General features: G+C 50.4%; 119 protein-coding genes, 2 tRNA genes and 13 pseudogenes (1 of these 134 only partly in view). 74 read left to right on the forward strand and 60 right to left on the reverse strand.

The window, feature by feature from the left end:
• Positions 1-126: 126 nt before the first annotated feature.
• The 7 genes and pseudogenes from MKQ70_RS13870 (at position 127) to MKQ70_RS13900 (ending at position 8,257) form a co-directional block, all read left to right on the forward strand.
• A complete protein-coding gene (locus MKQ70_RS13870; RefSeq protein WP_248072054.1) occupies positions 127-3,336 on the forward strand; it encodes a TonB-dependent receptor in 3,210 nt (1,069 codons plus the stop codon).
• 91 nt (positions 3,337-3,427) lie between these two features.
• Positions 3,428-3,688, forward strand: a complete 261-nt coding sequence (locus MKQ70_RS13875) for a hypothetical protein (RefSeq protein ID WP_248072055.1) — start codon at positions 3,428-3,430, stop codon at positions 3,686-3,688.
• A 30-nt stretch (positions 3,689-3,718) separates the two neighbouring features.
• Complete coding sequence (locus tag MKQ70_RS13880; RefSeq protein WP_248072056.1) at positions 3,719-4,108, forward strand: RagB/SusD family nutrient uptake outer membrane protein; 390 nt, start codon at positions 3,719-3,721, stop codon at positions 4,106-4,108.
• A gap of 189 nt (positions 4,109-4,297) precedes the next feature.
• Positions 4,298-5,218, forward strand: a pseudogene (locus MKQ70_RS13885) (RagB/SusD family nutrient uptake outer membrane protein).
• Between the two features lie 180 nt (positions 5,219-5,398).
• Entirely contained in the window at positions 5,399-6,265 is an 867-nt protein-coding gene (locus MKQ70_RS13890) for an ABC transporter permease (RefSeq protein WP_248072057.1), read from the forward strand.
• Positions 6,256-7,683: an FtsX-like permease family protein gene (locus tag MKQ70_RS13895; RefSeq protein ID WP_248072059.1), complete on the forward strand. Its 1,428-nt coding sequence runs from the start codon at positions 6,256-6,258 to the stop codon at positions 7,681-7,683. Before MKQ70_RS13890 ends, MKQ70_RS13895 begins: the two co-directional genes overlap by 10 nt.
• 187 nt (positions 7,684-7,870) lie before the next feature.
• A complete protein-coding gene (locus MKQ70_RS13900) occupies positions 7,871-8,257 on the forward strand; it encodes a hypothetical protein (RefSeq protein WP_248072061.1) in 387 nt (128 codons plus the stop codon).
• A 38-nt stretch (positions 8,258-8,295) separates the two neighbouring features.
• Here MKQ70_RS13900 and MKQ70_RS13905 read toward each other — a convergent pair whose 3' ends face one another.
• Positions 8,296-8,673 (reverse strand): VOC family protein, encoded by a 378-nt coding sequence (locus MKQ70_RS13905; protein WP_248072063.1) that lies wholly within the window; start codon positions 8,671-8,673, stop codon positions 8,296-8,298.
• A 233-nt stretch (positions 8,674-8,906) separates the two neighbouring features.
• Here MKQ70_RS13905 and MKQ70_RS13910 point away from each other — a divergent pair, with 233 nt between their 5' ends.
• The 3 genes and pseudogenes from MKQ70_RS13910 to MKQ70_RS13920 all read left to right on the forward strand — a co-directional run bounded on the left by MKQ70_RS13910 (position 8,907) and on the right by MKQ70_RS13920 (position 10,553).
• Complete coding sequence (locus MKQ70_RS13910) at positions 8,907-9,113, forward strand: hypothetical protein (protein ID WP_248072065.1); 207 nt, start codon at positions 8,907-8,909, stop codon at positions 9,111-9,113.
• 44 nt (positions 9,114-9,157) lie between these two features.
• Positions 9,158-10,150, forward strand: a pseudogene (locus MKQ70_RS13915) (carboxylesterase/lipase family protein); the annotation flags it as partial.
• Positions 10,151-10,154: 4 nt separating this feature from the next.
• Positions 10,155-10,553 carry a carboxylesterase family protein gene (locus tag MKQ70_RS13920; protein WP_248072067.1) on the forward strand — a complete coding sequence of 133 codons (399 nt, stop codon included), beginning with the start codon at positions 10,155-10,157 and terminating at the stop codon, positions 10,551-10,553.
• An 80-nt stretch (positions 10,554-10,633) separates the two neighbouring features.
• Here MKQ70_RS13920 and MKQ70_RS13925 read toward each other — a convergent pair whose 3' ends face one another.
• Together MKQ70_RS13925 and MKQ70_RS13930 are read right to left on the reverse strand one after the other, a co-directional pair.
• The gene (locus MKQ70_RS13925; protein WP_248072069.1) at positions 10,634-11,860 is read right to left on the reverse strand and encodes an alkaline phosphatase family protein; all 1,227 of its coding nucleotides are present in this window, start codon (positions 11,858-11,860) and stop codon (positions 10,634-10,636) included.
• A gap of 87 nt (positions 11,861-11,947) precedes the next feature.
• Positions 11,948-12,379 (reverse strand): OsmC family peroxiredoxin, encoded by a 432-nt coding sequence (locus tag MKQ70_RS13930; RefSeq protein WP_248072071.1) that lies wholly within the window; start codon positions 12,377-12,379, stop codon positions 11,948-11,950.
• Between the two features lie 153 nt (positions 12,380-12,532).
• Here MKQ70_RS13930 and MKQ70_RS13935 point away from each other — a divergent pair, with 153 nt between their 5' ends.
• A complete protein-coding gene (locus tag MKQ70_RS13935) occupies positions 12,533-13,744 on the forward strand; it encodes an NAD(P)/FAD-dependent oxidoreductase (RefSeq protein ID WP_248072073.1) in 1,212 nt (403 codons plus the stop codon).
• Positions 13,657-13,914, forward strand: a complete 258-nt coding sequence (locus tag MKQ70_RS42220) for a hypothetical protein (RefSeq protein WP_372489974.1) — start codon at positions 13,657-13,659, stop codon at positions 13,912-13,914. The genes MKQ70_RS13935 and MKQ70_RS42220 overlap by 88 nt, the downstream gene beginning before the upstream one ends.
• Here the strand turns inward: MKQ70_RS42220 and MKQ70_RS13940 are convergent.
• Complete coding sequence (locus MKQ70_RS13940; protein WP_248072075.1) at positions 13,830-14,162, reverse strand: hypothetical protein; 333 nt, start codon at positions 14,160-14,162, stop codon at positions 13,830-13,832. The genes MKQ70_RS42220 and MKQ70_RS13940 overlap by 85 nt on opposite strands.
• A 766-nt stretch (positions 14,163-14,928) precedes the next feature.
• Between MKQ70_RS13940 and MKQ70_RS13945 the strand changes: the two genes are divergently transcribed.
• From MKQ70_RS13945 to MKQ70_RS13955, 3 genes are read left to right on the forward strand one after another with little or no spacing between them, the layout of a single operon-like run.
• The gene (locus MKQ70_RS13945) at positions 14,929-15,657 is read left to right on the forward strand and encodes a dioxygenase family protein (protein WP_248072077.1); all 729 of its coding nucleotides are present in this window, start codon (positions 14,929-14,931) and stop codon (positions 15,655-15,657) included.
• Position 15,658: 1 nt separating this feature from the next.
• Positions 15,659-16,183: a hypothetical protein gene (locus MKQ70_RS13950; protein WP_248072078.1), complete on the forward strand. Its 525-nt coding sequence runs from the start codon at positions 15,659-15,661 to the stop codon at positions 16,181-16,183.
• The gene (locus tag MKQ70_RS13955; RefSeq protein WP_248072079.1) at positions 16,173-16,859 is read left to right on the forward strand and encodes a pirin family protein; all 687 of its coding nucleotides are present in this window, start codon (positions 16,173-16,175) and stop codon (positions 16,857-16,859) included. Before MKQ70_RS13950 ends, MKQ70_RS13955 begins: the two co-directional genes overlap by 11 nt.
• A 54-nt stretch (positions 16,860-16,913) precedes the next feature.
• Here MKQ70_RS13955 and MKQ70_RS13960 read toward each other — a convergent pair whose 3' ends face one another.
• The gene (locus tag MKQ70_RS13960) at positions 16,914-17,714 is read right to left on the reverse strand and encodes a helix-turn-helix transcriptional regulator (protein ID WP_248072082.1); all 801 of its coding nucleotides are present in this window, start codon (positions 17,712-17,714) and stop codon (positions 16,914-16,916) included.
• Positions 17,715-18,000: 286 nt separating this feature from the next.
• Between MKQ70_RS13960 and MKQ70_RS13965 the strand changes: the two genes are divergently transcribed.
• The 4 genes and pseudogenes from MKQ70_RS13965 (at position 18,001) to MKQ70_RS13980 (ending at position 21,399) form a co-directional block, all read left to right on the forward strand.
• Positions 18,001-18,459, forward strand: coding sequence for a DoxX family protein (locus MKQ70_RS13965; RefSeq protein ID WP_248072085.1), 459 nt, complete (start codon positions 18,001-18,003; stop codon positions 18,457-18,459).
• A 262-nt stretch (positions 18,460-18,721) separates the two neighbouring features.
• A pseudogene (locus MKQ70_RS13970) lies at positions 18,722-20,058 on the forward strand (glycoside hydrolase family 125 protein).
• Between the two features lie 34 nt (positions 20,059-20,092).
• Positions 20,093-21,235 carry a M23 family metallopeptidase gene (locus tag MKQ70_RS13975; protein WP_248072087.1) on the forward strand — a complete coding sequence of 381 codons (1,143 nt, stop codon included), beginning with the start codon at positions 20,093-20,095 and terminating at the stop codon, positions 21,233-21,235.
• A gap of 23 nt (positions 21,236-21,258) precedes the next feature.
• Positions 21,259-21,399, forward strand: coding sequence for a hypothetical protein (locus tag MKQ70_RS13980; RefSeq protein ID WP_248072089.1), 141 nt, complete (start codon positions 21,259-21,261; stop codon positions 21,397-21,399).
• Here the strand turns inward: MKQ70_RS13980 and MKQ70_RS38420 are convergent.
• Complete coding sequence (locus MKQ70_RS38420; RefSeq protein WP_282456479.1) at positions 21,389-21,556, reverse strand: SRPBCC family protein; 168 nt, start codon at positions 21,554-21,556, stop codon at positions 21,389-21,391. The genes MKQ70_RS13980 and MKQ70_RS38420 overlap by 11 nt on opposite strands.
• Positions 21,511-21,813, reverse strand: a complete 303-nt coding sequence (locus tag MKQ70_RS13985; protein ID WP_248072091.1) for an SRPBCC family protein — start codon at positions 21,811-21,813, stop codon at positions 21,511-21,513. The genes MKQ70_RS38420 and MKQ70_RS13985 overlap by 46 nt, the downstream gene beginning before the upstream one ends.
• An 89-nt stretch (positions 21,814-21,902) precedes the next feature.
• Between MKQ70_RS13985 and MKQ70_RS13990 the strand changes: the two genes are divergently transcribed.
• Entirely contained in the window at positions 21,903-22,298 is a 396-nt protein-coding gene (locus MKQ70_RS13990; protein ID WP_248072093.1) for a ribosomal maturation YjgA family protein, read from the forward strand.
• A 13-nt stretch (positions 22,299-22,311) separates the two neighbouring features.
• Here MKQ70_RS13990 and MKQ70_RS13995 read toward each other — a convergent pair whose 3' ends face one another.
• The 4 genes from MKQ70_RS13995 to MKQ70_RS14010 all read right to left on the reverse strand — a co-directional run bounded on the left by MKQ70_RS13995 (position 22,312) and on the right by MKQ70_RS14010 (position 26,167).
• Entirely contained in the window at positions 22,312-23,070 is a 759-nt protein-coding gene (locus MKQ70_RS13995; protein ID WP_248072095.1) for a ThuA domain-containing protein, read from the reverse strand.
• A 124-nt stretch (positions 23,071-23,194) separates the two neighbouring features.
• On the reverse strand, positions 23,195-24,226 hold the full coding sequence (locus MKQ70_RS14000) for a lactonase family protein (RefSeq protein WP_248072096.1): 1,032 nt from the start codon (positions 24,224-24,226) through the stop codon (positions 23,195-23,197).
• Positions 24,227-24,329: 103 nt separating this feature from the next.
• Positions 24,330-25,136: an SDR family oxidoreductase gene (locus tag MKQ70_RS14005; RefSeq protein WP_248072098.1), complete on the reverse strand. Its 807-nt coding sequence runs from the start codon at positions 25,134-25,136 to the stop codon at positions 24,330-24,332.
• Between the two features lie 275 nt (positions 25,137-25,411).
• Positions 25,412-26,167: a DUF4197 domain-containing protein gene (locus MKQ70_RS14010; RefSeq protein ID WP_248072100.1), complete on the reverse strand. Its 756-nt coding sequence runs from the start codon at positions 26,165-26,167 to the stop codon at positions 25,412-25,414.
• A 142-nt stretch (positions 26,168-26,309) separates the two neighbouring features.
• Here MKQ70_RS14010 and MKQ70_RS14015 point away from each other — a divergent pair, with 142 nt between their 5' ends.
• Positions 26,310-27,329, forward strand: a complete 1,020-nt coding sequence (locus MKQ70_RS14015) for a DUF2167 domain-containing protein (RefSeq protein ID WP_248072102.1) — start codon at positions 26,310-26,312, stop codon at positions 27,327-27,329.
• Between the two features lie 111 nt (positions 27,330-27,440).
• On the opposite strand, the gene MKQ70_RS14020 is transcribed toward MKQ70_RS14015, so the two are convergent.
• Together MKQ70_RS14020 and MKQ70_RS14025 are read right to left on the reverse strand one after the other, a co-directional pair.
• Positions 27,441-27,701 (reverse strand): 4Fe-4S double cluster binding domain-containing protein, encoded by a 261-nt coding sequence (locus MKQ70_RS14020; RefSeq protein ID WP_248072104.1) that lies wholly within the window; start codon positions 27,699-27,701, stop codon positions 27,441-27,443.
• A 172-nt stretch (positions 27,702-27,873) separates the two neighbouring features.
• Complete coding sequence (locus MKQ70_RS14025) at positions 27,874-28,311, reverse strand: epoxyqueuosine reductase (RefSeq protein ID WP_248072106.1); 438 nt, start codon at positions 28,309-28,311, stop codon at positions 27,874-27,876.
• A gap of 77 nt (positions 28,312-28,388) precedes the next feature.
• Here MKQ70_RS14025 and MKQ70_RS14030 point away from each other — a divergent pair, with 77 nt between their 5' ends.
• The gene (locus MKQ70_RS14030) at positions 28,389-28,598 is read left to right on the forward strand and encodes a hypothetical protein (RefSeq protein ID WP_248072107.1); all 210 of its coding nucleotides are present in this window, start codon (positions 28,389-28,391) and stop codon (positions 28,596-28,598) included.
• Positions 28,599-28,629: 31 nt separating this feature from the next.
• Here the strand turns inward: MKQ70_RS14030 and MKQ70_RS14035 are convergent, their stop codons facing one another.
• On the reverse strand, positions 28,630-29,349 hold the full coding sequence (locus tag MKQ70_RS14035; RefSeq protein ID WP_248072109.1) for a 3-ketoacyl-ACP reductase: 720 nt from the start codon (positions 29,347-29,349) through the stop codon (positions 28,630-28,632).
• 74 nt (positions 29,350-29,423) lie between these two features.
• Here MKQ70_RS14035 and MKQ70_RS14040 point away from each other — a divergent pair, with 74 nt between their 5' ends.
• Together MKQ70_RS14040 and MKQ70_RS14045 are read left to right on the forward strand one after the other, a co-directional pair.
• Complete coding sequence (locus MKQ70_RS14040) at positions 29,424-30,293, forward strand: aldose 1-epimerase family protein (protein WP_248072111.1); 870 nt, start codon at positions 29,424-29,426, stop codon at positions 30,291-30,293.
• A gap of 246 nt (positions 30,294-30,539) precedes the next feature.
• The gene (locus MKQ70_RS14045; protein WP_248072113.1) at positions 30,540-30,710 is read left to right on the forward strand and encodes a hypothetical protein; all 171 of its coding nucleotides are present in this window, start codon (positions 30,540-30,542) and stop codon (positions 30,708-30,710) included.
• 271 nt (positions 30,711-30,981) lie between these two features.
• Here MKQ70_RS14045 and MKQ70_RS14050 read toward each other — a convergent pair whose 3' ends face one another.
• Together MKQ70_RS14050 and MKQ70_RS14055 are read right to left on the reverse strand one after the other, a co-directional pair.
• Entirely contained in the window at positions 30,982-31,347 is a 366-nt protein-coding gene (locus tag MKQ70_RS14050; RefSeq protein ID WP_248072114.1) for a hypothetical protein, read from the reverse strand.
• Between the two features lie 29 nt (positions 31,348-31,376).
• Positions 31,377-31,673: a GNAT family N-acetyltransferase gene (locus MKQ70_RS14055; protein WP_248072115.1), complete on the reverse strand. Its 297-nt coding sequence runs from the start codon at positions 31,671-31,673 to the stop codon at positions 31,377-31,379.
• Between the two features lie 202 nt (positions 31,674-31,875).
• On the opposite strand from MKQ70_RS14055, the pseudogene bioA reads away from it, so the two are divergent.
• Positions 31,876-33,032: pseudogene (gene bioA, locus MKQ70_RS14060) on the forward strand (adenosylmethionine--8-amino-7-oxononanoate transaminase).
• A 542-nt stretch (positions 33,033-33,574) separates the two neighbouring features.
• Here the strand turns inward: bioA and MKQ70_RS41230 are convergent.
• The 5 genes and pseudogenes from MKQ70_RS41230 to MKQ70_RS14085 form a co-directional block, all read right to left on the reverse strand.
• Positions 33,575-34,011, reverse strand: a pseudogene (locus MKQ70_RS41230) (DUF2911 domain-containing protein).
• A 75-nt stretch (positions 34,012-34,086) separates the two neighbouring features.
• On the reverse strand, positions 34,087-34,578 hold the full coding sequence (locus tag MKQ70_RS14070) for an SRPBCC family protein (RefSeq protein ID WP_248072117.1): 492 nt from the start codon (positions 34,576-34,578) through the stop codon (positions 34,087-34,089).
• 6 nt (positions 34,579-34,584) lie between these two features.
• The gene (locus MKQ70_RS14075) at positions 34,585-35,001 is read right to left on the reverse strand and encodes an SRPBCC family protein (RefSeq protein ID WP_308199464.1); all 417 of its coding nucleotides are present in this window, start codon (positions 34,999-35,001) and stop codon (positions 34,585-34,587) included.
• Between the two features lie 202 nt (positions 35,002-35,203).
• On the reverse strand, positions 35,204-35,350 hold the full coding sequence (locus MKQ70_RS14080; protein WP_248072121.1) for a hypothetical protein: 147 nt from the start codon (positions 35,348-35,350) through the stop codon (positions 35,204-35,206).
• 15 nt (positions 35,351-35,365) lie between these two features.
• Positions 35,366-36,042 (reverse strand): annotated as a pseudogene (locus MKQ70_RS14085) (ABC transporter permease); the annotation flags it as partial.
• A gap of 141 nt (positions 36,043-36,183) precedes the next feature.
• On the opposite strand from MKQ70_RS14085, the gene MKQ70_RS14090 reads away from it, so the two are divergent.
• Entirely contained in the window at positions 36,184-36,423 is a 240-nt protein-coding gene (locus tag MKQ70_RS14090; RefSeq protein WP_248072123.1) for a hypothetical protein, read from the forward strand.
• On the opposite strand, the gene MKQ70_RS14095 is transcribed toward MKQ70_RS14090, so the two are convergent.
• Both MKQ70_RS14095 and MKQ70_RS14100 read right to left on the reverse strand, forming a co-directional pair.
• Complete coding sequence (locus MKQ70_RS14095) at positions 36,420-37,235, reverse strand: hypothetical protein (RefSeq protein ID WP_248072124.1); 816 nt, start codon at positions 37,233-37,235, stop codon at positions 36,420-36,422. The genes MKQ70_RS14090 and MKQ70_RS14095 overlap by 4 nt on opposite strands.
• Entirely contained in the window at positions 37,232-37,384 is a 153-nt protein-coding gene (locus MKQ70_RS14100) for a hypothetical protein (RefSeq protein ID WP_248072125.1), read from the reverse strand. Before MKQ70_RS14100 ends, MKQ70_RS14095 begins: the two co-directional genes overlap by 4 nt.
• A 425-nt stretch (positions 37,385-37,809) precedes the next feature.
• On the opposite strand from MKQ70_RS14100, the gene MKQ70_RS14105 reads away from it, so the two are divergent.
• The gene (locus tag MKQ70_RS14105) at positions 37,810-38,142 is read left to right on the forward strand and encodes a hypothetical protein (RefSeq protein WP_248072126.1); all 333 of its coding nucleotides are present in this window, start codon (positions 37,810-37,812) and stop codon (positions 38,140-38,142) included.
• Between the two features lie 58 nt (positions 38,143-38,200).
• On the opposite strand, the gene MKQ70_RS14110 is transcribed toward MKQ70_RS14105, so the two are convergent.
• Positions 38,201-38,944, reverse strand: coding sequence for a hypothetical protein (locus MKQ70_RS14110; RefSeq protein ID WP_248072127.1), 744 nt, complete (start codon positions 38,942-38,944; stop codon positions 38,201-38,203).
• An 80-nt stretch (positions 38,945-39,024) separates the two neighbouring features.
• Positions 39,025-40,786, reverse strand: a pseudogene (sppA, locus tag MKQ70_RS14120) (signal peptide peptidase SppA).
• 101 nt (positions 40,787-40,887) lie between these two features.
• On the opposite strand from sppA, the gene folK reads away from it, so the two are divergent.
• The 4 genes and pseudogenes from folK to MKQ70_RS42225 all read left to right on the forward strand — a co-directional run bounded on the left by folK (position 40,888) and on the right by MKQ70_RS42225 (position 43,581).
• Positions 40,888-41,385, forward strand: a complete 498-nt coding sequence (gene folK, locus MKQ70_RS14125; protein ID WP_248072130.1) for a 2-amino-4-hydroxy-6-hydroxymethyldihydropteridine diphosphokinase — start codon at positions 40,888-40,890, stop codon at positions 41,383-41,385.
• A 14-nt stretch (positions 41,386-41,399) separates the two neighbouring features.
• Positions 41,400-42,026, forward strand: coding sequence for a deoxynucleoside kinase (locus tag MKQ70_RS14130; RefSeq protein ID WP_248072131.1), 627 nt, complete (start codon positions 41,400-41,402; stop codon positions 42,024-42,026).
• A 62-nt stretch (positions 42,027-42,088) separates the two neighbouring features.
• Positions 42,089-43,197, forward strand: a pseudogene (locus MKQ70_RS38435) (catalase); the annotation flags it as partial.
• Positions 43,198-43,386: 189 nt separating this feature from the next.
• Positions 43,387-43,581 carry a catalase-related domain-containing protein gene (locus MKQ70_RS42225; protein ID WP_372490114.1) on the forward strand — a complete coding sequence of 65 codons (195 nt, stop codon included), beginning with the start codon at positions 43,387-43,389 and terminating at the stop codon, positions 43,579-43,581.
• Here MKQ70_RS42225 and MKQ70_RS14140 read toward each other — a convergent pair.
• Positions 43,578-44,804 (reverse strand): BaiN/RdsA family NAD(P)/FAD-dependent oxidoreductase, encoded by a 1,227-nt coding sequence (locus tag MKQ70_RS14140; protein WP_248072132.1) that lies wholly within the window; start codon positions 44,802-44,804, stop codon positions 43,578-43,580. The genes MKQ70_RS42225 and MKQ70_RS14140 overlap by 4 nt on opposite strands.
• 154 nt (positions 44,805-44,958) lie before the next feature.
• Between MKQ70_RS14140 and MKQ70_RS14145 the strand changes: the two genes are divergently transcribed.
• On the forward strand, positions 44,959-47,394 hold the full coding sequence (locus tag MKQ70_RS14145) for an MG2 domain-containing protein (protein ID WP_248072133.1): 2,436 nt from the start codon (positions 44,959-44,961) through the stop codon (positions 47,392-47,394).
• Between the two features lie 120 nt (positions 47,395-47,514).
• Complete coding sequence (locus MKQ70_RS14150) at positions 47,515-48,051, forward strand: 5' nucleotidase, NT5C type (RefSeq protein WP_248072134.1); 537 nt, start codon at positions 47,515-47,517, stop codon at positions 48,049-48,051.
• A 39-nt stretch (positions 48,052-48,090) separates the two neighbouring features.
• Here the strand turns inward: MKQ70_RS14150 and MKQ70_RS14155 are convergent, their stop codons facing one another.
• From MKQ70_RS14155 to MKQ70_RS14225, 14 genes and pseudogenes are all read right to left on the reverse strand, one after another.
• Positions 48,091-48,351, reverse strand: a complete 261-nt coding sequence (locus MKQ70_RS14155) for an SDR family oxidoreductase (RefSeq protein ID WP_308199465.1) — start codon at positions 48,349-48,351, stop codon at positions 48,091-48,093.
• A 148-nt stretch (positions 48,352-48,499) separates the two neighbouring features.
• Positions 48,500-50,218 (reverse strand): hypothetical protein, encoded by a 1,719-nt coding sequence (locus MKQ70_RS14160; protein ID WP_248072136.1) that lies wholly within the window; start codon positions 50,216-50,218, stop codon positions 48,500-48,502.
• Positions 50,218-50,562, reverse strand: coding sequence for a hypothetical protein (locus MKQ70_RS14165; protein WP_248072137.1), 345 nt, complete (start codon positions 50,560-50,562; stop codon positions 50,218-50,220). The genes MKQ70_RS14160 and MKQ70_RS14165 overlap by 1 nt, the downstream gene beginning before the upstream one ends.
• The gene (locus MKQ70_RS14170; RefSeq protein ID WP_248072138.1) at positions 50,559-51,017 is read right to left on the reverse strand and encodes a hypothetical protein; all 459 of its coding nucleotides are present in this window, start codon (positions 51,015-51,017) and stop codon (positions 50,559-50,561) included. The genes MKQ70_RS14165 and MKQ70_RS14170 overlap by 4 nt, the downstream gene beginning before the upstream one ends.
• The gene (locus MKQ70_RS14175) at positions 50,971-51,483 is read right to left on the reverse strand and encodes an MFS transporter (protein WP_248072139.1); all 513 of its coding nucleotides are present in this window, start codon (positions 51,481-51,483) and stop codon (positions 50,971-50,973) included. The genes MKQ70_RS14170 and MKQ70_RS14175 overlap by 47 nt, the downstream gene beginning before the upstream one ends.
• 3 nt (positions 51,484-51,486) lie before the next feature.
• Positions 51,487-52,530 carry a glycoside hydrolase family 130 protein gene (locus MKQ70_RS14180; RefSeq protein ID WP_248072140.1) on the reverse strand — a complete coding sequence of 348 codons (1,044 nt, stop codon included), beginning with the start codon at positions 52,528-52,530 and terminating at the stop codon, positions 51,487-51,489.
• A 51-nt stretch (positions 52,531-52,581) separates the two neighbouring features.
• Positions 52,582-54,066, reverse strand: coding sequence for a RagB/SusD family nutrient uptake outer membrane protein (locus MKQ70_RS14185; RefSeq protein ID WP_248072141.1), 1,485 nt, complete (start codon positions 54,064-54,066; stop codon positions 52,582-52,584).
• Between the two features lie 48 nt (positions 54,067-54,114).
• A pseudogene (locus tag MKQ70_RS14190) lies at positions 54,115-57,185 on the reverse strand (SusC/RagA family TonB-linked outer membrane protein).
• Between the two features lie 262 nt (positions 57,186-57,447).
• Positions 57,448-58,704: an ATP-binding response regulator gene (locus MKQ70_RS14200; RefSeq protein WP_248072144.1), complete on the reverse strand. Its 1,257-nt coding sequence runs from the start codon at positions 58,702-58,704 to the stop codon at positions 57,448-57,450.
• A complete protein-coding gene (locus MKQ70_RS14205) occupies positions 58,685-59,383 on the reverse strand; it encodes an ATP-binding protein (RefSeq protein WP_308199466.1) in 699 nt (232 codons plus the stop codon). Before MKQ70_RS14205 ends, MKQ70_RS14200 begins: the two co-directional genes overlap by 20 nt.
• 85 nt (positions 59,384-59,468) lie before the next feature.
• Positions 59,469-61,469, reverse strand: a complete 2,001-nt coding sequence (locus tag MKQ70_RS14210) for a ligand-binding sensor domain-containing protein (RefSeq protein ID WP_248072145.1) — start codon at positions 61,467-61,469, stop codon at positions 59,469-59,471.
• A gap of 133 nt (positions 61,470-61,602) precedes the next feature.
• Positions 61,603-61,992, reverse strand: coding sequence for a hypothetical protein (locus MKQ70_RS14215; RefSeq protein WP_248072146.1), 390 nt, complete (start codon positions 61,990-61,992; stop codon positions 61,603-61,605).
• Between the two features lie 2 nt (positions 61,993-61,994).
• Positions 61,995-62,579, reverse strand: coding sequence for a hypothetical protein (locus MKQ70_RS14220; RefSeq protein WP_248072147.1), 585 nt, complete (start codon positions 62,577-62,579; stop codon positions 61,995-61,997).
• Between the two features lie 19 nt (positions 62,580-62,598).
• Positions 62,599-62,787: a hypothetical protein gene (locus tag MKQ70_RS14225; RefSeq protein WP_248072148.1), complete on the reverse strand. Its 189-nt coding sequence runs from the start codon at positions 62,785-62,787 to the stop codon at positions 62,599-62,601.
• Between the two features lie 845 nt (positions 62,788-63,632).
• Between MKQ70_RS14225 and MKQ70_RS14230 the strand changes: the two genes are divergently transcribed.
• The 4 genes from MKQ70_RS14230 (at position 63,633) to MKQ70_RS14245 (ending at position 69,805) form a co-directional block, all read left to right on the forward strand.
• Positions 63,633-63,705, forward strand: a tRNA-His gene (locus MKQ70_RS14230).
• 89 nt (positions 63,706-63,794) lie between these two features.
• Positions 63,795-64,220 carry a DUF445 domain-containing protein gene (locus tag MKQ70_RS14235; protein ID WP_248072149.1) on the forward strand — a complete coding sequence of 142 codons (426 nt, stop codon included), beginning with the start codon at positions 63,795-63,797 and terminating at the stop codon, positions 64,218-64,220.
• 335 nt (positions 64,221-64,555) lie between these two features.
• A complete protein-coding gene (locus tag MKQ70_RS14240; RefSeq protein ID WP_248072150.1) occupies positions 64,556-66,997 on the forward strand; it encodes a TonB-dependent receptor in 2,442 nt (813 codons plus the stop codon).
• Between the two features lie 315 nt (positions 66,998-67,312).
• Complete coding sequence (locus MKQ70_RS14245) at positions 67,313-69,805, forward strand: outer membrane beta-barrel family protein (protein ID WP_248072151.1); 2,493 nt, start codon at positions 67,313-67,315, stop codon at positions 69,803-69,805.
• Here the strand turns inward: MKQ70_RS14245 and MKQ70_RS38445 are convergent, their stop codons facing one another.
• The 3 genes from MKQ70_RS38445 to MKQ70_RS14255 form a co-directional block, all read right to left on the reverse strand.
• Positions 69,806-70,033 (reverse strand): protein-L-isoaspartate O-methyltransferase family protein, encoded by a 228-nt coding sequence (locus tag MKQ70_RS38445; RefSeq protein ID WP_282456490.1) that lies wholly within the window; start codon positions 70,031-70,033, stop codon positions 69,806-69,808.
• Positions 69,997-70,461 (reverse strand): protein-L-isoaspartate O-methyltransferase family protein, encoded by a 465-nt coding sequence (locus tag MKQ70_RS14250; protein ID WP_282456492.1) that lies wholly within the window; start codon positions 70,459-70,461, stop codon positions 69,997-69,999. Before MKQ70_RS14250 ends, MKQ70_RS38445 begins: the two co-directional genes overlap by 37 nt.
• A gap of 129 nt (positions 70,462-70,590) precedes the next feature.
• On the reverse strand, positions 70,591-71,208 hold the full coding sequence (locus tag MKQ70_RS14255) for a YceI family protein (RefSeq protein WP_248072152.1): 618 nt from the start codon (positions 71,206-71,208) through the stop codon (positions 70,591-70,593).
• 256 nt (positions 71,209-71,464) lie between these two features.
• Between MKQ70_RS14255 and MKQ70_RS14260 the strand changes: the two genes are divergently transcribed.
• Together MKQ70_RS14260 and MKQ70_RS14265 are read left to right on the forward strand one after the other, a co-directional pair.
• On the forward strand, positions 71,465-72,199 hold the full coding sequence (locus MKQ70_RS14260) for a phosphohexomutase domain-containing protein (RefSeq protein WP_248072153.1): 735 nt from the start codon (positions 71,465-71,467) through the stop codon (positions 72,197-72,199).
• Positions 72,148-73,188, forward strand: a complete 1,041-nt coding sequence (locus MKQ70_RS14265) for a phosphohexomutase domain-containing protein (RefSeq protein ID WP_248072154.1) — start codon at positions 72,148-72,150, stop codon at positions 73,186-73,188. Before MKQ70_RS14260 ends, MKQ70_RS14265 begins: the two co-directional genes overlap by 52 nt.
• Before the next feature lie 68 nt (positions 73,189-73,256).
• Here MKQ70_RS14265 and MKQ70_RS14270 read toward each other — a convergent pair whose 3' ends face one another.
• Positions 73,257-73,811, reverse strand: a complete 555-nt coding sequence (locus tag MKQ70_RS14270; protein ID WP_308199467.1) for a phosphoribosyltransferase family protein — start codon at positions 73,809-73,811, stop codon at positions 73,257-73,259.
• A gap of 253 nt (positions 73,812-74,064) precedes the next feature.
• Between MKQ70_RS14270 and MKQ70_RS14275 the strand changes: the two genes are divergently transcribed.
• From MKQ70_RS14275 to MKQ70_RS14310, 8 genes are all read left to right on the forward strand, one after another.
• The gene (locus MKQ70_RS14275) at positions 74,065-74,844 is read left to right on the forward strand and encodes a (Fe-S)-binding protein (RefSeq protein ID WP_248072155.1); all 780 of its coding nucleotides are present in this window, start codon (positions 74,065-74,067) and stop codon (positions 74,842-74,844) included.
• Positions 74,841-75,164, forward strand: a complete 324-nt coding sequence (locus MKQ70_RS14280; protein WP_248072156.1) for a (Fe-S)-binding protein — start codon at positions 74,841-74,843, stop codon at positions 75,162-75,164. The genes MKQ70_RS14275 and MKQ70_RS14280 overlap by 4 nt, the downstream gene beginning before the upstream one ends.
• An 18-nt stretch (positions 75,165-75,182) precedes the next feature.
• Positions 75,183-75,962 (forward strand): (Fe-S)-binding protein, encoded by a 780-nt coding sequence (locus tag MKQ70_RS14285; protein ID WP_248072157.1) that lies wholly within the window; start codon positions 75,183-75,185, stop codon positions 75,960-75,962.
• A gap of 27 nt (positions 75,963-75,989) precedes the next feature.
• A complete protein-coding gene (locus tag MKQ70_RS14290) occupies positions 75,990-76,997 on the forward strand; it encodes a hypothetical protein (protein ID WP_248072158.1) in 1,008 nt (335 codons plus the stop codon).
• A 68-nt stretch (positions 76,998-77,065) separates the two neighbouring features.
• A complete protein-coding gene (locus MKQ70_RS14295; RefSeq protein ID WP_248072159.1) occupies positions 77,066-77,569 on the forward strand; it encodes a hypothetical protein in 504 nt (167 codons plus the stop codon).
• 11 nt (positions 77,570-77,580) lie between these two features.
• A tRNA-Gly gene (locus MKQ70_RS14300) sits at positions 77,581-77,653 on the forward strand.
• 815 nt (positions 77,654-78,468) lie between these two features.
• A complete protein-coding gene (locus MKQ70_RS14305) occupies positions 78,469-78,972 on the forward strand; it encodes a hypothetical protein (protein WP_248072160.1) in 504 nt (167 codons plus the stop codon).
• Positions 78,969-80,411 carry a hypothetical protein gene (locus MKQ70_RS14310; protein ID WP_248072161.1) on the forward strand — a complete coding sequence of 481 codons (1,443 nt, stop codon included), beginning with the start codon at positions 78,969-78,971 and terminating at the stop codon, positions 80,409-80,411. Before MKQ70_RS14305 ends, MKQ70_RS14310 begins: the two co-directional genes overlap by 4 nt.
• A 13-nt stretch (positions 80,412-80,424) precedes the next feature.
• On the opposite strand, the gene MKQ70_RS14315 is transcribed toward MKQ70_RS14310, so the two are convergent.
• On the reverse strand, positions 80,425-81,423 hold the full coding sequence (locus MKQ70_RS14315; protein WP_248072162.1) for a hypothetical protein: 999 nt from the start codon (positions 81,421-81,423) through the stop codon (positions 80,425-80,427).
• Positions 81,424-81,456: 33 nt separating this feature from the next.
• The gene (locus tag MKQ70_RS14320; RefSeq protein WP_248072163.1) at positions 81,457-81,837 is read right to left on the reverse strand and encodes a CPBP family intramembrane glutamic endopeptidase; all 381 of its coding nucleotides are present in this window, start codon (positions 81,835-81,837) and stop codon (positions 81,457-81,459) included.
• 774 nt (positions 81,838-82,611) lie between these two features.
• Between MKQ70_RS14320 and MKQ70_RS14325 the strand changes: the two are divergent.
• From MKQ70_RS14325 to MKQ70_RS41240, 3 genes and pseudogenes are all read left to right on the forward strand, one after another.
• Positions 82,612-83,543 (forward strand): annotated as a pseudogene (locus MKQ70_RS14325) (aldo/keto reductase).
• Between the two features lie 27 nt (positions 83,544-83,570).
• Complete coding sequence (locus tag MKQ70_RS41235) at positions 83,571-84,002, forward strand: hypothetical protein (protein WP_308199026.1); 432 nt, start codon at positions 83,571-83,573, stop codon at positions 84,000-84,002.
• Positions 83,999-84,478, forward strand: coding sequence for a helix-turn-helix domain-containing protein (locus tag MKQ70_RS41240; RefSeq protein WP_308199027.1), 480 nt, complete (start codon positions 83,999-84,001; stop codon positions 84,476-84,478). Before MKQ70_RS41235 ends, MKQ70_RS41240 begins: the two co-directional genes overlap by 4 nt.
• Before the next feature lie 100 nt (positions 84,479-84,578).
• Here the strand turns inward: MKQ70_RS41240 and MKQ70_RS14335 are convergent, their stop codons facing one another.
• The 10 genes from MKQ70_RS14335 to MKQ70_RS14380 form a co-directional block, all read right to left on the reverse strand.
• The gene (locus tag MKQ70_RS14335) at positions 84,579-84,971 is read right to left on the reverse strand and encodes a hypothetical protein (protein ID WP_248072164.1); all 393 of its coding nucleotides are present in this window, start codon (positions 84,969-84,971) and stop codon (positions 84,579-84,581) included.
• Positions 84,972-85,076: 105 nt separating this feature from the next.
• A complete protein-coding gene (locus tag MKQ70_RS14340) occupies positions 85,077-85,574 on the reverse strand; it encodes a HEAT repeat domain-containing protein (protein WP_248072165.1) in 498 nt (165 codons plus the stop codon).
• Positions 85,575-85,710: 136 nt separating this feature from the next.
• Positions 85,711-87,267 (reverse strand): S41 family peptidase, encoded by a 1,557-nt coding sequence (locus tag MKQ70_RS14345; protein ID WP_248072166.1) that lies wholly within the window; start codon positions 87,265-87,267, stop codon positions 85,711-85,713.
• Positions 87,268-87,412: 145 nt separating this feature from the next.
• Entirely contained in the window at positions 87,413-88,246 is an 834-nt protein-coding gene (locus tag MKQ70_RS14350) for a hypothetical protein (RefSeq protein WP_248072167.1), read from the reverse strand.
• 2 nt (positions 88,247-88,248) lie between these two features.
• Positions 88,249-88,896: a tail fiber protein gene (locus MKQ70_RS14355; protein WP_248072168.1), complete on the reverse strand. Its 648-nt coding sequence runs from the start codon at positions 88,894-88,896 to the stop codon at positions 88,249-88,251.
• Positions 88,874-89,269: a hypothetical protein gene (locus MKQ70_RS14360; RefSeq protein ID WP_248072169.1), complete on the reverse strand. Its 396-nt coding sequence runs from the start codon at positions 89,267-89,269 to the stop codon at positions 88,874-88,876. Before MKQ70_RS14360 ends, MKQ70_RS14355 begins: the two co-directional genes overlap by 23 nt.
• A 97-nt stretch (positions 89,270-89,366) precedes the next feature.
• Positions 89,367-90,320, reverse strand: a complete 954-nt coding sequence (locus MKQ70_RS14365; protein ID WP_248072170.1) for a hypothetical protein — start codon at positions 90,318-90,320, stop codon at positions 89,367-89,369.
• Positions 90,321-90,345: 25 nt separating this feature from the next.
• Positions 90,346-91,758, reverse strand: coding sequence for a coiled-coil domain-containing protein (locus MKQ70_RS14370; RefSeq protein ID WP_248072171.1), 1,413 nt, complete (start codon positions 91,756-91,758; stop codon positions 90,346-90,348).
• Between the two features lie 236 nt (positions 91,759-91,994).
• Positions 91,995-92,441 (reverse strand): hypothetical protein, encoded by a 447-nt coding sequence (locus tag MKQ70_RS14375; protein WP_248072172.1) that lies wholly within the window; start codon positions 92,439-92,441, stop codon positions 91,995-91,997.
• 12 nt (positions 92,442-92,453) lie between these two features.
• Positions 92,454-92,687 carry a hypothetical protein gene (locus tag MKQ70_RS14380; RefSeq protein ID WP_248072173.1) on the reverse strand — a complete coding sequence of 78 codons (234 nt, stop codon included), beginning with the start codon at positions 92,685-92,687 and terminating at the stop codon, positions 92,454-92,456.
• 39 nt (positions 92,688-92,726) lie between these two features.
• Between MKQ70_RS14380 and miaB the strand changes: the two genes are divergently transcribed.
• The 12 genes and pseudogenes from miaB (at position 92,727) to MKQ70_RS14435 (ending at position 101,380) form a co-directional block, all read left to right on the forward strand.
• The gene (gene miaB, locus MKQ70_RS14385) at positions 92,727-94,154 is read left to right on the forward strand and encodes a tRNA (N6-isopentenyl adenosine(37)-C2)-methylthiotransferase MiaB (protein ID WP_248072174.1); all 1,428 of its coding nucleotides are present in this window, start codon (positions 92,727-92,729) and stop codon (positions 94,152-94,154) included.
• A gap of 48 nt (positions 94,155-94,202) precedes the next feature.
• Positions 94,203-95,441 (forward strand): annotated as a pseudogene (locus MKQ70_RS14390) (sigma-54 interaction domain-containing protein).
• Positions 95,442-95,523: 82 nt separating this feature from the next.
• Positions 95,524-95,940, forward strand: coding sequence for an LPS assembly lipoprotein LptE (gene lptE, locus MKQ70_RS14400; protein ID WP_248072175.1), 417 nt, complete (start codon positions 95,524-95,526; stop codon positions 95,938-95,940).
• 86 nt (positions 95,941-96,026) lie between these two features.
• Complete coding sequence (locus MKQ70_RS43765; protein WP_504908569.1) at positions 96,027-96,299, forward strand: DUF8458 domain-containing protein; 273 nt, start codon at positions 96,027-96,029, stop codon at positions 96,297-96,299.
• Entirely contained in the window at positions 96,260-96,427 is a 168-nt protein-coding gene (locus MKQ70_RS14405) for a hypothetical protein (RefSeq protein ID WP_248072176.1), read from the forward strand. The genes MKQ70_RS43765 and MKQ70_RS14405 overlap by 40 nt, the downstream gene beginning before the upstream one ends.
• Before the next feature lie 140 nt (positions 96,428-96,567).
• Complete coding sequence (locus tag MKQ70_RS14410) at positions 96,568-98,160, forward strand: hypothetical protein (protein WP_248072177.1); 1,593 nt, start codon at positions 96,568-96,570, stop codon at positions 98,158-98,160.
• A gap of 15 nt (positions 98,161-98,175) precedes the next feature.
• Positions 98,176-98,358, forward strand: a complete 183-nt coding sequence (secG, locus tag MKQ70_RS14415; protein WP_248072178.1) for a preprotein translocase subunit SecG — start codon at positions 98,176-98,178, stop codon at positions 98,356-98,358.
• Complete coding sequence (locus tag MKQ70_RS14420) at positions 98,355-98,546, forward strand: hypothetical protein (RefSeq protein ID WP_248072179.1); 192 nt, start codon at positions 98,355-98,357, stop codon at positions 98,544-98,546. The genes secG and MKQ70_RS14420 overlap by 4 nt, the downstream gene beginning before the upstream one ends.
• 81 nt (positions 98,547-98,627) lie before the next feature.
• A complete protein-coding gene (locus MKQ70_RS38450; protein WP_282456498.1) occupies positions 98,628-99,083 on the forward strand; it encodes an endolytic transglycosylase MltG in 456 nt (151 codons plus the stop codon).
• A gap of 22 nt (positions 99,084-99,105) precedes the next feature.
• Positions 99,106-99,675 carry an endolytic transglycosylase MltG gene (gene mltG, locus MKQ70_RS38455; RefSeq protein WP_282457309.1) on the forward strand — a complete coding sequence of 190 codons (570 nt, stop codon included), beginning with the start codon at positions 99,106-99,108 and terminating at the stop codon, positions 99,673-99,675.
• Positions 99,676-99,701: 26 nt separating this feature from the next.
• Positions 99,702-100,691 carry a YihY/virulence factor BrkB family protein gene (locus MKQ70_RS14430; RefSeq protein ID WP_248072180.1) on the forward strand — a complete coding sequence of 330 codons (990 nt, stop codon included), beginning with the start codon at positions 99,702-99,704 and terminating at the stop codon, positions 100,689-100,691.
• Between the two features lie 86 nt (positions 100,692-100,777).
• Entirely contained in the window at positions 100,778-101,380 is a 603-nt protein-coding gene (locus tag MKQ70_RS14435) for a redoxin domain-containing protein (RefSeq protein WP_248072181.1), read from the forward strand.
• Positions 101,381-101,439: 59 nt separating this feature from the next.
• On the opposite strand, the gene MKQ70_RS14440 is transcribed toward MKQ70_RS14435, so the two are convergent.
• The 3 genes from MKQ70_RS14440 to MKQ70_RS14450 are packed head-to-tail and all read right to left on the reverse strand — an operon-like array spanning position 101,440 to position 103,971.
• Entirely contained in the window at positions 101,440-101,787 is a 348-nt protein-coding gene (locus MKQ70_RS14440) for a hypothetical protein (RefSeq protein ID WP_248072182.1), read from the reverse strand.
• Position 101,788: 1 nt separating this feature from the next.
• The gene (locus MKQ70_RS14445; protein ID WP_248072183.1) at positions 101,789-102,670 is read right to left on the reverse strand and encodes a type 1 glutamine amidotransferase family protein; all 882 of its coding nucleotides are present in this window, start codon (positions 102,668-102,670) and stop codon (positions 101,789-101,791) included.
• Positions 102,667-103,971 carry a M14 family metallopeptidase gene (locus MKQ70_RS14450; protein ID WP_248072184.1) on the reverse strand — a complete coding sequence of 435 codons (1,305 nt, stop codon included), beginning with the start codon at positions 103,969-103,971 and terminating at the stop codon, positions 102,667-102,669. Before MKQ70_RS14450 ends, MKQ70_RS14445 begins: the two co-directional genes overlap by 4 nt.
• 229 nt (positions 103,972-104,200) lie before the next feature.
• Between MKQ70_RS14450 and MKQ70_RS43770 the strand changes: the two are divergent.
• The 9 genes and pseudogenes from MKQ70_RS43770 to MKQ70_RS14485 all read left to right on the forward strand — a co-directional run bounded on the left by MKQ70_RS43770 (position 104,201) and on the right by MKQ70_RS14485 (position 109,450).
• A pseudogene (locus MKQ70_RS43770) lies at positions 104,201-104,697 on the forward strand (gamma-glutamyltransferase).
• On the forward strand, positions 104,694-105,653 hold the full coding sequence (locus tag MKQ70_RS14455; RefSeq protein WP_504908578.1) for a gamma-glutamyltransferase family protein: 960 nt from the start codon (positions 104,694-104,696) through the stop codon (positions 105,651-105,653). The pseudogene MKQ70_RS43770 and the gene MKQ70_RS14455 overlap by 4 nt, the downstream one beginning before the upstream one ends.
• An 83-nt stretch (positions 105,654-105,736) precedes the next feature.
• A pseudogene (locus tag MKQ70_RS41245) lies at positions 105,737-106,262 on the forward strand (DUF1572 family protein).
• Between the two features lie 20 nt (positions 106,263-106,282).
• A complete protein-coding gene (locus MKQ70_RS14465; RefSeq protein ID WP_248072185.1) occupies positions 106,283-106,678 on the forward strand; it encodes a hypothetical protein in 396 nt (131 codons plus the stop codon).
• A 3-nt stretch (positions 106,679-106,681) separates the two neighbouring features.
• Positions 106,682-107,731, forward strand: coding sequence for a hypothetical protein (locus tag MKQ70_RS14470; RefSeq protein WP_248072186.1), 1,050 nt, complete (start codon positions 106,682-106,684; stop codon positions 107,729-107,731).
• A gap of 10 nt (positions 107,732-107,741) precedes the next feature.
• The gene (locus MKQ70_RS14475) at positions 107,742-108,485 is read left to right on the forward strand and encodes a TraB/GumN family protein (RefSeq protein WP_248072187.1); all 744 of its coding nucleotides are present in this window, start codon (positions 107,742-107,744) and stop codon (positions 108,483-108,485) included.
• A complete protein-coding gene (locus MKQ70_RS42230; protein ID WP_372489977.1) occupies positions 108,434-108,595 on the forward strand; it encodes a TraB/GumN family protein in 162 nt (53 codons plus the stop codon). Before MKQ70_RS14475 ends, MKQ70_RS42230 begins: the two co-directional genes overlap by 52 nt.
• A 14-nt stretch (positions 108,596-108,609) precedes the next feature.
• Entirely contained in the window at positions 108,610-108,813 is a 204-nt protein-coding gene (locus tag MKQ70_RS14480) for a hypothetical protein (protein WP_248072188.1), read from the forward strand.
• A gap of 37 nt (positions 108,814-108,850) precedes the next feature.
• Positions 108,851-109,450: a TraB/GumN family protein gene (locus tag MKQ70_RS14485; protein WP_248081377.1), complete on the forward strand. Its 600-nt coding sequence runs from the start codon at positions 108,851-108,853 to the stop codon at positions 109,448-109,450.
• A gap of 1 nt (position 109,451) precedes the next feature.
• Here the strand turns inward: MKQ70_RS14485 and MKQ70_RS14490 are convergent, their stop codons facing one another.
• On the reverse strand, positions 109,452-110,462 hold the full coding sequence (locus MKQ70_RS14490; RefSeq protein WP_248072189.1) for an isoaspartyl peptidase/L-asparaginase family protein: 1,011 nt from the start codon (positions 110,460-110,462) through the stop codon (positions 109,452-109,454).
• Between the two features lie 257 nt (positions 110,463-110,719).
• Here MKQ70_RS14490 and MKQ70_RS14495 point away from each other — a divergent pair, with 257 nt between their 5' ends.
• The 3 genes in view from MKQ70_RS14495 to MKQ70_RS14505 are tightly spaced (at most 26 nt apart) and all read left to right on the forward strand, a layout consistent with a single transcriptional unit that may run on beyond the window.
• Positions 110,720-111,127: a hypothetical protein gene (locus MKQ70_RS14495; protein ID WP_248072190.1), complete on the forward strand. Its 408-nt coding sequence runs from the start codon at positions 110,720-110,722 to the stop codon at positions 111,125-111,127.
• 26 nt (positions 111,128-111,153) lie between these two features.
• On the forward strand, positions 111,154-114,348 hold the full coding sequence (locus tag MKQ70_RS14500) for a hypothetical protein (protein ID WP_248072191.1): 3,195 nt from the start codon (positions 111,154-111,156) through the stop codon (positions 114,346-114,348).
• 6 nt (positions 114,349-114,354) lie between these two features.
• Positions 114,355-115,099, forward strand: the 5' portion of a protein-coding gene (locus MKQ70_RS14505; RefSeq protein WP_248072192.1) for a translocation/assembly module TamB domain-containing protein. 401 nt of this gene lie beyond the right edge of the window; only the first 745 of its 1,146 coding nucleotides appear in the window; its start codon is at positions 114,355-114,357; its stop codon lies beyond the right edge, outside the window.

Raw genomic sequence — 115,099 nt, forward strand, 5'->3', positions numbered from 1 at the left:
CTGTACCAGGCATATGAAACACCTCGTCTGCGTTTTTCTCTGGCAGCCTGCGGACTGTTTCCGATCCACGTTATCGCGCAGGACGCCCTGCAAAAGCGGGTATCCGTTTCCATTAAAGATCAATCTTTGCAACAGGCGCTCAATGCGGTAGCCGCCGCGGCCGGCGTAAAATTCGCTTACCCCGATAAGCTCCTGCAGCAAAACACCTACATCACGCACCTGTTTACCAACCAGCCGCTGTCGCAGGTCCCGGATAAACTGTTGAAACCCCATGGCCTGCAATATGAAATGACCGGCAACATGGTCGTGATCAAAAAAGCAGCGCGATCGCCGACGGAAACGCCGAAACAAGCAAAGCCCGTACAAGGCACGATTACCGACGCGGCAAAGCAGCCTTTATACGGCGTTACGGTGGTAAGCCGTGACAATGCCTCCATTGGCGCAACCACGGACGAAAAGGGCGTGTTTTCACTGAATGTGCCGGAAGGAACAGTACTCGTGGTGAAAATGATCGGCTTCCGGGAACAGGAAGTGGTGGCGGGTTTACAGCCCTTAAACATCACTTTGAGAGATAATGAAACAGGATTGAATGAGGTAGTGGTAGTAGGCTTCGGCAAACAGCGTAAGATCACGCTGACCGGCGCCGTGGCCTCTGTTCAAACCAAAGAACTGAAACAATCCGCGGTATCCAACCTGTCGAGCGCACTCGTAGGCCGCCTGCCAGGCCTCATTGCCCGCCAGTCCAGCGGCGAACCAGGCGCCAACGGATCCTCAATATGGCTGCGCGGACAAAGTACCTACTCCGGCAGCAATGGCCCGTTGATCATGATCGACGGCGTACCCCGTGACGGCTTTGAGTTTATTGATCCGAATGAAGTAGAATCCATCACCATCCTGAAAGATGCTTCTTCTACCGCCGTGTATGGCGTAAGGGGCGCGAATGGCGTGGTGCTGGTCACTACCAAGCGTGGTAACGAAGGCAAACCCGTGGTGCAGTTTAACCTGGAAACAGCATTAAACACGCCCACCCGTTTACCCGAGTACCTCAACTCCGTAGAGTACTTCAAATACTACCGCAATGGCCTCATCAACGACGGCCGTTTAACGGAAGCGGAAAAGTACACCGACGAATACATCTCCCGCTACGACCGCAACATTGACTGGGCGGACTCGCTGCAATACGAATACCTGTACCCGGATGTGGACTGGCTCGATTACATGCTGAAAGACTATTCCCGCCGCAGCACCGCCAATGTGAACGTACGCGGCGGCGCGCAGAAGTTCAGGTATTTTGTATCGGGCTCCTATTTTACGGAAGATGGTATCTACAATCATGATGATGCCATCGGCGACTATAACATCCAGGCGAACGAAAAACGTTTCAACTTCCGCTCCAACATCGATATGGAAATCAGTAAATGGTTTAAAGCGGAAATGGGCCTTTCGACCATTGTACGTTACCGTAACTATCCAACACCCACGGCCACAGATTACTTCATCGCACTAAAAACCACGGCGCCGTATGAAATGCCGGTATTCAACCCTGACGGTTCTATTGCCGAACCCGCGCGCGGCAACAGTAATCCCTATGCGCAACTGACGCAACGGGGTTATAAAAGAATGCTGAACTCCTATTTGCAGGGCACCGTGGGCGTAACGGCCAACCTGGGTTTTATCACCGAAGGCCTGACCGCCCGCACCCGTTTTAGCTACGACGCAGCAAGCAACGGCGGCTACAACCGCAGCAAAGGTTACTGGTCGTACCTGTACGATGCAAGCGGTAACTACACACAGGTAAAGGAAGGCCGGGACTTCCTGAGTTATGCGGCGGACTTCGATTACTGGTCTACCCAGATTAACCCGGAGTTTTACATCAACTACGATCGCCGCTTCGGTCCGCATGATGTGGGCGCCATGGTATTGTACCGTTTAACCAATGAAATGGAGCGCGCCACCAACTCGGTAGATGCATTGCCGCACCGTGAGCAGGGGCTGGTAGGCCGTCTTTCCTATGGGTACGATGAAAAGTATTTTGCGGAAGTGAACTTCGGTTACAATGGCTCCGAAAACTTCATGAAAGGCCATCGCTTCGGATTCTTCCCCTCCTTCTCCTTAGGATGGGTGATTAATCGTGAAAAGTTCCTGAAAGATGCAGCATGGCTGGATTTACTGAAAGTGCGCTTATCGCATGGCAAAGTGGGCAACCAGGACCCGGGAACGCGCTTCGCGTACCAGAGCCAGTGGAACCTCGGCAGCGGCAGCTACACCTTTGGCGACAATTACCAGAACAACAAACAGGGCGCCGTGGAGGGCAAAACCGGCAACCCGGTAACCACCTGGGAAACCGCCATTAAATCTAACCTGGGATTAGACTTCGCCCTGCGTAACAACTGGCTGCAATTAACAGCAGACGTTTTCTACGAAAAACGTTCTGGCATCTTTACCACCTCCTCGCGCATTACCAGCGCGTTGGTGGGCATTCCCGGCGGCAACCTGCCGACGATTAACGCAGGACAGGTAGAAAATAAAGGCTTCGAAATTGACCTGAAACACCAGAAGGCTATTAATAAAAACTTCTCCTACTTCGTGCGCGGTAACTTTACCTATGCGAAAAACAAAATACTGGACTACCTCGAAGAACCCACCTCCGACCGGCCCTGGCAAACCCGCAAAGGCCGTTCACTGAACGATATACAAACGTATGTGTCCATGGGCTATTTCCAGTCGGCAGACGAAATAGCGAAGGCCCCCTCGCAGGCATTCTTCGGCGCGGTACAGCCGGGTGACGTACGTTACAAAGACGTTAACGGAGATGGCATTATTGATTCGTACGATAAAACATTTATCGGTAAAAACTCAGAGCCGACGTCCATTATGGGCGCCTCCGCCGGTTTCTCCTTTAAGGGATTTGACTTCAGTTTCCTGCTGCAGGGCGGCTTTGGCAGATGGCTGTTTACTGATGGCAGCACCATGTTCGGCAGTAACTACGAATTCCGGCAGGTGATGAGGGCCGTTGGTACCGACTACTGGACGCCGGAAAACCCGAACGCCGCATTCCCAAGGGCCATGAGCCAGAAAACACCGAACAATACAGAACGCAGCACTCACTACCTGCGCGATGGCAATTACGTACGACTGAAAAATTTCGAAATCGGTTATTCACTGCCAGGCAACATCATCAGGCGGGTGGGCATGACCAGCCTGCGCGTGTACGCCAATGGCAACAACCTGTACACCTGGGATAAAGTAAAACTGTTCGACCCGGAAGAAAACTACGGATCGCCCACGTATCCGCTGATGACTACATACAACTTCGGGATCAACATCGGGTTTTAAGAAAACAATACTATCAACATGAAAAAATCATTCTACCTATATTTTTAATCGGAACCATGCTGCTGGCTGCCTGCAGCAAATACCGGATGTAGTGCCGAGAGAGTTTTACCAGGAAAAAGACCTGTTTAAAGATATCGAACAGGCAGAAAAAGAAATTGCCACGCTGTACAGCAGGCTGCCTTTTGACTTCAATGCGCAGGACGGCAGCAACGGCATGGTGTTATCCGCCGGCTCCGACGAGGCTTACCATAACTGGGACCAGAGCAATGCACGCCTGTACGAACAGGGCGCCTGGAACCCGATTACCAACCCCTCGGCAACTACAACAGCGCGTACGAAAACATCCGCGTAGCGTTTCACTTCCCCGGAGAATATTGATAAAGTGCCCGTACTGGATGCCGCCATTCGTGAGCAATACCAAACGGTGGTGATTCCGCGCTACAAACATGAGGTAAAGTTCCTGCTTGCGTTCAACTATTTCGAACTGTACAAACGCTACGGCGCCGTGCCGCTGGTACAACGTCTTTACAAGGTGGAAGAAATGGAAACTTTACTGCGCATGCAACGTTCGCCCGCAGACAGTGTGGCTGATTATATTGTGAAGCTGTGCGACGAAGCAGCAGCCGGCCTGCCGTTAAACTATAACGACCAGCCCGCGGAGATAGGCCGTATTACGAAAGGTGCAGCGCTGTGCTTAAAAGCGAAAACGTTGCTCTATGCCGCATCCCCCTGTTTAATGGCGGCGAAGTGGACGGACAACCGATCAGTGTAGGCGGCGACGTGGTAAAAAAATACCCTGCTGGCGGTAAAGAACACAGATGGCACACCGCTGTTCAATACCAGCTATGATCCTGAAAAGTGGAAAAAAGCAGCAGATGCAGCCCTCGCGGTAATCGAGCTGGGACAATACACCCTGCACCCGGTACAACAGGAGCTCTTCTACAAAAGAAATTATACAGAAGTGATCTGGCATAAACAGCAGCCATCAATTTACACCGCGAACTCATGGGACAAACAACTGATGCCGAACGGTACGGACCTCGGCGGTTCCGGTGCGTTGAGTGTTACCAATTTCTTTGTGGACAGCTACGAAATGAATAACGGCCTGCCCATCACCGATCCTAACTCCGGTTATGTACGCGACGCCTGGACCGATACCACCATGAACGTTTTCCGCGACCGTGTTTGGAAAACCACCAAGGTGCGCATCCGCAGCATGTACCACAAACGCGATCCGCGTTTCTACACAGACATCTACTTTAACGGGCAGCCGCTCCTGTTCCGGAATGTGATTACAGAATACGTGACTAATGTAGGCGCCAACAACGACGGCTGGGGCAGCAAAACCGGTCAGAACACGCGTACCGGCTATTACGTGCAGAAGTGGGTGGACCCCACACAAAACATCAAGGACCGCCCCAACTCGAACTACCGCAACTTCCCGTATTTCAGGCTGGCAGAAGTATACCTCTGGTACGCCGAAGCCATGAACGAGTACCGCCACACCAGATGACCGGGTATACAAATACCTGAACGAAGTACGCAAACGCGTAAAGATGCCGGCACTCCCCATCCCCTGCGTGCGGAAGACCTCACCAAACAGGGCATGCGCCAGCGCATCCGCAACGAACGAAAAATTGAGCTGGCCATGGAAGGGCATCGCTTCTATGACATCCGCCGCTGGCTGATTGCACACACACCGGAATGTACTTCTCTCATGGGGCTCAACATCAACAAAAGCGGGGTAGATTTTTATACACCAACGCCCGTGAAAACAGGTTCGCGGGTGTTTAACATCTACCACTACCTGATGCCGATCCCCACGACCGAGATTACGAAAGCACCAGGCGTGTTGATACAGAACTATGGTTGGGAAAGATAAATTTCGCATCACGCTATTACCCAGATATAGAACAGGGCCCGGGATTTCCCGGGCCTTTTGTTTGTCCGGAAACGGACAGCGCCTGTATGATAATGAACGGGGCAGCTTACATAATTTAAAGAATATCAACACCTTAATCACAGGCACCAAATTTGGCATCCTCCGTCAAACACCCTCATCATGATCCGCAACTTCATCCGCACTACCCTCAGACATCTGTGGAAAAATAAGACCTACAGCGTACTGAACATATCAGGATTGGCGATTGGCATCATCTGCGCCGGGTTTATATTCTTATGGATGGAAGATGAACTGCAATTCGACAGCAGCATCCCTCATCGCGACCGGGTTTATTCGATTCAGACGAACCAGACATACCAGGGTAAAACCCGCTCGTTCCGCTCTTCCCCGGGCAACCTGGCCGCGGCCATGAAGGCGGAGATTCCCGGCGTGGAAAAAACCGGCCGGTCGAACCGCGGCTTCTCCTTATTCAGTGCGGGGGATAAAGATATTTATGAAGCCGGCGTTTACGCAGACTCATCGATCTTAGCCATATTCCGGTTCCCCTTTTTACAAGGCGGCGCGGAGGAAGCCTTCCGCCAGAGAAACAGCATCGTGATTACCGAAAAGATGGCCAAACGCTTTTTCGGCACGCCAGCTGAAGCCATGGGTAAAACCCTGATGCAGGAGCATAAAGAAAACTTCACCGTGACCGGCGTAATCGCCGACTTCCCGCGCAACAGCACCTACCGGCCCGACTGGCTGATCCCTTACCAGGTGTACGCGCAGGACAAATTCTACCTGACCATCTGGGGCGCCAACGCTGTAGACACCTATGTAGAACTGGCAGACAACGCCAATCCCGGCGACATCAACAAAAACTATACAACTTTATCCATGAGAAAGCGCCCCAGGCAAGCGCCAAACCTTTCCTCTTCTCCGCCAACGACTGGCACCTGCGGGCGCAGTTCGAAGATGGGAAACAGACCGGCGGCCGCATTGCCTATGTACGCCTGTTCGGCATTATTGCCTGGATCGTGCTGCTGATCGCCTGCATCAACTTCATGAACCTGGCAACCGCCCGCAGCGAGAAGCGCTCACGGGAAGTAGGCGTACGAAAAGTAATGGGCGCTGGGAAATCCTCCCTCACTTTCCAGTTTATCATGGAATCACTTACCATGACCGCACTGGCCGTGTTGGTGGCATTGGCCTGTATGGCCATGCTGCTGCCGCTATTCAACACCCTGATAGAAAAACAATTATCATTAAACATATTTGAACCCCTGCACCTCGCCTTCCTCGCAACGGTAACACTGGTGTGCGGCCTGGTGGCAGGCAGTTATCCCTCCTTTTACCTTTCTTCTTTTAACCCGATTGCCGTACTCAAAGGTTTAAAGATGAAACACAGCGGCGCGGCATATATCCGCAAGGGGTTAGTTGTATTCCAATTCACGACCTCCATTGTGCTGATCATTGCCACTATCGTCATCTACCAGCAGATCCTCCATGTAACCCACCGCGAACTGGGGTATAACAAAGAACATTTATTACAGGCAGATGTAAAAGGTGATATTGATAAATACGCCGTCATCCGCCAGCAATTGCTGAATACCGGCATGGTGGAAGAAGCCGCGCTGAGCAGCAGCGAAATGCTATACACCGAAAATAATACTTCCGGATTTCAATGGGACGGCAAACCGCAGGATGCGGACGTGCTCATCTCCTACCGCAGCGTAAGCAGTGGCTTCTTTAAAACCTGGGGGATGACGTTTAAGGAGGGCCGCGATTTCCACCCGGACACGTACCCGGACAGCAACAACATCATCATCACCGCCAGCCTGGAAAAGATGCTGGGCAAAGGCAGCGCCGTAGGTAAAACCATACGCGACGACAACCAGACGCTCCATATCATAGGCGTGATCAACGATTTCGTATATGGCGACATGTATGGCAAAAGTGACCCCGTGGTGTTTTACGCGCAGCCCGATGATGCCCGGAAGATCGCCATCCGTTTAAAAGCGAATGTCGACACGGAGAAGGCTATAGCCGCTATTACCGGCATCATGGAGAAAGGCGTGCCAGGCTATCCTTTCACGTACAAATTCGTGGACGAGCAGTTTAATGCCCTCTTTGAAAACGAACAACTGATCGGCAAACTCTCCCGCCTGTTCGCCCTGCTGGCGATCCTGATATCCTGCCTGGGTATATTCGGCCTCGCGGCTTATATGGCCGAGCAACGGGTAAAAGAAATTGGTGTACGGAAAGTACTGGGCGCCAGCATCAGCAATATTACCGGTTTGTTAAGTAAAGACTTTCTGCAGCTGGTGCTCATCTCCGCCATTATCGCCTTCCCCCTGGCATGGTTTGCCATGGAACGCTGGCTGAACGGGTACGCTTACCGCATCGGCATCAGCTGGTGGGTATTTGTAATGGCGGGGGTAGCAGCGATGTTGATCGCCCCCTAACGATCAGCTTTCAGTCCGTAAAAGCTGCGATGGCCAACCCGGTAAAGAGCTTACGGGCAGAGTAAGCATGGCATTACATTTGCACCCATCAGCCCATGCAAACACTACATCGATGGCTATACGCAAATGTTGCGTTCTACGGAATCTATGGGTTGTTTTTATTGATAGAAGTCCTCGACTTCCGGAAATGCTGCACGCTAAACCACCCGGCTTTAGTCCCACCTACGACGTGGTACACGTTACGTTTTACATGGTGGAGATGACCGTATGCATGCTCATGGCCGTAATTTTTGCACAGCTGAAAATGAGCACCATCCGCGGCGGTGCACTGATATTTATCGGCATACTGACATTAATATTCAGGGGCGCACTGGTGTACTACCTCTATCTGTGGACGGACCCCGAATACCATTGGGTGCCGTTTATTTACAAGAAAGCCAATGAGTTGAGTCCGTTGATGCGGGGGCTGTTTGTGCCGTTACAGTTGTTAGCGGCGGTGGGGCTGATGTGGAGTGCATTCAGGAACAGGAAGAAGGGCGTAATGCCACCTATCGTACATAACGAATTACAATAAACAACGGCCGGGCTCCCGCCCGGCCTTACTATTAACAGCTACATCTGGAACACATTAAACCGATGCCCGTCCGGGTCCGCAAAAACAAACCCATAGTACCCCTCACCAAACGCTTCCGGCTCCGAAACCAATGTTCCACCCGCGGCACGCACCGCCTTCGCCCATTCATCTACCTCCGCTGGTGTATCGGCCGCAAGGGTAAAGATAATCTCGTTGCCATCGGCAATAGGCCCCTTCATCGCAGGTTCCAGGATACTCTTCAGAAAGAAATGAATAACGAATTTTTCATCTCCAAAGAAGAAACTTGTTAGTTGCTCCGACGAGCCATTGGACTTAAAGCCCAGTTGTTGATAGAAGTTCGTCGTACGCGCTAAATCCTGTACCCCGAAATTCGCCCATATTTTCTTGGTCTTCATACAATTCTAATTTATTCCAAAACTAGGCTATAAGTGCGGCAAAGAAGGTGCCCGATTGCGACTTCTTCCGGGGCATTTGCGTCAAAACTGCGGCATTTGACCGGCGGCTTGAAGGTATGCCGCATCGAACCGGGAATCGCCTGCACAGCTCCCGCCGGGCCTGCGCAAATCCCTTATAGATCAAGGAAATTATGGGGCTAAACAGGAATATGTTAACTTAGGTAGAAATAATCATGACAAAAATGTTTCTCCATACCATACCTTCCACGTGGCATCGCTGGCTATTCTGCTCCCTGTTCGCAGTAACGGGCGCTCCTGTAACAGCACAGCAACTTAATAACAACCAGGTAAAAACCAGTAAAGGCATTCTCGAAGGGGTGGTCGAAACTGCCGGTGTACGCGCTTTTAAAGGCATTCCCTTTGCGCCGCACCACCCGTAGGCGAAAACCGCTGGAAAGCGCCACAGCCTGTACAGGAATGGCAGGGTGTACGCAAAGCCGATAAATTCGGGCCCAGGGCCATGCAGACCAACATCTTCGGCGACATGAACTTCCGCTCCAACGGGATGGGCGAAGATTGCCTGTACCTGAACGTATGGACGCCCGTTAAAAAAGGAAAAACATTGCTTCCGGTACTTGTCTATTTCTACGGCGGCGGCTTTGTAGCCGGCGATGGTTCCGAATCCCGCTACGATGGCACTAGTATGGCGGCACGTGGCATTGTGGCCTTAACGGTGAACTACCGCTTAGGTGTTTTTGGATTGATGGCCCACCCCGAATTAAGTAAGGAAGCGCCGTACAAGGCATCGGGTAACTACACCGTGCTGGACCAGGCCGCAGCCTTACAATGGGTGCACGACAACATCGCGGCCTTTGGCGGCGATCCTAACCAGGTAACCATTGCCGGCGAATCTGCCGGCTCTATATCCGTAAGTGCGCAAATGGCATCTCCCCTCTCCAAAAACCTAATCAACGGGGCTATCGGCGAGAGCGGATCCTTACTCGGCGCCCTGCCCGCCACCACGCTCCAGCAGGCACAAGCTACCGGCGAACGATTTGCAGCTACCCTCGGGGTGAAAACGATTGCTGAATTACGCGCGCTCCCGGCCGAAAAGATATTGGAAGGCGCCGCCAAATTCGGCCTCTTCGGTTTTTCAATGAACGTAGACGGTTACTTCTTTCCTAAAAGTCCTTATGATATTTACACCGCGGGCGAACAGGCGCACGTGCCGCTGCTGGCGGGCTGGAATAATGAAGAATCGGGCTACCGCGCCGTACTTGGCAATGCCGAACCCACGAGAGCCAACTTCGAAGCAGCTGTAAAAAGGTTGTATGGCGATAAAGCAGCCACGGTATTGCAACTGTACAATCCGGCGACAGACGCCGATGTAATAAACGTAGCGCGCGACCTTGCCAGCGACCGCTTCATCAGCTTCAGCACGGAAATGGATCGACCTTGCCGCCAAAACGGGTGGTAAACCCGTGTACCGTTATTATTACACGCACCCTCGTCCGCCAATGGTAGCAGCCATGGGTAATGCCACGGCCGGACTTGCAGGCGGTGTGGTAAAGAATGATGGTAAAACACCTCCACCGCCCCGTGCTACCGGCGCTGTACACTCCGCCGAAATAGAATATGCCATGGGTAACCTCGAAGGCAACAAAGTATTCGCCTGGACGGCGGACGACCACAAAGTATCAACGTTCATGCAGGCCTACTTCGCCAACTTCATTAAAACGGGCGACCCGAATGGCGCCGGCCTCCCGAAGTGGCCGGCCATCAAAGGCGAAACAGTACCGGTGATGCACATCGGCTTACAACCGAAGCTTGAGCAGGAGCAACATCGGGGAAGATATTTGTTCTTAGATCAACAACGATAAAAGGATCACCGGGCGGCGCGCAATACTGCGGCGCCGCTTTGTTTTTCAGCTACCTGGCGCATCGCATACACGAACGTCCATTAATCTTTTAATATCAACCATTCATTGACCGTGTTCTCTGCCGTTTCCAGCACGATCTTGTAAAACTTAGACGGTAGCTGCTGCACGTCCAGCAAAGCCCGGCGTTGCGATACCGGCACCTCGGCCAGCAGCCTGTATTCGTCCGTGCCCCCGGTTTTGAAGTTATTCGTAGGGGTGACCCAGATCTTCACCTTACCGGTTTCTTCCAGCGCCTGCCATTTAAGATCGATGTGGCCCTGCACGTAGTTGGCCACGGGTTTAGCTATGGCCACTTTGCCGGTCATGGGTACACCATCCACCTCCCGCAGCGACGCCACCGGGATGTTCACCCCAAGGAAACGCGCGATGGTAGGCATAATGTCTGTAATCGCAGGCTCATTGTACCGGGCGTAATTATTCATGTCCTTTTTATTGGTCACCATCCGGTACTGCGCTGCCGGTCCGATTGTCCGCCGTGGTCTACCGGTGCGCTCATCGCGACCGTGGTCCGTGGTGATGACGAGCAGCCAGTCTTCTTTAAACTTTTGCTCACGATACCTGATCGCATCGTACAACTTGCCCATTTGTACATCCAATAATGCTACCGCACGATAAAACTCGGGACTGTCCCCATGCATGTGCCCCATATCATCGGTGTACTCAAGGTATACCCACGATAAATCCGCAGCCTGCTCACGAATGCCTTTCACCGCTTCCGAAATCACTTTTTCATCGATCTCGTGCATGTAATCCCGCTTACGATCGTGGCGGAAATTCACGGTATCCAGCTCATAACCATCCGCATGAAAATCTACTTTCGTTTCTCTACCATCGGCCACCAGTTTGGTGCGGTTATCGAGCCAGCTGGAATACACCGCGGTTTTGCGCTGCGGGTACTGGTCCTTCAGTAATTTAAAAATGGTAAAGTAATAATAGTTCGGCGCTTTGATATCATTGTCCGGCACATTGTGCTTATTATACCACACGCCCGTCAGCAAGCTATTATAGCCCACTGCCGAAATCGTCGGCGTCTGGCTATACAGGCCCTTTCCGCCACCTACGTGCATGCGCGTGTAGCGCCCGTCTGCGATGATGCGCTTAAAATTCGGCAACGGCAGTTTTTCCAGTACGTCGGCGGGAATGCCATCCGCAATTACGAATACCGCCTTCTTCGCCCGCTGCTGGGCAAAAGCGCCGCCGGCGAGGAGCAGGAATACACCCGATTGTATCAGTATTTTCTTCATCATCGGGCTAAAGTAGAAAATTTCCTGGTTTAGCCAGCTGCGGAATAAAATTAAGCCGCCGTTGTATTACACACTTCGGCGGCTTCTTTTCTATTCAGCCTGTTTATACGAAACCGTCAGTCCAATCTCCGTCCCTGCCAGCGCCTTCGATACCGGACAATTCTCCTTCGCCGCTTTCGCGATCGCAGTAAACTGCTCCTCGCTCACGCCATCGATCGCCGAAGCCGTCAGCTCCAGTTGAATATTGGTGATGGCCAGTTTAACGGCATCCAGTTCCACGATAGCTTTGGTATCCAGCGTACCGGCAGTAATGCCTTCGTTCTGGAGAAAGGCGCTCAGCGCCATGGTGTAGCAACCGGCGTGCGCGGCGCCCAGCAGTTCTTCGGGATTGGTGCCGATGCCATCCGCGAAGCGGCTGTTAAAAGAATACTGGGTATGATTCAGTGTGGTGGTCTGGGTAGTAAGGTCGCCTTTACCTTCTTTCATATTGCCTTCCCAATGAGCGTTTGCAGTTCTTTTCATAATTATTTGTTTTGTTTGTTGATGTAAAATTGGGGATTCTCCGACCGGGAAATATTAACCCGGGTTAAAATCCTTTTCCTTTCCGCAAATATCCGTTGCCGCCAGCCGCGCGTATAGATCATAAGGTGGCATTAGTTGTCCAAATAGTGGAATTTGCACCCGCAGGTACATGAAGCAGTGCCTGCGATTGATTATCTTTATCCCATGTTACTAAACCTGGAAAAAATAGCCCAAACGGATAAAAAGCGCGTAGTGATTGTTGGTGGCGGGTTCGCAGGGCTCGAGCTGGCCAAAACATTGTCTAAAGCCGATGTGCAGGTGGTGCTGATCGACAAGCACAACTTCCATACGTTTCAGCCGCTGCTGTACCAGGTGGCGACGGCGGGCATCGAAGCCTCGTCTATTATTCATCCGTATCGCCGCATTTTACAGGACCAGGATAATACCTACTTCCGTATGGCGGAGGCCCAGTCTGTAAATACTGCTACCAATACCCTCGAAACCTCTATCGGCTTTATAAGATATGATTACCTGGTTATCGCTACCGGCGCCACGGCTAACTTCTACGGCAATACGGAGTTACAGGAAAAGGCCATCTCCCTGAAAAGTATCGAAGATGCCCTGCTCCTGCGCAATACCATTATCAGCAACTTTGAAAAGGCGCTGCAGGTAAATGATGAAGAGCAGCTGAACAGCCTGATGGACTTTGTGATCGTAGGCGGCGGGCCTACCGGGGTGGAAATTGCCGGGGCGCTCAGCGAACTGCGTAAACATGTATTCCCTAAAGGCTTTAAGGAGCTGAACTTCGTAAACATGGACATTCACCTCATCCAGAGCGGCCCGGATTTGCTGAAGGGTATGTCGCCCATGGCATCTAAAAAAGCTTACCAGTACCTCGAAGAATTTGGTGTTAAAGTATGGCTCAACCGCCGCGTAAAATCGTTCGACGGCTATAAAGTGACGCTCGACAATGGCGAGCAGCTGTGTTCCCGCGTCCTTATATGGGCGGCGGGCGTTACGGGTGCGCCCTTACACGGCCTCGAAACGCAGAGCATGGCAGGCAACCGCTACAAAGTAGATGAATACAACCGGGTCAATGGCTATGATAACATTTTTGCCATCGGCGACATCGCCGCCATGATCACCCCCGAATACCCTGACGGCTGTCCTATGCTGGCGCAACCCGCCATTCAGCAGGGCCGGCAGCTCGGCGAAAATATTCTCCGTTACCAGGCCGGTAAAAACCAACGCCCTTTAAATATACTGACCGCGGCTCCATGGCCACTATCGGCCGTAACAAGGCGGTGGCCGACCTCCGCATCTTTAACCGCGAAATACGCACCCAAGGCTTCCGGGCCTGGTTAATCTGGATGTTCATCCACCTGATATCTATTATTGGCTTCCGGAACCGCCTGGTAGTGCTGATTAACTGGGTATGGAAGTACCTGCGTTATGATGCAGGCATTGGCGTCATTATAGGCGAAAAGAAAGAAAACACGCCGGTAGAGGAAGCCGTGGAAAAAGCAACCATATAAAAACCCCGCGTATAAGCGCGGGGCGTCTGCTTCTTATATGCCTGTTTTCTGAAAATGATGACTTCGTCCTTCTTCTCCCTCCCATTCAACATCTTCGGCTTCTTCGTCCGACAGGTCATTCTCTTCAGGTCTTCCTCATCGAGGATGGGGCTGCCGTCGTCATTTAGCGGCGTAGTATCATTTGCGCTTTCGTCCTCTTCTGCATCCTCCGGACGGCGGCCCTTCGGATCCTGATCATGCAACAACATAATTACTTGTTTTAAGGTGATAAAGTCTGCCGCCAATTGTACGGCAAAAGATAGTCCGCACCAACACGCAGACCCGCCCCATCCTGCAAGTGGAAGTCCATAGCCCATGGCGTTTTTTGCCCTGCCTGTACACCATCCGGACACAGCTACGTAACTGTGCATTTTGTTACATAGAAGTGAGGAATAAAAGGGCGTGCAGACTGTGCCCTGCCAATAAAAAACCCCGCATAAAGAATATGCGGGGCATTGCTTTTTTGGCCATAATTACTTTTTACTTAAACGATGTAAAAAGACCTTGTTTGTCAATTAAATCCTAATTAGTAGTCCTAACTACCATATCCTAAATAAAAATCCATACCCTGGATTACACCTATAACGCATAAACGATTTGTCAACGTCCTCCGAACGGCCAGGTTGAGTAAAACAATATTTATTTATTCCATATCCGCGGTTGGGTTAACAAATAGCAAACCGTACCTTATACACCGAGCAACCACATCCATTAAAAGGGACGTCTTTTCAGGGGCAAGCGACTTATCCACAAGTTTATGACACCTAACTTATACGGGTACACTGTGTAAAAATCTGTACCAATTAGTGTGGCCGTCGATACGCACAAAAGAATATTTATTTATCTAGATAATTATATGTTAACGATTTCATAATCTGCTGCATCGACCGGCAAAAATTGCCGGTTAATCGACACTCACTTTTGGAAATATAATGGTCCCGGTACATTTGACAACAAGCATAAACCTGTACGACCATGGAAAGAGTATCCTTTATCAAAAACAGCTTAGCAGCCCTGGGAGTGGCCTTTGTAGCACCGCTGGCCAACGCCTGCAAAAAAGACAGCAACGATACCGGCAGCAGCAGCGGCGGTGAGGTCACCAATCCTGGTACCGGATCTACCGATTGTGTGGTGGCGCCCACCGAAACAGAGGGACCCTTCCCTACTAAAAGTCCATCTTCTTATGTAAGAAGTGACATTACCGATGGCCGCACCGGTTATAAAATGACGGCGACCATCACCATCGGAAAAGTCAGCAATGGTTGTGCGGCACTGGCCAACGCGATTGTCGACATCTGGCATTGTGATAAAGAAGGGAATTACTCGGAGTATGGCGGCACTGGCATGCAAAGCACCAACTACACGGGCGTGCATTTCCTGCGCGGCCGTCAAACCACTGACAGTAACGGGCAGGTGAAGTTTACATCTATCTTCCCCGGCTGGTACCAGGGCAGGGCTACACACATCCACGTGCATGTGTACGACGCTTCGGGCAACTCGCTGAAAGTAACACAGATCGCCTTCCCGGAAGGAACAGGTTCGGCGGTGGCCGTAGTAAATGGCTACAGCAAAGGTTTGAGCGGCTACACCTACAACAAAAACGATAATGTGTTCAGCGATGATACGGCGGGGACAGAGATCGCCACGGTTACCGGCAATACCACCGATGGCTTTACGCTGGCAATTAAATTAAACGTTCCGTAACATGACGGCTTCAACAACCATTACCCTTAGCTACCGGAAAATCATCGATGCCCAGTCTGACAAACCCTGGGAAAAAATGGTATTTGAAGACAGCTTTACGGAATTCCGTATGCAGGCACAATCTTTCGATCCGCTTAAACAACACCGCACCTTTGCGGAGCTGGTACAGCAGGTGCACGGCGCAGCTGCCCTGCATTTCCTGGTGAGTGCATCGGTTACCGGATACCTGCGGCAACTGGGCGGCCGCGTGCCCGATGTAACGGACAATCTCGGTAAGCTGTTCCTGCGTTTCGAAAACTTCCGCTTTGAGATCATACAATCTGACCGGGCTACCATACAGCAACACCGCGTCGCCATCAACTTTTACAGCCGGCCTTTGTACTGGCTGGATACGATACATGATTATCTATTGCTGAGCGACCCGGAAAGCGCGCCCACCGGTGATGACAGTGTGCCCGCGATCTTATACCGGTTATCACCCTTTGTGAGCATTCATGCTATTAAAAAAGTGCTGCATGAAAAATAATTCACCCGGCCGCATTTACCTAGCCGACCAACGCGCCGTACACCAAACCGACTGGTTCCGCAGATATTATACATTTAACGCACCGCACCGCGAACCTTTCGGCGCACTGTATGCACTGAACGACGAAACGTTAGCGGGCGGGCGTCAGCTGGATACATTGGTGCAGGAAGACAGCTACCTGTGGCTGCTGCCGGTCGTGGGTGCCGTTACCTTCAGCGATGGCCGGGGTAACGATTCTATTATTGCCGCCGGCGAAATGATGTTTACCTGCCTGCGTAAGGGCGATCTGCTGACGATCGGTAATCCGTACAGTGATCCACAGCAGCTCGTGAATTACATGACCATCCTTTTAAAGACGGCCAGTGCGGCTGTTGTGAAAGCGCCGCGACTTTTCACCTTTGATATGGCCACCAACAATACGCTGGAAAAATGGCATATCAACGGCTTACCTGGACTCACGTTCGCCATGGGCAAATACGACGGGCGCAGTGAGGGTATCTATACATTAAAAAATCCGGAGAAAGGCGCTTATGCAATTGTTATCCAGGGTGCGTTTGAGGTTAACGGCCGCCTGCTGCACGAAAGGGATGGCGTAGCGTTGTGGGACACGCCGGAACTGGAGTTTGAGGCACTGAGCAACCAGGCGATCATCTTTTTAATAGAAGCCGGCGTTTAGTAACAGAGGCCGGGCATCGGGAAATAGCACGAAACAGAAAATCGGGGGAAAGCATTAGATAGCAGCCAGGTTTTCCGTGAAGGCGATGGCCTGCTGATAATACTCTTTGGGCGAACAACCGGCAAACTCGCGGAACGCGCGGATAAAATGGGACTGGTCTGCATACTCATGTTCAAATGCAATATCAGACAGCTTTTCGAAATTGTTACTGCGCAATTGCCCGAGCGAAGATTGAAAGCGGCAGATGCGCGCGAACAAGCCTGTAGGCATACCAACATATTGTTTAAAACGCCGTTCGAAGCTGCGCGCTGTAAGGTTTACTTCATCTCTCAATACTTTGGCCGATATCATACCACGACTTTCAACCAGCCGTGTAAGCGCGTATTGCATCTGTACATCTTCGCGGCCCTGCTGTTTACGCAGCAATGTAAGCAGGTAATCAGACAGGATTTTAAAACGATCGGCCTCCACCGCCTGCGACAGCTGCTCTTGTAGATAAAAACCCGCCTTTTTAGCCGCTGGACGCAGGTCAATGCAGGTATCTGTCAGCTCACCGGCATTCAAACCGAAAACGGCTTTTAATGCATTAGGTTGAAAGAAGATGCCTGTTGCCGAAAAGTCACCGCGCATATGCAACGTAGCATGTTTGGTGGCCTGGCCGAACAGGAAAATATCCGGGAGTTGTTTATCAAACTGGAACAGTGTACCCTTATCAGGCTGCTGGAAAATAAGCCCCGGACTGCCGTCTGCAATCGTACGGAAGCTGCCCGCCGGCAAATCACGGCTTTCGAGGGTCCAGTAATAACGAATATACGGACGCAGGTAAGCAGGGGGTAATATTCGCTTAAACTCCATGTATTAAAGATATGGTGGTTTTTCCACATCAAAAAGACATTAATAGCAAACGACATCGACGATTAAATCGCGCCCAAACACAACACTGTCATGCCTTTCAGGCCACACTGCCGCCATAATGCACGTTCTGGCACAAGATATGCGTTGTAACATCATAGATATGAATTCCACGGGCCTCGCCCTATTGCAAAACGCCTGTAGGCTGAACCTTTTCGGACAATCGCTGTTAATAGTATAAACCCTTAAAAATCAACCTACAGTAATTTGCTCACCAAAATACCAAACTATGGCAAAAACCTTCGCACAAACGCTGCTCGGCAGACCTGGATACACCAACGGCATTTCATTCGCATTACTTGTATTGAGGCTGGTAGTCGGCGTTGCTTTTCTTTATCATGGCTGGGGTAAAATTCAGACGCCGTTGAGCTGGAGTCCTCCCGAATCGCCACTGATGATACCGGCCATCTTCCAAATGCTGGCCGCGGTAGCTGAGTTTGGCGGCGGTATTGCACTCATACTAGGTTTTATTACCCCCATCGCCGCATTCGGGCTAATGGTTACCATGGGCGTGGCTATTTACATGCATGCCGTTATCTTTCAGCAGCCATTTGTTGATATGAAAGGTGGGCCTTCGTTTGAACTGGCCCTGGTGTATTTCGCAATAGCCCTGCTGCTATTGGTATCCGGCCCGGGAAAATTCGCCGTTGACTACAGATTGTTTGCGCCTAAAACCACCAGGCATTAACCTGATCTTATTTATCTGTTCATATAAACATTAAGCCGGGTCTTCCCGGCTTTTGTTATTTTTAGTACCTACTAAGAACCGCTCCTGTACTAATGCTAAATCGATAAAACATTTAGCGATTGTCAAGTCATCTGAATTGTTATCTTTACCCCGCTAAAAAAACCACGATTTGAAAATGGAAAGAAGAAACTTCCTCAGGAGTGCCGGTGTACTTGGCGCCGGCCTGATGATTGCCGACAAAGTTGCTTTTGCGATGCCTCCTATGGCTGCTTTTCCCGTTGTGAGAACACCTGCTTCCAAAAGAAAATTCACCTCCCAGGCCGTGGAAAATGCGATTGCGGAGTTTAAGAAAAACGTGAAGAACGAAGAACTGGGATGGTTATTCGAGAACTGTTTCCCGAACACGCTAGATACTACGGTGTTTCATGAAGTGAAAAATGGCGTACCCGATACTTATGTAATCACCGGCGACATTGACGCCATGTGGCTGCGCGACAGTTCCGCACAAGTATGGCCTTACATCCAGTTCATCAAACAGGATAAACCTTTGCAGGACCTCATTGCCGGGGTAATCAACCGTCAGACCGCGTGCATCCTTAAAGATCCTTACGCCAACGCTTTTTACGGCGATCCCGGGAAAAAAGGCGAATGGTTTTCCGATAACACCGCGATGAAACCCGGTGTGCACGAGCGTAAATGGGAAATCGATTCTATCTGTTACCCCATCCGCCTTGCCTACAATTACTGGAAAATCAGCGGCGACACCAAACCATTCAACGCACAGTGGAAAGAGTCGATTGCCGTAATTCTTAAAACGTTTAAGGAGCAACAACGCAAAAACGACCTCGGTCCGTATAAATTCCAGCGTACCACACCGCATGCCACCGACACCCAGCCCATGAGCGGCTACGGTTACCCGGTTAAGCCTGTAGGCCTCATCTGCTCGGCCTTCCGTCCCAGTGATGATGCTACGGTATATCAATTCCTCATTCCGTCTAACTTCTTCGCCCTGGTGAGCCTGCGCGAAGCTTCGGAAATGGTGAAAACGATTTCAAAAGATAACGCACTGGCCGCCGAACTCACTGCACTGGCGAATGAAGTAGACGCTGCCCTGAAAAAGTACGCAACCTTCAACCCGCTAAATTCGGCAAGATCTACGCATTTGAAACCGACGGCTACAGCAGCTTCAACATCATGGACGACTCTAACGTACCCAGCCTGTTGTCGATGCCTTACCTCAACGCGGTAAAAATCAGCGACCCGATTTATCAGAATACGCGCCGCTTTGCGCTCTCCCTGGAAAACCCGTACTTCTTCAAAGGCACTGCCGGCGAAGGTATTGGCGGCCCGCACGTGGGTCGCGATATGATATGGCCCATGAGCATCACCATGCGCGGCCTTACCAGCACCAACGATGCGGAGATCAAAGCCTGCGTGGACATGCTGCGTAAAACCCACGGCGACACCGGCTTTATGCACGAAGCATTCCATAAAGACGATCCGAAGAAGTTTACCCGCTCCTGGTTTGCGTGGTCAAACACCCTGTTCGGCGAGTTCCTCTGGAAAGTATACAAAGAAAAGCCACACCTGCTGGCCTAAGATAAACGGGGCTGCTCTGCGGAGCGGCCCTTTTTTGTTACATCTCCCCTATGAAACCGTTTCTCCCTTTTATACTGATAGTGGCCTTTTTACGGGCTGTAAAACACCCGGTCCCGGACTGTTCGGCAGTCGGACCCCGCATGAGATTTATACTGCCCGCCTCAGCGACGCCGGCCTGGATAAAACCGCCCTTGGTGTATTGTGGACGGGAGCGGCCGCACAAAGCCTTGCCCAACCATCGCCAGTCACCATCCCGTACAGCGAAGAAGGCTATTTCGCAGCCGAAAAACCAATTGCCATAGGCTTAAGCTTTCCCATAACGCGGGGTGAAAAACTGCGTATTACCCTCTCCGTTACCTCGCGCCCGAAAGCCGTGGTATATATGGATTTATGGGAACCGGGCAGCAATGGCCCCAAAGCAGTGGCCGCAGCCGATACCGCCACGAATGTATTGGAATACGAAGCCGCATCTAATGGCAGTTTATTCCTGCGCATGCAGCCGGAACTACTTACCAGCGGGGCTTATACTTTATCCATCACCGCCGGTCCCTCGCTGGCCTTTCCAGTACAGGGCGGCAACCGCAGCAGTATTGGCAGCTTCTGGGGCGCCGCCCGCGACGCAGGTGCACGCCGCCACGAGGGTATCGACATATTCGGAAAGAAACGCACACCGTTACTCGCTGTCGCAAATGGAAGCGTGTACCGCGTGGAAGAAACGAACCTGGGTGGAAAAGTGGTATGGTTAAGGCCGGAAGGGAAGCCTTATCACGTTTATTATGCTCACCTGGACGAGCAGCTGGTGCGTTCCGGACAACAGGTGCGCGCAGGCGATACCCTGGGATTGCTGGGGAATACGGGCAACGCCAAAAATACTTCGCCGCATCTGCATTTCGGCATTTACGCCACCGGTGGTGCAGTAGATCCTTTGCCATTTGTGAACCCGCAGGTGAAAACGCCGCCACGTATCACAGGCAGCGGAAATATAGGAATGGTGCGTACAAAACAGCCGGTCAAGGTGTATGCCGCGCCGGACGGAGATACAACCTTCCGCCACCTGCCGCAAAACACGCCATTAAACGTGCTGGCTGCACTGGGCAACTACTACAGGGTAGTATTGCCCGATCAATCTTCGGGCTACGTGAATAGCAGCGCAGTAACGGCAATGAGTTCCCCCTGAGACAATTAAAAGTACCCTCCGCCGTGGCACTCCGCGAAGCGCCGGATTCCCTCGCCGCGCGGAAAGCACAAGTGTCCCAGGGCGCTACCGTAGCAGTATTGGGTTCATATAACCAATACCACTACGTGCAACACCAGGAAACAGCAGGGTGGATCAAACTGTAGCGAGAAACTTGGGTAACGCCTCGTTAGCGAAGTAATTCCAGCCGCCGGCAAAGCTCTCCCTGCGGAAAGAACTAAGCGGAGGAAAGGTTTCCAGGCCGGCATGCGTAAGTTTCAGGCGGGTTTTGCCCCCTTCATCAAACAGTTCGATCGTGAGCAAAGAACTGCCCTCATACCCTTCATATGCCCGGTATAAGCGATCTTTTTCTGCTCCTCCACCGCCGTTACACGGCATAAATGATTAAACCGGAGATCGCCATCGTTGCCAATGAACGAAAACTCCTGTCCGACAACCGGTGCAAAATCCGGCACGTCAAAGTACCATTGCTTCATCTGCGCCTTGTCGGTAAGGGCTTTCCAGACTTTTGCTACAGGGTGATCATATGTTCTTTCGATCACAAAGGGTGCATGTTCCATATAAAAAAGTTTATTGTAACCAATCGGTTTCAAACTTAAATAAAACCTATTGGTTACACAAATTTATTTTAGGGAAGGTAACTTGCCGCATGTTTCGATTTCACAAACGTTACTTCCTGCTGTCATTTTCTTTATTATTGGTAGAAATCCTGATTGCCCTTTACGTCCGCGACGAGTTTATCAGACCTTACTTTGGCGATTTCCTGGCCGTCATCTGGCTGTATTGCACGCTAAAAGCCTTCGTAAATCTTCCGGTGAAGGTAGCCGCTACCTGTGTCCTACTCTTCGCCTATGCGCTGGAAACCGCCCAACACTTCCAACTCGTAAAAGTGCTCGGCCTCTCCCATTCCCGCTTCTTTAACGTCTTAATCGGCAACCGCTTCGAGTGGGTCGATATGGCTGCCTATACGCTGGGCATTGCGACCGTTATCCTCCTTGAAGGTTGGAAAAAGAAGACGCCCGCAAAAACGTCCACCGGCGCATGACCTTAACCGCGCGCTATTTTTTGCCCAGCCATAGCAAAGCATCCGGGACCATCCGCTGTTGCAGTACATTCGCGAACGTTAGCGACAACTCGCGGTTGGTCTTTCCTTCGTAATCGATATCGTTATGCCCCATGTTCACATACAGCATGCGGTAGCGGGTATTTGTCCACACCACGGGGTAGTAGCCACTGTGCCATATTTCCCATTGCTTGGGCCCGGTACCCAAAGGAAAGCTGCTTTTATCAATAGACAGCAGGATGCGGATATGCGCACTGTCGCGCAGATCATGCTGCCAGCTGTACCACTCATTGGGCGCGGAGCGGAAGGTATCGGGCAAATGTTGCGTAACAGGATGCGGCCGGTTCTCCACCTTCAATACCGCCGATGTAGGCCGCCAGGTATTACCCTTATATTGTCCTGCTCCCAGGAATCTTTCATGATACCAGTCCCAGTTCTGCGGATAACCCGAGGGCGTAAGGGCAAAAGCCGAAAAGTGAAAGCCGATCCAGGCGCCGCCATTTTCCATATACTGCTCAAATGCCTTGCGCTGATCCGCCGAATCGGGCCGGGTATCGAGAAACAGTACTACCTGGTAACGCGATAAAAACTGAGGGTTCATGTTACGCCAGTCGTTGGTAGCATCATAGTGGAAGTTATGTTTAGCGGCAGTTTCCGCTAACCAGCGGTTGGCTTCTTGCACATAACTGACGTGCGCACGGTCGTTGATACCGGTATAAAAACCGATCACATTAAAAGCAGGCTGCTGGCTCAAAGCCGCAAGGGGAGATATCAATATGAAAAATAAGAGAACGCGGAACATACAGTAAGATAGACAAAGGGGCGCATAAAACAAAAGGGGCACCAGGCCCCTTTCATCGATATTATTTGTCAATTTGTTATGGTAAGACAACGCAAACCGGGGCGGGCACGCTGATCGTTTGTCCCGCGTCACTCAGTTTACCCGTATGTTTATCACGGCGGAACACCACGATGTTATTCGTTTGCTGATTTGCTACCAGCAACAACCCGCCGTCCGGCGTAATCATAAAGTTACGCGGTCCCTTGCCCTGTGTGGACTCATGGCCTACGAGCGACAGCTTCCCATGATCTATCTTAAAAATAGCGATGTTGTTAAGATCACCGCGATTGGTCATATACAGGTATTTGCCGTCCGGCGAAATATGAATGTCCGCACTGCCAAAGTTCGATCCTTTATAATCAGCTGTATTCGTTGATATCGTCTGAATCGGCGTCAGCTTACGATCGGCGTAAGTAAAAGCTGTTACAAACCCGGTCATTTCATGCACGATATAAGCCGTTTTACCGTTAGGATGAAACACGAGATGCCTCGGCCCACCACCCGGCGCAATTGCCGCAAATGGTTGTGCGGAAGGCGTTAGCGGTTCCTTAGCAGCCGGATTGAAATCGTACATCATGATTTTATCCGTACCCAGATCAGGCGCGAATACCTGCTTACCGTCCGGCGAAAACGTGACCTGGTGTACGTGCGGCTCGCGCTGCCGCGCTTTGTCCGGCCCCGACCCTTTCATCTGGATCACCTGTACCGGCGCACCTACATGGCCATCTGCTTTTACCGGCAATACAGATAAACTGCCGCCACCGTAGTTACCGGTGAATACAAACTTTCCCCCTTTATCCATATTGATATGCGCGGGGCCGCCACTACCAACCTTTTCCTCGTTCAGCAGCTGCAGTTTACCGCTGGCTTTGTCGAACGACAGTGCATACACACTATTCCGCGATTCGCTGGCCGCATACACGAACTTCCCATTCGGCGCCACGGTCACGAACGACGGGTCTTTTAACCCCTCCGCCACGCTCACCGGTTCAGCTTTACCTGTAGTAGTATTCAGCTTGTAAACGTAGATACCTTTACTTTCTCCCGAGGTATATGTACCTATCAACATAAAGTGATCTTTGGCCTTGGGCGGCTCGGTCGCTCCGGATATGAGGGGCGCGAGCATAAGGCAGCATTGTAAAAATGTATGACGCATAACACAAAATACCAAATCAACCGTTATCTGCAAAGCCGGGGTATAAGGTCATACCTCCGTCGATGTAGTGGGTGGCCCCCGTTACATAGTCGCTTTCGTCGGAAGCCAGCCACAGTGCCTGCTTTGCCACATCTTCAGGCTGACCGATGCGACCATAGGGAATCAACTCAAGCAATTTATTAAGTGCCTCGTCCGTTCCCCAGGCCTCTTTATTGATAGGCGTCTGGATAGCGCCCGGCGATATGCTGTTTACCCGAATTTTCTTCGGCGCCAGTTCCTGTGCAAGGCTCTTCATGAGCATCATTACGCCACCCTTGCTGGCTGCATAGTTAACATGGCCGGCCCAGGGAATAACGTCGTGCACGCTGCTGATACAGATAATTTTACCCAAAGCCTTACTTACGCCGCGCATCCCCTGTTTGAGAAAGATGTTCACCGCTTCACGGGCGCAGAGAAACTGGCCGGTGAGATTGGTATTGATCACCTGGTTCCATTCGTCCAGGCTCATCTCGTGAAAAGCTTTGTCGCGCTGAATACCCGAATTGTTTACCGGGATATCCACATACCCAAAAGCCGCTATACACTTTGCAAACATTTGCTTCACATCGGCTTCTTCGCCAACATCAGCGCCCACGGCAATGGCGCGGCCACCGCGCTCCTCGATGCGTTTAACCACCGCCTCGGCCTCATCGTCGCCCGAGTGGTAGTTCACCACGACATTGGCGCCCGCCGATGCCAGTTCAAGTGCAATAGCCTCTCCGAGACCGCTGCTGGATCCTGTTACAATCGCTGTTTGTCCGTTCAGTTTTAACGTAGTTTCCACGTGCTGATTTTTTGGGTGAAATGATAACAACAACTCCCGGGGTCAAATACTATTCCATATCTTTCAAAGATAGCTTACAGCGGTTATACCCAGCTGCCTTCACCGCTGTAAAACTGCATTGGGGAAGTGTAATTTTTTTATCTATCTTGATTAAAACCGATAATGTACAAATGGAGATAGCAGGATGAAGCGTCCTTTATCCGATTAAAAGTGTGGCGATGCGCCGCACTTTTTTATGGCATTAAAAAAGGCGGCTATTGCAGCCGCCTCTATATTTATCTGTTCGTTGCCAATGAGCTGCCAAATACTGTTTTCAGCAATTCGGTCACCCGCGCGGCCGGATCTCTCCTGATTTTCGCTTCTTCTACGGCCACTTCATGAAAAATGCCGGCTATCGCTTTTTCCGTTACGTAGGCTGTAAGGTTAGTATTTACCGGTGTTTTCGAGAACTTGTTGTATACGGTAAACACATCTTCCCAATATTTGGTCGCATCTACGTTTTTCAACGCTTGCTGGATCACCGGGCTGAACGCATTGGTGAGCGCCGCCGTGGTTTTACCTTTAAAGTAGCTGGTAGCCGCACTATCGTTTCCCCTTAATATGCCCAATGCATCCGTAATGGTCATCCCCTGGATAGCGCTTACAAAAATGGGGGTAGCTGCCTTTGCCGCTTCTTCCGCACCACGGTTCATGGCTAATATAGCCTTGTCCACCACACTGCCTAAGCCTACATTACGCAAGGTCGATTCTACCTTCACCGCCTCCGGCGGCATCAGTATTTTCAACGCCGCATTGGCGAAAAAGCCGTTGGCAGCCGACAAGCGATTGGTACTGTTCTGCGTACCAATGGTAAGCGCTTCCTTCAGACCATTGGCGATCTGGAAGGTGTTCGGCTGTCCAGTGCCCGTGGTGGCGGGCAAATTATTCAGAATCTGCTGCGTGGTTTCGCAACCGGAAAAAGGAGCACCAGTGCTGCTGCTGGTAATAAAAGACGCTTCATATGCGGTGTATTGCTTGCAATTTGAGGGCAAATATAATACCTCTTTCCGTACAGGTATAGAAATACTACTAAACCGTTGCTAATATAGAGATTAATGCTTCTTTTGTTAAAAAACCGTTATCCGTAACTAACATTAAAATAATTTTTGCATCTTGTTGAAAATTATTATTTAAATGTTTAAACGATCCCTTACCCTTACCCTGTTAATCTGTCTTTCCTTATTTGGCGTGAAGGCTGCCCCTGCGCAAGACACTACTGATGTTGAGGATTTGTTGGCCACCATGCAGATGATGGATTCTGTCAACGCCTCCTTTAAGTTCCAAACCGGTAAAATAGACCTGAGCAACGGCCAGATCTCATTGAACATTCCTGCCGGTTTTAAATTCGGATGCTGCCCAAAGCCGAAGAGTACTGGTAGATGTATGGGGCAACCCTCCTTCTGCTGCTGCGGATGTCCGGGTATGATTTTCCCGGCTAACCGCGAGGTATTGCAGGATAGTAGCTATTCTTTCGTGGTAACCTACGAAGAAACCGGCTACGTAAAAGACGATGACGCCGCCGAAATCGACTACGACAAAATGTTGAAGCAGATGAAGGAAGACGAAGTTGCCGAAAATGAAGAACGCGCCAAGCAGGGATACTTCACCATCCACACGGTGGGTTGGGCACAAAAGCCTTTCTACGACAAGCAACGTAATGTTCTGCACTGGGCGCAGGAGTTCCGTGCCGGCGATGCGGAAGTGAATACGCTCAACTATGATGTGCGTGTACTCGGCCGTAAAGGCGTACTGTCGCTTCGCGCTATCAGCACCATCAACGAACTGCCGCTGGTAAACGCCAACATCGACCAGATCCTGAACATCGCAAGCTTTAATAAGAATTATGCTTACAGTGACTTCGATTCTGGTTTGGATAAGGTAGCCGCTGTTGGTATTGGTGGCCTCGTCGCCGGTAAAGTACTGGCCAAAGCAGGCTTCTTTGCGATAGTATTGAAATTCCTGGCCGCCGGCTGGAAATTCATCGTATTCGGCTTTGTTGCCATCGGTGCATGGGTGCGCAAGCTGATCACCGGCAGGAAGAAAAATAACGAAGCGCCTGCGTATGTCACGGAAGAAAGACCGGAAGAAGCAGTGGTCGTTGTGGACGAGCAGCCTGCCGCGGATACCACCGACAACGGGCAACGACAAGTGTAACAATCTTCTTTATGTTAATAGCTGTGCAATCCGGAAGGGTTGCACTTTTTTATTACTCACCTGGCCGGAGGAACTTGAGGTTCCTGCGGATACCCGCGTATTTGCTACGTTTCAACGGCGACTGGCGGAATATCTTTTAAATTCCTCTTCTGTCATCTCCTCCCACTGCTTTGTAGAGAAATTAAGCACCTCGGGCACGGGCGTAAAGTCGATGTCGTTATGCGGTTTCGAAAAGCGGTTCCAGGGACAAACATCCTGGCAGATATCGCAGCCAAACATCCAGCCTTCGAACTGGCCCTTCATTTTATCGGGGATGAGCTGGTCTTTTAGTTCGATGGTGAAATAGGAAATACAGCGGCTGCCGTCTACCACCGTTGGGGAAGTGAGGGCGCCGGTGGGACAGGCGTCCGGCAGCGCGTGCAGGAACCGCAGTAATCGCCGGTGACGGCATCGTATACCAGCGGCACGTCTACGATCAGCGTGGCGATAAAGAAGAACGAACCTGCCTGTTTGTGGATGAGGTTCCCGTTTTTACCGATCCAGCCTAAACCGCTCTTTTTGCCCAGCTACGTTCCAGGACCGGGGCGGAATCTACAAACCCGCGTCCGTGAATTTCCCCGATCTGTTCCTCCATATCGGCCAGCAAATGGTTCAAACGTGTGCGGATCACTTCGTGGTAATCTTTTCCATAAGCGTATTTGGCGATTTTAGGCGCCCCCTCCACCTGTTGCTGCGATGGGTAATAATTGAGCAGCAAAGTGATCACCGACTGTGCATTATCCACCAGTTTCCGCGGATCGATGCGCTTATCAAAGTAATTCTCCATGTACTGCATATTGCCGTGCATGCCCTTGTTCAGCCATTGCTCCAGGCGATAGGCGTCTTCATCCAGTTGTTCGGCTTTGGCAATACCACAGTGATCGAAGCCCAGTTCACGGGCCCGTTGCTTGATAAAACGCGTGTATTGATCCACCGGCAGCATAAGGGCGCAAGTTACGAAACATTTCAACGGCCGTGGCATGCGTATTGATTAGCTAGATTAACCAAAACAGCTTCACCATGAGAACACTTGGCATCATCCTGATTATCGTTGGCATCGCCATGATCGTATTCCGCGGCTTTTCCGTACAAACAGAAAAAGAAGTGGCTAACATCGGCCCATTGGAAATCAACAAGAAAGAGAATAAATGGATTGGCTGGCCCACTTATGCAGGCGCAGTAGTAGCGATTGCAGGTATCGTGATGGTGGTTACAGGGAAAAGGAAATAACGCGCCCACAACATGCAGGCGCGTTCCAATATTAGGGGTTGGTAGACCACAAACCGGCGGATTTCAATACCACACGCGGATTTAACTTCAGCTGGCTCACTACGAACTCGGCCAGGTCTTCCGCCTGCATTACCTTATCCGGGTTGCCATCTGTCAGTTTCAGTTCAATGGCCATATCGGTACCAACAGTGCTGGGAGTAAGCGCACTTACACGAATGTTGTGTTTGCGCACTTCCAGCATCAATGATTCTGTGAGCCCCAGCAGGCCGAATTTTGACGCGCTGTAAGCACTGGTCAGCGGTGCGCCGCGTTGTCCGGCTGTGGATGAAATATTGATGATATCGCCGCCTTTGCGTTCGATCATGCCCGGCAATACAGCACGGGTCACGTAATACACGCCCAGCAGGTTTACTTTAATAATGTTTTCCCATTCTTCCGGGTCAAGGTCCAGGAAGCCGCCGAAACTAGCGATACCCGCGTTGTTCAGCAAGATGTTCGCAGGACCTGCTTCCGCCTCCAGTTTGGCCACCGCTGCTTCTACCGCTTCACGGTCGGACACATCGGCCACGGCGATAGCTACCTTTACGCCACTGTCTTTTAACAGCGCCGCCGTTTCTTCGAGCGTAGCGGCCGAACGACCCATCAGCCCGATGTTTACGCCTTCCGCCGCCAGGGCTACCGCCAATGCCTTCCCTATTCCCCTTCCTCCGCCGGTGATCAGCGCGGTTTTTCCTTTTAATAACACTGCCATAAGTTCCTGTTTTAATTTGCTGCCAAAGGTAGCGAACTTTATATTTGTACAACAAGACCGAAAAACACAGGAACATGCAGCAATTATCCAATGGACTACTCAGCATCAGCATTGCGGAAAAAGGCGCGGAGCTGCAAAGCATCACGCGCACCGATTCAAACCTCGAATACCTTTGGAGCGGCGACCCCGCCTTCTGGGGAAAGAAAAGTCCAGTCCTATTCCCTATTGTAGGTGGATTAAAGAATAATCAATACACACATAAAGGCAATACATATACGCTTGGCCGTCATGGGTTCGCCCGTGACCAAGTGTTTGCCGTATCGGAGCAAACGCAGGACAGCATTACGTTTACACTTCATGATAGCGACGCCTCCCATGCGGTGTACCCATTTCCATTTTCCTTTAGCGTTCGTTACCAGTTGCGGGAAAATTCGCTGCAGGTGACGTATATCGTGCAAAATACAGGCGATGGCGAGATGTGGTTTTCCGTGGGCGCGCATCCTGCCTTTAAGGTGCCTTTAACGAACGATACCGCCTTCGAAGATTACTACCTCGAATTCTCGAAGTCCGAAAACACCGGCAAATGGCCACTGTCGCCGGAAGGACTGATCGAATTGGCGCCCGAATCATTGTTGCGGAACGAGCAGCGCCTCTCCCTGCATAAACAATTGTTTTACGCCGATGCACTTGTGTTAAAACACATGGCATCCGATAAAATCGCCCTCAAAAGCGGTAAAACATCCCATGGCGTAGAGATGCATTTCGATGGCTTTCCTTACTTCGGCATCTGGTCGGCAAAAGATGCGGACTTTGTGTGCCTGGAGCCATGGTGCGGTATTGCAGATCATGTAAACGCAAGCGGGGAACTGGCGGAAAAAGAAGGTATCATTCAATTGGCTGCCGGCGCCACCTGGGAAAAAAGCTGGTCCGTTACTTTTTTTTAGGAAGATGAAAATACTTGTAACCCGCGAGGCTGCTCATTCCGGGCAGCCTTTACTTTTCCGGGCCATGTTTAATAAAATAAGAAGCAGGTTCTTAAAATAAAAATTTCACTCTCATTTTGACAGCATACATTTGTTGTGTCGATAAGTAATAACCATCGGCGGCGGCCCTGCTCAAGGGTTGCGTGGTAAGTCTGCCGGCTTGTTAGCCCTCCCGCCGGATATCCTTCCCAAATAAAAAATCAATTTATGAAAAGAGAAAACAACGCTCGTAAAACGGGCGCCGGCCGTGCCGTACAAACACCTATCCAACCTGTACTGATTAACTATTGCCGTACGACCATAGGCCGGCCTTATCATCCATTGGTGTTTATGCGCCCCGAAAAGCGCGCCAGTCAACCAACCACTCCAGTCTGGTAAATAAAGAGGACTGTTTCAACGGTTGAGAAACAGTCCTCACTAAACACAAGTTGCGAGCGGCAGGCCGTTCGTGCACCATATACATTGGAAAACCACAGGAAGACTTGCTTTTGTTTTTTTGCATTCTCTGGAATTCCGCGATCGGGGATATTAACGCGGATTCCGGCAAAAGGGGAGGTACAACAGCCGTCAATCAAGCTCAGTACGTGTTGTACCTATTAAAAAAGGCGGTACAGTTATCTGTACCGCCCTTTAATAACATGAGAACAATCTATCCGAGTGATTGTCTGAATGTTTTAAACTCCTTCCGCAGTTCGGAGAACAGGCGGTCGAACTGTTCCATGTCTTCCTGTTGAAGATGGTCGAGTTTGAGTAACGCCTCGCTGTTAGCGCCTTCTTCGGACATCAGTTTGTCTATTTTGGTGATTTCCTGAAGTTTGTCATTCACGACTACCTTCTGCCTGATGAGGGCGTTCTGCAGGTGTTCTACCTGGATGCGCTGATCGGTGGAAGAAGCTTTCGGAGAAAGATCCGTCAGCTCGTCCTGCAGTGCCTTAATCTCTTTTTCTGTTTTTAACAGGTCTAGTTTCCAGTTCTGGTGTTGCTGGTGCAGCTCATCAAAATTCTTAACGGGCATGTTGTTTATCAATTTTTGATATGAAAAGATCAAACATGGATTCCATGCGCAAGCAATTTTTTCCACTGGGGATGCTGACGCATGAAGGTTGTTACATAAGGACACAACGGTACCATTTTGAGCTTCCGGTCTGCGATAATTTCAAAAACCCTTTCGACGAGCGCACGGGCAACGCCTTCCTGAAGTTGCGCGGGAACGTCGACGCTGGTGAGGAACATCCGTCCACCGCCCATCATATACTCGACTTTAGCGAGTTTTCCGTTAATCCGGCATTCAAATTGGCGCGCGCCTTCATTTTCAACTACTGCAATGTCATTCAGGTTCATAATATGTTTTTAGTTAAAGAAATTCGACAGTTGGGGCTAACGCTTGTGGCAAAAGGGAGTAGGTTTAATTACATGACGACAGCACAAAGGTACGATTTTTTTGCTAAACAGGTCGCATTGGGCCATGATGCCCTATTTTTGCGCCATGCGAAAAACCTTGAGCGAGCGGGACCAGGCCGTTATCTGGCATCCGTATACACAAATGCAAACCGCGCCGGCCCCTATCGGCATCGTTCGGGGCGAGGGCGCCCGGTTGTACGATGAGGACGGACGTAGTTACATCGATGCCACGTCCAGCTGGTGGGTGAACATACACGGGCATGCACATCCGCATATCACGGAGCGGCTTGCGGGACAGGCGGCGCAGCTGCAACATTGCATCTTCGCCGGGTATACGCACGAACCTGCCGTAGCACTGGCAGAACAACTGCTCCCCTGCTGCCCGGATCGCAACAGAAAGTGTTTTACTCCGATAACGGCTCCACTGCAGTAGAAGTAGCACTGAAAATGGCGATCCAGTACCACCACAACAATGGTGCGCCCAAACGCAGGCTCCTTGCTTTCCGCAATGCCTATCACGGCGACACGTTCGGCGCTATGAGCGTAAGCGACCGGAGTGTGTTCACCAAGGCATTCGACCAGTACCTGTTTGACGTGACCTTCCTCGAACTGCCAACGGCGGATAACCTAAAGGCGCTGTTCGCCCAGGTCGACCAGCTCGCGGAAGACACCGCCGCCTTCATATTCGAACCATTGCTGCAAGGCGCTGTGGGAATGATCGTATACGATGCGGCCTCCCTGGAAGTGCTGCTGCAGCACTGCCGGCGCAAAGGCATCCTGCTCATCGCCGACGAAATCTTTACAGGTTTTGGCCGCACGGGTAAGGACTTCGCCATGCAACACCTGCAGACCACTCCCGACATCATTTGCCTGTCGAAGGGACTTACCGGCGGCGCCATTGCCCTGGGGGTTACCACCTGCACCCGGCACATTTACGACGCCTTCCTGTCCGAGAATAAGCTTAAAACCCTGTTTCACGGGCATTCCTTTACGGCCAACCCGCTGGCGTGTACGGCGGCTTTAGCAAGCCTGGAACTGTTTGTGCAGCCGGCTTGTTTGGCGAACAGGCAGCGGGTGGCGGCAAAACACCAGCAATTCGCCGGATGGCTCCGGGACTGCGGCGTGGTTAAACAGGTAAGGCAGTTGGGCACATTGCTGGCCTTCGAAGTAATAACAAACGGGGCGGATAGTTATACCAATGAACTCGCCGCGGCGATCCACCGCTTCTTCCGGGAGCAGCAGGTGATGATCCGCCCGCTGGGAAACACTATCTATATACTGCCCCCTACTGCATCATAGATGAAGAGTTAGAAATTATTTATAACAGTGTCAGGCGTTTTCTGGAAACGTACCGCTAAACCGCTTTTTTGGGGTTACAGTCCATTAAAGGACACGCTGTTCCGTTGAACAAACAGAAGAAAGAAAGCCCCCTGTTACTTCCGCAACAGGGGCTTTTTGCTTCCTTTTACCGAATATCTGACGGATACAGCGGCGATTGCAGGGGACTGCAATAACATCCTGACACTATCCTAAGACCATCTTTCGCTGATCCTTCGCTCATTGGACGTTCAATCGGCCGTGGAAGCGGTTTTAGCGTAGGATGAGCGAAGGATCAGCGAAGGATGTAGTAAGGATCGTCTTAGCCGTGAGTATTTTACCAGGGTGTAAACCTACTTTAGGACTTAACCCCGCAACGCCACTAACTCATGATAATCAAATAGATAAACAAGAAAGCCCCCTGTCACTTTCGCAACAGGGGGCTTTTATTGAAGTATTGTTTCCGTTAGAATTTAAGGGGAACGCTCACTTTCGTCTTGTCCCATTCGAACACCACCGCGTTCTTAGGCAAAGTGATCGTAAATTTTTTCTTGTACACTGGCAGTTGCCTGTACGGGAGCCTTTACTTCCAATACGTTTTTGTCTTTGTTTTTATCATATTCGAACGCACCGCTCTGGCCAGTTACACTGTTCAGGATTACGGTCCACTCCTTTTCACCGGGAATAGTAAACAGCGCGTAAGTACCCGCTTTCACCTTTTACCGCCGAAAGTAGCGTCTTTCTCAAACGTGATGTCGGTAGATTTGTTGGCTCCTGTCCGCCAAACCTGGCCATAAGGCACCAGGGCGCCAAAGATCTCCCTTCCGTTTTTGGAGGGCTGTCCGTAAGCTACTTTAACGTTAGTACCAGCAACTTCTACGCGGGGGCTTTTAGGCGGGTTTTGCGCCATTACGTTCGTACCGATCAGTACCATCGATAACCAAACGAGCATTTTTTTCATAAGAAACTTTTTATTTGTGTGAATTGAAGTGGAAATTACGGCTAATAAGACAAATAAACGCACCGCTTATAGAAATCAGCGCGCCATGCTCGTATCGGTCAGCTGACCTTCCGCCAGTTTTTTCAGGTCGCTCAGCCCCTTTTCCATGGCGGGACCGTACAACTTGTCCATGAGCAGGCCGCGGAGCTTCCACCAGGGCAGTACCCCCACATGCCGTTCCATCGACCAGTTAATGGTAGTAGCGGTCGGGCTGGTCTGCGTCAGGTAAATGCTGCCGTTGATGTTCAGGCGTTCGTCGGTAGACAGCACCCGGTATAGGATCAGCGAGTCTTTTACCACTTTGTCGATCACCAGCTTCCCGTGCGCGGGGTCCCGGCTTACCGGCCAGGGATACCAGTATTTCCAGGCAGCAGTATCCTGCAAATGATCGAATACCGCTACCGCCGGCGCCTGGATTACACCAGCACGCTGCATTTTCGCGGTAGAAGAAAATAATAGGGAAAATAAAAAGATAATTACTAAAAGTACTGCCAGTGAAGCCAGCAGCATCCGGATACCACGCATCATGTTTCTTTAAGCCTTAAATTCTGTTATTTGTTTCAAATTGTTTAATCCGGTCTCAAAATCCCGCCCCATCCACTTGTCCATCAGCAATCCCGCTAATTTCCGCAAAGGATGGTTGCCCGTATACGCCTCAAAGCTCCGGGTAACCGTGGTGCCGCCCTCCGAAGGGTCCGGGCGATACACCCCTTTTACCAGTCCGCGCCCCATGAAATAAATATCGGTGGCAATGAAGCGGAAAGGTTTGGATGCAGTAATAATCAGTTTGCCACGGCCGGTTTTACGGTGGCGCAGCCCTTCCCAGCGATAGGTAGCGCCGGTACCTTCTTCGGTAGCACCGTACACATTTTTCATTCCGGGATCCTGGTCCTGTTTATGCCAGGGCGACCAGTGTCGCCAGTTACGGAGGCTGTTAATTTCGTGGAAGATTTTTCTGCGGGCGCTCTCACAAAAACGGTTCGCGCCACATGTACTTTTGCCGGTAGAAAGAGGGACACGATAAAAACACCAGCACTACCACGACAATGGCCCCAATGATGAGAAACAAGGCTTGCATATTGCAGGTTTTTTGTTAAAGTCATTCGCATTCTGGAAAGTAAAAGTTACAGCTATTCTTTCAAAATTCAAACGCCTATTCCCAACGGAAGACCTTGATCGCAACCAGGTAAACGATCACACCCCACACAGCCAGCACCAGTAACTGCGGCCATACATGCCAGACATGCAGGCCCTCAAAGGCTATTTTTCGCAACGCATCGTTCAGGTACGTCAGCGGCATGATGCGGCAAATTGGCTGTAACCATATAGGGAACGCATCGACAGAGAAAAAGTACCCGCCAGCAAAAATTGCGGTAAGGTGACAATATTCGCTAAGAAAGGAATCGTGCTTTCGGTTTTTGCGATGCCGCTCACCACAAACCCGAAACCCATAAACACAATGAGCCCGAATGCGCACACCAGCAACATTTCCAGGAAGGTGGCAAAGCCGTTGATCAGGGTAAATCCAAAGGCAAAATAGCCGATACCGATAATGACTACGGAGCCGAAAAGCTGGAAAATCATCCTGCTCAACCCCTCGCCTACTATAATATATCCCCGGTGCACCGGCGTGGCGAAGAATCGCTTGAGTACGAGCGTTTGCCTTAAACTAAAAAACAGGAACGCCGTACCGAAAACGGCCGCGCTCAATAGCGCAAATCCTAACTGGCCGGGGAGGATAAAGTCGATGGTTTTGTATTGCCTGCCCGGTACCACTTCACTGGTTACCGTGGCCACCGTGCCCGGACGCTGGTAAAACCGGTCGTTCAGGTGGGCAATGGTTTCTGATAATACCGACTGGAACACGGCATTGTCCTGCGCCGCCGCTGAAGATGTTTTCACTTCCACGGCATCGTCGGGAATAAGTCCGCCCGAGCGGGAAGTGATGCGGATAATCGCTGCAAGATGCCCCTTTTCCAACTCCTGCTGCATTTCGGCGGGACTGTTATCCGTAACCAGCTGCACGCCGGAACGGGCGGCCAGGCCTTGTACAGCACACTGCTGGTATCGGTGCCCTTATCAACCCCTACTTTCACGCTTATCCCGCGGTTACCAATGAAACCGAATACCAGTATGAAGATCAGCGGGAAAGCCAGACTAAAAATCACGGTGGACGGACTACGGAATATTGCCCTGATGCTTGCCTTCATGATCGCCAACATGGCGCGCCACTGGCTGTACTGCTCTGCCATAATCAATATTTACAAAAACCGCGTAAAACTAACACGGGTTTCGGCCATTTCAAAAAAGCGGCCCGCACGCCCTTTCGGGCGGCGGGCCGGCACATTGGCCATGATCCCTGTAGAAAACTAGTAGGTGTTAAGTGCATCCATGGCAGACTGGATGGCGGCTTCCGTAGTTTCAGCCAATGTAATAGCTTCAGACAGGTTGGCGGTGATGGTAATTTCCTTCTGCGCCAGGTAATATTTACCGTCCTTCACTGAGAACACCAGCAGCTTGCCTTCTGCGCCTACCGGCATCGAATTGTCGTAGCTCTTTACCTTATTAACACCGTCGGCAGTGTAGATCTGTGCTACCACATTGCTGCCTTTTGCACAAAAGAAAACAAACGTTTCGCCGGACGATGCACGGAAAGATGCCATGGTGCCCGGATTGTTCAGCACTTCAACTTTCACGGTTGTTTTGGGGCTGCTATTGCTATAGAAAATATCACAGTTCACCCAGCCAAGCTGACCGAAATCAAAATTGTAGAAGCCTTCTACTGATTTCACTTCGCGCTGCTGGTTCTGGCCATTGGCGTTCACAGGTGCTACCCAGCCAAACTGGTTACCCTGAACAGTATCCACACCTGCCCACAACAATGTGAAACCATCGCCCGCGGCGGGTACTTTAATATTGAGGGGCGCTTTCAGGGCCTGATCTACTGCTGCGCCATTGTTGGTCGCTTCAATAAACAGGGTACCCTGCGATTCCAGCGGGAGGCCGGATACATGGTTGGTGTTAACACCAGTGCGTATTAAAGAACTTCTTGTCAGCAATTCGGTAACGTTCAATTTCACCTCGCCGGTTACTGCAACGCCGCTGCGGGTAAAGGCGCCAGCCGGGATCGTAATTTTAGTACCACCGGCAAGCGTAATAGTCTGAGGCAGTGTAGCGGTATTCAATGAAAAGCTTTGTGCTTTTGCGCCAAATTTATCCGGGAACTGTGCTGCGGTGCGGGTGCTGCCTGTTTCGGGGCTTTTATCTTTTTGCAGGCTGCAAAGAACAATACAGTGCTGGCAATGGTGGCGGCGATTACAATTTGCTTTCTCATTTGATGATGGTTTAAGTGATGCCTACTCTATCTGGTGTAAGGGCTTTTCGGCAGCCGCCCGTGTTTCGGTATTTACACAGGTATATCACCGGTACAAAGCTGTTGTTACCCCAATTTTTAAGTTTTTTTAAGTTGACTGGAAAACAACCAGTTAGAAGAGAAACAATGTAACCACCACATTAACCAGGTGCAGACGCATTTATTCAAGAAGAGGGTGAACGATTCAAACTATATTTTGAGAATATTTTGAGATGCATCCCTCGTATCAAACCGATACCTATATTTGTTTCAGACAATAATTTTGGCCGCCCTGAAAGCCGCTAAGCAAACCGTTTTCATCCTTTTTCAATCCATAATGGCAGGTATTAAACACCTTGAATATTCATGTGAATGACCAATTCGCGTCCAACCAAAATAAGTCTACTATGATGGAACACACCGTAAACAATGTGAATCAGGCCGAACTCGAGAAAATGTGTCACGGCTATGAACAGATCCTTTCAACTTTGCAGGACTTTGAACCGTTTCCGTCTTCGCAGGTAATCTGCAACGTGATAAATGAACACATCAAACGCCTGTCTGCCGTTATCGCTTATCATAACGAACTGGCGGAAGAAGCAGAGAAAAGCATGGAAGCCCTGGCCGATGGCCTGCGCAGACTGCGCATGCAGGCGCAAAGGGTAGTCGACGAAACGCAAAAACACGTAATCCGCTTATCCAAAGAGGAAGTAGGGGTGATGTATACCGGTGAAGGCTGAAAAAATGAGAACAGCCGGCCCCGCGTGATACCGGACCGGCTGCAAAGTATATGGACCATTAGGGCCGTGCGGTTAATCTGATATACCGCGGCGACTCCTGGTTCCTTTCTATCTTTTCTATCAGCAGGTTCCGGTTATCTTTCCATTTCACCGTATTGGGGCCCCAATACTCCAGCATCCGCTCGTCTACCAACTGCGGCTTTTTGCCATTACGGTACAATTCCAGCCCGTTGGGCGTAAACTGCGCCTCCAGGTCGGCATTGCCGGCAACAAAGTATTTGCCGTCCGGCGATATAACGGGGACGCCTATGGTAAAGGTGGTATCTCCCGTCTCCTTGCCTATCAAGGCATAGGCATAGCTTTCGTAAAACATACAACCGACCAGCCAGTGGCCCGATCCGGGCACCTCGCCATAATAGGAATACTCTACAAACTCCTCACCGGGATTATTGCCCTCGTCTGCATCGCGGTCGCTGATCATCATTACACGACGGTTCGCCGCCTGGAAAAACAGGGTATCTCCCACTCTGCGCACCGCGCCGCCGGTCTGTTGCAACGACCGGCTTTCACTGGTATCAATTTCCCAGCCCTTTACAGCGTCAAATTCTTCTTTGGTAATAGCGGTGATGTCGTATACCACACCGCCTAAACTCACCGTATCCGCCGCAGCGGTCGCAAATGTATCGTTCGCCATCGCAGCCTTGTCAGCAATAACGAGGGAATCAACCGGTGTTTTTTGTGCGGCCGGGGTACCGCAGGAGCAGCACGCAATAATAGCCGCCGCAGGAAAAATATATTTCATAGTTGGATCTATAGACCGGGGCAAAAATAGTGTTTTAAAAATGAAAACGCCCCGCAGACTGCGAGGCGTTTAGTGATATCTTAGCGGATCATCATATCGTAGGGCAATCTCGCCTGTACGCCCATGGTAAGGCGTTCTAACGACTTAACCTGTTTATATACATTGTAATAAACGCCTAATTCTTTTTTCAGCAACTCCGCTTTCACATCATCGCGACCGCCACTCAGCCGCTGCATCCAGGCATCTTTCACCGCTGGATATTCAGACAGGTAATAACTGGAAATATTGGCCATTTTTGCCGCTGCCCGTACGGCATCTTCGATGCCGCCGATGCGGTCAACCAGTCCCAGTTGCTTCGCTTCGATACCCGTCCATACACGTCCCTGTGCAATACTGTCCACTACAGCACCATCCAGCTTACGGCCTTCTGCTACGCGACCTTTAAACGACGCATAAATTGAATCCACGGATGTTTGCAGGATACGCTTTTCTGTTTCGGTCAGCGGCCTGCTAACGGTACCTAAATCGGCATACTGCGCCGTTTTCACACCATCGAACGTAATGCCCAATTTGTTATTGAAGAAACCCTGCAGGTTCGGCAACACTGCGAACACGCCAATGGAGCCCGTAAGTGTATTAGGCTGCGCAAATAGAATCCGCCATGCAGGATATATAATATCCACCGGAGGCCGCGTAGTCACCCATCGATACAATTACCGGCTTGCTTTTCTTCGCCAGTGACAGTTCGCGCCAGATGCCTTCAGAAGCCGTGGCACTGCCGCCACCGGAGTTCACCCGGAATACGATCGCTTTAATGTCTTTATCCTGGCGGGCTTTACGGATAATTTTGATGTAAGTATCGCTGGCAATCGTAGTCTGATCATCGCTACTGCCACCTACGATGTCGCCCTGCGCGTAAATCAGCGCAATGGAGCCATCGGGGCCGTCTTCTGTGAAGTTCACGGCAGCGCCGTACTTCCAGGCGGCAATGAAGTTGATCGATTCGTCTGCGCCAATGCCGATGCGTTTGCGGAATTCGTTCATCACTTCATCATCATACTTCAAACCATCTACCAGTTTATAATTTAACGCATCAGACGGGAAGCGGATGAGGCCCTGGTTGGCATAACCGTGCAACGTAGCCGTATCGATGCCCCTGCGGGTGCCGATGCCGGTCAGGAAGCGACCATAAAGTTCTCCCAGGAACACACTGGTCTGCAAACGGTTAGCGTCCGTCATGCTGGTTTCGCGCAGCGGTTCGGTCGCGCTTTTGAATTTACCGTTGTAAAAGATCTGCGGTTGTATATCGAGCTTTTCGAGCAGTCCTTTCAGGAACATCAGTTGCATGGAGAAACCATCGAACTCCAGCCCGCCTTTAGGGTTCAGGTAGATTTTATCTGCCGCGGAAGCCAGGTAGTACGCCTGCTGCGGAATCACTTCGCCATAGGCGTAAATGAATTTGCCGCTTTTACGGAAGGCCAGCAAAGCGTTCCGCAACTCTTCATTGGTAGCAAAGTTGTTGGCATTGCTGCCTGCTTTCAGGTAAATACCTTTAATATTATCGTCGGAGGCCGCATGGCGCAGGATCCGGACCATATCGTACAGACCTGGCGTTTCGCCCTCACCGGTAAGAAAACCTCCCAGTTTGTCCATTTTCGCCTGTTCGTTGTAAACAGTACCGGCATCTACCACCAGCACGCTGTTGGCACTTACTTTATAACCGGGATTGGTTGCCGACTTTACAAGTCCGCCGATCAACATCAGGAAAAAGAAAAAGCCGACAAGTGAGAAAACGACCAGGGCGAGAAAGGACGCAAAGAATATCTTTAAGAAATTGCGCATAAATGTTCAAGAATGAATTACGGAAAACACGAAGGTCACAAATAATTTTGTGAATATAGCGGTTATCTGCGGATTATGGGTACTTTTGAACCTCTTAATACATGAATACTGCGATATTACTTATAGGTGGCAACCTCGGAAACCGGAGCCAGAACCTGCGCCGGGCGGTCGATTTGCTGGATTCCACGGCGGGAAAGGTTACACAGCGCTCTTCCCTGTACGCAACTGCTCCCTGGGGCGGGGTGGATCAGCCAAATTACCTGAACCAAGGCTTAGTGATACAGACGCCGATTTCGGCAACCGAATTGCTGGACGTGATGATGGACATCGAAAAGCAGGTTGGCCGGGTACGCCGGGAAAAATGGGGCAGCCGGGTAATCGACATCGATATGATTTTTTTTAACGAGGAAGTGATTGACTTGCCTCAGCTGAAAGTACCACATCCGCATATGGCTAACCGTCGTTTCGTGCTGACGCCGCTTTGCGAAATCCTCCCGGATTTTGTACACCCGGTACTGCAACAGCCCCTCTCCCACCTGCTGGAAATTTGTCCGGACCAGCTCCCCGTTCACAAACGCCTGCCGGCGCTCACTAAATAACGTTTCGCATCCACATGAAATATCCGTTTATCACCATAGAAGGCAATATTGGTGCGGGGAAAACGACCCTCGCCACGCGACTGGCCGAACATTTTAACGGCCGGCTGATCCTCGAGGAGTTTGCCGACAACCCCTTTCTGCCCAAATTTTACGAACGCCCGCAACAATACGCTTTTCCACTCGAACTATTCTTCATGGCCGAGCGCTACAAGCAATTGAAAGAACTGCTCACGGCGCAGGAACTGTTTTCGTCAGAAACCGTGATCTCTGACTACCTGTTCGTTAAAAGCCTGTTGTTCGCCCGCATCAACCTGGCGGAGGAAGAATACGCGCTTTACCAGAAGCTGTTTGACATCATTAATCCACAACTCCGGCAGCCCGACCTCCTCATCTTCCTGAATTCGCCCATTTCGCGCCTGCAGGCAAATATCAAAAAGAGAAACCGGGAATATGAGCAAAACATCCAGGACCAATACCTCCATGATGTGCAGGGCGTGTATATGCAATATCTCCGGCAGCACCCCGTCCGCACGTTAATGGTCGATACTTCCAAAATGGATTTCATGTACGGGGATGGTCATTTTGAGCAGCTGCTGGCCGCGCTGGAAAAGGATTATCCGCCAGGCATTCATTACCTCTGATAATACTGTTGTTTTGAATTATATTTAAGGATCAGATCCCTCGTCGTTCAAAACATGATTGTATGCCAGCAGATAAACAAAAACTAACGACGGCTTCCGGCGCCCCTTACGCAGAGCACGCAAACTCCCTGTCGGCCGGACCGCGTGGCCCCCTGTTACTCCAGGATTTTTTGCTCCACGAAAAAATGGCGCACTTTAACCGCGAACGTATTCCCGAACGCGTGGTGCATGCAAAGGGATCGGGCGCATATGGCATTTTCACCGTTACGCACGATGTAACTCCTTATACCAAAGCAAAGGTTTTTAGTAAGATAGGCAAACAAACAAAGGTGTTCGTCCGCTTTTCCACCGTGGGTGGCGAAAGAGGGTCAGCCGATACAGAGCGCGATCCGCGTGGGTTTGCGGTAAAGTTTTATACAGAAGATGGGAACTGGGACCTGGTCGGTAACAACACTCCCGTTTTCTTTATTAAAGACCCGAAGCTGTTTGCCGATTTCATTCACACACAGAAACGCGATCCGCAAACAAATTGCAAAAGCGCCACGATGATGTGGGACTTCTGGAGCCTGCATCCTGAAAGTCTGCACCAGGTCCTGATCCTGATGAGTAATCGCGGCACCCCTTATGGCTATCGCCATATGCACGGGTTTGGCAGCCATACTTTTTCTTTTTTTAGTGGGAAGGAAGATCGCTTCTTTGTAAAGTTTCACTTCCTGACACACCAGGGCATCAAAAACTTTAGTAACGACGAGGCGACGGCCATGCGCGGCCAGGATCCGGACTTCGCTCAACGCGACCTGCACTCCGCCATTGCCAACGGCCAGTTCCCGAAATGGAGCCTGAAGATCCGGTAATGCCTGAACGCGACGCCCCCTCCTATCGCTGGAACCCTTTCGACGTTACCAAAGTTTGGCCGCACGCGGATTATCCGCTGATCGATGTGGGTGAACTGGAATTGAATATCAATCCGGATAATTATTTCGCGCACGTAGAGCAATCCGCCTTCGCGCCTTCGCACATTGTGGATGGTATTGGCTTTTCGCCAGATAAAATGCTGCAGGGAAGGATACTTTCTTATCCCGATGCGCAGCGTTATCGTTTAGGTGTGAATTACGAACACCTGCCGGTGAACCGATGTCCGTTTGCGGTTAACAATTACCACCGCGACGGCGCTATGCGTATGGACGGCAATGGCGGTGGTTCGCCCAACTACTACCCCAACAGCTTCGACAACATTAACGCTGATCCGGCGTACATGCGGCAGGAAGAACCACTGGAGTCGATGATGGCCGATTTTTATGACCGCAATGCACCGGGAGATGATGATCACTACACGCAGCCGGGCAACTTGTTCCGGTTAATGGCGCCCGGTGAACAGCAGGACGTGGTGCGGAACATCGTAAATGCCATGAGCGACATCGGCGGCCTCCGCCGGGAGGAAATCATCCAGCGGCAGCTGTGCCACTGGTTCCGGGCGGATGTTCGCCTGGGCATGGCGGTAGCCAAGGGTTTAGGTGTTCATATTAATATGCAGGCACATACGGACGTCAATTAAAGGGCATTCGCCACCAGCCACCCGCTGGTCCATGCATGCTGGAAGTTAAATCCGCCGGTAATGCCATCTACGTCCATCACCTCGCCGGCAAAAAACAATCCTTTATGCAGGCGGCTTTCCATCGTGGCGGCATCCAGTTGCGACAGGTTCACGCCACCGCAGGTCACAAACTCCTCTTTAAAAGTGGTTTTGCCCTGTACGGGAAACTCCATCGCCACCAGGTATTTAATCAATTTATTTTGCTCCTTCGACGGCAGGTCGGCCCAGCGGGTATCTTCCTGCACACCCGCTTGCTGCAGCAGGAAGTGCCACAGGCGTTGCGGCAGCCCGAATATATTCTTCTGGTAGATCTTTTGTCCCGCCATACTTTGCCGCAACGAGGGCCACTCTTCCCGGAGCGTGTTCTCCTGGTGATCGGGCAGCCAGTTAACAATAGCGGTAAATTTATAACCCAGTTCGTGCAGCGAACGCGCTCCCCAGGCAGAAAGCCGTAATACTACCGGCCCACTCATTCCCCAATGGGTAATTAGCAACGGCCCGGACTCCTGTAGTCTGGTACCGGCGATCTTCACCACGGCCTGCGGTACAGCAACGCCCATCAGCTCCGTTACCGGGTTGCCCGGCATATTAAAAGTAAACAACGACGGCACGGGCGACGCAATTTCGTGCCCCAGCTCGCGGAGCCAGTTGAACTTCTCCGGCTGCGGATAACCGCCGGTGCACACGCATACGTAATCCGCCTCTATCGCCTTATCGCCATGCAGGTGCAGGCGCCAGCGGTCGCCGGACAGCTTTTCCAGCCTCGTTACTTCCGTATTCACGTCGATGCGTACACGATACTTTTCGGCTTCCTGCAACAGGCAGTCGATAATGGTTTGCGAGGAGTCGGTCACCGGGAACATGCGCCCGTCGGGCTCGGCCTTCAGGGTTACGCCCCGCTCGGCGAACCAGTCTACCGTGTTCAGTATATGAAAATGATGAAAACTCTTTTTGAGCAGGTTTTGCCCGCGCGGGTATTTCTTCACCAGCGCTGCCACCCCGGGCGCATTGTGCGTTACATTACAGCGTCCGCCGCCCGATACTTTAACCTTTGATAACAGTTTACCCGTTTTTTCCAGGATGCGTACACTCAGCCCGGGATGCAACCTTGCCGCGTTTACCGCGCAAAAGAACCCCGCGGCCCCGCCGCCAATCACCACCAAAACCTTTCCAGATGCCCCCATTTGCCTTAATTTTGTCCGATTATGATAAAATAAATTTTACCGTATATTTATTGATGCAAATTAAACATTAACACAACATTTGTTAATCATACTGATTCTAAATTAAATGCAACAAAGTTCTAAGAAGGCATCAGGACGGAAACTGACAGCGTGGATGATAGGGATGCTCGTAACCTGTGCCGCCTTCAGCTATATCCCTGCTGATGACTGGACCACCCGGATTACAGCCGCTCTCGAAAGGTTCTATCGCGACTATCCTCAGGAAAAAGTGTACATCCATTTTGACAAAGATTATTATGCCGCCGGGGAGAGCATCTGGTTCAAAGGCTACGTGTCCCTCCGGGAACTGCCCGCCTACGGCGCCCGTAACCTGTACTTTGAGTTGATCGACAAAGACGGCGTAGTGGTACAGAAAAGGATTGTAGAACTGAGCGAAGGTGGCGGCGCCGGCGAAATAGAACTGCCGGAAACCATGAAATCCGGTACCTACCGCGCCAGGGCGTACACCTCGTACATGATGAACTACGACTCCAGCTTCTTCTTCCATAAGAATATCCGCATCTACGACGCCAAGAAAGATGTACCGTCCGGAACGGCCGCACGCCCGGGCGCTGGTGCCGCCACAGGCGCCGATGCAGCCGATAAACCTGCCTACGCCGTACAGTTCTTCCCTGAAGGCGGCGACCTTATTAATAATGTAGCCAGCCAGGTGGCGTTCAAAGCCATCAACCAGGCTGGTTATCCCACAAGGGTCAGCGGTACTGTTACCGACAGCAAAGGCCAGAAGGTCGCTGATATTACCACCGTTCACGACGGTATGGGCTCGTTTGAACTGAAGCCGGCAGCTGGCGAAACCTATACGGCGAAGACCAAAGACTCCGCCGGCCTCGAAAAAACATTCCCGCTTCCGGCCGCAAAGTCCTCCGGCGTAGCGATGAAGATTTACAATAAAGGTACCCGCATCTTCTACCTCACTTCTTTCAGCAACCAGGAAGATACTACCTACTCAGAAATGCTGCTGGTAGCGCAAATGCAAAATCAGCTGATCTATAAAGCCGTACTGAACGTAGCCGAAGGCAAAATCAGCGGCCTCATTCCCACCCAGCAGCTGCCCAATGGCATTCTGCAACTCACGCTGTTCAAGCGCGACGGCACACCGCTGGCGGAAAGGCTGGTATTTGTACGCAACAACCTGGAAGAGATCAACATGATCATTTCGGCAAATACTGTATCTAAAGGCCCTCGTACCAAAACTGAACTGGTGCTCGACCTGCCGGACGCCACACGCGGACAGCTCTCGGTATCCGTTACGGACGCCGACCAGGTGCAACGCGACGAGTACGAGAACAACATTGTATCCAATACGCTGCTTACCTCCGATCTCAAAGGTTACATTCACCACCCGGGCTGGTATTTCCGCGACACGACCGAAAATACCCTCAGGGCGCTGGACCTGGTAATGATGACCAACGGCTGGCGCAGGTTTGAGTGGAATAAGATTGTGGCGGGCGACTACCCTGTCTTCCGTTTTCCGTATGAACAAGGCCTTACGGTCATGGGCGTGGCCAAGAAAGGCAACCGTCCGCTGGCAAACGGTAACGTGAGTTTCATGATCAAAACACCCGCCGACAGCGGCCAGATGATCGCTATGGCGCCCACCAGTGAAAAAGGGGAGTTTATCCTGGCGAACATGACGTTTAAAGACACCGGCATGGTGTATTACAAGGCAAATGATCCCGAAAAGAAAGGCGCCTGGATCGATGTAACCATCAACAAACACTTTTTCGAACTGCCCAACAAGGTAAATGTACCTTATCCTTATATGGTGCCGCCACCGTTGAACCCGAACGTCCTTAAAAGCTACCTGACAACGGTAAATGAAGGCAACGTGGTGAACAGGCGCATCAATGATAAAACCATCTACCTGAAAGAATTTAATGTAACCTCCCGCAAACCGACAACGCAGGAAACAGTAGATAAGCGCTACTCCAGCGGTATGTTCAGCGGCGACGGACAGGTGTTCGACTTTACGACGGATAACCCGGTGGCCATGAACGTATTCCAGTACCTGCAGGCGCGTGTGGCCGGTTTACAGATCACCGGCAATATGAACGAGCCGCAGCTCCAATGGCGTGGCGGTACGCCGCAGCTGTACCTCGACCAGATGCCGGTGGATGTGCAGATGCTCGCGAACCTGCCGGTGGCCGATATCGCGATGGTGAAAGTATTCCGTCCCCCGTTCATGGGTGGCTTCGGTGGTGGTGCCGGTGGCGCCATTGCCGTGTATACGCGTCGCGGTGGCGATACGCCGAGAGATAATACCGTCAAAGGCTTTGAACTCTATAAGAAATGGGGGTATAACGCGGTGCGCACGTTCTACTCGCCGGATTACTCCGTGAAGAAACCGATTCACGAGCTGCCCGACAAACGCCTTACCCTTTACTGGAACCCGAAACTGACGATCGATACGATCCAGAACGTGGCGCGGTTCGACTTTTACAGCAACGACTTCTCCAAACGCTTCCGTGTAGTCGTAGAAGGGATGGACGTAAATGGTAATGTGGGAAGGGTGGAAAAGATCTTCGAATAAAGCATTTCTTTATAAAGAATTAACAACAGCGCCCCTTCCTGCGAGTGATCCAACGGAAGGGGCGCTGCGTTTTTTGTTACCTTTGCTACTCGGCACAGACACTTATTTTTTTTTGAAGATATGCAAGAATACATTCAATCTATCGCGATCGACATGGACGAGACCATTGCCGATCCGATTACGAAAGCAAGAGAATGGTATTACCGCGACTTCGGTACTACCTTTACAGAAGAGGACCTGATAGGCAAACATTTATCGGATGTGGTGCCGGAAGAACACAGCGGCATCATTCACAAATACCTGAACACGCCGGGCTTCTTCCGCGACCTGGGCGTGTTTCCTGATGCGGTGGAGGTGATCCGTGAATTGAACAAGAAATACCGTGTGTTCATCGTATCCGCGGCCATGGAGTTTCCTGCTTCGCTGCAGGATAAATATCATTGGCTGGAAGACAACTTCCCCTTCCTTACCTGGCGACAGGTATGCCTTTGCGGCGACAAAACCGTAGTAGGCACCGATTTTATGATCGATGACCTGACCCGTAACCTGCAACCATTTAAAGGAAAAGGATTTTTATACACGCAGCATCACAACCTGCATGTGGAGGGCTATGAGCGCCTGCTTAACTGGGCAGACGCGGGCAACAAACTGTTGTAAAGAAAAGGGAGCAGCGTTCACTGCTCCCTTTTTTATGCTTTAAACGTTACCGTAACTGTTGGATTGTCCGCCATCTATTGCGATGGTTTGTCCGTTTATGTAACTGCAGTCATCACTCAGGAGAAAAGCCACAAGTTTACCCACTTCTTCGGGTAAGCCCGGGCGTTTGGTGGGATTCGCCGCTGCATATACATCTTCCGCCTGCTTAGGGTCGGCAGGGTTTACCTGTTTGAAGGCTTCTGCTACCATTGGCGTTAAAATAGCGCCGGGAGCAATAGCGTTTGTAAGAATTCCTTTTATTACGTAAAGCCTCTTCTGTAGAGGCGTCTGATAACAACAAAAATTAAGCCCGGGGTTGTGTTGGGCGTGCTAATTAATTGTTAAATAGACACAAAAAATCCCGCGCCATCAGACGCGGGATGTAGTTGGCAGCTTACAACAAGCATGGTTATTCAGTAAAATGATAATCTATAATCACATCATTCGCCAGTAACTTACCGTCCTTCTCCGATGTTTTAGCGCCGGCGGGCACCATCACCAATATGGCGGATGAGGTAGCGGCGATCGGAAGCTCGTAGCTGCCGGTTACATTACGCGCCACGAACGTACGCGTTACCGTATTGTAAATATCTACGGCCTGTCCTTCCAGCGGCACAATTACCTTTTTTGCTTCGGGATAAGGGTTGTAGTAGAGGAAACTCGGGAACGCCTTATCGTGGAAGAAATCTGTGGCCAGCAGGTTTAACTGCAATATGGCGGGGATGTTGGTACTGCGGATGATACTGCCGAAAAAGCCTACGTGACCGCTGCTATACACACTGAACTGCGATACCGGCGGGTTGCCCTTTGCCCACAGCGGGCCGTCGCCTTGCGCTACAGGGGCTTTCAGGTGGGCGTATTCGGGATAGGAAGGAGAATGAATGATGCCTTCGTACCCAATTACACCTTTCGTTACAGACGCGTGTTCAGGGATGGTTTCGTGTTCGTCCGGCATGTACTGGGTGTAAAAGAAACGGGCGGCGTTGGCGGCGTTCAGCATCCATTTGCCAATAGCGTCGGCATAGGAGGCGTCGTACCGCGCGATGGGCACAACGGGCCAAGATAAATCAAAAGTATTCATCAGGAAACCGTAACCACCGCGGTCTTTTGTACTCCCCACGATACCGGAAATATCGATGCCGTTCCAGTTGCCGAGCAGTACGCCCCATCCATCGCGGCATTCGGGGGTACCGTTGAATGTCCATTCCGGGAACTTGCGTGCGTTAAACTTAGTGCCCTGCTCCGCGTTCATGCGGGCTGACAATAGCGCGCCAAAAGGCATAAACACTTCATAAAAAGTGTTTTTAGGCTGATCTTCGAGCGCTTTAAGGGCGCGCTTTGCTCCTTCGAGGTAACGCGGATCTCCGAAGCGTTTGTAGGCAGCATATAAAACGTATGCATGACCAGCCGCGGCGTCCTGCTGTTCGCAGATGTTGTTCTTCTGCGGCTGCATGGTGGCGTAGTTGAAGAACGAATAATTATAGTTACCATTCAGTATCGAATCAGCCTGGTAAAACTTGTCCGCGATACTGCGCGCCAGCGTATCGAAGCCGGGCTCGTTGGGATACTTGTCGTAAATGGCATAGAACAACATATTCGGGTATACATCGTACCACCAATCGCGCCCGTAACCACCGCCCAGCTGGGCTACTTCGGGCACGGTGTTATTCATCATGATATTCCAACCGGTTTCGCGGTTGAAATAGTTTTTCAGCATGCCTACATAATTCAGGCCCTGCTGGTTGCTTTTATCAATCCCCACCAGCGATGCTCCCAATATGGCGCCCATGCTGGACAACGATTCATGAAACATGCCCTTGTTATGTGTACCCTGGCGCTGATCGTTCAGCGCGGTATACAACCCCACGACAGGTTGTGGGAAGTTGCGGCCGGTGCTGTCCCACCAAACCACCGGCCAGTGCTCGCCTTTCGCGTTGAAATCGTACGCCGTGCTATCGAAGCGTCGGGCCATTTCGTGCCAGTCGATGATTTGCAGCGGTTGCGGAATGGCCGCCATCGAATCGATGCGCGGCAAATGTTGCTGCGTTACCGGTTTAGCCGTGGGCGTTTGTTTACAGGCGGCAGCCGTGGTGAGTGCCGCTACACTTATCGCAAAAATTCTTCTCATCAGTTTTCAGATTGTATCGGTTCTTCTTTCAGCTCTTTCGCTAATATTTTTCCATCTTTTATGATGACTTTCGCCACCAGCACGGAAAGCAACTGCACGAGCGCAATCAGCATAATGGCATAACGCAATGCAACTTCCGTAGAAAACGAATAGGCCAGGAAAATAAACGTTCCCGCCCCCACGAAACGGCCAACGTACAGGCCCGCTTCATGATTTAAAATATACGCAAATTCATTGCGCTTTTCTATTTTAGATAAAATATCGATCACACTGAACTGTATCGGGAAGTAGGCCAGGTCCAGCAAAGGTTTGGCCAATAAAAGGAACATCATGAAGATGATCACACCGGTAGCATTGTACAACACGCCATTAAAAGCGAGGCCACGAAAAAGAAAACGAGTCCTGCCGCGAAGATGTATAACCGATGACCGGGTTTCGCTATCCTCCCGATAATGTACATCAGCACGGCCGCTATAATAGCGCCCACCGATTGCGCAGTACCCAGTGCGCCCTCTTTACCCAGCAGCAACATGATCAGCATCGCCGGCGCCGTTACGAGGTAACCCTGCGCGAGGCCTTTCAGCGCGGCTAAGCTCAACAGCTTTTTCCAGTACGGATGAAATTTAAAATATACGAACTTCTTTTCCTGCGGACTCTGGAACCGCCCCCTGAAACACATGATGGATGCGGCCACGGTTACGATGAACACGGCGCCCGTTACGATGCGGTAAGCACCGTTCACCGTATTCTTATCACTGTATATTTCTATGAACCAGCCTATCGCAATCGGTATCACCACGGCGATGATCGTATAAAAAAGTTTCGAGGCCGTAGTAGTAGTTACGGTTGCTGTCGTTCGTAATGGCCAGCGCGAGGTAATCGCGGTTAGCCCAGTAGAAACCGAACGACATGCCCATGATAAGGCCCGCGGAGCCAATGCCCCAGAGGTCCAGCGTTTTGAGCGACATCATCACCAGCATGCTTACGCCGCTCAACATCATACCGATCGAATACAGCGTTTTAATATTAAACCGGCTCAATAAAAACCCGTTTAATAAAAACGTAAGCGGGATGCCTGTGTAGATGGTCAGCTGGTAAATCACCACCTTGGTGGGATCGTTGGAATTGCGCATCACATAAGCGGCCACGAAGATGTCGATTACCGGCAACACCAGTGCGTAGATGAGGTTCGTGAGCGTGAGTATCCGGAAATCGTGCGGCTGCTCCTTAAAGTGTTTTATCTCGCGGGAAAGGTTGTTTAGCATCTGTTAGCAGTTTAAGGAAGATAAAAGCTGGCTGATGGAAAAATCCGCCGCGCATACCACTTCGTCCGCCGCGCCATAATAAATGGTGACTTTATCGCCTTTTACTATATGCCCGTTCGTAAACACTACCTGTCCAAAAAAGCCAGTCAGCTCATAATCTGCCGAAGGCACCATAATGGGCTCATTGCTGCGCGCAATTACTTTGGACGGGTCATTTAAATCCAGCAGTAACAGTCCGAGACAGTATTGATGCTTTTCATTGGCGCCATGGTAAATTTCCAGCCAGCCCTTTTCTGTTTTGATGGGAGCGGCACCCGCGCCTACGCGTTTGCTGTCCCAGTGCCCCTTACGGGTGGTGGCAATAATCCGGTGATTACCCCAGTAAATACCGTCCGGCGATTCCGCCAGCCAGATGTAATTACCGCCAATATCCACGCTGCTAGGCCGGTGTAACGTATAATATTTCCCGTTTACCTTTTCCTCGAAGATGGCTACATCCTTATTATGCGGCGGCAACATCATACCATGGTGTTCAAAGGTTTTCCAGTCTTTCGTGGTGCGGAGGCCCACACCTACCCCGTTTGGCGACACTGCCGTAAACGTGAGGTAATACGTATCCTCCACTTTACTTACGCGGCAATCCTCTATTCCAAAACTTTGCAGCGGCCCCTCGCCATGCAGCGCGGGATAGCCTTCCGGTTCGTAAAAATGAATGCCATCATCGCTGCACATCAACCTTAAATGAGAAAGTGTGGTGAGGTAATCCGCGCCTTTATAATTGATGACACGCGGATCGGTGGCGTCCAGTTCAGGCTCGTTCAGGGGAATTTCAATAATATCGATACCGCCGCTTTTTAACACGGGAAAAGAGATAACGCCTTCCTGCTGTGCGGGCCGTTCGGCCACACGGATGATCAACCAGGTTTTACCGTCAAATTCAAACACGCCGGGATTCAACAGGCACGCCACTTCCAGCCCCTGCCGGCTGGGTGGCACATCGGCCGGTCGTAACAAGGGGTTCTGCGAAAATCGTTTTGCTAATTCCATCTCTCTAAATTTAAAAAGGCCGCCGCAACGGGGCGGCGGCCCGCTGATACATTATTTCCAACCATCGTTCTGTGCTACTCCGAGCAGGTCCGCTTCCCGTTGCGGGATGGGCAACAGTTTGTTTTTATCCTGCCAGCCGGCGCCATAATCCTTATAACCTTTCAGGGGATCGGCATCGGGAGCGGCAGCCAGCACGGTTTTCGCGAGGCCCCAGCGTACCAGGTCGTAGTAACGCTGTCCTTCGAACGCCAGCTCAACGCGCCTTTCGTGTCGGATAGCAGCCAGGAGGGCCGTTTTGTCATTGGTTGTTACCGCTGGCAGATTCGTGGCCGGATTGGCCGCGTATTTACGTGCGCGGGCACGTACCTGCTCTAGGGCAGCCTGCGCGGGCCCCGGCTGGTCCAGGTTGGCATAACATTCTGCTTTCCAGAGCAACACATCTCCCAAACGGATATAGATGTAATCCGTTCCACCATCGTCTATCAGCGCGGCATTGCTCATAAATTTGCGCACGTTCAACCCGGTAAGCGGCGACCAGGCGGGATCGTAGTTGGTCGTGCCATCTACCCATTTATCACCGGCGCGCATCACGGTTGCAGCTAACCGCGGGTCACCGGTTTCAAATTCGTTCACTAAATCCACCGTAGGAATATTAAAGCCCCAGCCCTTGCCCTGCGGCGCCCATACGGCGTTAAGGATAGCGCCCTGCGAAGGCACGATACCCGCATCATGACGGGCCGCGAAAATGATTTCGCCAGCGCGTTCACCAGTGCCATTGAAGTTATCTTCGAACTTATCCAGCAAATGATAAGGACCTTTCTCTACTTCCGCGATCTCGTTCAGGCATAACTGCCATTGACCGCGATACAGGTAGGTTTTGGCCAGCAATGCATGTGCAGCGCCGGTAGTAGCGCGATGGTAATCGGCCGCTTCGCTGTAAGAAGGCTGCAACATGGTGAGCGCCTGTGCGATATCCGATTCAATCAGCGTATACACTTCCGCTACGGTTGCTTTCTTCGTATTATCATTCAGGTTTTTATCGGGGGCCATTAAAGGAATCTCTCCGAAATTCACTACCAGGCGGAAGTAATAAAAGGCCCGCAGGAAGTATGCCTCACCTTTAATGCGTTTGAGCAGGTTGGCATCGAGCCCGGGAACATTGGCCCCGTCCTGCAAAAGGATGGTATTGGCCGCGTTGATGCCTTTGTAATTGTAACGCCAGAGTGCCAGTACGTTGTTGTTTTCGGGGAATACCGAAAAGGTCTCCATCCTGCGCATATCTTCCTGGTCGCCAAGACTGCCGCCTCCTTTCACGGCATCGTCGCTCATTACGTCGCCTATCACCCATTCGCGGGGAATAGCACCGCCGTTTTCCCAGTCCCAGGCGCCGCGGAAGCGGTTGGTGAGTGGCAGGTAAGCGCCGTCGATAGCAAGTTTGAAGTCATTTGCTTCGGTAAATACGTTTTCCCCGGTTAATTGTCCCTGCGGGAATTTTTCCAGCTCCTTTTTACAACTGATCGTTGTAGTAGCAGCCAATGCGATATATAAATAAATCAGTTTTTATCTTGATACTTTTTGAAACCGTTAGAAACTAAGCTGCACGCCGAAAGTGAAAGTACGCGCCGGCGGATAGGTACCCATATCGATGCCCTGCGCCAGGTCGCCATAGTTGGCCACGTTATCGTTCGTGTACAATTCCGGGTCCATGCCCTTGTATTTCGTAATGGTAAACAGGTTCTGCGCGCTCGCATAAATACGGGCGTTGTAGAAGCCGATCCTTTCCAGAGCAGGTGCAGGCACGGTGTACCCCAGTACCACGTTTTTCAAACGCAGGTAAGCGCCATTTTCTACGTAACGATCGGAGTTGCGGCGGTTGTTGTTGGGGTCCTGAACAGTGGCGCGGGGCGTTTTATTGCTCGTACCCTCGCCATGCCAGCGGTTCTTGTAAAAGTCTTCCTTCTGGTTAAAACCACGGGCATCAAAGCTGTTGATGATGTTATCTACTTCGTTATAGATATCGTTGCCTGTTACGCCGTTGAAAAACAGGTTCAGGTCAAAGCCTTTGTAGTTAGCGCCGGCGCCCACGCTGTACAGTAATTTCGGATTCGGGTTACCGATGATCGTACGGTCACCACCATCGATCACGCCGTTGCCATCCACGTCCACAAAACGAATATCGCCAGGACGCGCATTCGGCTGCAGCAACTGACCGTCTTTGTTCACGTATGCGGCAATTTCGGCGGCATTCTGGAACAGGCCGTCTGTTTTGTAGCCATAAAAAGAACTGATCGGCTCTCCCGCGCGCAGCAATACCTGGCCGGAACCGGCGGAAATGATCTGCTCTTTCGCTTTGTAAAGGGAGATCACTTTATTCTGCAACGTGGTCACATTGGCCATCACGTTCCAGGAGAAGTCTTTGCTCACATTGTTGCGATAGTTCAGGTTGAACTCCCAGCCCTTGTTCTCCATCTTCGCACCGTTTTCATACGGTGGTGTGGCGTCTCCGTTCGTGTAGGAGCTTGGCAGCTGCACCAATATGTCTTTCGTACGGCGGTTAAAGTAATCAACGGAAACGGTAAGCGCGCCTTTCAGGAATGCCGCGTCCACGCCAACGTTGGACTGAGAAGTTGTTTCCCATTTCACGTTCGGGTTGCCGAGTGTAATGGGCTGCAGCACACCATTTGCGGTGGAATAGATCGTGGCGAAAGGATAGTTACCGATTTCCTGGTTACCCAGTTGCCCCCAGCCACCGCGGATCTTCAGATCGCTCAGCCAGCTCACATCGCTCAAAAAAGCTTCTCTTGCAATGTTCCAGCCCACAGACGCGGAAGGGAAATAGCCCCAGCGGTTCTGCTCACTGAAACGGGAAGACGCGTCCGAACGCAGGTTTACGGTAGCGAGGTATTTATTATCGTATGCGTAAGACAGGCGACCGAAGTAAGACATCAGTGACCATTCATCCAGGCCACCGCCACTGAACTGTTGGTTGTAGCCATAGTTCAGCTGTTGCAGGCTTTTATTCTGGTCTGCACGACTGTCGTATCCATTGCGGGAACCGCTCAGGTAATCCGCTTTGAACGTTACGTACTCGGAACCGAGCGTTACGCCAAATTCATGTTTGTCAATGGTCCTGTTATACGTCAACACGTTCGTCCAGTTCATGGTGCTGTAACGGTGACGCGATTTGTCCAGCGACTTCACGTCATCGGCCAGCGTGGTCCTGTCACCCGGAATCTGGCCATTGTATTGTTGTTGCTCCGCTACATAGAAGTCGGTACCGAAATCGGTGCGGAGTTTGAAGTTTTTCAGGAAAGTGGCTTCCGCAAACACATTACCGAGGAGGCGGTAACGGCTGTTCGTACGGGTGCGGTAGTCGGCAATGGCGAGCGGGTTTTTACCATCACCATATAATAAGGAGCTCTGGTACAAACCTGCAGGCGGCAGATCGGTATAAAAACCGGTAGCCGGATCGCGCAAAGGAATTGCATTGGGACGGATCAGCGCGTAGCGCACCACACCGGGCAAGCTGCCCGCGCGGCCACCATCGCCGGATGCACCAATTTCCTGGGTGCGGTCATAGGTAATATTCAGGTTCTCTCCTACCCTTAACCAGTCTTTCACTGGCTGCTCACGTTCGAGCGTACGCCATAACGTTTAAAAGTGGAGTTCACGATAATACCATCCTGGTCGGTGAGATTACCGGCGATGTAGTAACGTGTTTTATCGTTGCCGCCGGAAAAGCTCAGGTTATAACGCTGGGTTTGGCCGGTGCGGAAAGTAGCATCGAGCCAGTCGGTGTTAGGTAAATTCGCGGCATTGTCCTGGTTGCGGGTGGTGCTGCCGTCATTTGCAAACGCTTCGTTCTGCAGCTCGATGAACTGGGCCGTGCTGAGCATTTTCGGCAGACCGGTGACATGTGCGGTGCCATAACTAACATCGAGATTTACCTCGTTTCTGCCCGGTACGCCCTTTTTAGTGGTAACCAGGATGACCCCATTGGCCGCGCGGGAACCATAAATAGCGCTGGCCGCTGCATCCTTCAGCACTTCCATCGATTCAATATCATTGGGCGAAATGCTGTTAAGGCCACTATTAAGGGGCACCCCATCCACTACGTACAGCGGATTACTGTTATTAAGGGTACCGATACCACGTATACGCACCACCGCTTCCGTACCGGGAGCGCCGGTTGGCGAGGTGACGTTTACACCGGCTGCCTGTCCCTGCAAGGCAGTGGTAATATCTACCGCCTGCGTGCGCTGGAGGTTTTTACCATCGATAGATGCAATGGCGCCGGTCACCTGGCTTTTCTTCTGGGTGCCGTAACCTACCACGATCACGTCTTTAAGGGCTACTTCATCTTTCTTTAATACGACATTCAGGTCCCCGCTACCGGAGTAGGCCAGGGTTTGCGGCAGGTATCCCATAAAAGTAAAGGTGAGGGCCTGCGGCGCGGTGGTGTTTAAAGTAACGGTGTATGTGCCTTCGGGCGTAGTCACCGCCCCATTGCGGGTGTTTTGCTGTACGACGGTCACGCCGGGAAGGGCCTGGCCCTGGTCATCGGTGACCTTGCCGCTTACTTTTACCTGTGCGAAGCCTGCGGAGCAAACCAATAAAAGGAGCGCGCAGCTGATCAGGTTCAGACAGTTTTTCATGTGTGAAGAGTTTTTTAATAGTTCCTTTAAGAAGGGAAGTTTTTAATGAATGGTGGAATATGTATTTGGTGCAGCCTGGGCTGCTTTAAGTTGCTTTCATACGTGGCGCTTTTTTGGTTTTAAGACGGGATAAAATTACCCGGGTCGCGACGCAAAACACTGCACTATGGTTTCAAAGTAGTGTACAATAGTAACAGGCAGGGGGTATTGCCAGCCACTTTAATTTATTAATAATCAATAATTTAATAGTGTACAAACTTATCTACACCGCCGTTTGCTGCGCCCTGTACTCATTTGGTGAACATTGATACTGCTTTTTAAATTCCCGGAAGAAATAGGACTGGTTATTAAACCCTGTCCGGTAAAAAATTTCTGTCACGGTCAGCTGCGTAGTCACCAAAAGTTGGGCCGCTTCCTTCAGGCGGATGCACTTGATAAATTCGCCCGGGGTCATGTTTGAGAGGGCTTTTAGTTTGCGGTATAACTGCATCTTGCTAAGGTTCATATGTTTCTCAAGATGCGCGGCGCTCAGGCTGTCGTCGCTGAAGTTGTCTTCTATGAATTTTACGATCTGTTGAAGGAACTGTTTGTCTTCATCCCCCATTTCCTCATCCGCGATATTGCCGACCGGACTGTCTGCCCGGAACAAATCGTGCATCCGTTGCCGGTATTCGAGGAGTTTCCGCACGCGTACCTGCAGGTGGGTAATATGGAAAGGTTTCGGAATATATGCGTCCGCACCGGCCTCGTATCCTTCAATTTCATTTTCGATAGCGCCGCGGGCAGATAATATTATAAAAGGTATATGGCAGGTACTGGGGGCATTTTTTACTCGGTCGCAGAGTTCGAGCCCGTTCATGTCGGGCATCATCACATCGCTGATGATGAGGTCTGGCAATGCCTGGCGGATCAGGTCCAGCGCTTCGGCGCCATTTGCGGCTTCATATATAATGTATTGGGCGGCCAGCACATCGCGCAGCAGGTGACGGATCGCGTATTCGTCCTCCACGATTAAAATGCTTTTACGCTCGCCGGCCAGACTTTCGATCTGCGGCAGGCGATTGGCTTCGGTAAAATCCTGCTCCTGTTTCCCAAGGGGTTCTGCTATGGATTGCAACAGGGGCGATGGCGTTACATCCTCCTGCTGGATGATATATGCCCCTTCCTCCACGAGCGGCTGCAACGGCAGCGATACCCGGAAGGCGACGCCGCTGTCTTCGTTCGTAACGGTGATTTGTCCCTGCAACAATGTTACCAGTTGCCGGGTAAAGGCCAGACCAATCCCTGCGCTGAACTTCTCCCGGGGATGGGTGTCTGCCGCAAAAAAGCGGGTGAACAGCTGTTCCAGCTGTTCTTCGGGAATGGTAATGCCTGAATTATATACACGGATTTCGAGCATGCCGGCTTTCACCGCTGCCGTGAAAGTAACCTCCTGGTTTTTGGGCGAGTGTTTGCAGGCATTAGACAGGAGGTTGAACATGATCTTCTCCACTTTGTCCTTATCTACCGCGCCTTCCATACCAGGTGTTATCCGTACAGCGTAACGTAAAACCCTTTTGCCGGCAGAGCGGCGCAAAAAGGCCGGCAATGTTTTCCAGTAGGGCTGAGACATCTAACTGTGTATAATAATTTTTAAGAAAGCCCGACTCTGCCCGGCGGAACTCCAGCAGTTGTTGCACGAGGTACGTTAACCTCGACGCCTGTTGCTGCAACAGCGAGGGAAAGTAACCGCTTTCCTGGCTGCGGTGCCTTTCTGCTGCACCCACAATGAGCGTTAACGGCGTTTGTAACTCGTGGGCAATATTGGTGAAGAAACTCAGTTGCTGCTGATGCACTTCTTCCTCCCTGGTGCGTAGCAGGTGCTCCATTTCGAGCTGGTATTTCATTTCCAGCTTATTGCGGCGATACAGGAAAATGCCGGTGGAAGTGCCGCCGATCACCAGCAGATACAGCAGGTACGCTGGCCAGGTAAGCCAGAAGTATTGCTTCACATGAAGTTGCAATACAGCGGTTTCGCCGGTCCAGTTGCCCTCCCCGTTCGACCATTTTACTTTTAACGTATAACGGCCGGGCGGCACGTTGCCATAAGCCACTTTGCCGCTGCCGCCGGAGTAATGCCAGGTTTTATCGTACCCTTCCGGGAAGTAAGCGTACTCACATTTTTCCGCATACAGATAGCTGATAGCCTTTAACTGCAGTTCAAAAAGTTACTACGGCGCTCGAGCGTATATTCAGTAACGTTATTCTGTGCTGGTTGCAATACCTGGTATACGTTGTCTTCCATCAGTTTGCCCCCAACTGCACGCCACTTAACAACAGGTTCGGATGCCCGTTCCGGCCGCGTACATTCCCCGGCAGAAAACTATTGAAACCATAGATGCCGCCGAAATACAAATTGCCCGCAGCATCCTTCCACACCGCCCCATCGCTGAACTCATTACTCTGCAACCCGTCCTGCTCCTGGTAGTGCGATATATCCGTAGCTGTGGCGCTGATGCGTGCCAGTCCCTTATTGGTACTCGCCCAGATGTTCCCCTGCCCGTCTTCCGCAATGGCATGTACGGTGTTGTTCGGCATGCCATTATCCGTGGTGAATTTGCCAAACACCGGGCGGGCCTTGTCTGCTTCTTTAAAAGATAACCAGTTTAAACCATAGCTGGTGCCGATCCACAGACGGCCCTGGTGATCGGGGTATAATGATAGTACATCGTTGTGCGACAAACTGCCGTCGTACGAAAACGCTTTGTAATGCCTGAACTGCTGTTTCGTGATATCAAACCGGCTAAGGCCGCCGTACCGGCACCCGATCCATAATTGATGATCGTTTCCGAAGGCCAGCGAATAAATAATATCGTTGGCGGGACCACTGCCCGTACCGTTAAACAAATACTGCCTGAACCGCGCTACCGCCAGTCCCTGCCGGGTTTTCACCACCTTCAGCTGTATGAGCCCGTAGCCGCTGGTGCCTAGCCACAATGACCCGTCGACATCCGCCAGTATCGCGTACACCGAACCAAATACCGGGAACCGCGAACTGCCTTCCAGTTCACTCCAGCGGTATAACTTTTTATGCACGCGATCGTATACCTGGATACCTTTTCCATCGGTACCGATGTACACGAGACTGTCTGCCGCGTTGAGCAACGCAAACACGGCATTGTTCTCGAGCTGCTCGCCGAACATTGACTTTTGCGAGCCACCACTGATCGATACGATGCCGCTGCCTTTCGTGCCTACCCACAATGCGCCATTTACCTCGGCAAACGCGCGCACGGGTTTGGAAAAGCGGCTTACCTCGCCGAAATAACGGGTTTGCGGATATATCTTATAGATGCCATTACCATCGGTACCGCACCACAACACGGCTTCACGGCCGCCTGTAAAAGAGGTGATACGTGTGCCCTGCAAGGTGGCAGCTGCCGTTTTTAAGAAATCGGTGGGCCGTAATTGGGCATCGTACACTCCAAAGCCCTGCGTGGCCCAGGCCAGCAGGTAATGCCCCTGGTAGTGGTGCAACGCCTTTACCTGGGCGGGTAAATCCGCCTGTAATAGTGGTTGCAGACTATGTACATCCAGCTGCCGCAGTTGGCGGCCGCTCACTAAAAACAATCTTTGATCTTCCGTAAAAAAGTTGCTGATTGCCTGCTCCGTGCGGTACAGGTGAAACCGTCCGTCGTGCTGTGTAAAAGCTTCGAGCCTGCCGTCCGCATGCAGCAACCATAGACGGTTGGCCGCATCAAAAGCCGCTTTGGCGATACGGTCCCCGCTTAGCGGTAATGCACATACGGTGAAGGAATCGCGGGCGGCATCGTAGTACATGAGGCCGTCCTGGCGGGTAAGACAGTACACCGCGCCCGCCTTATCGGTGACCAGTTCATATTCCTGTTCGCTGATGCGGCTGTGCTGGCGCTTTTCATAGAAGTAATTAGAAAACCGGCCCGTCAGTTTGTTGTAGCAGGAAACACCTTCCACGGTCGTCATCCAGATGAAACCGCGGGCATCTTCCGCCATCTGCAGCACGACGTTGTTACCGATACTGCGCAACATATTGTCCTTCCCGTAATTAAACACATGGAACGCGCTGCCGTCGTACATATTAAGTCCGTCCCAGGTGGCGGCCCACAGCAGGTCGCCGCTGTCCATTAATAACTGGTTTACAGCGCTGTTAGACAGGCCTGTGCGGTTATCGAGTTGTATAAGGTAGTAAGGTTGCTGACCGCTGTCGGCGGCCATGCTTTTAATGGTGGCGATCAATATCAGCCATAAAAGGGATAATCTCTTCATTCGTGGCCCGTTTAATCGTGCTGGTTCCCTACGGTTGCAACAACCGCATTGTTAAAGTTACGTAACAATCGTGCACAAAAAAACCCGCGTCTGTAAAAAGACGCGGGTTCCTCATCACCAGTAGCAGTAATCGTTAATCTTTCAATTTGTGCAGGTAGTAGGAAAGTTTAAACAGCAGTTCGTCCTGCAACCCCGCGCGCAGCTTGGCTTCGTCGTCGGTGATACCGAGCCGGCGAAGGCGCTGGTACGCTACATACGAACCGCCCACCAGCTCCAGGCACTCCCGGATCTTTTGCTTGGTTTCTTCTTCCTTCATGCGCTTTTCCACTTTCTTTTTACTGAGGATCTTTTCCACGAAATAGAAAGCCTCTTTCTCCTCCACCCATTTTCCGTTTACCAGGTGTTGCTGTTTGTACACTTCCAGGTAACAGTCGTCGAGCTTCAGCACTTCGCCAAATTCCGCGCGGATATCGATCATCACCGGTTTGCCGTTCTGTGCTCCCATACGCTTTTTGAGCAGCATCCCTATTTTTCGCCCATCTCCCCCGCAGCGGCCAGCAGCTGGTTCAGTTCAGAAAACTCCATGCCTACTGACATCTTCGTCAGCCTGGCGCCTATTTTCATTTTACCGTACAGGCGCGGCGGCGTTTTATCGTCGAACACAATGTCTTCCACCTGCGCTTTCACGATGGTGTGAAAGTTAGGCTTATAACCTTCTTCCGCCGGCGTGGCGCGTTTGCTCCTGGATTTCGAGGTAGTGCTTTTACGTTTTGCGAATTGCAGGTATTCGTCTACAAACCGCAGGTGCAGCTTCTGCAATTTCTCGTACAGGTCTGCATCAGCGCCTTTGGCCAGCTCCCGGATGTTCTCCCATTGCTGATGGCGCTGTACCTTTTTCAGTTCATCGAGTACGTCTGCTACAGCCATGTTGCGGCGGTACAGCAATTCGCCCAGCAGGAACAGTGCGTAATCGTGCGGCGGATAGCCCAGTTCGGGCAATACATCGTACGGACTGCGTTTCTGGTCACGTGCGTGGCTGAGCTGTTCGTAATCCGACATCACGGGCGCAAGCAGGTACTTCCTGGCGGCTTCCCGTAATTTTTTACTCACATAGTCCAGAGCTGGTCATTCACTGGCTATGATCGGTAAAATCGTGCAGGATTTGGACAAAGCGTTTGGAAACCGGCAATCCGAACTGTGTCAGGATGTCGTTTTCCAGCTTCAACACACCATCCTTCGCTTTCCCTTTCCCGTCCCCCGGCTGTTGCTCCCGGATCCGTTGGTAATACTCCCTGAGTTTAAGTTTGAGTTGATCCATATGCTTATAAATTAGTACTTTTTTAACCCATTCAAAAATAACAACCAAACACTTCGTTAATAAAACATCTACTTTTTCCGTTCAGGCATAGAAAAAGCCCAGCACTACGCATGCCGGGCTAGTAAGTTTTGATTGCGAGCTGCAAAAATACGTCTTTTTCCGAGGCAGCCAAAGTGGGTCGTTTACACACCGGCCTCTACCGGGCCTTAACCTTATGAAAATGAAGCCGTAAAAAAATTGTAATGGGAAAGTAATATCAGATTGCAGGGTTATTTCAGGCATTCTACCGCGGAAATTTCTAATATGAAGTAAGCCTCCCTTTTGCTATTGTCACCGTAGTGCCCATTACCGATTGATCTGTAAACCTTTGTATGGATTAAAAACGATAAGTGTAAACCTTAATCCGGATTATTAACCTGGATGTAAACCTGTTTCCGGACGTGACCAGCATTAGGGCATGCTTTAAGCATTCTAGGTTCATCCTAGGTTCATCCTAGGTTCAACTTAGGTTCAACTTAGGTTCACGAACCTAAATTGAACCTGGGATGAGCGAAGGATATACGTATTATCAACGAAGGATGAAATACGGATGCTTATAGGGAGGATTAGCGGCAGCGCTGTGCCGAACAATGAAGTTTATGCGGATGAGCGTCGCCCGCGGGAAGGTAAGCGATACGGAAAATGCCGGCGCCGTAAAAGAGGATAGCTTATTCATTACCACCCAACTAAAGCTCGTCCGTAGTTTTAGGGGCGATGAAAAATATTTTCAGATTTTTTTAACTGCGATTTGGAAATTAAAAACGAATTGTATTACCTTTGCACTCCACAAAACAAACAAACACACGGTAGTTGTAGCTCAGTTGGTTAGAGCATCAGATTGTGGTTCTGAGGGTCGGGGTTCGAGCCCCCTCAATTACCCGGAAAAAAAACGGCCTCCTTCACGGAGGCCGTTTTTGTTTTTAGTACACTCAATTTTTTGCACTTTATTTGCAGTCCATTTACTCATTATGCAGATGCTTGTTTATATCGTACCCATCGTTACCGCTATCGCCGGCTGGTTGTCCATTTTTGTGGCGGTAAAATTGTTATTCCGCAACATCCTGCCTAAAAAACAACCTGAGCTGGCCGAAAAAATTGGTCATCTCGTCGCCACGCAATTATTCTCTTTCGACGCGATCCGCGCCAAACTCAGCGATCCGGAAAAGATAAAGGCTATCATGCCTTATGTGGAAACACAACTTGATCATTTTCTTCGTGAAAAGCTGCCGAAAGCCATGCCCGTACTGTCCATGTTCATCGGTGACAGCACCATCTCGCAGATAAAAGGCACTTTGGTAGCGGAACTGAATACACTGTTCCCGAAAATTATTGATCAGTACCGGGCAATGCCGAAAAGGATTTTGATCTGCAAAACCTCGTTACCCGCAAAGTAAACGAAGTATCTATCGCTACCATTGAAAAGGCGGTGTCGAAAGAAACCAATATGCTGGCGGGTGTAGGTGCGCTAATCGGTCTCGGTGTAGGTGCAATATACCTGGTCATTGCGCTGCTCATTCCCTAAAGTGTTAATTACTGTTAAAGCGTATTTTAACTGTTTTTTGTAGGCTATCCAGCCAAAACGCCCACTTATCACATATTACAGGATTGCATGTGCCCGACTGCTACTTTTGCAGCCGAAGCGGTCTGTTTTACCTGCATCGACGTATATCAGTTTGGTATAAAATCTAAAGCCAAGGCCTGAATCTGAGGAAGCAAACAATTTTATGAGATGAAAAAACTTGCAGCAGTTTTATTTTTATTTATTTCCTGCGCCTATTCCGCAAACGCACAACAACCCGGCGGTCAGCGACCTCCGGGCGCACCTGGCGGCGCCATGCCCACCATTGGCCATGTATATGGCAAACTGGTAGACGGCAGCACCAAACAACCGGTAGAATACGCCTCCGTTACCCTGCACCGCGCAAAAGACAGCTCGCTGGTAACCGGTATGCTTACCCGTCCCAACGGCGACTTCAGTTTCGAGAACCTGCCGTTTGGTCAATTTACCCTCCGCGTGAATTTCATGGGTTATAAATCACTTTACAAAAAGGTGAATGTCACACCGCAGAACATGGACCAGGATCTCGGTAACCTGCGCCTGGAAGCCAACGCAAAGGCACTGGCGGAGGTAGAGGTAACCGGTCAGCGCAGCGCATTCAGCATGGGGATCGATAAAAAGATATTCAATGTGGACAGGAACCTCGTGAGCATGGGCGGCACTGCCACCGACGTTTTAAAAAGTGTGCCTTCTGTAAACGTGGACATTGACGGCAACGTGAAAGTACGCAACGCTTCGCCCAACCTGTTCGTCGACGGAAAACCTTCTACCCTTACGCTGGACCAGATTCCCGCCGACGCGATCGAAAGCGTGGAACTGATTACCAACCCATCCGCCAAATATGATGCGGAAGGTATGAGCGGTATCCTGAACATCGTACTGAAAAAGAACCGTAAAGCGGGTATTAACGGCATGGTGAACGGCGGTATCGGCACCAACGATAAATACAATGGCGGTGGCAACCTGAACATTCGTCAGGGTAAAGTGAATTTCTTCATCAACTACAACATTAACGCCAACCGTAACTGGGGCGATGGTGTGACCGACCGCACCAACTTCCCGATCAATGGCAGTGATACGTCTTACAGCCGCCAGGTGAGCGATAGCCGCAATGGTGGCAAGTTCCAGTTTGGCCGCGCGGGTTTTGACTTTTACCTCGATAACCGCAATACGCTCTCTATCTCGCAGAACATCGTGGGTGGCGATTTCCGCAATAAGGAAAACCTGCTAAGCACTTTCCGGGATGACGCTAAAGCGATTACGGGCATGAACGACCGTTTTACCGATGGGAGTTTCTTCTTCCGTAACTACACCAGCCAGATCGGCTTCAAACACCTGTTTGCACAGCCGAATAAAGAATGGACGGCAGACTTCAACTACAACCGTAGCAAAAACGGCCGTAACGGTGGTTTCACCACACAGCAGCAAAATGCGGCCGGTGTGCCGGTAGGCAGTCCGCTCGTACAAAGCAACACCACCGACGGCAAAACTACTTTCATCACGATGCAGACCGACTTCGTAAACCCGATTGGTGAAAAAGGTAAGTTTGAAGCGGGCGCCAAAGCTACCATCCGCGATTACTCCAGTATTTATGATGTGTTTGACAAGGACAACGCGACCGGCGACAATGTGTTTAACCCGGTGCTGAGCAACGATTATAAGTATAACGAACAACTGTACGCGGTATATGCCAACTACGCCGGCGCCGTTAAAAACTTCGGCTACCAGGCAGGTTTGCGCGTAGAGCAATACATTTATGCAGGTGAAATCCCGAGCGAGAACCAGAAGTTCGAGCCGAACAAAGCGAAGCCGGGCTTCTTCCCCAGCGTGTACCTGTCGCAGAAAATGAACAAGGACCGGGAACTGCAATTGAACTATTCACGCCGTGTAAACCGTCCGAACTTCTTCCAGCTGATCCCTTACCGCGACTATAGCGATCCGCTGAACCAGCGCGAGGGCAACCCCAATCTGAAACCGGAGTTCACGAATAGCATCGAGTTCTCGTACGCGAAAATGTGGGGCGCACACAACTTCCTCGGATCGTTATACTATCGCAACACCAACAACCTGATCTCCACGATCAGCGAGCCGATTGGCACCGACACCCTGCTGAACCGCTACGTGAATGCGAACAAGAACATGTCGTACGGCGCGGAACTGACCGGTAAAGTGCAGGTGATCAAAACCTGGGACCTGACGGCCAACGTAAACCTGTTCCAGACAGAACTGAATGTTATTACCGATAAAGAGTCATACAAGAACCGCGGCTTTGCCTGGTTAGCGAAACTGAACTCTGAAACGCGTTTCCCCTGGAACATTACCTTCCAGGTGAACGCTACCTACCAGGCGCCTGCGATCGCTATGCCACAAGGCAGCGGCGGCGGACGTGGCGGCGGACCCGGTGGAATGGGTATGGCCAGCGCTTCGGCACAGGGTCGTATCAAAGGCTTCAGCGGTGTAGACGTAGCCGTTAAGAAAGACTTCCTGAAAAACAAGGCGTTATCTGTTTCCATGAACCTCTCCGACGTGTTTAACACCCGCGAGTACAACCTGGAGCAGACCACCATGTTTTTGCGCAGGACTACTACCGCAAGCGCGAGTCACGCATCCTGAAACTGAATGTGAGCTACCGTTTCGGTAAGTTCGACAGCCAGATATTCAAGCGTAAGAACATGAAGAACGAGCGCGATAATATGGGCAATATGGAAATGGGCTTTTAATTAATCAGCATACCTGGAAACGGGCTGTTCCTCCGGAGCAGCCCGTTTTTTATGGGATAAGCGGTAAGCTCATCCGGCAGTCCACCGCTCCCCTCACAGCTTTAACCACTTATCATAATTGAAAACTTTCTATACCCCCGCACGATACTTTTGCTTTAATAATACACGTCTTTTCTATCAACCAAATTGCTGATCTCACCTATTGCGCATGAGAAAACTCTTACCACTTTACCTTTTTACGGCAATAATGGCCCCCGGTGCCCTGTTCGCGCAGGACAAAGTGAGTGCTACCCAACAGGCGGTGGCATCAGAAGCCATTACCGGTAAAATAGTGGACGGCGCTACCGGCAAACCGGTGGAATATGCGTCGGTGGTATTGTTGCGTTTTGCTGATTCTTCGTTACTTACTGGTGTATATACCACTCCTACCGGACAATTTACCCTTCCCCGTATTCCCGCAGGCGACTATGTTTTGCGTATTACCTTTATGGGGTATGATAAGTTTGAGCAAAAGTTGCAATCGGATGCAAGCAGGCAACTGGGTGAACTGAAACTTATTGCAGCAGGGACTTCCCTGGCGGGCGTGGAAATCAAATCCGAGAAGCCCGAGTTCAGCATGCAAATAGACCGGCAGGTGTTTGATATGAGCAATATGCTGGCAGCGGCCGGCGGCACCGCTTCGGACGTTATGAAGTATTTGCCCGGCGTAGAATCGGATATTGATGAAAATGTGAGCATGCGGGGCAAGTCCATCACTGTTTATGTAGATGGAAAGCCATCCCCTTTCGGCGATACGAAAACGGCCCTGCAAATGATCCCTTCGGAAAGTATCGATAAGATTGAACTGATCCACAATCCTTCGGCGAAGTTCGATGCGGCTGGCGGTGGCGGTATTATCAATATCGTACTGAAGAAAGATAAGGCGATGGGCTATAACTACATGATCAACGTGTCTGCCGCCAACCCGCGCGAAGCGAATGGCAGCATGAACGCCAGCATGCGGTTACGCAGGTTTAATGTGTTCGCCAACTACCAGCAGCGTTACAACCAGCAACAGGGCAGCGGTTACAGCTATCGCAAGAACATGAAAGATACGGTGAACTACTTCATCCAGGAGAGTTCCAATCACAATACCAATAAAGGAAATGGTGGCCGCCTGGGTTTTGATTATTACCTGGACAGCCGCACCACGCTTACTTTTGCAGGGGGCTTTAATCACTGGGATAATGCTAACCGCGACAGCAGCTATATGAATTATGAAGATGAGTACATGCAGCAACAGCGGTATGGTTTCCGTAACAACCGCAGCGGCGGCAATGGCCTATCTTACAACACGAGCTTCAACTTTAAAAGAACTTTTGATAAGCCTAACCAGGAACTGACGGCTTACGTCAATTACAACAATTCCAAAGGCAATAGCGGCAGCCAATACCGCACGACTAACTATCATCCCGATGGTAGCATATATGGCAGACCATCCAACCAGGTGAATGACGGCGATAATCACAACCGCTTCCCGGATGCGCAGATGGATTATACCACTCCCTACGGTAAAAAAGGTAAGTTTGAAGCCGGCGGTAAGTACACGGCACGCAACTACGAAAACATTTTTGTCGCGAACGTATACGACGCCAACACCGGTGATTTTTTTGTGAGCCCGCTGCTCTCCAATAACTACAGCTACCGTGAAAAAGTGGGATCGGGCTATCTGAATATCGCCAGCGCCCTTGGCAACCTTGGTTACCAGGCGGGTTTGAGGATGGAAAGATCGCAGTTGTCGGGGTATTCGTACAGCAAAGACACGTCAGTAAATAACACGTTCCTGAACGTGTTTCCCAGCCTGTTCCTGAAGTACAACCTGCCAAACGACCATAACCTGATTTTCAATTACAGCACACGCATTGACCGCCCGGATTTCAACCAGTTGCTTCCGTATATCAACAACTCGGACACCATGAACATCCGTGTGGGTAACCCGGGACTGAAACCGGCGTTCACGCATAAGTTCGAGCTGAACTACGGTATCTATTTCCCGAAAACGCGGAACTACTTCAGCACTGGTTTTTATTACTCCACCACCAATAAACTGATTGACCGGCTGAGCATCCCGGATGCGAAGACCGGCATCACCACTACGTCGCCGCAGAACCTGGCCACCAATAACAGCTTCGGCTCCAATACCACGTACAAAATGCGGATTACCAAATGGTGGACGCATACCACTACGTTTAACCTGGAATACTCGCACCTGTTTGGCAAAAGCGGTGACCGGGTCATCGAAAACGAGAACCTGGGATATTCCATCAACCTGAATAGTAATTTCAGGCTGCCGTATAAATTCAGCGGCCAGATCATCGGCAATTACCGCTCCCCGCGGGTAATGCCACAGGGCACTTATAAAGCGATGAACGGGATCGACATATCCGTTCGTAAAGAATTCCTGAAAAACAATGCCCTGGCGGTATCTGCAAGCCTGGCCGACGTGTTTAACACCCGCCAGTTTGCCTCGCACTATGAAACGCCGGACTTTATCCGGGACTACGACCGCCGGCGTACCTCCCGCATTGTGAAGGTGAACGTGCGCTACCGCTTTGCTAAAATCGACCCGAATCTTTTCAGAAAGAAAAAAGTACAGAAAGAAGAAGAAGAGGAAGAGAACCCGCCCGCGCCAAAAACGAACGGACGGGAAATGGGCCTGTAATCAGGCCTTTTTACCGGATAACATCGGTACGAACGAGAAGTTGTCGAACACTTCTTCGCTGAACTCTGTTTCAGACACGCGGGTGATGCGTTTCATGCGTTGCACATCGCCGCTGCCTACGGGTATTACCATCTTGCCGCCAATTTTAAGCTGGCTTAATAATTTTTGGGGAATTGAAGGTGCTGCCGCTGTTACGAGTATCTTATCGAACGGGGCATAGGTGGGCAAGCCCTCATAGCCGTCGCCATAAAAGAAGCGCAGCGTTGGATACTGGATTTAAAGGCGAATTTCTTTACTTCATCGAACAACTTTTTCTGGCGTTCAATAGTATAAAGATTTACCTTGAGCTCACCCAGTACACAAGCCTGGTAGGCGCTGCCGGTGCCGATCTCCAGCACTTTTTCAAAAGGTTTTACTTCTAACAACTGCGTCTGGTAAGCCACTGTATAGGGTTGGGAAATTGTTTGTCCTTCTCCTATCGGGAAAGCCCTGTCTTCATAAGCTATACTCTCAAATGCCGTATCCAGGAAATAATGCCGGGGTATGTTGTTAATGGCTGCCAGTACATTTTCGTCCGTAATTCCTTTTTGTTTGATGCTTTCTACCAGTTGTCTTCGTAAGCCTTTTTGTTTGTAATCGTCGATGTACCGCTTCATATCAGGGCAAAAATAACCAATGTAACCGTATTTTATACAGGAGCTGCCGTGTACAGTTTTCCACAAAAGTTATCCCCTGTACGGATGGCGGTACGTACAGGGGATGATAACGCAGGCAAGCAGCGGTGTTTACGACCGGCCGGCGTTTATCTTTACGCGGATGTCCACGGCTTTTTCCACATACAAATCGTCACCGGGCTGGCTGGCGGATTCCATTCCCCAGTCGGTACGGTCCAGGGTAAAGGCAGCATCCACCAGGATCCTTTTATCGTTGAGTTCGATCTTAGCCGGAAAGCTGATCACGAGCGATTTGCCGAGCATGGTGAGTTGTCCGTGCACCAGCGCATTGGCGCCATTTACCCCTACGAACTTATTACCGGTATACGGCGTTACTTCGAGGATTTCGAAGGTGGCGGACGGAAACTTCAGGATGTTGAAAAAATCGGGGCCCCGGAGTTTGTCGAGCATCATGCCGCGGATTTCCGCGGTGGCGGGTTCCTGGGTCTCCATGGAGGCGATGTCTATATTAAAGACACCACCTACCACGCGGCCGTCTTCGATGCGGATCTTGCCGTCCTTTAAGTCGAAGAAGCCCTTGTGAGCACCATTGGGGTCGAAACCTGTCCACTCGATGCGGCTGCTGTCCGCCCAGGTTTTATTTTCAGCAGGTGTGTGTTCGGCGCTCTTTTTACAACTGACTGTTGCGGCAATGGTCAGCAACAGCGCGATTTTTACTAAAGATTTCATCTTGGGGTTTGTTTTTATAAAAATATTAATTAGTATTGCGAAGGCGTATTCATATTCTCTTCACTTCCTGATTGCGCCGCAAAGGTACACCACCTTTTATCTTCCAATACCAGTAGAACTACATGATTTTCAGAAATACGTATTTGTACGTAGTGTCCTGCGTCTATCCTTTGCCTAATGCAATTTTTATCTTTATTTTACACTGCTAAAAACTTTTAGCATATCTTTTGATACAAAAGCCCGAATTTAAACTCATATGGACGCGAATATTCAAAGCACAGTAGACAAATGGCTTACCGGCCAGTACGACGCTGAAACAGTAGCTGCAGTGCAACTGCTGCAACAGCAGAACCCCGAAGAACTTACCGACGCCTTTTACCGCAACCTCGAATTTGGCACGGGCGGTTTACGCGGCGTAATGGGTGTTGGGACCAACAGGATGAACCGTTACACCGTAGGCATGGCCACCCAGGGCTTCGCCAACTATCTTAAACAGGCTTTTACCAATGGTATTAAAATGGCGATTGCGCACGACAGCCGCAATAACAGCCGTTATTTTGCCGAGGTGGCCGCGAATGTGCTGGCGGCCAACGGCATCCACGTATACCTATTCGAAAGCCTGCGTCCTACCCCGGAACTGAGTTTCGCCATCCGCCACCTGCAATGCCAGGGCGGTATCGTGCTCACCGCTTCACACAATCCAAAAGAATACAACGGTTATAAAGCATATTGGAACGACGGTGGTCAGCTGATTCCGCCGCACGATAAAAACGTGATCCGCGAGGTGGAAAAAATCTCCGGTATCGAAGAAGTAAAATGGACCGGCGGAGAGGCCAACATCACCATCATTGGTAAAGATGTGGACAATGCCTACCTCGATATGCTGAAAAGCCTGTCTATCAACCCGGACATTATTAAAAACAACACGACCTTAAAATCGTGTATACACCAATACATGGCACCGGCATTACCCTGGCGCCTGAAATCCTGAGCCGTTACGGCTTTACGAATATACACGTGGTAGAGGAGCAGTCTAAACCAGACGGCAACTTCCCCACCGTTGTATATCCTAACCCCGAAGAGTCCGAAGCGATGAGCATCGGCCTGAAAAAGGCGAAGGAGATTGATGCGGATATCCTGTTAGGGACCGACCCCGATTCCGACCGGGTAGGTATTGCCGTTAAAAACCATCATGGTGAATGGGTGCTGATGAATGGCAACCAGACTGCCGTGCTGTTATTCAACTACATCGTGGAAGGCCGCAAACAACGTGGTTTGGCACAGCGCAACGACTACGTTTGTAAAACCGTGGTAACCTCCGACCTGATCGATGTATTCGCAGCGGCCAATAATGTGAACTGTTACAACGTGCTCACCGGCTTTAAATGGATCGCAGCACTGATCCAGGAGAAAGAAGGGAAAGAAAACTTTATCTGCGGCGGCGAAGAATCGTACGGTTACATGATCGGCGACAACGTGCGCGATAAAGATGCTATTGCCTCTGTTGCCATGCTTTGCGAAATGGCGGCATATGCGAAAGAGAAAGGCCGCTCACTTTTCGAGCAACTGATCGACATCTACGTTACTTATGGTTTCTATAAAGAGTCACTGATCTCGCTCACTAAAAAAGGGATGAGAGGTGCAGAAGAAATTGCCGAAATGATGCAGGGCTACCGCGATAATCCGCCGGCTACGATCAATGGTTCCAAAGTGGTATCCATTTACGACTATCAGATCCAGCAGAAACGCACCCTCGCTAACGGCGCAACGGAAGCGATCAACCTGCCGAAATCGAACGTACTGCAATTCATCCCGGAAGATGGCAGCAAAATTTCTGCCCGCCCTTCCGGCACTGAACCGAAGATCAAGTTTTACTTCTCCGTAAACACGAAACTGGCTAACGCAGCTGATTTCGACAAAGTTAACGCGGAACTGGACGAACGCGTAAAAGCGATCATCAGCGATATGAAACTGAAATAGTTTTTATCAAACATGAAAAAAGCGGCTGTAAACCAGGTTTACAGCCGCTTTTTCTTTTATAAAGATGATTAAACGAGATAGGCGGAGAGAATATCGTCGCCGGCCACGTCTACCATGATCATATCTTCAAAAGTGGTGGAGAGGGAATAACCCACAAAGTCTACCGAAAGCGGGAACGACTTGTGTTTACGGTCGACCAGCACCGCGGTCTGAATTTTCTTCGGCAGGAATTCCAGGAAGGGCTTGAGGGCGTACAACATGGTACGGCCTGAATTAGCCACATCATCGATGATGATGATGGTTTTATTCGTAAAGTCCATGGAATCGGACAGTTCCACGCCTTCGGGCTTTTGCTTGTCGAGTCGGATTTCCATTACCTTAATATCGAATGGAGCGATGCGGCGGAGATGATCGGCGATTTTGTGGGTGAGGATGATACCCCGGTCCCAGATGCCCGCCAGGATCAGCTGTTCGGCTTCGCTGTTATGTTCGTATATCTCGTAAGCGATGCGTTCGATCTTTTTTCGATGACATCCTGCGTTAAAATGGTCTTCTTTTTTCCATGTCTGAATTTTGCGCGATGTAAAAATACGTAAATTGTATTGCCCTCCACGTTGTTGAATGGATTTAAAATGTAAATTGGGGTAGTCAAATCAAGGAAATGCTGATGGTGCAACAAATCTTATTTATTATCGCTTTGGCAGCGGCGGTGTATTTTTTTGCAAAGAAGGCAGGCCTTATCAGGAAAAACATTTTGCTGGGCCGCGATATTGCCCTTACCGACCGGAAAGATGAACGTTGGCGCAACATGTTGCTGCTGGCCTTTGGACAGAAAAAAATGTTCCGCAACCCGCTCGTAGCCGTGTTACACTTTTTGTGTATGCCGGTTTTATCATTATTAACGTTGAAATCCCGGAGATCGTACTTGACGGCATTTTCGGCACGCACCGGCTGTTTGCGCCGATGTTGGGCGGAGTGTACACCTTCCTGATCAGCGCATTCGAGATACTGGCCGTGCTGGTGATCGTGGGCTGCGCGGTATTTCTGGCACGCAGGAACTTCATTAAACTGAAACGCTTTATCAGCCACGACCTCGACGGATGGCCGCGTTCTGACGCGAATTACATCCTCGTTACCGAGATTGTGCTGATGCTGCTGTTTTTAACGATGAACAGCGCCGACCTGGCTTTACAGGCGCAGGCGGCGGATCACTACCAGGCGACAGGACGTTTTGCGGTGAGCGGGCTATTCAGTCCTGCTTTTGAGGGTATGAACGCGGGCACGCTGGTAGCGATCGAGCGCGGATGCTGGTGGCTGCACATTCTTGGCGTGCTGGCCTTCCTGAACTATTTACCGTATTCCAAACATCTTCATATTATGCTGGCCTTCCCGAATGCACGGTATATGCCGCTGGAGCCGAAAGGTAAAATGACGAATATGCCGGAGATCCAACGGGAAGTATTATACGCCATGCAACCGGAATTAGCCGCTGATGCACCGGCAGATGCAGCGGTGCCGAAATTCGGCGCCAAAGACGTGCAAGACCTCACCTGGAAGAATCTTTTGGATGCTTACGCCTGTACAGAATGCGGCCGCTGTTCGGCAGCCTGTCCCGCCACGCAAACCGGTAAAAACTTTCTCCCCGTCTTATTATGATGAAAACCCGCGACCGTTCTGAAGAACTGGGCCACTTCATCAGGAATAATAAAGAGGGAAATAAAGAGGATGGAAAAAGCCTGTTGCGGGATTACATTACAGAAGAAGAACTGCGGGCCTGTACCAGTTGTAATGCCTGCGTACAGGAGTGCCCGGTGAGCATTAATCCGCTCGATATCATCTTGCAGATGCGCCGTCACCTCGTGATGGAAGAATCGAGCGCACCGCAGGAATGGAACATGATGTTCAGCAACATAGAAAACAATATGGCGCCCCGGAAGTTCAGTCCGGATGACAGAGATGCCTGGGTACAATCATAAGCACGAAAAACAAGAGATATGCAGGTAAGAACAATGGCAGACTATATGGCAAGCGGCGAAACACCGGAGGTGCTGTTTTGGGTGGGTTGTGCAGGGAGCTTTGACCAGCGCGCGCAGAAGATCACCCGGGCCTTTGCGTCCATATTGGAGAAAACCGGTGTAAAGTTCGCCATCCTGGGCAAAGAAGAAGGCTGTACCGGCGATCCGGCGCGGCGTGCGGGGAACGAGTTCCTGTTCCAGATGATGGCTTATAATAACATTCAACTATTGAATGGGTATGGTGTGAAGAAAATAGTGACCACCTGTCCGCATTGCTTCAACACCTTTAAAAACGAATACCCCGAACTGGGCGGTACTTACGAGGTAATGCACCACACCACCCTGCTACAGCAGTTGATCGACGAAGGTAAAGTGCGTATGAAAGACGGGGGTGCTTTTAAAGGAAAGAAAATCACTTATCATGACTCCTGCTACCTGGGCAGGGCAAACAATATTTACGAGGCGCCACGAAAAGTGCTGGAAGTGCTGGACGCCGAGCTGGTGGAAATGAAACGCTGCCGGAGTAACGGACTATGTTGCGGCGCTGGCGGTGCGCAGATGTTTAAAGAGGAAGAGAAAGGCACTACCCGTGTGAACTTTGAGCGGGGGCGAGAGGCGGTGGAGACCGGTGCTTCGGTGATCGCTTCGAATTGCCCGTTTTGTATGACGATGCTGATGGATGGGGTGAAAGAGAAAGGTAAGGAGGATGAAGTCAAGGTGCTGGACATTGCGGAGTTGGTGGCGGCGAGTATGGAGTAGACGCATATATTAAAATCCTATACATTTATGAAAAAACAACTATTGGTTGTATTAACCCTTTGTGCGCTTACAGAAGCCAGGGCGCAACAAAATCTCCAACAAGTGACCACCGCGGGAAATTCAACGGACCGGGACATCGTAACTTCCGGAATTTATTACGTGTCCTCGGTAAGCGGCTTCGGCTCCCTGAATGATAACGGTTCGGCCGTGATGCTGCGGGCCATCAATTCGAATAACACTGTATTACGCCCGCTGGTCCTGGATGCATCCAAAACGCTTATTGGAAATAAACTCATGATCAATCTTGGTAATGTTACCAATGATGACGGAGTAACCAAATTACAGGTAAACGGCGGCAGCAGCATGGGATGGCTGAATGTAGGCAGCGGTATTGCCAATGGTGTATGGAGTCAGCTGCACCTCTCACACGGTACAGGATCTGATGCCAATATCACAGTAGAAAACAGCTATTCAGCTACTCCCTCTTCCGCTTCTATCGGCTTATTCCAACATGACGGGACCAATTATCGAGGCAGAGGGTACGCGTGGGCACTACAGCCCTCTGGAGACCTGGCATTGCTCAGAAGAAGAAATAATGCGGACACCTACACTGATTTTACAATACAGAACAGTACCGGCAACATCGGTATTGGTACCGGCAATCCAACGGAGCGGCTGGCGGTAAAGGGTACGGTGCAAGCACTTAAAGTGAAAGTGATTAACCTCGCGAACTGGCCCGACTACGTTTTTGACAGTACATATACCCTGATGCCACTGCCAGAGCTGGAATCGTATATCAGCCAACATAAACATCTGCCCTCAATACCTTCCGCTCTGGAAGTCCGCGCGCAGGGACTGGACCTCGCCGGCAATCAGGCGGCCCTGCTGGAAAAACTGGAAGAACTTTCCCTATATGTCATTCAACTTAACAAAGGAATGGTGCAACAGCAGGAACAACTACGCACTCAGCAACAAATCATTGAGCAACAGCAACAATTACTCACGGAATTGCAACGACGCGTGAAGGCAAAATAGCATTACGGAGGGCTTTCTATAATGAAAAGCCCCTCCTTTTTATTCACACAAATCCCTAAATTTGCAGGATGAACGTGAAGGAATTATTACCACAGGACTTCTCCCCTTCTTCGAGAGTTTGGATATACCAGAGCAACCGCCCTTTTGGCGAGCGCGAAACGCTGGAAATTGACGAGCAGCTGCACCAGTTTGCGTCGCAATGGTTATCGCATGGCGACCCGGTAAAGGGCTGGGGTAAACTGCTGTTCAACCAAGTTATCGTGTTAATGGCCGATGAGAGCAATGCCGGTGTGAGTGGTTGCAGTACCGACAGTTCGGTACGCATTATAAAAAGCATAGAAAGACAGTACCAGGTAACACTGTTCGACAGGCTGCTGCTGGGATTCTATGTAAAAGATAAAGTGCAATTGTTGCCTATGGCGCAATTAAATTACGCGATCGATAAGGGGTATATTGATGAAAATACCTTGTATCTGAACAATACCGTACTCACCAAGCAGGAACTGGAAACAAAGTGGCTGGTGCCGATTAAGGACAGCTGGCTTGCGTCGAAGATTGTGGTGAATAAATAATAATAACACCAGCGGAAATAGCTCATCTGGTAGAGCATCAGTTTCCCAAACTGAAGGCAGCGGGTTCGAGTCCCGTTTTCCGCTCAATATTACTTCCAAACATCTACTCAGCTTCGGTTACAATGATTTGCGGTATATTGCCTTATAATATATTATAGTCATGAAATATAGAAGCTATTCCATTTCTGCGCTCACCGCCGAGGAACTTTCAGAAAAAATCAACGCCTTTTTTGATGCCAACCCAGAAATAACACTTGTGTCTACAGCACAGTCACAGAATAGCGAGTGTATCGTGTACACTATTCTATTTAAAGAGGCGCCAGCGAAACGCGAGATCAGCGGATTTAAGACCGGTTTTTAATAGATTGATCCTGAGCTACTTACTTAAACTAGGAAAATTCGTTCTCTAACATATTTTTAACACTTCCGCAAGACGCTTAAAACCAATAACTTATTCAGGCTCAGCTGTATAAATAGAGATTTTGCTGAATTATTAGCACAATTCTTTCAGTGAGTTAGCTGAAGTATTATTTTTTAACCAGTCTTAAATGAAGTAACCATGAGAACGTACCTTAAAGCTTTCGCAATCGTAGCCGCCGCTGGCGGATTTATTTTCGCCCAAGGCAATGTAGCATCTGCTTATGCAGCAAATAGCAAATCTGTAGAAACCAACATTTCTTATGATTTGTCTGCTTACCAGATACTACTCCTAAAGACACGACGAAGAAGAAAAAAGAAAAAGAAGATACTTCTTCTGTGAAGATCGTAGCGATCCGCTAAGAATAGCTATTCTTTTTCAAAAGTGCAAACCGGGCAACTGGTTTGCACTTTTTTTGATATAGAATCCAAAATAACTTTAATATCTTGCAGCTATTGCTATTGCAAACGTACTTAACTGCATGAAAGACAACCATCCCAACAAGCTCAGGCGGCGCCTGCTGCTGATCCCGGCGTTGCTGCTGGCGGTGCTTATTTTGAAGCTACCCCTGGTAAGCGACTGGTTTAAAGGCCGGCCCATGAATTACTACGAGGAATTTAAAGCCACTAAACTGTCGGAACTGACCGAAAACGGCATGCGTGAAATACGGTACGGCAAACAATACGTGCTGGCTAACATGTTAGTACAGGCGCTCGCGAAAGACACCAACGTAACAGTACTGCTGGAACCCAACAGCTACTATCGGGAAAATGGTATCGACATGATCGTACCGGAACCGATTGTGTTTTATTACTACACCAGCGGTAAAATGAAAGCAGTGTGGACAGACAGCAAAGCACTGTACGATGCAAAATATTTTATTCGTATCAGCCGCAACCTGGACCTGTCGATCGTTCCCCTAACCTCCCGCGCAGCTATTGACACCGTACTTGCGGAGTATAAAAATTACAAAGCCACCTTATGATCCAACTTCTAACCGCGATTCTTTTAGTTGCTGTTCATTTTCTTACGGGCTACGGTGTGCTCAGTCTTTTTAAAGTGAAACTGAAACCCGTGATGCACGGCTCCCTGTCCATATTGCTGGGTGTGGCAGTAGCATCTATTCTCCCATTCTTATTGCAACTGGCGTATATACCGCTCACTACCCTCACCGTTTTCGGTTCGCTGATTGCAGCGATGTTACTACTGAACATCAAAGTACTGCTCAGCAAAGAAAAACCGGCATTGAGCAAAAGTGACTTTAGCCTGCAGTTATATGAACTGCCGTTTGTCGGATTAATCGCTTTCCTGGTATTTCTCAGCATCTGGCGCAGTTATGTATTGCCTCCCACTCCCCGTGACCTCCTGTCTGGTCCGGAAGCGATTGCGGAGTTTGCGGTACGTGAGCATACTTTTATCAACTCGATCTTTAACCTCAGCCTCGAATCCACGAATAACCAATTTAAACCGCCTTTTATCACCTGTTTGCAGTTGATTTACAAAATGGCCGGCTTTCCGTTTGGTCAGTGGTGGCTGGGCGTGATTGTTGCATCGTTTATAGTGTTCCTGTATAATTTGCTGAAACAAACCATACACCCTATTCTCGCAGGTGCGCTGGTATTCTTCTTTATGGCAGCGCCGGAGATGTATGGCTATACTTTTATGGCCTTGTTCGACTATGCCAACATGGTGTACTTTTTCCTCTCCTGCTATTTTCTTTTTGAATACTTCAGGGGACAGGATAAACAGCATTTTTACGTTGCTACGCTGCTGATGGCATTTGCCGTATACATTCGTTCAGAGACACTGGTGCTCGCGGCCATGCTCGTACCAGCAATCCTCTTCGTGGCCTGGAAACAAAAAGCCGGTATCAAACAGATGGCAATCTTCGCCGGTGTATTTATGGTGGCGGCATTCCTGTTTTACTGGATACCGCAAAGCCTCTACATTAAGCATTACCTGCCGGCACAATACGACATGGGCGCGTTGATACGGTCGGACCTGTTTAATCTCGCTCCTTTATGGAAACGCTTTGGCGATATGACTTCCCAACTGATGTTTGGCGAATGGGCCAAACAACTGTGGGGCTACATCATCTACATTTTCATGATCTGCCTGGTGGCGGAACTTGTTATCTTCAGGGCTAAACTGAACGTGACGGCCCGCAATTGGTTATACGCGGTGCTCGTGGTATATGTTGGCCTCCCTGTACTCGGTTTCGTACTGCCACTGATGGACCTCGACCACACGACCAAACGCGGCCTGATGAAAATACTGCCGCTGATGCTGTTGTACCTTGCCAATAACCAGCTGCTGCTGAAACTAACGGCCTGGCTCAACCAGTTTGAGTACACCGCAGCGCCGGCCGCTACTGCGCCACTTAAGCCTGCACCGAAAAAGGCTGCAACGCAGAAGAAAAAGTAATCACGACAAACGGTTATAAAAACGTCCCGGTATCACGCCGGGACGTTTTGCTTTTATAATTTCGTGAGTGCTTCCAGTTCTTTTGCCGGGCTTCAACTTTATCCTGCAACTGGGAAAGATGCAAAGTAAGCTCCTCAACTTTCTGTAACAGCAGCCGATTCATTTCGCCTACATCCATGCCATCGCGGGCAATTTCGGCGGCAGAAGGAACGCCCGGCAAATGTTTATGTTGTTGCGCGTACGCAACCGTTTCTTTTAACACGGGCAATTTGTAATCCTGTTCGAATACAAAGTCCGGCCAATTGGCATTACTGATGACTTTGAGTTTCTGGGCGTGTACATCGCCTTTAACAGCGAGTTTAGCGGCAGGATTGGATTCGCCGATGCCGACGTTTCCGTTGGCGGCGATGCGCATTGTTTCCTGGCCGGCGTTCTTAACGAACACGAGCGGACTACTGGAATAAGGCCCCATGTATACGCCGTTCCCATCCAAATAAGTCTCGAAAGAGGTAGTATGCGGACCATTCAGGAAAAACTGTGGCAATGAAGCAGAGCTGGTGGTGACACCTTCGCCCCAGATGCGCCCATAAGTCTTGAACTTATAATCAGTAATGGGCGCCCCACCGATAGCTACCGAACCTGTTGAACTAATGCTCATCCGGTCCTGGTCATTCGTCGCGAAACGGAGCGGCCCGGCGTAAGGATTAATAAAACGCGTACCGAGCGACATATTCTTGTGCGTTTCGATATAGAAGTAATCCAATCCTACAAAATTTCCGTCTACCGCATCGATCGAAAAAATGCCACGGCCTCCATACAGATCATCAAATCCGAGACTTGCAGCTTTAAAACCCGAAGTCGTATTTTGCGTAAGCTTTATTCCACCATTCGTCACAATTGCGGAAACATTATCGTCTGTGGCGCCGTTTACAATCAGGCGATTGGTTGTTGTCTGCGCATAAGTAAGAGAACAACAAAACAGGCTAACAAGGGTTAAAACATTTCTTTTCATAGATAAAGATTTAAAGCAATGAATTTACCCAATCTATTCGAATATCAACTGTAACAGGAAGAAGAAAATGTTATTAAATGCGTGGATAAAAGCAACCATCCAGAACTTATCGACTCGTATACCTTTCCAGGTGATATATGCATATATCAACACCACTCCTTTGATAGTGGTAATGATGATGTAAGCCACATTGTAAGCATGCCCTAATCCAAACACGAAAGCAGCACACACCACCAGCCAATTGTTCTGCCACTTACGCCTGGCAAAAGCATCGTATGGTATTTTCTGGAACAGGCATGTTTCGATTAAAGGAGCAGCAATGCAGGTGGCAAAAAAACAGGAAAACTTACTCCCGAACGTGCCACCGCTTTGATCTATTTCAACATGAAACAGCGCTTCAATTGCCCATATCACTAATCCGTACGCATACGTGATTATCACACAAACCATCCCCCACAAAATCAAAAATAAAACAGCCTTGTGGCGATACCGATGCATAGCGAAACGTTATAGCAACCGGGGAAGCACAACTTCCCCGGCCAGCTGTGGTTATTTTACAAAAATTTCAGGATGGTCTGCAAACATGCGTTTTGTGGCCTCCGCGCTTTCATAGATATCCCGATAGTGTTCTATGGTGAGATTGACCATCTGGGTCAGCACCCAGGTCTGGAACACAGTCCACCACCACCACAGTTCATCATCTCCCCACGCTCATTTCCTGAACGCCCATTCCGTTTAATGGTAAGTTTTTCATTTGTTAAGGTTTTAAGTTAGTACAATGGATACTTCATCTTAAGCAATAAAAGCTTCGCTTCCCGGGATGCAAAGCCCCTGAAGAAATTCTCGTTTAAGCAGAATTGTTTAGAAATTTATTTGAAGACAGGTCAACAAAATTGTACTGCAATGATAGAATAAATCTCAACGCAGAAAAATATTTTCACAACGTTTATTCGTGTACGTTACACACCGAAACATGGCTTATTTACGCGTATTAAGTATCTCATCAACAAAAAAATTTGAAAGTTCTGCCCGCCGGTTTTGGCTACATTTTACCCTGTTTTGGATAATTTCGTCAGATCATTCCCTGCTACCTTTGTCCTACAAATACAAAGATTATGAGCATTAAACATGTAAAACTCGGCAAACCAGGGCCTTACAGTACCCAACATCGGGCTCGGCTGTATGGGTATGAGCACCATCGCCGGTGCAGATATTTACGGTAAGGCGGACGAAACGGAATCTATCAACACCATTCACCGCTCGCTGGAACTCGGCGGCAACTTCCCGGATACCGCCGACCTTTACGGGCCCCTGCTGAATGAACGGCTTATCGCCAAAGCCATTAAAGGCAACCGCGATCAATACATTATCGCCACCAAATTCGGGTTTGAAATCGACGATAACGGGCAATTGACCTGGAAAATCAATGGCCGGAAAGATTATGTAAAGAAAGCGCTCGAACGCTCCCTGAAAAACCTGGGTACCGACTACATCGACCTGTATTACCTTCACCGCCGGACGCCAACACGCCTATCGAAGAAACAGTTGGCGCCATGAGCGAGCTCGTAAAATCCGGTAAAGTACGCTACATCGGCCTCTCAGAGGTATCGGCCAATACGCTGCGCAAAGCACACGCGGTACATCCGATCAGCGCGCTGCAAACAGAATACTCCCTGTTCGAAAGAAGCGTGGAAACAGACGGCATCCTGCCGGTTCTCGAAGAGCTGGGCATTGGCCTGGTGGCTTATTCCCCGCTAGGCAGAGGTTTTATTACCGGAGAAATTAAAAGCCCGGATGACTTTGCGGCCGACGATTTCCGCAGGTCTATTCCCCGCTTCCAAGGCGAACAGTTTAATAAAACCACGGAGCTGGTGGACCTGATTCAGAAAATGGCAGCAGAAAAAGGCATTACACCATCGCAACTGGCCATCGCCTGGGTGGTGAATAAAGGCCACCTGCCTATCCCCGGCACCAAACGTGTAAAGTATGTGGAGCAAAACATCGCCGCAGCGTCCATAACACTCACTGCTGCAGAAATAGCTGCCCTGGAAGCCGTAGTACCGGCGGGTGTTACCGGCGACCGTTACGATGCCACGGGCATGTCCATGGTGAACGCTTAATTCCGTAACTTTATCAAAAGCAGTTCTGTGAAAAAGATAAATAAGGAGCCCGTCGCGATACGGACGATCAGCGATCTGCACCGCCTGAGCCAGCTGCCGCCGCCGGAACATCCGCTAATCAGCGTACTGCACTTCAAAGATCTCAGGTACGCGCCCGAAGATTTTAAAAACGGGTATGTTCCGAACTTCTATATCATCGCCGTTAAGAAAGACTTTAAGGGAAAAATCCGCTACGGGCAAAGTTATTACGACTTCGACGAAGGGGTAATGTCTTTTATGTCGCCTGGACAGGTGTATTACGAAGAACGGCCGGACGATCGTCCCTGCGACGGTGTGATGCTGATGGTGCACCCAGATCTTTTCCACAACTCTCCGCTGGCGGCCAATATAAAGAAATACAGGTTCTTTTCCTACGCAGTGAACGAGGCGCTTTGTCTTTCTAAAAAGAGGAAGGCGTGATCGAAAACATCCTCGCGAACATTGAGCAGGAATACCGTGCAAATATCGACGGGTTCAGCCAGAACGTGATGATATCACAAATAGAACTGCTATTGCATTATTCCGATCGTTATTACCACCGTCAATTCCTTACGCGCAAAACGGCCGGCTCTGACCTGTTATCGCAACTGGAGCAGGAACTGGACGAACATTTTTCGAACAATCCGGGGCTGCCAACCGTAAAGGACATCGCGGATAAACTGCATGTTTCGGCTGATTACCTGAGCGACATGTTGCGCGCGCATACCGGCCAGAACACGCAGCAGCACATTCACAATAAATTGATTGAAAAAGCGAAAGAGATATTGGGCGGAAGTAATTTATCGGTCGCTGAAATTGCTTACCAACTTGGCTTTGAGCATCCTCAATCATTCAATAAATTGTTTAAACGCAAAACGAACATCACACCGAAGGAGTTCAGGCAATCATTAAATTAAACAGGAAGGGCAGTCACATACGGGCTGCCCTTCTTACTTAAAAAAATATCCGGGCCAACCGCAAGGGCCGCCCGGATAACCGAGTAGGTGTATAATTATCTTATGTACGGGACTCGATGATCGTGATTTTAACGGTAATCGGTTTGCCAGACGGACTAACCGTGCTACCATCCGCGCCCTGTACCTCGATTACCAGGGCGCCGCGCTGATAAGTATATGTGTACGAATAACCATCGTATACATCCGGGATAGCCTCATAAATCTCTCCGTCACCGGTGATAGCCACTACAATAGCGTTCACCTGGTTCGTATAATCGTCTATTTCCGGCATATCGATATCGTAATAATACGTCTGGGTAGCATTATCGTACTTCCAGCCATTCGCGGGAATAGTCACAACAATCGTACGGTTCGGAACTACCACTTCCTCCTTGGTACAGGAAGATAAGAACATGCCCAGCGCAAGCAACGGTAAAAGGAGAAATCGTTTCATAGAGGTTGTTTAGCCTTTATATTCAAACAGAATGCCAAACTTTTTACCTGAACTGCAAACCGCTACCAGCCAGCCGTTGCGTCGCACACTTGAACGACAGATCTCCTACCCGACCGTCAGCAGGCTTTCCACATACTCAATAAAAGCCACCTCTTTTTCGGAATCGTCCTGCAATCCGGCTACGATCCGTTTGCCCTGCAAGGTAGCCAGCGCCGCCCGACGCGTATCGGCACTGATCGAATGCCGGTGGCGTTGCACCAGCTCCAGCGCGTTATGCCGGCTTTCGTAATTACCGTAACAAATAATGGTAACAAATTCTCGGAAGTATTCCTCGCAATCGAGCTTCCAGAGGGCGAACAGGAGACTGCCCCGGTTCGTTTCATTGTCGGGATGCAGCACCAGGCCCATAATGAGCGGTACCGCTTCCTGCACGCCCATTTCGGACAAACTGAGGGCCGCAGCATCGCGCAGGCGCCCGGTTTGCGTGAGCAACACTTCTTTCAGAAACGGAATCGCTTCGGTGACACGCGCATCGCCTAAACCAATAATGGACTTGCGTTGCAACTCCGGGTGACCGTTTAATAACTTGGAAAAATCTGTCATGGCTGGAGCAAAGGTATGCAATGCCGTTGAAGGGTGTGACACAACCGGGGTTGAAGATAGCACTGCAGTTGGTCTCCAAAAGAAAATACCACACCTTTACGGGAAAGGTGTGGTAAACCTGCCTGCCTATCGATTGTCACCTCACCTTTTTACCAAGCCTGAAATCCACCATGCCATTGAATTTGGGCGACGCAATAGATGCTTTTACCGCGCTTCGCAAGGTATTACCTGTAGTGGCCACCCTCGCCGAAGCCGCAGTTCGCGAGAAAGCGCCGTTTTTTAAATAGGAGAATATCTGGGACAGATGATCGTCATGATCTGCATACCCCCAAGGCACATTAATATAGTCGGACGCTGCCTGGTCAGGCGCAATTCCCGAATAATACGCCCCCACATGATTCGCGTTTTCGGTAGCGAAGTTGATCGCGTACAGGTCTGCCAGGTAATTTTCTTTACCCGTACTGTCGTAATTCGAAATCGTGAACGTGATAAAACCCACGGGCTTTCCATAGGTAGTGTCTCCAACGGTTTTGACGTTCATATAGGGTTTCAGGTTATTGAGCGTTAACTCACTTGCCGATGCCGTGCTTTTACTGGTAATGAAAAACACGTTATTCAGTCCCAAACCACCCGTAGTAGACGGAAACAACACAGAGGAAGCAAGTCCTGTATTATTGAGGTTGGCGGTGAGTTTGTCGTTGTATTTATAATAGTACATTACCTTTTTTTGCGCGGTGGCCGGGGCTATTACACTGTCGAGGTATTCGGCCGTGGTAACGGAGCCGCCGCCATTATAGCGCAAATCCACGATCAGGTTGTTAATACCCTGCGATTGGAATTTCGTGAATAGCGCGTCCAATACCGTTTTGGTAGTGGTGGCTACGCCGGAAGAATTGTAGGTACTCGGGAAGGTATAAAATACGAAGTAGCCCACCTTCTGGCTGTTCACCGTAAACACCGTATCGAACAATACCGGGTTGATGTTGTAGGAAGCGGCATTCAGCGTAACGGTCTGCGAAGTGCCGTTCGCCTTGGTCACCTTCAGCGTAACGGATGTGGAACTATAGATGGCGTTGATCACCTTCGCGGTGTTCGTACCATTGGCGCCATCGTAGGCGATATTTGTATCGCCATTAATGGCGGTAATTTCGTCGCCCCGCGTAAGACCGCCCTGGGTATAGGCCGGCGCATTTTTATCGGCGTATAATACGTACAGATAGGTTTTAGTGCCATCGGAAGCATAGCTTACCTCCATCCCATAGTCCCCGGTCGCGCTGATCTTTTGTCCAAATTCGGAGATCCCGTCCTGCAAGGCGCTGGAGAGCGCGCCGGTACGATCGAGAAACGAATAGCGGTCCAACGAATTACCCGAAGCATCTTTCGGGTAGGACGCCATCCTGGCGAGAAGCACGTCTGCATTCGCGTAACTGCTGCTCAGTGGGTCGATGGACGGCACCTGGCTATACCAGTAATAAGTGGGCAGCGAAGTAGACTTATCGCGACCGCCTTTCACGTAGGTGGTTTGCATGGTGTGGTACATGAGATATTTCAGGGAGTCCTCGCTGGAGAGGGCGGTTCCGCTGCTTGCGCTGGTATTGGCTTTTTCACTGCCGGAACTTTTATCTTTCTTACACGCGGTGAAAAGGAAGCCGCTGGCTATTATGATCACTGCTGCTGTGGATAGCTTTGACATCTGCGTAAATTTTGATTTTCTGTATATGCTAACGAGCTGCCGGCTAAGTTCGTTGCTTTAGAAAATACAAAGGGTGATTATGCCGATGAGTGGGGGTATTGTGTCGACGAAGAAAAAATCCCCGGTCTGGGTGACCGGGGACTTCCTATTTAACTTTTAGTTTCAGTTCGTCTATTTCCTTTTTAAGTTGGATGATATACAACATCTGTTCTTCGATCTTCTGCAGCAACCTTGCATTCATATCGCCCACATCTATGCCTTGTTCCTGCACTTCCGCTTCGGAAGGAATACCCGGCAGGTGTTGATGCGCCTTGATATAAGCTTCAACTTCTGCAATGCAAGGCAGTTCGTAGTTTTTAGCGAATACGAAGTCGGCCCAGGGTTGGTTGCTGACTTTTATTTTAGTCGCGATCAGGGAGCCGGCTACGGCGAGTTTGTGCGTGGCATGCGGTTCTGCGCCTATGCCCACATTACCGGTTCCCCCGATAATTACCACATCTGTATTATCACCTTTACGAAACACTACGGGACGATCACCGTAGCCGCGGATGTACGTGGTACTGGGAGCACTGGCGCCATGAGAGAAAATGAAACGCGCGGCGCCGGCGGCGTCATTAATATCAACGTTAGGAATAGCGCTAAGGTAGTTGCCAGGTGTAAAATTACCGGAATGCCATATATCGCGCCATGCCGTCCGGGCGTTTACATCATTATCGACCCTGTTGCGGAAGCGTAGCTGCCCCCAGTACATGGCTTCCATCTGAAAAGCGCCGGTGGATCCGCCCGGGTTAAAAGTTAACAGGGACGAAATGTGTTCATTTTGATAGAGAATGGAATAGAACCCATTTTCGGTCGCATCATTGATTGAAGTACTGTACAAGGTACCGCGTTGCTGCATGACAGATCCGGCATTGTACGTCTGTGCGTACGCGGCCATGCCGGTGGTCAGCAATAAAAAGGATAGGGAAAGCTTTTTCATGGTTATTTGTTTTTCTTAAGCATCTCAACTTCTGCCTGTAGTGTTTCAATCTTTTTATGTTGATCGATCAGGTAAAGGGTGAGTTCTTCGATTTTTTGGAGAAGTTTTTTATTCATGTCGCCGAGATCAATCCCCTCCTTTTCCACTTCGCGTGCATTCGGTACATCCGGCAGGTGTTTATTTGCATTGACGAATGCTTCCAGTTCACGAATGGAGGGCAAGTAATAATCAGACGCAAATACATAGTCAGGCCAGCCGGTCATCGTTACTTTAATAGATTGCGCCTTTACTTTTCCGTTCACGGCCAGTTTGTATTCTCCGGGCGTTGTAGTCCCAATCCCGATATTGTTCTGTGGCGATGCAAACCATGCGTAACCAGGAGCCTCCGCGTTATAAATTCCGAATCCGCCGGAGTTTGCTACCAAACTATAATAGCTGCCACCAGATTCTTTATACATAAGAATCTCAGCAGAGTTAACGTTATTCGATTTTATCGTCAGTGTCTGTTGTATGGCTGCGGCACCAGCCACCTCTAATGGCAATGTTGGCGTGGTAGTTCCAATACCCACACGGCCAGCGTTATCGATCGTCATGCGGATCGGCGACTGAGCACCGACACGGCCGGTTTCAAAAAAGCCGGGAACCAGCATTGGCAGCGCTGATATGCAGATCATTATAGCTCTCAATGATATTACTATTACGCTGGTTAATTACCGGGTAAGTATCGTTAATGTTCCCGACAATAAATTGCGAATTCGAAATACTTGAATGATTCAACTCCAACAGCTGCCACTTCGCCGGATTTGCTTCCCATAGCGATAATTTATTAATTGGATCTGTTTTACCGATACCGAGGTTTCCATTTGCGGCGAGCACCATCCAGGGCGTTGCATCACCTCTCCAACCAAAGGAAAGTGGAAGTTTGACATTGCTGGCATTCAAAGGTGCTTCGATCAACATTCCTACCGCACTCGCACCATTATCCGCATAAATGGCACCCAGTTGTAACCCAGATCCACTCAATCCGCTACCATAATAGTCAGCGGTGAATTTTGGGCAAAAATTCCCGACTTCAAAGCGACCAATGCACCGAACGTAAATAATATCTTTTTCATGCTTATTATTGATTTATTTTTTTCTCCAACGCGGCAATTCTTTCCTGCTGGCTTTTAATAGTAACCTGTTGCGCCTGCAACTGTTTATTTTCCTCGATGAGGTACAGGGTTAACTCCTCTACTTTTTGTAACAATTTTTTATTCATCTCGCCAACATCTACTCCATTCTCCTCTATTTCCGCAGCAGTGGGAATTCCCGGCAGGTGTTTATCTTGTTTAATAAAAGCCTCCAACTGAGGAATAGCGGGTAATTGATAACCCGGTTCAAATACGTAATCGGGCCACCCGGTAACAGTTACTTTAACCTTCTTCGCGCCAATCGTTCCGTTCACTGCAAGTTTATAGTCACTAGTAGCACTAGTACCAATGCCTACATTACCATTCTCTTCAACACGAAATAAATCCGTCCAACTCGTTCCTCCATCAAACCGGCGGATCCGGAAGTTGTTCCGCTGTCCGTCCCGGATACCACCCGCCCTTAAATCGACGGAATGTCCCCAGAAAGCACGCCAGTAGTAATAACTACCGTCGTTCGACATCAGGCCGTTATAACCGATTATACTTGTAAGCGGGTTATCAATGTTTGGATCAGGCGCACCGGAAGCAGTGCGCGCATTCAATGGTCCATTTTCCGATAGTAATCCCCCTTCCCCGACCAGGTGCAAACGCACACCAGGATTCTCGGTTCCCATACCGACACGGCTATTGCCACCGATAAACAATCCCGGCATGCCACCGCCACGCCAGCTCAAACGTAAGGGGAGTTTAGCGCCGGCACCGTCCTGCGGGCCCTCAATGGTAAGGCCGGAAGATGTGCTATTTTCCGCTGTGATAGCACCCAGCTGCAGCGGGTAGCCCGTTAAACCGGGGCCCCAGAAGTAAATAGGATTATTGGATTGCGCATTTACAGCACCCGACGACGCGAGCGCCACGCCGAAGATTAACAGCGTCTTTTTCATGGTATAAGTGTCTATATGTTTTTACCTAAAAATTATATCCCAGCCGGAACTTAATAGGGTCTGTCCGCGGCACGTGGGTGTTGGCAAGAAAATCGTATAGCAATACCGCCGTACCTTTCATCTTGCTGCTGATCTTATATTTTTTACTGATGCCGATCAGCCCACTTCCCGTCCAGGTATCGGCGTTTTTAAGGTCGTTGAAATTACCGAATGGCACGTTGTAGTTCTGTTCATATCCACCATTCATAAAGAAGGTTCCCTTCAGTTTCCAATCGACGAACGACCGGAAACCTACGCCCTGGTGGGATATGGCAATATTGTCCCAACCGGTGCCCATGCCCACTTTGTAGGCCACGCCCATACCGGCGCTGCCGTTCTTGTGGAACTTGTATGCCACCTGGCCGGCGATATCGCTCGTAGTGGGAAAGTATTTGCTTGAACGTTGAAACTGCACATTACCACCAAACTCCAACCGTTGCAGAAAACTTTTCGTCTTCATTTCATTTGGCTTAAAGTCAGGCATTTCTGCGGCGTTATCTGCATCGGGGAAATTCTTTTTCAGCTCGTTGAACTGTGAGCGCGCCGCCTCCATCTGTTGACTCACAGCTGCGTTGGCGTTAGGTCCGCCGCCACCCATACGTTGCTGGATCAGCTGCTCCACCTGCGTACGGGTTTGCAATCCGGCCAGACTTTGCTCCAGGTCGGCGCTGCTCATGCCGCTGCCACCGCCCATGCGATTGAAGTTAAAGAGGCTTGCGAGCTGCGAATTCTTTTCCATAAAATTGTTGAAGGCCTTTGTTTTCTGCAGCAGGGCCAATGCTTTTGCCTCGGCTTTTTTGCGGTCTTTGAATACCTCTTTGTACTCGCGGATCTGCTGTGCATAGTAATATGCCTCCTTGTTTAACTTCTGCAGGTCTTTGGAAAAGGCCGTGTACTGCGACAACTGGCTTTTAAGCAGCTGGCGTCTTTCACGAATGTAGGCCTTCACCTGCTCAGCGTATTGCAGTTTCGATTGCAGCTCCTTTACACTTTGCAGGGAGCTGTTTAACTTGTCCTTCATCTCTTTCGATTTCCCCAAGAACTCTTTTGAATCTTTCAGGAAGGAAAGGGAATTGGTAAGCGTGTCGAGATAACCGTTGTACTGCCCGTTGAGCGCCTTTTCATACTTGGCGGTTTTGCCGCGGAGATTAGCTTTAAGTGCGCCGAGGGAGTCGATGGAACGGGTAAATATATTTTTTGCGGCGACAGAATCGATTTTTGCCAGCTTGCGTTGCATCTTTTCCTCCTGCTTCTGAAAACGGCTCAGGGCCTTGTCTGTACGGGACGTCAGTTTCTTTTCGAACTTTTTCGATTTTCCTTTTACTTCCGACAAATATTTTCCGGGAACTTGTTGCAGTGCAGCCAGGGTACTATCCTGGGCGACGCAACGGGTGGCCATACCACCTATTAGTAATAGGCTAACAAATACACTTCGTATCATATAGGGACATTATACGGGTTACAATAACATGATATCCAACAAAGATAATAGGATATTTCATTGAACGCACACGCATGAAAAAGTTTTTATTCACAATAAAAAAGACTGCTCTGCCATTGAGGAATAAGCTGTTAATACGCTAAAAGGCCCGACAGAAAAAGGCGTCAAACATACACGTTAACTGCTATATAACTTTACGCCCCGCGCATCGTAGCAGCAACAGGTATACCTACACAAACCACCGGGATCAACATACCCACGACCGCCCCTTGAACAGTAACAGGACTTTGTATTACCTGCGACGCCGGCAAAATTAAAAAGTTCATCACAAGCCATATTAAGATGCCAAACAATACGCCCGCTACCACCCATTGCCGGCGCAACACCGGTATCAGCTGAATAAGCAGATAAAATATCCCCGCCCAGGCTACCGCAATCAGGAAATGGAATAGTAATCCCTGCATCGCCATGTTCCATCCGCCGGCGAAAGCCTTGCTACCGTAAACGCCGCTGGCGACGGACTGCAAAATAGCGCGCAGCGGCGCTCTGGATAGTAGCACACCGTATACGAGCAGGGCAGCAAGGATATCCGGGAGCCCCGCAATCAACCCGGCTTTTAAGATAAGGGAGATGGCGCGCATAAAGTGAATTTTCTAAAAGATACGCACCAGGATGCATATTTTAAAGATAGCAGCATTGCCAGTACTGCTGGGCTCTACCGATGTTTGAACGATAAACGCCATGTTGATAGAAAGGATGGCTACAAACAATTGATAACCAATAACAACGTGAGATAAACAGGAATTTCCTCCTGGTAAACTGATATAAAAAAGCGTTAAATCCTGCAATTCAATCAAATCCACGGCTGCCAATCTGTCATTTCTCAATTTATTGCGTATTTTTGCTGTCTTAAATTTTGATCGGAAATGCTGGAACTGGTCCCTAAAACACATGACGAATCCCGCCAGGGCGAGGCTTACGCTCCCGCCGCAACGGACACAACTACATACGCTAAGAAATTCTATATAGAAAGCTACGGCTGCCAGATGAACTTCAACGATAGCGAAATTGTTGCTTCCATCCTTGAAAAAGAGGGCTTTGGCGCAACCCGCAATTATGAAGAAGCTGACCTGGTGCTGCTCAATACCTGCTCTATACGCGAAAAAGCGGAGCAAACGGTACGTAAACGTCTCGGTGAATTCCGCCGTATCAAGGAAGCCAACCCCGGCCTGCTCGTAGGTGTGCTGGGCTGCATGGCGGAAAGGCTTAAAACGAAATTCCTGGAAGAGGAAAAGCTGGTCGACCTGGTGATTGGTCCCGATGCCTACCGTACATTGCCAGGATTGATTGAAGAAGCGGAAACCGGCCAGAAAGCGGTAAATGTGCTGCTTAGCCGGGAAGAAACCTATGCAGACATCAGTCCCGTGCGACTGGACAGCAACGGCGTTACGGCCTTTGTATCCATCATGCGCGGTTGTAATAATATGTGCTCTTTCTGCGTAGTACCGTTCACCCGCGGCCGCGAACGCAGCCGCGACGCTTACTCTGTTGTAGCCGAAGCCACCGACCTGTTTGAGCGCGGCTACCGCGAAGTAACGCTGCTGGGCCAGAACGTGGACTCCTATTATTGGACGAGCCCCGACAACACCGAAACGGTAACATTCGCGCTGCTCCCGGAGCGCGTGGCCCTTATCAGCCCGTTACTGCGTGTGCGTTTCTCCACTTCGCATCCGAAAGACATTACGGACGAGGTATTGTTCACCATGGCGAAGTACGAAAACATCTGCAAATACATTCACCTGCCGGTGCAAAGCGGCAGCACACGCGTGTTGCAGCTGATGAACCGCACTTATACCCGCGAGTGGTATATGAAAAAGGTAGCGCGAATCAAAGAAATACTGCCCGATTGTGCCCTGTCGACCGACGTGATCACCGGCTTCTGTACCGAAACGGAAGAAGATCACCAGGATACACTGGCCATGATGGATTACGCTAAGTATGAACTGGCTTACATGTTCGCTTACTCTGAGCGCCCCGGCACCCTGGCAGCGCGCCGATACACGGATGATATTCCGGAAGACGTGAAGAAACGCCGCCTGAACGAAATCATTGCCCTGCACCGCCAGCATAGCCTGTTAGGCATGCAGAAAGATGTGGGCAAAACGTTGAAGATCCTGGTAGAAGGCACGTCCAAAAAATCGGAAGACGAGCTTTATGGACGCACCGATCAGAATAAGGTGGTAGTATTCCCGAAAGAAAATTACAAGAAAGGCGACTACGTGATCGTAAAAGTCACAGCTGTACGGCAGGCACCCTGCTGGGCACGGCTGTCAGCTAAGGACAACGTCCGATAGAACCAAGTAACCATAACCGCAGGCAAACAGCCTGGAATTGTTAACACAATGGATAATATTCAAAGCATTAAAAACCGGTTCGGTATCATCGGTAATTCGCAGGCGCTCAACTACGCTTTACAGGTAGCTGCGCAGGTTGCGAACACAGACCTGACGGTATTGATCAACGGAGAAAGCGGGGTTGGTAAAGAAGTTTTTCCCAGATCATCCACGCGCTCAGCGCAAGAAAACATAATCCGTTCATCGCTGTGAACTGTGGCGCCATCCCCGAAGGCACCATCGATTCCGAGCTGTTCGGGCACGAAAAAGGCTCGTTTACCGGCGCGGTAGACAGTCGCAAAGGTTATTTTGAAACGGTAAACGGCGGCACCATCTTCTGGACGAAATCGGTGAAATGCCACTCGGCACCCAGGCCCGCCTGTTACGCGTACTGGAAACCGGCGAGTTTATCCGCGTAGGTTCCTCCAAAGTACAAAAGACCGATGTGCGTGTTGTAGCTGCGACTAACCGCGACCTGCTGGAAAGCACGCAGAACGGCAAGTTCCGCGAAGATCTTTATTATCGTTTAAATACGGTACCCATCCGTGTTCCCGCACTGCGCGACCGCAAGGAAGACATTCCTCTGCTGTTCCGCAAGTTTGCGGTGGATTTCGCGGAGCGTTATAAAACTACGTCCGTACAGCTGGACGATGAAGCCCGCAATCTGCTGGTAAACTATCCCTGGCGGGGTAATGTGCGCGAGCTTAAAAATATGGCGGAGCAGATATCTGTATTGTCGCAGGACAAGCATGTAACCGCGACGGCACTGCGCCAGTTTTTGCCCGAGCCGGTATCCGTGAACAGGCTGCCTGTGCTGGCCTCTGCTGGTCCCAACGCTACGCAGGGTGGCGATTTTGCTAATGAGCGCGAAATTCTTTACAAACTTTTCTTCGATATGAAGAAAGATGTGACAGAGCTGAAGAAGATGTTCTTCGATATGCTGCAGAACCCTAATATCGCGCACTCCCCTCCTTCCAGGACTCGCCGGTATTGCACGACTACACGCCGATGGAGCAACCTAAAGTTGGTCCTTCATTGGGCGGTCCGCAGCCTATTTTACTGCACGACGACAAAATCGATCATCATGAAGTGGTGGAAGAAACCCCGGCAATCGCGGACAAAGAAAAAGAGCTGATCATCAAGGCACTGCGCAAACATAAAAAGAAAAGGAAGGATGCGGCGCTAGAGCTCGGCATTTCGGAACGTACATTGTACCGAAAACTGAAAGAATATAATATTAACGATTGATAAAAAGGAATTGACAATTTAAAAATTTTCATACTATATTTGAGCAACCTATGGCCAGGATATTTCAGTTAGTAAGCGGCATTTGCCTGATGATGATGCTCGGGGCTGCACCATTAAGTACTCAGCCAGCGGCGCCAGCATCCACCCGGACGCCACCACGGTAAATGTGCGCTTTATTGAGAACAGGGCTCCACAAAACAACCCTACCCTCAGCCAGAAAATAACCGACAAGCTGCGGACCAAGATCTTATCACAAACGAGGTTGAAGCAAACCAACGAGGCAAACGCCAGTTACGAGTTTAAAGGCAACATCACCGGTTATTCCGTATCCAATGCGGCGGTAACGCAGGTAGACAGGCCCGCGTCTGCGCGTTTGACCATTACGGTGAACATTACTTTCATTAGCCGGGTGGGCGACAAAAAGGCTTTACGCAGTCGTTTTCGCGTTCGCAGGACTTTAACGCCAACCAAACCTTGCAGGAAGTGGAATCAAGTTTGATAGAGAGCATTACGCCACAGCTGGTGGACGACATTTTCAATAGGGCATTTGCAAACTGGTAAGCTTTATTTTCATATTTTAGACCTATGACCGCAAACAGGATCATAAACCATATTTTCCACCAACCGGACCTTCAACACGTCGACCAGGCAGAACTTGAAAGGTTGGTTGCCCAGTATCCCTATTTTGCCGCGGCAAGGCTCTTGCTCGCGCAGAAGAAATTTGCGGCAGAACATAATATGGCAGACGCCACGATGAAAACGCGCAGCTGTATAGTGGCACGCCTCATCATCTGCACCAGTTCCTCCGGGAAAATGATATGTCGGGAGCCGCCGCTACTACTCCTGCTACGGCCGTAGAAGAAACCGTACAGGAAGACAGGGACGCGGTACAGCTGGCAAGTCAATATTATGGATTGAATTCAACACCTACCTTAACAGAGACGCCTCCCCTGCTGAGCCTATCGTTTACACGGAGGCGGATGTAGAGGACCAGTCTGCCCAATACCAGGCTGCATATTATGGCGCGTCAACAGAAGGAGCCGAAAACGATATTTATAATACCGTTATTGACGAACCCGGCGAAACGATCGCCGACAGCAGCAATATCGAGAACGATACTGAGAATATGGCGGCTGCGCGTTACGAGCAGTTGATAGAAGAACAACCGCCCGTTGCCGTTATCACCGACCTCGCCGAAATGGAAGACAATGCACTGGCTACTATTGCCTCCGCGACTGCCATTGAGGAAGATGCGGCTGATAAATTCAATACGCTCGCAGAAGCGGAAGAAAATGCACTGGCGACTGTGGAAGCGGCGGAAGCTGTCGAAACAGAAGCCATCGAACAATTTAATACTTTAGCAGAGGCAGAAGAAAATGCACTGGCGACTGTGGAAGCGGCAGAAGCTGTCGAAATAGAAGCCGTTGAGCAATTCAACACCTTAGCAGAAGCGGAAGAAAATGCGCTGGCCACTGTGGAAGCGGCAGAAGCTGTCGAAATAGAAGCCATTGAACAATTCAACACCCTCGCAGAAGCAGAAGAAAATGCACTGGCGACTGTAGAAGCGGCGGAAGCTGTCGAAATAGAAGCCATTGACCAATTCAACACCCTCGCAGAAGCGGAAGAAAATGCGCTGGCCACTGTGGAAGCGGCGGAAGCTGTCGAAATAGAAGCCATTGAGCAATTCAACACCTTAGCAGAAGCGGAAGAAAATGCACTGGCCACTGTGGAAGCGGCGGAAGCTGTCGAAGTAGCAGCTATTGAGCAATTCAATACCTTAGCAGAAGCAGAAGAAAATGCAATAGCAACTATAGAAGCCGCAGAAGCTGTAGAAGTAGCAGCGATTGAACAATTTAATACTTTAGCAGACGCAGAAGAAAATGCAGTAGCGACTGTAGAAGCAGCGGAAGCTATCAGTACACAGGCGGAAATTAACGAAGCACCATTCTTCCACGAAGAACCACTGTCCGAAACACCTCCTGCCTTCTACAATACCACGCTCGACGAGCCGGGTGAAACTATCGAAGACACGAGCAATACCGAAGCATTAATAGAAGCTGCAGCAGCGGAAAAATTCAATAACATTGTAGACAGCGAAACCGAATCGCTCCCGGAAACAGCCATCTACAATACCACCCTCGACCAGCCCGGCGAAACCATCGAAGACACCAGCAATACGGAAGCGTTGATGGAAGCTGCGGCAGCGGAAGAGTTCAGCGAAATCGTAGCGGCTGAAGACGAAGGTCCGATCAAGATCTTCCCGCTCGAAATATCGGCGGATGAAACCGATACCCTCACCTTCCAGCCGCTGTATACCGAAGACTATTTCGCTTATAAACGCATCAAAGAACCGGAAAGAGCTGATCACATCAGTGATAAAGGAGAAGCAGAAATGAAAAGCTTTACAGACTGGCTGCGCCAGATGAAAGACAGTTTTTCGTCTAAATCACAGAGAGACTGGTACCACCAGCAACTTCACCGCCTGTACGAAGACGAGGAACCGGAAGTATCCGAAGCCGTGGAAAAAATGGCGATCGAGTCCATTACGTTTAATGACGACATCGTTTCAGAAACCCTGGCCGAAATCTGGGTACGCCAGCACCAGTACCAGAAAGCGATTTCTATTTACCAAAAATTAAGTTTGCTTAATCCCGGTAAAAACGCTTATTTTGCGCAAAAGATCAAGGATTTACAATTACAAACCGACAACAATAAATAATAAATAACGACTAACATGTTAATTTTCTTTGGTATATTGATCGTACTCGCCTGTGTGCTGTTAGGTTTCTTCGTACTGATCCAAAATCCTAAAGGCGGCGGCCTGTCCGGCTCTTTTGGCGGTTTCGGCAACCAGGTTATCGGCGTACGTCAGACTACCGATGTGCTCGAAAAAGGTACTGGATTCTCGCAGCAGTGATCGCTGTATTATGCCTCACTTCTTCTATGTTTATCGGTACCGGTGCTTCACAAACTCCCGGTTCTGCGCTCGAAAGAAATGAAGGTAAAGCTGGCGCGGCTGCTCCTGCTGGTCAACCTTTCGGCACACCTGCTCCGGCTCCTGCTACTAATCAGGCTCCCGCTGCAACTCCGGATTCCGGCAAATAATAAAGTAAGATTTCACTATAAGAAATTAAAAGACCTCGCCGTTAAGTGCGAGGTTTTTTTGCGTAACATCCCCCAAGGTTTATGGCTAAGAAACAAGACAAAAAACAACGCTCACCCTGGATCAGACGCTCCATCGTCATAGCAGTATGCCTGTTGGCCGGCCTGCTCGTATTTTTCGGCTACCGTTTCTTTGGTCCCAACACTAAAGCATTTGGCGACGATAAATACTTCTATGTGCGCACCGGCAGCACCTACAAAAACGTACTCGATGGCCTCGAAGAACAGGAAATCGTCCGCAGCCGCGGAGGGTTCGATTGGGTAGCACAGCGCCTCGGTTATCCAACGCGTGTAAAACCGGGCCGCTACAAGGTCAGCCGTGGGATGAGCAATTTTGAACTGGTGCGAATGCTGCGCTCCGGACGACAAGCCCCCGTTAAACTCATCATCAAAAAGCTCCGCACGCAAAACGATTTCGTGCGACTGGTCTCAAAAACCGGAAGCCGACTCCACCGCCCTGCGCGCGCTGCTGAACGATGAAGTATATCTTCGCCAGTTCAACCTGAACCCCAATACCGCTATGGCCGCAGTAATGCCGGATACTTACGAGTTTTACTGGAATACTTCCGCCACCAAAGCCTTCGAAAAGCTGGCCGATGCGTACAAAGACTTCTGGACACCAGCGCGTCGCGAAAAAGCAAAAGCATTAAACCTGACAGCCGCGCAAGTGGTCACCCTCGCCTCCATCGTGGATGAAGAAACGAACGCCACCGACGAGAAGCCTACCATCGCCAGTGTATATTATAACCGCCTGCAAAAAGGCATGCTGCTGCAGGCTGATCCAACCGTAAAATTTGCATTGCAGGACTTTGGCCTGCGTCGTATCCGTCACGGACACACGCAGTTTGATTCGCCTTATAACACCTATCAATACAAAGGCCTTCCTCCCGGCCCGATTTGCACACCGTCGGTAAAATCCATCGATGCCGTGCTGAACATGCAACAAACGGATTACATTTACTTCTGCGCACGCCTCGACAAGCCCGGTTATCATGCTTTTGCAGCCACGTACGCCGAACATCTTGTAAACGCACGCAAGTATCAAAAGAGGATGAATGAGCTGGGATTGTAAGCCATAATCCGCTATTTTTGTCGGATATGACCAATTTAAAAACGCTCGTATTACGGTGGAAACCGGTAAATAGCCTTATTCAACGCAGCAAAACACTCGTTTTGCCGGGGTTTGAGGGTACGCCGTTGTATGACGTGGTTATGTTCTTTCTGAAAGAAGTCCGCAACCGCAGTCTGACCGACAGGGCCCAGGCGATTTCTTTCAGTTTCCTCCTGGCGCTGCCGCCGTTCCTGATTTTCCTCTTTACGCTGGTGCCATTCATCTTCATGCGTATACCGGTAGTGTCGGTAACGAGCGTGGAATCCACCTTATATGACCTGGCGCGGAGCGTAACACCTGACTACCAGAGTTATATCGTGGTACACGACCTCATTTACGACTTCCTGTACACGCAACGTACAGGGTTGCTGTCCATCGCATTTATCGTGGGTTTCTTCACCTCATCGAATGGCATCATGGGCATCATGCGTTCGTTCGACAAAATGCTGCCCGGCTTCAAAAAACGCAAATGGTGGCAGGCGCGTTTAACCGCATTAAAGCTCACCTCCCTGTTGGTGCTGTTGCTGCTCATCACCCTCGTACTTATTATCTCCCAGGGTAAACTATTTACCTTCTTACTGCAATATCTCGGTATTAAAGACTCTTTCACCCGCTTTTTGATCGATGCGGCGCGCTGGGGCTTAATTGTGCTGTTGTTCTTCTCCATGATCGCTATGATCTACCGTTTCGCGCCATCTACCACTAAAAAATGGAAGTTTGTGACCGCCGGCGCTACTTTTGCGACCATTGTAATGATTTTACTCACCCTCGCCTTTTCTTACTTCGTGACCAACTTCGGACGGTACAACCAGATCTATGGGTCAATTGGCACAATTCTGGTAATTATGATATGGATGTACCTGAACTCTTTTATCCTGTTGATTGGTTTTGAACTAAATACGAGCATCCGCACCTTAAAAGAAATGGCCAACGAACGCCGGCAGGAGACAAAGGAAAAAATTCAGGGACTGTCTTGATAAGAAAGTAACACTATGACCAACGCAAGTGCCAAATCACGATTTATTTCCTTATTTTCATATTCACACGCTATAAACTGTACACTATGAAAAAGTTCTCCTTTTTGCTAATGCTGCTGGTCGTCAGCGCTCTGGCATTCCGCTCGGCGGATATGCTGGAGATCGGCGCCCCGCTGCCTAAAGGCGACCTGAAGATGAAGGACATCAGCGGTAAAGAAATTTCCATGAACGACGCAAAAGGCGCAAACGGTTTACTGGTCATGTTTTCCTGCAACACCTGCCCTTACGTTAAACGCAACCAGGAACGCACGAACGCCATCTGCGCCTACGCTCAAAAAAACAACATTGGTGTGATCCTGATCAATTCCAACGAAGCACTACGTACCTCCGGCGACTCTTTCGATGCTATGAAAGATTATGCAGGAAAACAGCAATATAAATGGTACTACGTACTGGATAAGAATTCGGAAATCGCTGATGCGTTTGCCGCAGACCGCACACCAGAATGTTATCTATTTGGCAAAAACAACCAGTTGTTTTACAAAGGCGCCATCGACGATCACCCTGGCAACCCGGCCGAAGTAAAGGAGCAATTCCTGAAACTGGCCATGGATGCGATGCTTTCAGGCAAATCAGTATCCAGCAACAACACAGCATCTGTGGGTTGCGCCATCAAACGAAAAATGTAAAATTGTAAATTGGTTTAAAACTAAAATCCCTGCGTCTTCATTGCGCAGGGATTTTTCTTTTATTGACCAGTGAGGAAAATGGCGTTGCTAAATAAGAGTTTCCCGTTTTCCCAGAAGCTGCGGAACAGCGGATCTTCACTCATAAAAACGATTTGTCCGCGTCCGATATCTTTCACACCTAACAGTAAACCATCTTTTAATTTCGCTTTAGTTTCCGCGCCCACAAAGCCGCTCAGGTAATTATTTTTACGGATCACGCCTACATTCCAGCCACCATCGGTGATAAATTCATACACCTGGTCGTTTTGTTTGAGCGTGTAGTAAAAATCAGGGTACCCAAAGGCCAGCGGATGCGATTTATCCAGTTCTACTTTATAAATAGCGCCTGGAATGAATTGCCGCACCATATCACGTTCGCGGTCCTGGTAGCGTTTCAGTGGCTCGTAAATATTCTTCTTTGTTTCGTCTTCGTCCTTTTTCTCTTCTTTTTTTTAGTTTGATACCCCATTCTGCCGCGGCGATCTGGCTCACCGCCCCTTCGAGCGCCACGATCTTACCACCAGCCGTCACCCAATTACGCAGGCGTTCGGCGCTTTCTTTTGCGGCAAGAAACGGATAGCTGCCATCGGGTAAAATCAACACGTCCACATCTTTCAGATCGGCCACATTAAAGCCTTCAGACGGAATAACGGTGACCGGGTAATCGATCTGCTGTTCAAAGAAATGCCAGATCTCTCCCATACCGAGCGATGATACCTCATCCCCTGCAAGCACGGCCACAGTAGGTTTGCGGATAAAACGCATTTTGCTGGAGCCGAAATCGGCCCCCTTTTCCACAAAACCTGTAGGCACTTTATCGAGTAGTATTTTATAGGTTGATGCAAGTTGCGTCACGATACCATCAAAGGCGCTGTTGCGTTCGCGGTTATCCGAACGCGTGATCACCAGCGTGCCGGCCGGATATACTTTTCCGTTCACCGTAAACGATTCCTGCGAATACCGCACCCGCACATCCTTTTGCAGCAGTGCCGCCAGGAATTTTACGTCGGATACGCTATTCCAGGTTGCGAGATATGCATAGGCCGCGCCTGCGGGCGGTGTGACGGCATTAAGCCCTGGTGGCTGCCGGGCCGCGGGCGACAATGCCTGCTTAACGCCATAGGACGTTAATCCATATACATAAGGCAACGCCCAGGCCGTAATGTCGTAAGTAACCGAATCAGATAAACGTGATTGCGGCTCAAACAGCACACGGATAAAATTACCGCGCGGCTGTGCCGCATCGATCACCGGTCATTTTTATCAATATTGAATTCGGAAGTCTTTCCCGTAAAGTAGTCGAAGCCATTTGCTTTGCCGATGCCCGCGCCGTATCCGAAACGAATATCATTGCGACGCAACATTTCCGCCAGGGCGGAAAGTTTCTCAGGATTACCGCCGCTCTTTACCACGTACGAACGATAATCACCGACCGGCTTCGTTTTAGCATCTGTAAAGTACCGCTGGAACTGCTCCAATAATTTCTGTGCATTTGCGGCCGTTACTTCGATGGTAGACATGCCCGTGGTATAGTGATGCGCGATGCGATCCGACAAGGTAAGCGTATCGCCGGTTTCCATCAGTACCGCCAGTCCCGCGCGGCCACTGCCGCCCTGCTCGTAAGTCATACCAATCGCACCGTTATAAGTAGGATAAGTATCGCCGTAACTCGGATAAAACAGGTCGAATACTTCTTTTGTAAAATAAAGCCAGCCCTTTTCATCAAAGTACTTCGCGTTATTTTTCCCGATCTTCACCTGGAACTCCCGCTGCCAAGGCGTTATCACATCATGAAACGGCTCTGCCGCCGGCGCGAAGTAATAAGGATCGTCGATGCCCTGTTCGTGGAAATCCACATGCACCTGCGGCATCCACTGGTTGTATTTTACCACGCGCTGCTGGGTTTCAACCTGTGTTTGCCAGGCCCAGTCGCGGTTCAGGTCAAAATAATAGTGATTGGCCCTGCCACCGGGCCAGGGCTCCTTGTGCTCACGCGCAAAACGGCTTACGTCAGGCTTCTTATTAGCATTGGCATTGTAAAAATTTACATAGCGATCGCGCCCATCCGGGTTAAGACACGGATCAATGATCACCACCGTATTGCGCAACCATTCCTGCGACTGCGTATTACCCGGCCTCACCAGCTCATACAGCGTTTGCATGGCAGCCTCTGTAGATACGGCCTCGTTGCCATGCACATTGTAGCTAAGCCACACCACCGCCGGCATGGCCGTACTGCCACTCCCCGGTTCCACGCCCGCCAGTTGCAGGTTGTTTTTGCGGATGGCTTCCAGTCGGCCGGCATTTTCCGGCGAAGCCACGGTAGCCAGCAACAAGGGCCGCCCCTCGTACGTGCTGCCATACTCTTCCAGCTTCACCTGCGACGAAGCCGCCGCTACCTGCTTAAAATAATCGACCACTTTATAATGCGGTGTAAACCGCTTTCCCAGCGGGTAACCGAGAAACTGTTCGGGCGAAGGCGGTGTTTGCGCCTGGACGTGACCGGACAAAAAGCTAAGGAGTAATAAACACGCGGATATTCGTCTGAGCATAGTCTAAAATAAGCTTTTAGCAAGATTTTAACGCATTAACTTGTAAATTTCAGTCTCAGTTCGAAACCAATAGACAAAACACGTTCATGCGCCTTCGTTTATTTGCCTTTTTAGTAATTGTTCCTGCGTTGCCCACACTGGCGCAGCAATACCGTTCCGTAAAAGAAATTCAGGCTACGCGGGGGCGGTCGTAAGTGCGCATCCCCTGGCAAGCGAAGCGGGATTAAGCATGCTGCAACAAGGCGGCAATGCGGTGGATGCTGCCATAGCCACTCAACTGGCGCTGGCCGTGGTATATCCGAACGCCGGCAACCTCGGCGGCGGCGGCTTCCTAGTGGCGCATCTTTCCAATGGGAAAGACCGGCGATCGACTACCGCGAAAAAGCTCCAGCCAAAGCGCACCGCGATATGTATCTGGATCAACAGGGCAATCCGATCACGAAGCTGAGTCTCGACGGGCACCTGGCCAGCGGCGTGCCGGGCACCGTGGCAGGTTTGTTCGCCTCGCTGCCATATGGTAAACTCAAAATGGCGCAACTTATCGCTCCAGCTATTACCCTAGCCGAAAATGGCTTCCCGATTACCGCGAGCGAAGCCCGGGCACTGAACCGCCTGCAAGACGAATTTATCCGGCTGAATACCCGTCCGGTCGCCTTCGTAAAAAAGGCGAATGGAAAGCCGGTGACACGCTTGTACAGCCCGACCTCGCACGCACCCTGCGATTGATACGCGACAAGGGCGCCAAAGGTTTTTATGAAGGCGAAACGGCAGAGAAAATCGTGGCCGAGATGCAACGGGGCAAAGGTATTATCAGCAAAACCGACTTAAAAACATACCAGGCTAAAACACGCACACCGCTACGCTTTCTTTATAAGGACCATACCATTTTGACGATGCCCCTGCCGAGCAGCGGCGGTATTATATTGCAACAGCTGCTGGGTATGACGGAAGCCTATCCCCTCGCCAGCTACGGCTTTCACAGCGTGGCCGCCGTACACCTGATGGTGGAAGCAGAACGAAGGGCATATGCCGATCGCGCCGAGTTCCTGGGTGATCCCGACTTTGTAAAAGTGCCGGTGAAACAACTCACGGATAAAAATTATCTGCGCAAACGCATGCAGGATTTCGATCCGCAACTTGCTACCAACAGTGCAGCGATTAAAGCGGGTAACATAAAAGAAAGCGAAGAAACCACGCACCTCAGCGTAACCGACGCCGAGGGCAATGCCGTGGCCGTAACGACTACGCTGAACGGCAGTTACGGCAGCCGGGTGGTGGTTGGCGGCGCAGGTTTCATCCTGAATAATGAAATGGACGACTTCTCTGTAAAACCCGGCGCGCCCAACATGTACGGACTTTTGGGCACCGAAGCAAATGCCATTGCGCCGAATAAACGCATGCTTAGTTCCATGACGCCCACCATCGTACTAAAAAATGGCCGGCCGGTAATGGTAACCGGTACGCCAGGCGGCTCCACGATCATCACTTCCATGTTCCAGACCATCGTGAACGTACTGGATTTTGGACTGAGTGCCACCGATGCCGTGAATCAGCCGAAGTTTCACCATCAGTGGCAACCCGACATGGTGTACGTGGAAAGAGATTTTGCGGATAGCACTAACGGCCTGAAAAAATGGGACATACCATTGAAACGCGCGGCGGCATCGGCAGAACAGAATTAATCCTTATCAAAGACGGAAAAATCACTGCCGTAGCCGATAAACGCGGCGACGACAGTGCTGCCGGCTTTTAAAATATACAGGTTATGACTATCGGACAAATTTACCGCGACAGCGTGATCAAACGTTTTCTCACGTATAAAACGCTGGCTGAAAAAACCTTCGGGCAACTCAGCGAAGGCCAGTTAAACTGGCAACCGCCGGGAAATCCCAATAGTATCTATGTGATCATTAAACACGTAAGTGGCAATATGCAGTCACGTTTTAAGGACTTCCTCACCAGCGATGGCGAAAAGCCCGGGCGCGACCGGGATAAAGAGTTTGCAGAAGGCACGGCAAGTCGCGAAGAAATACTGGCATTATGGGAAAAGGGCTGGGAAGTGTTGCTGAACACTTTGCGGAGCCTCACGGACGAAGACCTGGCTCAAATAGTGACTCCGCAGCGAACCGCATACCGTGATAGATGCCATCAACCGCCAGCTGGCCCACTATCCCTATCATGTGGGGCAAATCGTGTACCTTGGCAAAATGATGTTACAGGAGAACTGGCAGAGCCTGTCGATTCCCGTGGGACAATCACAACAGTTTAACCAGGCAATGAATCACAAATGACCGGGCGAATTTTACTTCTTATGTTGCTGCTGACGGGACTTTTCGCCTGCAACAGCAGCAGCACCGACAAGTTGCTCCGGCACAAAAAATGGCGCGTATACGATGTTACCGTGCCTTCCGGCGATCCGTACAACAATACCCAGGTAACGCAGGCTATCGACCTGAAAAATGGTTATTACGCCGATGCTTATTACCAGTTCCTGGACGATAATATGTTTATCGCCACCATCGATGGTAAGCCGGATACGGGCCGTTACAGCCTGCTCAGCAACGGTAAAATGATTTCCGTAACGGCACCCGACGGCTCGCGCAAGCAGGAACACCGGGTAACGATCATGAAACTGGACGAGGACCATTTTAACATGAAAGTGGCCAGCGGCGATTTCTATTTTATTCTGCATACCCGCAAAGAATAATATATGCACCTCACCGACCATACACCCGGCCGCACAGTATTGACCGACAACCGCGAACACCTGTTTTTTTCAGGTTTTGCGTACCTGGGCATGCACGTTTCGCCGGACTTTACCGCAAAGGTGGCAGAAGGCCTCGCCTTGTATGGAAGCGTGTTTCCCTCCTCGCGGATTGCGAACCTGCGCCTGAGTTTGTATGAAGAAGTGGAACATGCCTTCAGCACGCTGCTGCGGCAACAGGCGGCGGCCTGTTTCAGTTCGGGATACCTGGCGGGTCAGGCGGCTATCCAATATGGCTACACGAAAGGGGAAATTTTATATGCCCCCAACACGCATCCGGCCCTGCAACTGCCGGGGGCTAAAGTTCCGCGCGGCGATTGGGCACAGTGGTTGCGCGATACGGTGCAGCGCATCAACCTGGGAAAAGATCATACTTATGTAGTAGCCGCCGATGGCGTAAACCCGCTTACCGCTACGATCAATGATTTTAGTCCGTTACAGGAAGTTACCCGCAAAACGCTGGTAATCATCGACGACTCGCACGGTATTGGTATCACGGGACCGGATGGTGCGGGCAGCATTGCGCATCTTCCGCAAAACCCGCATGTACATTATTTGCTCAGTGCCTCCACGGGTAAGGCTTTTAGCGTGGAAGGCGGTGTTACCGCCGGTAAGGCAGCCGATATTGCTGCATTGAAGCGTATGCCCGCCTTTACCGCCAGCACGCCGATGATGCCGGCGCCTGCTTACGCATTTATACATTCGCAGAATGCGGTGGCCGTGGCGCAACGGAAGCTGGAACAGAACATTTTGCACTTCCGGGAACTGACAACTGATCTGCGGGAGGTGGAGCAATTCTCCGCCTTACCGATGTTTGTGCTGAAAGGTGCGCAGGAAGTATATGATCACCTGCTGCTCCATGAAGTGCTGATATCTTCTTTCCGGTATCCCTTTCCGGACAGTCCGCGCCTGAACCGCGCGGTCATATCGGCCCTCCATTTGCGGGAAGACGTGGAGAAACTGGCCGGCCTCCTGCAACAATACTATACCCATTAAAAGACAAACGATGTTAAAAAAGCTTCTACCCTGCCTCCTTTCTCTCTTCGGTTTCATACCCGCCGCATCCGCCCAGCAGTCGCTGTTATGGAAGGTGAGCGGTAAAGGCATGCAGCAGCCATCGTATATTTTCGGCACAATGCACATGATGTGCAAGTCTGATTATTTTATGCCGCCCGCGGTAAAAACAGCCGTGCAAAAAGCAGATACCGTTTACCTGGAACTGGATATGGACGATCCCTTCATGCTGATTCGCGTGGGACAGCTCAGCCAGTTGCCCGAGGGTAAAACACTCGACAAAATATTTCCTCCCAAAGACTATGCGGAACTAAACAGGTTCTTTAAAGACAGCCTGAACATGGACCTCTCTGTTCTCAATGGGTTTAAGCCTTTTGTGGTGATGGCGATGATGGCGAAAAACAACTTCAAATGTAAAACGCTGCTTTCCTACGAAGAAGATTTTGTCAAGATGGCCAAAGCGCAGCACAAAGAAATAAAGGGACTGGAAACGCCCGACCAGCAAATGGCTGCGGTAGATGCGATCAGCGAAAAAGACGGGGTGAAAATGATTATGCGCTCGGTGCGGGAAACGAAGGAAACAAACCTGGAATTTCAGGAAATGCTGAAATTGTATAAACAGCAAAACCTCAACGGACTGTACAAACTGATGGAGAAAAATAAAGACCTCGACGGGTACGACCGGTGTTGCTCGATAAACGCAACAGCAACTGGGTACCGGCGATCCAGCAAATAATTGGTAAAAAGAGCGTTTTCTTCGCGGTGGGTGCATTGCATCTTGCCGGTCCGAAAGGTGTGCTGGCGCAGTTGAAGGCTGCGGGGTATAAGGTAACGCCTGTTCAATAATATAAATCAAGATCATGAAGAAGATAGTTATGTTGATAGCGCTGCTCGCCCCCGTGCAGCTCATGTGGGCGCAGGAAGCGCTGTTGTGGAAGGTCACCGGCAAAGACGCCAATAAACCATCGTACCTGTTCGCCAGCAACATCGTATGCGAAACGAACGTAAAGCTGTCTCCGATAATAGAATCCGCGCTGGCCGCCCTCAAAAAAGGTATATTTTGAGCTGCCGGACGCACAGCCAGACTCTACCTACAATCGCCTGACCGGCCTGCCAGCCGGCGATTCACTGGCCAATTATTTTTCGGCCCAGGAGTATTCGATCCTGCGCACATTTGTGGCCCGCCGTCTGCGGTTCGACATTGAAAAGCTGCACAACGCCACACCCGCTTTCACATTCTACGCGCTGCGCAACATGATTACTTATTGCAAAGACAATACGAACTATACCGATATCATCGAGGGACTGGCCGCTCAGCAGGGACTGCCCACCGGTAACCTGGAAACGCCGACCGACGCGGTAAACGCACAGATGTTAGTGCCGGCCACCACTTATTCCCGGCTGATCATGGACATTATTTATGAAACCGACCGCATTAAGCGGCAGCGCGAAGAACAAATGGACCTGTACAAAAAGCAGGATATCATGGGCATGTATAACGCCCATCTGCAAAACAAGGAAGTAGGCGGAAGTGAACAGGCCATGCTTGGCAACCGTAACAGAAGGTGGATCCCGGTTATCAAAGCCGCCGTCACGCTGGAGCAATCGTTTTTTTGTGTAGGCGCCCTGCAACTGCCAGGCGACGAGGGGCTCATCACCCTGCTGCGCAAAGAAGGGTTTACGGTAACCGCCGTGCGGTAGGCTATTCTTTGTAAATCTTTACTTCTACCTTACCCTCAGCGGTAATGCAACCGCGGTACATACCAGCGGTGTTGAACGGCCAGGCCATATTGCCATTTTTGTCGAGCGCAATAAGCCCGCCATCGCCACCGAGCGCCGGTACCTTTTTCATGATCAATTCGTCCGCCGCTGTAGTAACGGGCAGGGAACGGTATTCCATCAGGTCACTTACGGTTTTGGCCACACTGAGGCGGATGAAATACTCGCCCCAGCCGGTGCAGGATATAGCGCAGGTCGCGTTGTTTGCGTAGGTGCCCGCGCCGATGATCGGCGCATCGCCCACGCGGCCGAATTTTTTATTGGTCATGCCCCCGGTAGAGGTAGCGGCAGCGAGGTTTCCCGCTTTATCTAACGCCACTGCCCCAACGGTGCCGAATTTATAATCATGATTCCCGATTCCCAGCCGGGCAGCGGCCTTGCTGGTGTCTGTATGATCGAGCTGCGCCTTCAGCGAATCCTGTGCCTTTGCCCGTTGCAGGCCACGCCAGCGATCTTCGGTATAAAAATAGGATGGATCTACGATTTGAAGTCCAGCCTGTTGGGCGAACTTCTCCGCGCCGGCGCCCATCATCATCACGTGCTGCGATTTCTCCATTACAGCCCTGGCGGCGGCAACTGGATTGCGGATTGTCGTAACACCAGCCACTGCGCCCGCTTCCAGGGTTTTGCCATTCATGATCGCCGCATCCAGCTCATTTTTGCCTTCATTAGTAAATACGGCGCCTTTGCCCGCATTGAACAATGGGGAGTCTTCCATCACCCGCACCGCGGCCTCCACGGCATCCAGGCTGGTACCACCTCTTGATAGCACCGCGTAACCTGCACGGAGTGACTGTTCCAGGGCGGCGATATAGGCCTTTTCTCTTTCCGGCGTCATCTGGCTTTTCAGGATGGTACCGGCTCCGCCATGGATAACCAGCACATATTTAGGCGTGGCGGACAGGGAGTCTGCCGGGGCAGCCTGTAACGTCATTCCCCGAAAAAGAAAAAAAAGCAGCCATGAAAAAGATATTTCATCATATAACCCGGATTTGCCATAAAAGTAAGCATCCTTTATTTTCCACCCGCTATTCCCCGCTTTTGCAGATTTATTTTCCATTTACGCCGAAACAACGGCGCCACCAATTGGCAGACAAATTGCTTATAGTTATTTTTGCCCGGTAAAGTAAAATAACAGCACTGAGAAAAGTCCGCAAAATATTATCCATTGTCCTGCTAAGTTTGCTGGGCTTGATACTGCTTATTAGTATCCTGATCAATATTCCCGCCGTACAAAACATGCTGGTAAAACAGGTAACCAAACGCCTGTCGGCCCGGCTGCACACGCGTGTGGAAATCAAACGCGTGAACCTCCGGCTGTTCAACAGCATGCGGATGGAGGGCACGTACATCGAGGACCAGCACAAGGATACGCTGTTATACGCAGGCGCCCTGCAGGTAAGGATCACCGATTGGTTTTTCTTTAAAGAGACGCCGGTGCTCAAATTCGTGGGCCTCGAAGACGCTACGATCAACCTCGTTCGCCACAAGGGCGACAGCACTGGAACTACCAGTTCATCGCCCAGGCATTCGCCGGCCCGTCCGCCTCCCCTGCTAAAAAGAGCCAGTCCAGTTTTTCCATCGACCTCAAAAATATAGACCTTCAGCGGGTAAAATTCAACTTCGTGGACCGGTGGCGGGGCGAAGACATGTACCTGTGGGCGAACCGCATCCTGCTGGACGCGCAGAAGCTGGACCTGAAGACGAAAGACATCTGGATACAATCGCTCGTGCTGGACGAACCTTCGTTCGTGATATCAAGTTACCCGGCCTCGCGGCCCAAACGTATGGTCCCCCTGCCCGATGCGGTAAAGGCGCCGGAAGATACGGGCACGGTCATTCCGGAACTGCAATGGAATCCCGACAAATGGAATGTGCTCGTGCGTTCGCTGACGATAGAAAACGGTACGTTTGGCGTTGATAACCGTCGCACCGACACCCTGGCCCCTTCCGATGCGCGCTATTTTGACCCCGGGCACATCCGCTTTGAAAAAATTCACCTGAGCCTTAACAATACCCAGTTCAAAGACGATAGCATTTTCTCCGACCTGAAGCTGCGTACCCGCGAGCGAAGCGGCTTTGAGGTAACCCAGCTGAACTGCCGCTTTAAAATGTCGCCCACGCAGATGGAGTTTGCTCATCTTGACCTGCGCACACCGCACAGTGAACTGGGCGACTATTTCAGCATGGAATACACGGACCTGAGCGACATGAGCGATTTCGTGGACCTGGTAACCATGCGCGCCCGGTTTAAAAACAGCCATTTATCCTCCGACGACATCGCCTATTTTGCGCCGGTGTTGAAGGATTGGAAAACGGAGATCCGCTTCAGTGGCAGCGCCCGTGGTCCGGTCAGCAACCTGCGGGCCGACAGCCTGACCTTACAGGCCGGAAAGGCCACCCGGTTGAGCGGGAACTTCCAGATGCGCGGCTTGCCAAACATCGATGAAACGTTCATTGACTTTGAAGCGAAAGAATTATCGACCACCGGCGCGGACCTCCGCCAGTTTATTCCGGTACTGAAAACCGTGGACGATGCCGTGCGCACCGACCGGATTACGCAGCTGCAGTTCCGGGGATCGTTCAGCGGACTGGTAAACAACTTCGTGGCCTACGGTAAGTTCCAGACCAACCTGGGCAACCTCAACACGGATATCAACTTTAAAACCAGCGGCGATGTGCCGGTATATTCCGGTAATCTTGTAGCAGACAACTTTGACCTGGGACAACTGCTGGACAACAATATGGTGAGTACGGTGACAATGGACGCCAAGGTGAATGGAGCCGGTTTCAACTTTAAAACACTTAAAGCGGCTGTGGATGCGAACATCCAGAGCATAGGACTGAACAACTACCTGTACCGGAACCTTAAGACCAAAGGCGAAATGAACCGCAAGTTCTTCAATGGATCACTGAATGCAGCGGATCCCAACCTGGATATGGACTTTGCGGGTACGATCGACTTTAATAGCGAGCTGCCTATCTTCAATTTCAATTCAGAAATAAGAAAAAGTGACCTGAAAGCCCTGAACCTGACCAAGGACAGTATTACCCTGCAAGCCAAAGCCAACCTGAATTTCGCCGGTAGCAATATCGATAACTTCGACGGTATGGCCCGTTTGTATGACGTGTCGCTGCATAAGAACAACAGTCGTGTTGAATTTGACTCACTGACCGTGAAAACCGGCATGGAAAATAATCTGAAAACGCTCCGCATCAACGGCAGCGAGGTAGACGGCTATGTGCAGGGGAACTACAGCTTCATGGAACTTCCGAACGCATTTCAGTTATTCCTGAATAAATACTATCCCAGTTATTTCAAGGCGCCGGCCATTGCCAACACACGCCAGGACTTCCGCTTCTCATTCCAGTTTGGCGAAGTGGACAAACTGATCCGCGCTTTTAATAATGACATCTCCGGGCTGAACCAGACCCGCGTGGATGGTGCGCTGAATACCGCATCAGGCAGCTTTACCTTTAACGCAAACGTGCCTTATGCGCAATACGATGTATATGGCGTACGCAACCTTGTACTGAAAAGCAATGGTGATTTTAACAAGATCAACCTGAGTACGCACCTGGGGCAGGTATTGTACAAAGACAGTACAATATTCAATAATCCCTTGATACTGGCCAATTCCAGCCATGACACCTCCTACATTCAACTGGACCTGAAAGCGGACGACACCACTTCCCTCGACGGTTTTTACGCCCGGGTGATTACGGTGCGGGAAGGCGTGAAAGTAAACTTCCTCAACAGCTTCTTCACAGTAAATAACAAGCAGTGGCAGATGGAGCAGGGCAACGAGGTGTATTGGAGCAAAGACTTCTTAACGGTGCACAACCTGCGGGTGAGCCGGAATAACCAGAGTGTTACCATCCAAACCAACGAATTTAACCCGGAAGATAACCGTTTCGATATCCTGCTGCGCGACATCAACCTGGCGGATGTGATTCCTCCGCAACTGACCACTACGCGTATCGAGGGCCTAGCAAACGGCAACATTGCCGTTATGGATCCATTTAATCACCTGACGATCAACACCGATATCAAGACCACACAACTGCGCGTGGCCAATGATTCTATCGGTGTGGTAACCATTAAGGGCGATTACGACATCAAACAAGGACTGAGCGGCGTTGAGATCAGGGCGGAAAATGCGCTCGTGAACTTCCTGGTACAGGGCAATATGGTTGGGTTGACAAAAGACAATAAAGACACGGATGTAAAAATCGTAGCCAATCATTCGTCCATTGCGCTGTTGAATCACTACCTGAGTGATTATGTGAGCGACCTGACAGGCTATGCCAACGGTACCATTACGATCAGCGGCACGACCGACAAGCCATCATTCACCGGGAACATGCGGATAGACAGCATTGGTGTAAAAGTGAATTACCTCGGCACCTATTACCGCATCCCCACGTTGAACGTGAAAAATATCGACGACGCATTTATTGAAATGGACCCCTTCAAGATGATCGATAAATTCGGCAATACCGCGCAGGCCAACGGGTTCATCAGTCACGAGAACTTTAAAAATCTTGCCTTTGAGTTTGACATTTTCTCTCCTAAATTCCTCTTTCTCAATACCACTGCGGCAGACAGCGATTTGTATTATGGAGACATCCTAGCTTCTGCGCGGGTATATTTTACCGGGCCGATAGATAACCTCCAGCTAAAAGTGCAGGCCCGCCCCCTGCTGGGCTCTCATTTTTACCTGCCGATATCGGACAGCAAAACGATTGGTAAGTACGACTTCATCTCTTTTAAAACATATGGTAAAACGGAAACCGTTAAAAAGAAAAAAGCAACGTAAAGCTGGATGTGCGCCGGACATCAACGCTACACCGGATGTGCCTATCGACGTGATCTGGACGCCACCACCGGCGACCAGATTTCCGCAAACGGTACGGGCAACCTGCAGCTGAATGTGAACCTGGACGGGGATTTCACGATGTTCGGCAACTACATCATCAACAGCGGTACTTATAACTTTATTTTCCAGCGCCTGGCCCGCTGGAAGTTTGATATTCAGAAGAACAGTACGATTACCTGGAACGGCGATCCTACCGAGGCGAAGATGAACATCACCGCTAAGTATTCGCTCCCGAAAGTGAGCCTTTACAACCTGGTGGACCGTGGCGCCAACACCAGTACCGGTGCGGGCTCGGCTCCTTCCACCTCCACCGACCAGCTGGCAACACGGCAGGAACGTGTGGACATCAACATTAACCTTCGCGGCGCGTTGATGCAGCCGCAAATCGACTACTCGATAGAACTGCCGGACGCGGGATCGCTTGCTTACGGCAGTGCGGTGGCGGCCAAATTGAAAGAGATCAACCAGGACCAGAGTAAAGCGCTTTTACAGGTAACGGCCCTGTTGGCGGCAGGCCAGTTCTGGTCAGAAGATGGCCTGGGAGGCAGTGCTTCCGTATCCACCACCGGTAAAAACAGCATCGGGCAGGCATTATCGGCGCAGGCCTCCGCGATTCTGAACAATGCTTCCAATACCTTTTTAAAGAACAGCGGCATCGGGTTTAACGTAAACTACACCGCTTATAACTTTG

The organism is Chitinophaga sedimenti, from assembly GCF_023156195.1.
Classification (GTDB): domain Bacteria; phylum Bacteroidota; class Bacteroidia; order Chitinophagales; family Chitinophagaceae; genus Chitinophaga; species Chitinophaga sedimenti.

Bases quoted from the DNA above. Each gene is read 5' to 3' on its own strand.
- MKQ70_RS13930 (WP_248072071.1), bottom strand. From the start codon at position 12,379: ATGAAAAGAACTGCAAACGCTCATTGGGAAGGCAATATGAAAGAAGGT.
- MKQ70_RS14050 (WP_248072114.1), bottom strand. From the start codon at position 31,347: ATGCCCGTTAAGAATTTTGATGAGCTGCACCAGCAACACCAGAACTGG.
- MKQ70_RS13905 (WP_248072063.1), bottom strand. From the start codon at position 8,673: ATGAAGACCAAGAAAATATGGGCGAATTTCGGGGTACAGGATTTAGCG.
- MKQ70_RS14290 (WP_248072158.1), top strand. From the start codon at position 75,990: ATGAAAAAACAACTATTGGTTGTATTAACCCTTTGTGCGCTTACAGAA.
- MKQ70_RS13960 (WP_248072082.1), bottom strand. From the start codon at position 17,714: ATGGAGTTTAAGCGAATATTACCCCCTGCTTACCTGCGTCCGTATATT.
- MKQ70_RS13925 (WP_248072069.1), bottom strand. From the start codon at position 11,860: ATGATGAAGAAAATACTGATACAATCGGGTGTATTCCTGCTCCTCGCC.
- MKQ70_RS14035 (WP_248072109.1), bottom strand. From the start codon at position 29,349: ATGGCAGTGTTATTAAAAGGAAAAACCGCGCTGATCACCGGCGGAGGA.
- MKQ70_RS14150 (WP_248072134.1), top strand. From the start codon at position 47,515: ATGCAAGAATACATTCAATCTATCGCGATCGACATGGACGAGACCATT.
- MKQ70_RS14160 (WP_248072136.1), bottom strand. From the start codon at position 50,218: ATGAGAAGAATTTTTGCGATAAGTGTAGCGGCACTCACCACGGCTGCC.
- MKQ70_RS14375 (WP_248072172.1), bottom strand. From the start codon at position 92,441: ATGCGCGCCATCTCCCTTATCTTAAAAGCCGGGTTGATTGCGGGGCTC.
- MKQ70_RS14315 (WP_248072162.1), bottom strand. From the start codon at position 81,423: ATGAAAAGAAATGTTTTAACCCTTGTTAGCCTGTTTTGTTGTTCTCTT.
- MKQ70_RS42220 (WP_372489974.1), top strand. From the start codon at position 13,657: ATGGCCACTATCGGCCGTAACAAGGCGGTGGCCGACCTCCGCATCTTT.
- MKQ70_RS14110 (WP_248072127.1), bottom strand. From the start codon at position 38,944: ATGAAATATATTTTTCCTGCGGCGGCTATTATTGCGTGCTGCTCCTGC.
- miaB (WP_248072174.1), top strand. From the start codon at position 92,727: ATGCTGGAACTGGTCCCTAAAACACATGACGAATCCCGCCAGGGCGAG.
- MKQ70_RS14355 (WP_248072168.1), bottom strand. From the start codon at position 88,896: ATGCTGGTTCCCGGCTTTTTTGAAACCGGCCGTGTCGGTGCTCAGTCG.
- MKQ70_RS14040 (WP_248072111.1), top strand. From the start codon at position 29,424: ATGCAGCAATTATCCAATGGACTACTCAGCATCAGCATTGCGGAAAAA.
- MKQ70_RS14285 (WP_248072157.1), top strand. From the start codon at position 75,183: ATGCAGGTAAGAACAATGGCAGACTATATGGCAAGCGGCGAAACACCG.
- MKQ70_RS14410 (WP_248072177.1), top strand. From the start codon at position 96,568: ATGGCGGCTGCGCGTTACGAGCAGTTGATAGAAGAACAACCGCCCGTT.
- MKQ70_RS14280 (WP_248072156.1), top strand. From the start codon at position 74,841: ATGATGAAAACCCGCGACCGTTCTGAAGAACTGGGCCACTTCATCAGG.
- MKQ70_RS14235 (WP_248072149.1), top strand. From the start codon at position 63,795: ATGCAGATGCTTGTTTATATCGTACCCATCGTTACCGCTATCGCCGGC.
- MKQ70_RS14015 (WP_248072102.1), top strand. From the start codon at position 26,310: ATGTTTAAACGATCCCTTACCCTTACCCTGTTAATCTGTCTTTCCTTA.
- secG (WP_248072178.1), top strand. From the start codon at position 98,176: ATGTTAATTTTCTTTGGTATATTGATCGTACTCGCCTGTGTGCTGTTA.
- folK (WP_248072130.1), top strand. From the start codon at position 40,888: ATGAATACTGCGATATTACTTATAGGTGGCAACCTCGGAAACCGGAGC.
- MKQ70_RS14305 (WP_248072160.1), top strand. From the start codon at position 78,469: ATGAAAGACAACCATCCCAACAAGCTCAGGCGGCGCCTGCTGCTGATC.
- MKQ70_RS14225 (WP_248072148.1), bottom strand. From the start codon at position 62,787: ATGGATCAACTCAAACTTAAACTCAGGGAGTATTACCAACGGATCCGG.
- MKQ70_RS14340 (WP_248072165.1), bottom strand. From the start codon at position 85,574: ATGACAGATTTTTCCAAGTTATTAAACGGTCACCCGGAGTTGCAACGC.
- MKQ70_RS14045 (WP_248072113.1), top strand. From the start codon at position 30,540: ATGAAAAGAGAAAACAACGCTCGTAAAACGGGCGCCGGCCGTGCCGTA.
- MKQ70_RS14000 (WP_248072096.1), bottom strand. From the start codon at position 24,226: ATGTTGATAGGTACATATACCTCGGGAGAAAGTAAAGGTATCTACGTT.
- MKQ70_RS13950 (WP_248072078.1), top strand. From the start codon at position 15,659: ATGACGGCTTCAACAACCATTACCCTTAGCTACCGGAAAATCATCGAT.
- MKQ70_RS14335 (WP_248072164.1), bottom strand. From the start codon at position 84,971: ATGAAACGATTTCTCCTTTTACCGTTGCTTGCGCTGGGCATGTTCTTA.
- MKQ70_RS13945 (WP_248072077.1), top strand. From the start codon at position 14,929: ATGGAAAGAGTATCCTTTATCAAAAACAGCTTAGCAGCCCTGGGAGTG.
- MKQ70_RS14175 (WP_248072139.1), bottom strand. From the start codon at position 51,483: ATGCTAAACAACCTTTCCCGCGAGATAAAACACTTTAAGGAGCAGCCG.
- MKQ70_RS14370 (WP_248072171.1), bottom strand. From the start codon at position 91,758: ATGGCCACCCGTTGCGTCGCCCAGGATAGTACCCTGGCTGCACTGCAA.
- MKQ70_RS14245 (WP_248072151.1), top strand. From the start codon at position 67,313: ATGAGAAAACTCTTACCACTTTACCTTTTTACGGCAATAATGGCCCCC.
- MKQ70_RS14145 (WP_248072133.1), top strand. From the start codon at position 44,959: ATGATAGGGATGCTCGTAACCTGTGCCGCCTTCAGCTATATCCCTGCT.
- MKQ70_RS14475 (WP_248072187.1), top strand. From the start codon at position 107,742: ATGTTAAAAAAGCTTCTACCCTGCCTCCTTTCTCTCTTCGGTTTCATA.
- MKQ70_RS14365 (WP_248072170.1), bottom strand. From the start codon at position 90,320: ATGAAAAAGACGCTGTTAATCTTCGGCGTGGCGCTCGCGTCGTCGGGT.
- MKQ70_RS14350 (WP_248072167.1), bottom strand. From the start codon at position 88,246: ATGAAAAAGCTTTCCCTATCCTTTTTATTGCTGACCACCGGCATGGCC.
- MKQ70_RS14180 (WP_248072140.1), bottom strand. From the start codon at position 52,530: ATGGAATTAGCAAAACGATTTTCGCAGAACCCCTTGTTACGACCGGCC.
- MKQ70_RS14070 (WP_248072117.1), bottom strand. From the start codon at position 34,578: ATGATGCGTGGTATCCGGATGCTGCTGGCTTCACTGGCAGTACTTTTA.
- MKQ70_RS14435 (WP_248072181.1), top strand. From the start codon at position 100,778: ATGAAAAAGTTCTCCTTTTTGCTAATGCTGCTGGTCGTCAGCGCTCTG.
- MKQ70_RS13890 (WP_248072057.1), top strand. From the start codon at position 5,399: ATGATCCGCAACTTCATCCGCACTACCCTCAGACATCTGTGGAAAAAT.
- MKQ70_RS14055 (WP_248072115.1), bottom strand. From the start codon at position 31,673: ATGAACCTGAATGACATTGCAGTAGTTGAAAATGAAGGCGCGCGCCAA.
- MKQ70_RS14345 (WP_248072166.1), bottom strand. From the start codon at position 87,267: ATGTCAAAGCTATCCACAGCAGCAGTGATCATAATAGCCAGCGGCTTC.
- MKQ70_RS14200 (WP_248072144.1), bottom strand. From the start codon at position 58,704: ATGGAAGGCGCGGTAGATAAGGACAAAGTGGAGAAGATCATGTTCAAC.
- MKQ70_RS42225 (WP_372490114.1), top strand. From the start codon at position 43,387: ATGGCGCCCGGTGAACAGCAGGACGTGGTGCGGAACATCGTAAATGCC.
- MKQ70_RS14080 (WP_248072121.1), bottom strand. From the start codon at position 35,350: ATGCCGCTGACGTACCTGAACGATGCGTTGCGAAAAATAGCCTTTGAG.
- MKQ70_RS14470 (WP_248072186.1), top strand. From the start codon at position 106,682: ATGCACCTCACCGACCATACACCCGGCCGCACAGTATTGACCGACAAC.
- MKQ70_RS14490 (WP_248072189.1), bottom strand. From the start codon at position 110,462: ATGACGTTACAGGCTGCCCCGGCAGACTCCCTGTCCGCCACGCCTAAA.
- MKQ70_RS14090 (WP_248072123.1), top strand. From the start codon at position 36,184: ATGAAGATCAGCGGGAAAGCCAGACTAAAAATCACGGTGGACGGACTA.
- MKQ70_RS14255 (WP_248072152.1), bottom strand. From the start codon at position 71,208: ATGAAATCTTTAGTAAAAATCGCGCTGTTGCTGACCATTGCCGCAACA.
- MKQ70_RS13985 (WP_248072091.1), bottom strand. From the start codon at position 21,813: ATGGAACATGCACCCTTTGTGATCGAAAGAACATATGATCACCCTGTA.
- MKQ70_RS14310 (WP_248072161.1), top strand. From the start codon at position 78,969: ATGATCCAACTTCTAACCGCGATTCTTTTAGTTGCTGTTCATTTTCTT.
- MKQ70_RS14140 (WP_248072132.1), bottom strand. From the start codon at position 44,804: ATGGGGGCATCTGGAAAGGTTTTGGTGGTGATTGGCGGCGGGGCCGCG.
- MKQ70_RS14430 (WP_248072180.1), top strand. From the start codon at position 99,702: ATGACCAATTTAAAAACGCTCGTATTACGGTGGAAACCGGTAAATAGC.
- MKQ70_RS14105 (WP_248072126.1), top strand. From the start codon at position 37,810: ATGATGGAACACACCGTAAACAATGTGAATCAGGCCGAACTCGAGAAA.
- MKQ70_RS14025 (WP_248072106.1), bottom strand. From the start codon at position 28,311: ATGCTGCCGGTGGATCAATACACGCGTTTTATCAAGCAACGGGCCCGT.
- MKQ70_RS14260 (WP_248072153.1), top strand. From the start codon at position 71,465: ATGGACGCGAATATTCAAAGCACAGTAGACAAATGGCTTACCGGCCAG.
- MKQ70_RS14450 (WP_248072184.1), bottom strand. From the start codon at position 103,971: ATGCTCAGACGAATATCCGCGTGTTTATTACTCCTTAGCTTTTTGTCC.
- MKQ70_RS14480 (WP_248072188.1), top strand. From the start codon at position 108,610: ATGAAGAAGATAGTTATGTTGATAGCGCTGCTCGCCCCCGTGCAGCTC.
- MKQ70_RS13990 (WP_248072093.1), top strand. From the start codon at position 21,903: ATGTTTCGATTTCACAAACGTTACTTCCTGCTGTCATTTTCTTTATTA.
- MKQ70_RS14130 (WP_248072131.1), top strand. From the start codon at position 41,400: ATGAAATATCCGTTTATCACCATAGAAGGCAATATTGGTGCGGGGAAA.
- MKQ70_RS14250 (WP_282456492.1), bottom strand. From the start codon at position 70,461: ATGAAGCGGTACATCGACGATTACAAACAAAAAGGCTTACGAAGACAA.
- MKQ70_RS13900 (WP_248072061.1), top strand. From the start codon at position 7,871: ATGCTGCACGCTAAACCACCCGGCTTTAGTCCCACCTACGACGTGGTA.
- MKQ70_RS13910 (WP_248072065.1), top strand. From the start codon at position 8,907: ATGACAAAAATGTTTCTCCATACCATACCTTCCACGTGGCATCGCTGG.
- MKQ70_RS13955 (WP_248072079.1), top strand. From the start codon at position 16,173: ATGAAAAATAATTCACCCGGCCGCATTTACCTAGCCGACCAACGCGCC.
- MKQ70_RS14440 (WP_248072182.1), bottom strand. From the start codon at position 101,787: ATGGTGCGGCAATTCATTCCAGGCGCTATTTATAAAGTAGAACTGGAT.
- MKQ70_RS14030 (WP_248072107.1), top strand. From the start codon at position 28,389: ATGAGAACACTTGGCATCATCCTGATTATCGTTGGCATCGCCATGATC.
- MKQ70_RS14295 (WP_248072159.1), top strand. From the start codon at position 77,066: ATGAACGTGAAGGAATTATTACCACAGGACTTCTCCCCTTCTTCGAGA.
- MKQ70_RS14100 (WP_248072125.1), bottom strand. From the start codon at position 37,384: ATGAGAAAGCAAATTGTAATCGCCGCCACCATTGCCAGCACTGTATTG.
- MKQ70_RS14215 (WP_248072146.1), bottom strand. From the start codon at position 61,992: ATGCTGCTCAAAAAGCGTATGGGAGCACAGAACGGCAAACCGGTGATG.
- MKQ70_RS38450 (WP_282456498.1), top strand. From the start codon at position 98,628: ATGGCTAAGAAACAAGACAAAAAACAACGCTCACCCTGGATCAGACGC.
- MKQ70_RS14465 (WP_248072185.1), top strand. From the start codon at position 106,283: ATGTTGCTGCTGACGGGACTTTTCGCCTGCAACAGCAGCAGCACCGAC.
- MKQ70_RS14210 (WP_248072145.1), bottom strand. From the start codon at position 61,469: ATGAAGAGATTATCCCTTTTATGGCTGATATTGATCGCCACCATTAAA.
- MKQ70_RS43765 (WP_504908569.1), top strand. From the start codon at position 96,027: ATGACCGCAAACAGGATCATAAACCATATTTTCCACCAACCGGACCTT.
- MKQ70_RS13940 (WP_248072075.1), bottom strand. From the start codon at position 14,162: ATGTTGTTGCATGATCAGGATCCGAAGGGCCGCCGTCCGGAGGATGCA.
- MKQ70_RS13965 (WP_248072085.1), top strand. From the start codon at position 18,001: ATGGCAAAAACCTTCGCACAAACGCTGCTCGGCAGACCTGGATACACC.
- MKQ70_RS14240 (WP_248072150.1), top strand. From the start codon at position 64,556: ATGAAAAAACTTGCAGCAGTTTTATTTTTATTTATTTCCTGCGCCTAT.
- MKQ70_RS14405 (WP_248072176.1), top strand. From the start codon at position 96,260: ATGTCGGGAGCCGCCGCTACTACTCCTGCTACGGCCGTAGAAGAAACC.